General features: G+C 70.4%; 89 protein-coding genes. 37 read left to right on the top strand and 52 right to left on the bottom strand.

Features of this window, described 5'->3' with window-relative positions:
- The 9 genes from Ahu01nite_RS07065 to Ahu01nite_RS07025 all read right to left on the bottom strand — a co-directional run.
- A partial coding sequence (locus tag Ahu01nite_RS07065) for an MFS transporter (RefSeq protein WP_203835590.1) occupies window positions 1–1,355 on the bottom strand: 1,355 nt, incomplete at its 3' end.
- Complete coding sequence (locus Ahu01nite_RS07060; RefSeq protein WP_203835589.1) at window positions 1,352–1,918, bottom strand: ArsR/SmtB family transcription factor; 567 nt, start codon at window positions 1,916–1,918, stop codon at window positions 1,352–1,354. The genes Ahu01nite_RS07060 and Ahu01nite_RS07065, both read right to left, overlap by 4 nt.
- Window positions 1,919–2,005: 87 nt before the next feature.
- On the bottom strand, window positions 2,006–3,376 hold the full coding sequence (locus Ahu01nite_RS07055; RefSeq protein WP_239158683.1) for a glycoside hydrolase family 43 protein: 1,371 nt from the start codon (window positions 3,374–3,376) through the stop codon (window positions 2,006–2,008).
- Window positions 3,373–4,248 (bottom strand): family 43 glycosylhydrolase, encoded by an 876-nt coding sequence (locus Ahu01nite_RS07050; RefSeq protein ID WP_203835588.1) that lies wholly within the window; start codon window positions 4,246–4,248, stop codon window positions 3,373–3,375. The genes Ahu01nite_RS07055 and Ahu01nite_RS07050 overlap by 4 nt, the downstream gene beginning before the upstream one ends.
- A 150-nt stretch (window positions 4,249–4,398) precedes the next feature.
- Window positions 4,399–7,227 carry a tetratricopeptide repeat protein gene (locus tag Ahu01nite_RS07045; RefSeq protein WP_203835587.1) on the bottom strand — a complete coding sequence of 943 codons (2,829 nt, stop codon included), beginning with the start codon at window positions 7,225–7,227 and terminating at the stop codon, window positions 4,399–4,401.
- 384 nt (window positions 7,228–7,611) lie between these two features.
- Window positions 7,612–8,556, bottom strand: coding sequence for an aminoglycoside phosphotransferase family protein (locus Ahu01nite_RS07040; protein ID WP_239158682.1), 945 nt, complete (start codon window positions 8,554–8,556; stop codon window positions 7,612–7,614).
- Entirely contained in the window at window positions 8,550–9,983 is a 1,434-nt protein-coding gene (locus tag Ahu01nite_RS07035; protein ID WP_203835598.1) for an SDR family NAD(P)-dependent oxidoreductase, read from the bottom strand. The genes Ahu01nite_RS07040 and Ahu01nite_RS07035 overlap by 7 nt, the downstream gene beginning before the upstream one ends.
- Window positions 9,984–10,293: 310 nt before the next feature.
- Window positions 10,294–13,269 carry an MMPL family transporter gene (locus tag Ahu01nite_RS07030; RefSeq protein WP_203835586.1) on the bottom strand — a complete coding sequence of 992 codons (2,976 nt, stop codon included), beginning with the start codon at window positions 13,267–13,269 and terminating at the stop codon, window positions 10,294–10,296.
- Between the two features lie 34 nt (window positions 13,270–13,303).
- The gene (locus Ahu01nite_RS07025; RefSeq protein ID WP_203835585.1) at window positions 13,304–14,254 is read right to left on the bottom strand and encodes a hypothetical protein; all 951 of its coding nucleotides are present in this window, start codon (window positions 14,252–14,254) and stop codon (window positions 13,304–13,306) included.
- A 197-nt stretch (window positions 14,255–14,451) separates the two neighbouring features.
- Between Ahu01nite_RS07025 and Ahu01nite_RS07020 the strand changes: the two genes are divergently transcribed.
- The gene (locus Ahu01nite_RS07020; protein ID WP_203835584.1) at window positions 14,452–15,093 is read left to right on the top strand and encodes an FKBP-type peptidyl-prolyl cis-trans isomerase; all 642 of its coding nucleotides are present in this window, start codon (window positions 14,452–14,454) and stop codon (window positions 15,091–15,093) included.
- 4 nt (window positions 15,094–15,097) lie between these two features.
- On the opposite strand, the gene Ahu01nite_RS07015 is transcribed toward Ahu01nite_RS07020, so the two are convergent.
- From Ahu01nite_RS07015 to Ahu01nite_RS07005, 3 genes are all read right to left on the bottom strand, one after another.
- Window positions 15,098–15,883 carry a YaaA family protein gene (locus Ahu01nite_RS07015; protein WP_203835583.1) on the bottom strand — a complete coding sequence of 262 codons (786 nt, stop codon included), beginning with the start codon at window positions 15,881–15,883 and terminating at the stop codon, window positions 15,098–15,100.
- Between the two features lie 79 nt (window positions 15,884–15,962).
- On the bottom strand, window positions 15,963–16,295 hold the full coding sequence (locus Ahu01nite_RS07010) for an STAS domain-containing protein (protein ID WP_203835582.1): 333 nt from the start codon (window positions 16,293–16,295) through the stop codon (window positions 15,963–15,965).
- A gap of 40 nt (window positions 16,296–16,335) precedes the next feature.
- Window positions 16,336–18,003 (bottom strand): copper resistance CopC/CopD family protein, encoded by a 1,668-nt coding sequence (locus tag Ahu01nite_RS07005; RefSeq protein WP_239158681.1) that lies wholly within the window; start codon window positions 18,001–18,003, stop codon window positions 16,336–16,338.
- A 126-nt stretch (window positions 18,004–18,129) separates the two neighbouring features.
- Here Ahu01nite_RS07005 and pgm point away from each other — a divergent pair, with 126 nt between their 5' ends.
- Together pgm and Ahu01nite_RS06995 are read left to right on the top strand one after the other, a co-directional pair.
- Window positions 18,130–19,773 carry a phosphoglucomutase (alpha-D-glucose-1,6-bisphosphate-dependent) gene (gene pgm, locus Ahu01nite_RS07000; RefSeq protein ID WP_203835581.1) on the top strand — a complete coding sequence of 548 codons (1,644 nt, stop codon included), beginning with the start codon at window positions 18,130–18,132 and terminating at the stop codon, window positions 19,771–19,773.
- 74 nt (window positions 19,774–19,847) lie between these two features.
- Entirely contained in the window at window positions 19,848–22,181 is a 2,334-nt protein-coding gene (locus Ahu01nite_RS06995; RefSeq protein ID WP_203835580.1) for a putative bifunctional diguanylate cyclase/phosphodiesterase, read from the top strand.
- On the opposite strand, the gene Ahu01nite_RS06990 is transcribed toward Ahu01nite_RS06995, so the two are convergent.
- Both Ahu01nite_RS06990 and Ahu01nite_RS06985 read right to left on the bottom strand, forming a co-directional pair.
- Complete coding sequence (locus Ahu01nite_RS06990; RefSeq protein WP_203835579.1) at window positions 22,148–22,921, bottom strand: isocitrate lyase/PEP mutase family protein; 774 nt, start codon at window positions 22,919–22,921, stop codon at window positions 22,148–22,150. The genes Ahu01nite_RS06995 and Ahu01nite_RS06990 overlap by 34 nt on opposite strands.
- Window positions 22,922–22,987: 66 nt before the next feature.
- Window positions 22,988–23,782 carry a hypothetical protein gene (locus Ahu01nite_RS06985; RefSeq protein ID WP_203835578.1) on the bottom strand — a complete coding sequence of 265 codons (795 nt, stop codon included), beginning with the start codon at window positions 23,780–23,782 and terminating at the stop codon, window positions 22,988–22,990.
- Window positions 23,783–23,883: 101 nt separating this feature from the next.
- On the opposite strand from Ahu01nite_RS06985, the gene Ahu01nite_RS06980 reads away from it, so the two are divergent.
- The gene (locus tag Ahu01nite_RS06980; RefSeq protein WP_203835577.1) at window positions 23,884–24,384 is read left to right on the top strand and encodes a hypothetical protein; all 501 of its coding nucleotides are present in this window, start codon (window positions 23,884–23,886) and stop codon (window positions 24,382–24,384) included.
- 3 nt (window positions 24,385–24,387) lie between these two features.
- On the opposite strand, the gene Ahu01nite_RS06975 is transcribed toward Ahu01nite_RS06980, so the two are convergent.
- Window positions 24,388–25,161: an SDR family NAD(P)-dependent oxidoreductase gene (locus tag Ahu01nite_RS06975; protein WP_203835576.1), complete on the bottom strand. Its 774-nt coding sequence runs from the start codon at window positions 25,159–25,161 to the stop codon at window positions 24,388–24,390.
- Window positions 25,162–25,221: 60 nt separating this feature from the next.
- On the opposite strand from Ahu01nite_RS06975, the gene Ahu01nite_RS06970 reads away from it, so the two are divergent.
- The 3 genes from Ahu01nite_RS06970 (at window position 25,222) to Ahu01nite_RS06960 (ending at window position 31,924) form a co-directional block, all read left to right on the top strand.
- Window positions 25,222–25,749, top strand: a complete 528-nt coding sequence (locus tag Ahu01nite_RS06970) for a TetR/AcrR family transcriptional regulator (RefSeq protein ID WP_203835575.1) — start codon at window positions 25,222–25,224, stop codon at window positions 25,747–25,749.
- A gap of 299 nt (window positions 25,750–26,048) precedes the next feature.
- The gene (locus tag Ahu01nite_RS06965) at window positions 26,049–26,492 is read left to right on the top strand and encodes a hypothetical protein (protein WP_203835574.1); all 444 of its coding nucleotides are present in this window, start codon (window positions 26,049–26,051) and stop codon (window positions 26,490–26,492) included.
- Window positions 26,493–26,563: 71 nt separating this feature from the next.
- Window positions 26,564–31,924, top strand: a complete 5,361-nt coding sequence (locus Ahu01nite_RS06960; RefSeq protein ID WP_203835573.1) for an NACHT domain-containing protein — start codon at window positions 26,564–26,566, stop codon at window positions 31,922–31,924.
- Here Ahu01nite_RS06960 and Ahu01nite_RS06955 read toward each other — a convergent pair.
- Complete coding sequence (locus Ahu01nite_RS06955) at window positions 31,921–32,388, bottom strand: hypothetical protein (RefSeq protein WP_203835572.1); 468 nt, start codon at window positions 32,386–32,388, stop codon at window positions 31,921–31,923. The two genes, Ahu01nite_RS06960 and Ahu01nite_RS06955, sit on opposite strands and share 4 nt — an antisense overlap.
- A gap of 69 nt (window positions 32,389–32,457) precedes the next feature.
- Window positions 32,458–33,891, bottom strand: a complete 1,434-nt coding sequence (gene gnd, locus Ahu01nite_RS06950) for an NADP-dependent phosphogluconate dehydrogenase (protein ID WP_203835571.1) — start codon at window positions 33,889–33,891, stop codon at window positions 32,458–32,460.
- Between the two features lie 176 nt (window positions 33,892–34,067).
- On the opposite strand from gnd, the gene Ahu01nite_RS06945 reads away from it, so the two are divergent.
- Window positions 34,068–34,388: a type II toxin-antitoxin system PemK/MazF family toxin gene (locus Ahu01nite_RS06945; RefSeq protein ID WP_203835570.1), complete on the top strand. Its 321-nt coding sequence runs from the start codon at window positions 34,068–34,070 to the stop codon at window positions 34,386–34,388.
- Here Ahu01nite_RS06945 and Ahu01nite_RS06940 read toward each other — a convergent pair whose 3' ends face one another.
- The 13 genes from Ahu01nite_RS06940 to Ahu01nite_RS06880 form a co-directional block, all read right to left on the bottom strand.
- On the bottom strand, window positions 34,389–34,883 hold the full coding sequence (locus Ahu01nite_RS06940) for a flavin reductase family protein (protein ID WP_203835569.1): 495 nt from the start codon (window positions 34,881–34,883) through the stop codon (window positions 34,389–34,391). It abuts the gene before it with no gap.
- Window positions 34,876–35,409: an NADPH-dependent FMN reductase gene (locus Ahu01nite_RS06935; RefSeq protein WP_203835568.1), complete on the bottom strand. Its 534-nt coding sequence runs from the start codon at window positions 35,407–35,409 to the stop codon at window positions 34,876–34,878. The genes Ahu01nite_RS06940 and Ahu01nite_RS06935 overlap by 8 nt, the downstream gene beginning before the upstream one ends.
- 34 nt (window positions 35,410–35,443) lie before the next feature.
- A complete protein-coding gene (locus Ahu01nite_RS06930) occupies window positions 35,444–35,872 on the bottom strand; it encodes a hypothetical protein (protein ID WP_203835567.1) in 429 nt (142 codons plus the stop codon).
- Between the two features lie 35 nt (window positions 35,873–35,907).
- Window positions 35,908–36,297, bottom strand: a complete 390-nt coding sequence (locus Ahu01nite_RS06925) for a riboflavin kinase (protein ID WP_203835566.1) — start codon at window positions 36,295–36,297, stop codon at window positions 35,908–35,910.
- On the bottom strand, window positions 36,294–37,526 hold the full coding sequence (locus Ahu01nite_RS06920; protein WP_203835565.1) for an MFS transporter: 1,233 nt from the start codon (window positions 37,524–37,526) through the stop codon (window positions 36,294–36,296). The genes Ahu01nite_RS06925 and Ahu01nite_RS06920 overlap by 4 nt, the downstream gene beginning before the upstream one ends.
- Entirely contained in the window at window positions 37,526–38,860 is a 1,335-nt protein-coding gene (locus tag Ahu01nite_RS06915; protein WP_203835564.1) for an NtaA/DmoA family FMN-dependent monooxygenase, read from the bottom strand. Before Ahu01nite_RS06915 ends, Ahu01nite_RS06920 begins: the two co-directional genes overlap by 1 nt.
- Window positions 38,857–39,510, bottom strand: coding sequence for a cysteine hydrolase family protein (locus tag Ahu01nite_RS06910; protein ID WP_239158680.1), 654 nt, complete (start codon window positions 39,508–39,510; stop codon window positions 38,857–38,859). The genes Ahu01nite_RS06915 and Ahu01nite_RS06910 overlap by 4 nt, the downstream gene beginning before the upstream one ends.
- The gene (locus Ahu01nite_RS06905) at window positions 39,507–40,556 is read right to left on the bottom strand and encodes an LLM class flavin-dependent oxidoreductase (protein ID WP_203835563.1); all 1,050 of its coding nucleotides are present in this window, start codon (window positions 40,554–40,556) and stop codon (window positions 39,507–39,509) included. The genes Ahu01nite_RS06910 and Ahu01nite_RS06905 overlap by 4 nt, the downstream gene beginning before the upstream one ends.
- A 37-nt stretch (window positions 40,557–40,593) precedes the next feature.
- Window positions 40,594–41,730, bottom strand: a complete 1,137-nt coding sequence (locus Ahu01nite_RS06900) for an ABC transporter substrate-binding protein (RefSeq protein ID WP_239158679.1) — start codon at window positions 41,728–41,730, stop codon at window positions 40,594–40,596.
- Between the two features lie 55 nt (window positions 41,731–41,785).
- A complete protein-coding gene (locus tag Ahu01nite_RS06895; protein ID WP_203835562.1) occupies window positions 41,786–42,880 on the bottom strand; it encodes an ABC transporter substrate-binding protein in 1,095 nt (364 codons plus the stop codon).
- A gap of 84 nt (window positions 42,881–42,964) precedes the next feature.
- On the bottom strand, window positions 42,965–43,828 hold the full coding sequence (locus Ahu01nite_RS06890) for an ABC transporter permease (protein WP_203835561.1): 864 nt from the start codon (window positions 43,826–43,828) through the stop codon (window positions 42,965–42,967).
- A gap of 85 nt (window positions 43,829–43,913) precedes the next feature.
- Window positions 43,914–44,750, bottom strand: coding sequence for an ABC transporter ATP-binding protein (locus tag Ahu01nite_RS06885; RefSeq protein WP_239158678.1), 837 nt, complete (start codon window positions 44,748–44,750; stop codon window positions 43,914–43,916).
- A gap of 147 nt (window positions 44,751–44,897) precedes the next feature.
- Entirely contained in the window at window positions 44,898–45,734 is an 837-nt protein-coding gene (locus Ahu01nite_RS06880) for a transglutaminase family protein (protein ID WP_203835560.1), read from the bottom strand.
- A gap of 183 nt (window positions 45,735–45,917) precedes the next feature.
- Here Ahu01nite_RS06880 and Ahu01nite_RS06875 point away from each other — a divergent pair, with 183 nt between their 5' ends.
- Complete coding sequence (locus tag Ahu01nite_RS06875; RefSeq protein WP_203835559.1) at window positions 45,918–47,531, top strand: PP2C family protein-serine/threonine phosphatase; 1,614 nt, start codon at window positions 45,918–45,920, stop codon at window positions 47,529–47,531.
- Here the strand turns inward: Ahu01nite_RS06875 and Ahu01nite_RS06870 are convergent.
- Window positions 47,513–48,199, bottom strand: coding sequence for a 3-keto-5-aminohexanoate cleavage protein (locus Ahu01nite_RS06870; protein ID WP_239158677.1), 687 nt, complete (start codon window positions 48,197–48,199; stop codon window positions 47,513–47,515). The genes Ahu01nite_RS06875 and Ahu01nite_RS06870 overlap by 19 nt on opposite strands.
- Here Ahu01nite_RS06870 and Ahu01nite_RS06865 point away from each other — a divergent pair.
- From Ahu01nite_RS06865 to Ahu01nite_RS06855, 3 genes are all read left to right on the top strand, one after another.
- Window positions 48,198–48,749, top strand: coding sequence for a hypothetical protein (locus tag Ahu01nite_RS06865; RefSeq protein ID WP_203835601.1), 552 nt, complete (start codon window positions 48,198–48,200; stop codon window positions 48,747–48,749). The two genes, Ahu01nite_RS06870 and Ahu01nite_RS06865, sit on opposite strands and share 2 nt — an antisense overlap.
- The gene (locus tag Ahu01nite_RS06860; protein WP_203835593.1) at window positions 48,746–49,144 is read left to right on the top strand and encodes an SLAC1 family transporter; all 399 of its coding nucleotides are present in this window, start codon (window positions 48,746–48,748) and stop codon (window positions 49,142–49,144) included. Before Ahu01nite_RS06865 ends, Ahu01nite_RS06860 begins: the two co-directional genes overlap by 4 nt.
- 249 nt (window positions 49,145–49,393) lie before the next feature.
- Window positions 49,394–50,155 (top strand): SDR family NAD(P)-dependent oxidoreductase, encoded by a 762-nt coding sequence (locus Ahu01nite_RS06855; RefSeq protein WP_203835557.1) that lies wholly within the window; start codon window positions 49,394–49,396, stop codon window positions 50,153–50,155.
- Here Ahu01nite_RS06855 and Ahu01nite_RS06850 read toward each other — a convergent pair.
- Window positions 50,152–51,285 (bottom strand): serine hydrolase domain-containing protein, encoded by a 1,134-nt coding sequence (locus tag Ahu01nite_RS06850; RefSeq protein ID WP_239158676.1) that lies wholly within the window; start codon window positions 51,283–51,285, stop codon window positions 50,152–50,154. The genes Ahu01nite_RS06855 and Ahu01nite_RS06850 overlap by 4 nt on opposite strands.
- 110 nt (window positions 51,286–51,395) lie before the next feature.
- Here Ahu01nite_RS06850 and Ahu01nite_RS06845 point away from each other — a divergent pair, with 110 nt between their 5' ends.
- The 4 genes from Ahu01nite_RS06845 to Ahu01nite_RS06830 all read left to right on the top strand — a co-directional run bounded on the left by Ahu01nite_RS06845 (window position 51,396) and on the right by Ahu01nite_RS06830 (window position 54,630).
- On the top strand, window positions 51,396–51,797 hold the full coding sequence (locus Ahu01nite_RS06845) for an NUDIX hydrolase (RefSeq protein WP_203835555.1): 402 nt from the start codon (window positions 51,396–51,398) through the stop codon (window positions 51,795–51,797).
- Window positions 51,798–51,973: 176 nt separating this feature from the next.
- Entirely contained in the window at window positions 51,974–52,567 is a 594-nt protein-coding gene (locus Ahu01nite_RS06840) for a DUF3152 domain-containing protein (RefSeq protein WP_307794514.1), read from the top strand.
- A 216-nt stretch (window positions 52,568–52,783) separates the two neighbouring features.
- Window positions 52,784–52,987, top strand: coding sequence for a hypothetical protein (locus tag Ahu01nite_RS06835; protein WP_203835553.1), 204 nt, complete (start codon window positions 52,784–52,786; stop codon window positions 52,985–52,987).
- Window positions 52,984–54,630, top strand: a complete 1,647-nt coding sequence (locus Ahu01nite_RS06830) for an alpha/beta hydrolase (protein ID WP_203835552.1) — start codon at window positions 52,984–52,986, stop codon at window positions 54,628–54,630. Before Ahu01nite_RS06835 ends, Ahu01nite_RS06830 begins: the two co-directional genes overlap by 4 nt.
- On the opposite strand, the gene Ahu01nite_RS06825 is transcribed toward Ahu01nite_RS06830, so the two are convergent.
- Window positions 54,627–55,244: a hypothetical protein gene (locus Ahu01nite_RS06825; RefSeq protein ID WP_203835551.1), complete on the bottom strand. Its 618-nt coding sequence runs from the start codon at window positions 55,242–55,244 to the stop codon at window positions 54,627–54,629. The genes Ahu01nite_RS06830 and Ahu01nite_RS06825 overlap by 4 nt on opposite strands.
- A gap of 50 nt (window positions 55,245–55,294) precedes the next feature.
- On the opposite strand from Ahu01nite_RS06825, the gene Ahu01nite_RS06820 reads away from it, so the two are divergent.
- Window positions 55,295–55,702, top strand: coding sequence for an OsmC family protein (locus Ahu01nite_RS06820; RefSeq protein WP_203835550.1), 408 nt, complete (start codon window positions 55,295–55,297; stop codon window positions 55,700–55,702).
- Window positions 55,703–55,737: 35 nt separating this feature from the next.
- Here Ahu01nite_RS06820 and Ahu01nite_RS51300 read toward each other — a convergent pair whose 3' ends face one another.
- Window positions 55,738–55,872, bottom strand: coding sequence for a hypothetical protein (locus Ahu01nite_RS51300; RefSeq protein WP_275411714.1), 135 nt, complete (start codon window positions 55,870–55,872; stop codon window positions 55,738–55,740).
- A 107-nt stretch (window positions 55,873–55,979) separates the two neighbouring features.
- Between Ahu01nite_RS51300 and Ahu01nite_RS06815 the strand changes: the two genes are divergently transcribed.
- Both Ahu01nite_RS06815 and Ahu01nite_RS06810 read left to right on the top strand, forming a co-directional pair.
- The gene (locus Ahu01nite_RS06815; protein ID WP_203835549.1) at window positions 55,980–56,462 is read left to right on the top strand and encodes a hypothetical protein; all 483 of its coding nucleotides are present in this window, start codon (window positions 55,980–55,982) and stop codon (window positions 56,460–56,462) included.
- A 13-nt stretch (window positions 56,463–56,475) separates the two neighbouring features.
- On the top strand, window positions 56,476–57,231 hold the full coding sequence (locus Ahu01nite_RS06810; RefSeq protein ID WP_203835548.1) for a metallophosphoesterase: 756 nt from the start codon (window positions 56,476–56,478) through the stop codon (window positions 57,229–57,231).
- Here Ahu01nite_RS06810 and Ahu01nite_RS06805 read toward each other — a convergent pair.
- A complete protein-coding gene (locus Ahu01nite_RS06805; RefSeq protein ID WP_203835547.1) occupies window positions 57,228–58,076 on the bottom strand; it encodes an MEDS domain-containing protein in 849 nt (282 codons plus the stop codon). The two genes, Ahu01nite_RS06810 and Ahu01nite_RS06805, sit on opposite strands and share 4 nt — an antisense overlap.
- Before the next feature lie 268 nt (window positions 58,077–58,344).
- Here Ahu01nite_RS06805 and Ahu01nite_RS06800 point away from each other — a divergent pair, with 268 nt between their 5' ends.
- The gene (locus Ahu01nite_RS06800; RefSeq protein ID WP_203835546.1) at window positions 58,345–58,806 is read left to right on the top strand and encodes an SRPBCC family protein; all 462 of its coding nucleotides are present in this window, start codon (window positions 58,345–58,347) and stop codon (window positions 58,804–58,806) included.
- Complete coding sequence (locus tag Ahu01nite_RS06795; RefSeq protein WP_275411713.1) at window positions 58,803–59,135, top strand: ArsR/SmtB family transcription factor; 333 nt, start codon at window positions 58,803–58,805, stop codon at window positions 59,133–59,135. Before Ahu01nite_RS06800 ends, Ahu01nite_RS06795 begins: the two co-directional genes overlap by 4 nt.
- Here Ahu01nite_RS06795 and Ahu01nite_RS06790 read toward each other — a convergent pair.
- On the bottom strand, window positions 59,092–59,724 hold the full coding sequence (locus tag Ahu01nite_RS06790; protein ID WP_203835545.1) for a TetR/AcrR family transcriptional regulator: 633 nt from the start codon (window positions 59,722–59,724) through the stop codon (window positions 59,092–59,094). The genes Ahu01nite_RS06795 and Ahu01nite_RS06790 overlap by 44 nt on opposite strands.
- 87 nt (window positions 59,725–59,811) lie before the next feature.
- On the opposite strand from Ahu01nite_RS06790, the gene Ahu01nite_RS06785 reads away from it, so the two are divergent.
- The gene (locus Ahu01nite_RS06785) at window positions 59,812–60,561 is read left to right on the top strand and encodes an SDR family NAD(P)-dependent oxidoreductase (protein WP_203835544.1); all 750 of its coding nucleotides are present in this window, start codon (window positions 59,812–59,814) and stop codon (window positions 60,559–60,561) included.
- 3 nt (window positions 60,562–60,564) lie between these two features.
- Here Ahu01nite_RS06785 and Ahu01nite_RS06780 read toward each other — a convergent pair whose 3' ends face one another.
- From Ahu01nite_RS06780 to Ahu01nite_RS06770, 3 genes are all read right to left on the bottom strand, one after another.
- Window positions 60,565–61,794: an SGNH/GDSL hydrolase family protein gene (locus Ahu01nite_RS06780; RefSeq protein WP_203835543.1), complete on the bottom strand. Its 1,230-nt coding sequence runs from the start codon at window positions 61,792–61,794 to the stop codon at window positions 60,565–60,567.
- Complete coding sequence (locus Ahu01nite_RS06775; RefSeq protein ID WP_203835542.1) at window positions 61,791–64,814, bottom strand: glycosyl hydrolase 115 family protein; 3,024 nt, start codon at window positions 64,812–64,814, stop codon at window positions 61,791–61,793. The genes Ahu01nite_RS06780 and Ahu01nite_RS06775 overlap by 4 nt, the downstream gene beginning before the upstream one ends.
- Before the next feature lie 68 nt (window positions 64,815–64,882).
- Window positions 64,883–65,452 (bottom strand): TetR/AcrR family transcriptional regulator, encoded by a 570-nt coding sequence (locus tag Ahu01nite_RS06770; RefSeq protein ID WP_239158675.1) that lies wholly within the window; start codon window positions 65,450–65,452, stop codon window positions 64,883–64,885.
- Between the two features lie 97 nt (window positions 65,453–65,549).
- Here Ahu01nite_RS06770 and Ahu01nite_RS06765 point away from each other — a divergent pair, with 97 nt between their 5' ends.
- Window positions 65,550–67,121, top strand: a complete 1,572-nt coding sequence (locus Ahu01nite_RS06765) for a CocE/NonD family hydrolase (protein WP_203835540.1) — start codon at window positions 65,550–65,552, stop codon at window positions 67,119–67,121.
- A gap of 4 nt (window positions 67,122–67,125) precedes the next feature.
- On the opposite strand, the gene Ahu01nite_RS06760 is transcribed toward Ahu01nite_RS06765, so the two are convergent.
- Window positions 67,126–67,554: a MarR family winged helix-turn-helix transcriptional regulator gene (locus Ahu01nite_RS06760; protein ID WP_203835539.1), complete on the bottom strand. Its 429-nt coding sequence runs from the start codon at window positions 67,552–67,554 to the stop codon at window positions 67,126–67,128.
- A gap of 90 nt (window positions 67,555–67,644) precedes the next feature.
- Between Ahu01nite_RS06760 and Ahu01nite_RS06755 the strand changes: the two genes are divergently transcribed.
- A complete protein-coding gene (locus Ahu01nite_RS06755) occupies window positions 67,645–67,995 on the top strand; it encodes a DoxX family protein (RefSeq protein WP_203835538.1) in 351 nt (116 codons plus the stop codon).
- Between the two features lie 25 nt (window positions 67,996–68,020).
- Here the strand turns inward: Ahu01nite_RS06755 and Ahu01nite_RS06750 are convergent, their stop codons facing one another.
- Entirely contained in the window at window positions 68,021–68,677 is a 657-nt protein-coding gene (locus tag Ahu01nite_RS06750; protein ID WP_203835537.1) for a helix-turn-helix domain-containing protein, read from the bottom strand.
- Between the two features lie 67 nt (window positions 68,678–68,744).
- Here Ahu01nite_RS06750 and Ahu01nite_RS06745 point away from each other — a divergent pair, with 67 nt between their 5' ends.
- Entirely contained in the window at window positions 68,745–69,515 is a 771-nt protein-coding gene (locus Ahu01nite_RS06745) for an aldo/keto reductase (RefSeq protein ID WP_203835536.1), read from the top strand.
- On the opposite strand, the gene Ahu01nite_RS06740 is transcribed toward Ahu01nite_RS06745, so the two are convergent.
- Complete coding sequence (locus Ahu01nite_RS06740; RefSeq protein ID WP_203835535.1) at window positions 69,496–70,317, bottom strand: helix-turn-helix transcriptional regulator; 822 nt, start codon at window positions 70,315–70,317, stop codon at window positions 69,496–69,498. The genes Ahu01nite_RS06745 and Ahu01nite_RS06740 overlap by 20 nt on opposite strands.
- A 103-nt stretch (window positions 70,318–70,420) precedes the next feature.
- Here Ahu01nite_RS06740 and Ahu01nite_RS06735 point away from each other — a divergent pair, with 103 nt between their 5' ends.
- Entirely contained in the window at window positions 70,421–71,182 is a 762-nt protein-coding gene (locus tag Ahu01nite_RS06735) for an SDR family oxidoreductase (protein ID WP_203835534.1), read from the top strand.
- Here the strand turns inward: Ahu01nite_RS06735 and Ahu01nite_RS06730 are convergent.
- Together Ahu01nite_RS06730 and Ahu01nite_RS06725 are read right to left on the bottom strand one after the other, a co-directional pair.
- The gene (locus tag Ahu01nite_RS06730) at window positions 71,160–72,056 is read right to left on the bottom strand and encodes an LLM class flavin-dependent oxidoreductase (RefSeq protein ID WP_203835533.1); all 897 of its coding nucleotides are present in this window, start codon (window positions 72,054–72,056) and stop codon (window positions 71,160–71,162) included. The genes Ahu01nite_RS06735 and Ahu01nite_RS06730 overlap by 23 nt on opposite strands.
- A 20-nt stretch (window positions 72,057–72,076) precedes the next feature.
- Window positions 72,077–72,631, bottom strand: coding sequence for a P-loop nucleotide/nucleoside kinase family protein (locus tag Ahu01nite_RS06725; protein ID WP_203835532.1), 555 nt, complete (start codon window positions 72,629–72,631; stop codon window positions 72,077–72,079).
- Window positions 72,632–72,693: 62 nt separating this feature from the next.
- Here Ahu01nite_RS06725 and Ahu01nite_RS06720 point away from each other — a divergent pair, with 62 nt between their 5' ends.
- On the top strand, window positions 72,694–74,115 hold the full coding sequence (locus Ahu01nite_RS06720; protein WP_203835531.1) for a DHA2 family efflux MFS transporter permease subunit: 1,422 nt from the start codon (window positions 72,694–72,696) through the stop codon (window positions 74,113–74,115).
- A 334-nt stretch (window positions 74,116–74,449) separates the two neighbouring features.
- Complete coding sequence (gene glgX, locus Ahu01nite_RS06715; protein ID WP_203835530.1) at window positions 74,450–76,555, top strand: glycogen debranching protein GlgX; 2,106 nt, start codon at window positions 74,450–74,452, stop codon at window positions 76,553–76,555.
- 2 nt (window positions 76,556–76,557) lie between these two features.
- Here the strand turns inward: glgX and Ahu01nite_RS06710 are convergent, their stop codons facing one another.
- On the bottom strand, window positions 76,558–77,220 hold the full coding sequence (locus tag Ahu01nite_RS06710; RefSeq protein ID WP_203835529.1) for a response regulator: 663 nt from the start codon (window positions 77,218–77,220) through the stop codon (window positions 76,558–76,560).
- Window positions 77,217–78,314, bottom strand: a complete 1,098-nt coding sequence (locus tag Ahu01nite_RS06705; RefSeq protein ID WP_203835528.1) for a sensor histidine kinase — start codon at window positions 78,312–78,314, stop codon at window positions 77,217–77,219. The genes Ahu01nite_RS06710 and Ahu01nite_RS06705 overlap by 4 nt, the downstream gene beginning before the upstream one ends.
- Window positions 78,315–78,403: 89 nt before the next feature.
- Here Ahu01nite_RS06705 and Ahu01nite_RS06700 point away from each other — a divergent pair, with 89 nt between their 5' ends.
- The 6 genes from Ahu01nite_RS06700 (at window position 78,404) to Ahu01nite_RS06675 (ending at window position 87,354) form a co-directional block, all read left to right on the top strand.
- Window positions 78,404–78,829 carry a DUF1810 domain-containing protein gene (locus Ahu01nite_RS06700; RefSeq protein ID WP_203835527.1) on the top strand — a complete coding sequence of 142 codons (426 nt, stop codon included), beginning with the start codon at window positions 78,404–78,406 and terminating at the stop codon, window positions 78,827–78,829.
- Between the two features lie 65 nt (window positions 78,830–78,894).
- Window positions 78,895–80,667: a discoidin domain-containing protein gene (locus tag Ahu01nite_RS06695; RefSeq protein ID WP_203835526.1), complete on the top strand. Its 1,773-nt coding sequence runs from the start codon at window positions 78,895–78,897 to the stop codon at window positions 80,665–80,667.
- A gap of 172 nt (window positions 80,668–80,839) precedes the next feature.
- The gene (locus Ahu01nite_RS06690; RefSeq protein WP_203835525.1) at window positions 80,840–82,357 is read left to right on the top strand and encodes a glycosyltransferase family 39 protein; all 1,518 of its coding nucleotides are present in this window, start codon (window positions 80,840–80,842) and stop codon (window positions 82,355–82,357) included.
- Between the two features lie 70 nt (window positions 82,358–82,427).
- Complete coding sequence (locus tag Ahu01nite_RS06685) at window positions 82,428–85,118, top strand: glycosyltransferase family 2 protein (protein WP_239158674.1); 2,691 nt, start codon at window positions 82,428–82,430, stop codon at window positions 85,116–85,118.
- On the top strand, window positions 85,115–86,344 hold the full coding sequence (locus Ahu01nite_RS06680; RefSeq protein ID WP_203835524.1) for a glycoside hydrolase family 26 protein: 1,230 nt from the start codon (window positions 85,115–85,117) through the stop codon (window positions 86,342–86,344). Before Ahu01nite_RS06685 ends, Ahu01nite_RS06680 begins: the two co-directional genes overlap by 4 nt.
- Before the next feature lie 8 nt (window positions 86,345–86,352).
- Complete coding sequence (locus Ahu01nite_RS06675) at window positions 86,353–87,354, top strand: FAD-dependent oxidoreductase (protein ID WP_203835523.1); 1,002 nt, start codon at window positions 86,353–86,355, stop codon at window positions 87,352–87,354.
- Between the two features lie 91 nt (window positions 87,355–87,445).
- Here Ahu01nite_RS06675 and Ahu01nite_RS06670 read toward each other — a convergent pair whose 3' ends face one another.
- Genes Ahu01nite_RS06670 through Ahu01nite_RS06655 form a run of 3 tightly spaced genes read right to left on the bottom strand, consistent with a single transcriptional unit; the run spans window position 87,446 to window position 90,809 of the window.
- Complete coding sequence (locus tag Ahu01nite_RS06670; RefSeq protein WP_203835522.1) at window positions 87,446–88,768, bottom strand: hypothetical protein; 1,323 nt, start codon at window positions 88,766–88,768, stop codon at window positions 87,446–87,448.
- On the bottom strand, window positions 88,765–89,739 hold the full coding sequence (locus tag Ahu01nite_RS50225) for a TIGR03943 family putative permease subunit (protein ID WP_239158673.1): 975 nt from the start codon (window positions 89,737–89,739) through the stop codon (window positions 88,765–88,767). The genes Ahu01nite_RS06670 and Ahu01nite_RS50225 overlap by 4 nt, the downstream gene beginning before the upstream one ends.
- Window positions 89,740–89,762: 23 nt before the next feature.
- A complete protein-coding gene (locus Ahu01nite_RS06655) occupies window positions 89,763–90,809 on the bottom strand; it encodes a permease (protein WP_203835521.1) in 1,047 nt (348 codons plus the stop codon).
- 179 nt (window positions 90,810–90,988) lie between these two features.
- Between Ahu01nite_RS06655 and Ahu01nite_RS06650 the strand changes: the two genes are divergently transcribed.
- Together Ahu01nite_RS06650 and Ahu01nite_RS06645 are read left to right on the top strand one after the other, a co-directional pair.
- The gene (locus Ahu01nite_RS06650; RefSeq protein ID WP_203835520.1) at window positions 90,989–92,161 is read left to right on the top strand and encodes an acyl-CoA dehydrogenase family protein; all 1,173 of its coding nucleotides are present in this window, start codon (window positions 90,989–90,991) and stop codon (window positions 92,159–92,161) included.
- Between the two features lie 277 nt (window positions 92,162–92,438).
- Window positions 92,439–92,771 (top strand): P-loop NTPase family protein, encoded by a 333-nt coding sequence (locus tag Ahu01nite_RS06645; RefSeq protein WP_239158672.1) that lies wholly within the window; start codon window positions 92,439–92,441, stop codon window positions 92,769–92,771.
- Window positions 92,772–92,799: 28 nt separating this feature from the next.
- Here the strand turns inward: Ahu01nite_RS06645 and Ahu01nite_RS06640 are convergent, their stop codons facing one another.
- Together Ahu01nite_RS06640 and Ahu01nite_RS50220 are read right to left on the bottom strand one after the other, a co-directional pair.
- On the bottom strand, window positions 92,800–93,903 hold the full coding sequence (locus Ahu01nite_RS06640; protein ID WP_203835519.1) for a hypothetical protein: 1,104 nt from the start codon (window positions 93,901–93,903) through the stop codon (window positions 92,800–92,802).
- Window positions 93,900–94,934 (bottom strand): ATP-grasp domain-containing protein, encoded by a 1,035-nt coding sequence (locus tag Ahu01nite_RS50220; protein WP_239158671.1) that lies wholly within the window; start codon window positions 94,932–94,934, stop codon window positions 93,900–93,902. The genes Ahu01nite_RS06640 and Ahu01nite_RS50220 overlap by 4 nt, the downstream gene beginning before the upstream one ends.
- Window positions 94,935–94,954: 20 nt before the next feature.
- Between Ahu01nite_RS50220 and Ahu01nite_RS06630 the strand changes: the two genes are divergently transcribed.
- Window positions 94,955–95,602 (top strand): cadmium resistance transporter, encoded by a 648-nt coding sequence (locus tag Ahu01nite_RS06630; RefSeq protein WP_203835518.1) that lies wholly within the window; start codon window positions 94,955–94,957, stop codon window positions 95,600–95,602.
- On the opposite strand, the gene Ahu01nite_RS06625 is transcribed toward Ahu01nite_RS06630, so the two are convergent.
- Window positions 95,574–96,022 (bottom strand): GNAT family N-acetyltransferase (locus Ahu01nite_RS06625; RefSeq protein WP_203835517.1); only part of this gene is annotated, 449 nt, incomplete at its 5' end. The genes Ahu01nite_RS06630 and Ahu01nite_RS06625 overlap by 29 nt on opposite strands.

Below are 96,022 nucleotides of genomic sequence, written 5' to 3'. Positions count from 1 at the left end.
TGGGCGGTGGATGTGGTGACGGTGGGGGTGGCTTCGGTGCGGGTGTCGGTGCGGAGGGCGGCGGTGATGGTGGCGCTGCCGAGGGTTGCCAGGGTGGCGATGGCGGCGAAGACGGGGCGGGTGCCGGTGAGTTGCAGGGCGGGGCCTGCCGCTGTGTAGCCGACGAACGCGGCGAGGTTCTCCGTCGTGGCGACGGCCGTCATGGCGTGCGGTCGCAGTGGGGGCGGGGTGCGCAGGGTGACCCGGGTGTTGAACGTCGCGCCGAGGACGGGGATGGCCAGGCCGGTCAGGAACAGGGCGGTTGCGAGCAGGAGGGTGTTGCCGGTGAGCAGGAGCCACAACGGGGCGCACAGCAGCAGCGCGGCGCCGGTGAGGGCCTTGGTGCGCATCCGGGTGAGTGCGGTGACCGCTATCAGGCTGCCGGTGGCGAGGCCGGCGCCGTTGGCCGCGGTGAGCAGGCCGAGGGTGCGGGGATCGCCGCCGAGGTCGTGCAGGACCAGGACCGGCAGGCAGATGAAGATGGCCGGGATGGAGAGCGACACGAGGGTGAGGGAGAGGACGAAGAGCCGCAGGGACGGGTGCGCTGTCACGTGTTTCAGCCCGGCCAGCACCGATGTCGTCGGCGCTTGCACGGGTGGGGTGGTGCTGCCGGGCGGGCGGACGAACAGCAGCACGATGACGAAGGAGACGAGGTAGGTGGCAGCGTCGATCCAGAGGACCTGGGCCGCGCCGAGCAGGGCGATCAGCAGGCCGCCTAGAGCGGTACCCGCCAGGGCGGCGATTCTGGTCGCGGCGTCGACGACGCTGTTGGCGCGGGCGAGCAGGGCCTCGTCGGTGCCTGCGGTGCCTGCGGTGCCTGCGGTGCCTGCGGTGCCTGCGGCGTCTGCGGCGTCTGCGGCGTCTGCGGCGCCTGGGGTGCTTGCGGTGCTTGCGGTGCTTGCGGCGTCTGCGGTGCTTGCGGTGTCTGCGGTGCCGAGCAGTTCGGGCAGGATGAGCCGCTGCGAGGAGACGTAGGCCGTGGTGAAGGCGCCCAGTCCGAAGGAGACCGCGAGCAGGGCCGGGAGGGTCAGCCAGCCGATCAGGTGCAGCAACGGGACCAGGGCCATCAGCGGGGCGCGGGCCGCGTCGCAGATCAGCATGGTGCGCCGTACGCCGAGGCGGGCGACGACTTTGCCGCTGGGGAGGCCGAGCAGGGCGACGCCGAGGAATTCGACGGTGAGGACGAGGCTCATCCGCACGGGGGAGCCGGTCGTCACGAGGACGAACCAGGGCAGGGCCAGCAGGGTGAGCCAGGAGCCGAAGGTGGAGATGAGTTTGGCGGTGAAGAGGGCGAGGAGTCCGGGCGTACGCATCATGAGGGTTGGTCTTCGGGGACCGGGACGGCGTACCCGAAGAAGGCGACCTGGCGGGCGGTCTCCTGGCGTGGGCGGCCGGGGTCTGTGTAGGACTGGATGACCGCCTTGATGCGGTCGGTGGCCTCGACCAGCTCGGCGGGGGTGAGGTAGCCGATGTCCTCGCCGACCCAGGCTGCTTCCTGCCAGTCGGGGGCGAAGGTGGCCTCATGTCGCTGGTAGGCCTCGAGGACGGCGAGGCGGTGGGCTACGAACTGTTCTCGCAGGGCGCGGGAGGCGGCGGCGAACTCGGGGGAGCCGTCGCCGGTTGCCGACCAGGTGATGCCGCGGCTGGTGGCCCGCCATGGGCGTTCGCGGCCGTGAGCGAGGTCGGGGGCGGGTTCGACGAGGCCCCATTTTGCGAGTTGGGCGACGTGGTAACTGACCGAGGCGGTGGATTCGCCGGTGCGGCCGGCCAGGGCCCGCCCGGAGGCGGGCCCGTCGACCGTCAGCAGTTCCAGGAGTTTGAGGCGGATCGGGTGGGCGAGCGCGCGCAGCGCCTGAGGGTCGGTGATCTCTCTCCGCATCTAGCCAAGATAGCTTGGCCAAGAAGTCTTGGCTAGAATGTCAGAGGCGTCGCCAGAAGTCGGGCGTCGCCAGAAGTCGGGTGGGCGTCAGTAGCCGATCTGGAACGTCGCGTCCTGCTTGTCGGTGGTGGCGGAGCTGCTCGTGATCGGGTCGATGCGCAGGACGTAGTTGGAGTGCCGCAGGTAGCGCTCCGGGTAGTTGTAGGAGCGGAAGGAGGTCCAGGTCGAGTCCGCGAAGCCGGCGCTCCGGTAGAACGTGGCGTCGGCGTTGAAGGTGCTGGTGCCGTCGTTGGCGTTGAGGACCATCGCGTACGCGGAGTGGCGCAGATACATCGTCGGGAAGTTGACCGATCGGAAGGAGACCCCCGCCGCATCCGCCAGGCCTGGAACCAGCGTCCATTGTTGATCCTGGTACGGGTCGAACGGGTAGGTGTCGATGCGCCCGAGGTTGCTCGCGTGCCGGATGTAGCGGTCCGGGAAGTTGTAGGACTTGACCCTGTTCCAGGCCGGGGTGCCCCAGGTGCTGGTCAGGCCGGAGAGCTCGGTGGCGGTGATCGGCGTGATGCCCAGGTGCTTGGAGTTCAGCGGCTGCGTGTACGACCGGTCGTTGAGCAGCGTCCACGACCCGGTGGCGACGTCGCTGGTCTGCCAGCAGAAGAACCGGCCGTTGGGGCTCCACGTGTCGCCCCACATGTACCAGGTGTTGGCGGTGTTCGACTTCACGATCTGGGGTGCCTCGACACCGCGGCCCGGGGTGATCGCCGAGGTGTAGACGCTGAAGGAGCCTGGGTTCAGGCTGCTGGAGCGCGTACCCAGAAGAGTGCTGTTGGTGTTGTTCTTGTAATACATGTAGTTGACGCCACTGACCGTGACGAAGGTGCCGTCGATCGCGTCGTAGCCCGGATCGTAGAAGGTCTGCGGGGCCGCGGCGGTGACGAAATCGCTGGTGTAGTTGCTCAGCAGGACGTTGTGGCCGCCGACGACGGCGGAATATACGACCGCGTACTGGCCACGGGAAGCGTCCCAGTAGGCCTCGGGTGCCCAGGCGTGCGTGGCCAGCGAGTGCACCTTGAGAAGTCGGTAGTTGTGGAAGGACCGCAGGTCCGTGGAGTCCCAGACGTGCAGGTACTGGCTCTGGTAGGACCAGTCCGTGCCGTTGAGGTCGGTGGCCAGCACCACGAAGGTGCCGTCCTGCTTGCGCAGGATGAAGGGGTCACGCAACCCGAGACTGCCCTGGGTCGGGGTGGCGACCGGCTTGTTCTGGTTCAGCGGGGTCCATTTCAGGCCGTCGGAGCTCACTGCCAGGTGCAGGCCGTAGTTCGCGGCACTCATGGTGGGTGATTCGGTGAAATAGGCCATCACGTACGCCGTGAAGGTCGCGGCCTGCGCCGCTCCTGGGCCTACGAGAGCTCCGGCGGCCGCCCCGCCGGCCAGTGTCAGGAATCCACGGCGCCTCACTTCGCCACCGCCGTGCCGTGGCGGCAGCCGGAGCAGGTGACCGCGCTCAGGCCGGTCCACGTGTTCAGGTCGGTGCTCGTCGCCGTCCAGACACCGCCGTTGGTGTACTTGTCGACGTAGATGCGCCAACTGCCGTCGTCGAGGCGCACCAGGGAGGGGCCCTCGTATCCGGACGCCCAGAGGGTGCCCTTGTTGACCCAGCCCTCGGTGAGGTTGGCGGTCGTGGTCCAGTGCTCGATGTATTTCGTGGTCTCGTTCTTGGTGAACGCGTGCCACGTGCTGCCGGACTTCACGACGAACGTGTCGATGTGGTTGGTGCCGAGGCCCCACATCTGCGCGGGGCCGCTCCACGAGGTCAGCGCGGTGTTCTGCGCGGTGTAGACGTAGGGCCGGAAGCAGGCCGTGCAGGTCGTAGCGCCGACGCTGGCGATGATCTTCACGCCGCCGTCGCCGACGTAGAACTCGGGGGCCCAGGTGTACTGCGTGTTCGCGATGCCCGAGTTGATGGTCGCGATATTGGTCCACGTGCTGAGGTTCGTGCTGGAGGCGATGGCGAAGTACGTCGAGTTCGTCGTCCAGGACTGCACGGTGTAGGCCGCGTAGTACTTGCCGTTGTACTTCAGGATGCTCGGGTCGCGCAGTACGCCGGTCGGACCGCGGAAATTGGTGTCCACGAGGGTGCTGTAACTCGTGCCACCGTTCGTCGACTGGTAGATCCACAGTTCCTCGTCGGCGGCCGCGTCACCCTTGAACGTCGCGTAGACGAGGGTGGTCGCGGCCGATGCCGGCAGGGGCCCGGCGAAGCCGCCCGCGAGCACGGCGAACAGGCTGGTCAGGGCCATGATCCAGCGCGACCTTCGTGATCCGGGCATGGTGCCTCCGTATTCCTGAGTATTGATTGACGACTATGTGATCGTTAACATCAAAACCAGTCGAGAAGCGCCGATCGGGGGTTGCGGCGAAGTTTCTGAATGATTGCGCTAACATTGCAGCCTGTCAATGCCAAGCGGGCGAGGGGATACTCAGGGGGTGGGCCCGCCGAGCTCCCGGACGGCCCGTCGTAGCTTGACGGCCATCCCGCCGTCAGGGCCGACCCGCTCCTCGGCGGCGCGCAGTGCCTCGTGAAAGTGCGTGATCGCTTCGGCACGGCGCCCGGAGAGCCGGCAGGTCTCGGCGAGCTCGATGCAGGACATCTGGGTGTCGAAGTGGTACGGCCCCAGCCGGGCCCGGAGGTCGTCGTGCGCTCTGACCAGAAGCGGGACCGCGTCGTCGTACCGCCCGGCGATCCGGTGGACGGCCGCCAGGGAGCGCCGGGTCCGCGACAGCTCCGGGTGCCCGGCGTCGAGACGGCGCTCCTGATCCGCAAGAAGCTCCGTGAGCATCGCCCGCGAGGTTTCCGGCCGGCCCGCGCTGTGGTAGGCACACGCCAGCCGGGATCGAACGTCGAACATGTAGGGGCTGTCGTTCTCCAGGACCCGCACGGAGTCCGACAGGGCCCGGTCGAGCAGGGGCGTTGCCCGGTCGGGTGCGTTCACCTGGAGGTAACCCTCGGCGAGGGCCAGGCGTGCCCGCAACGTATGCGAGTGGTCGGCGCCGGAGGTCGTCTCGCGGGCGGCCAGCGCACGTTCCAGCAACGGGACGGCCTTCTCCGGCAGGTCCATGCCCTGGTAGGCCGCGGCGAGCTGCGAGCAGGACGTCGCGACGTCGGGGTGGGCGGGGCCGTACCGCTGCTCGAACGCGTCGGGCAGCCGTTCCAGCGCGTCGACGGCCTCGGCGAGCCGTCCCGTTCTCAGCAGCGCTTTCCCCAGGCCGTGGCGGGCACCGAGGGTCTGGGGGTGCTCCGGGCCACGCGTCCGCTCCAGAGCCTGCACCGTCAGGGTGAAGGCCGCGAGCGCTTCCCGGGTGTGCCCGGCCACCAGCAGCTCGTGGGCGAGGAACAGCCGGGAACGCAGCGTGAGGGGGTGGTCGGGGCCGTTGGTCTTCTCGCGGCCGGCGTACACCTGCTGCAGCAGATCCAGCGCCTCGTCCGGCCGATCGGCGCCCGCGTAGGCGGTGGCGAGCACCTGGAGGGTCGTCAGCGAATCATTGTCCTCCCCGTCCGGGTCCCGGGTGCGTTCAGCCGCGGCGGTCCGCTCGAGCAGAGGGATGGCCTGCTCGAACCGGTGCAGCTCGAAGTAGGCGTACCCGAGATTGTGGCGGCAGGTGAGCGTGGCGGGGTGATCGGCACCGAGCAGATCCTCGAGGTCCGCGGCGAGGGACTCACCGACGGCCACCGCCGAGGTCGTGTTGAACACCTCGACGCTCTGGAACAGCAGTTCCAGTCGCAGTCCGAGCAGTGACTTGCGGGTCTCGGCACCGGCCGCGGCGGCATGGGACCAGAGCGCCTCGGCGTGCGTCGCCAGCTCGGCGATCTCCACGCGGTGCTCCCACTTCGCGCCGCAGGAGCCGGCGGCGGAGTGGAGCATGCGCAGGGCGCGGCGTACTGCCACATCCCGCCGGTCTGCGGAGATCTGGTCGTCGCGGAGGATGCGCTGCAGCAGGCGGTGCATCGTGACCTGGCGGCCGGTGACGGTCAGCGTCACCTGGGAGCGCTCGGCCAGCCTCGCGAGGCAGGCGTCCAGCCCGGACGCCTGCTCGCCGCCCATCAGGCCGGCGGCGAGCAGGGAGCGGTTCACGCCGATCGGATCGAGGACGGCGAGCACGTCCAGGACCCGGCCCGCAAGCCCGGTGTGGTCCTCGCCGGTCGCATCGGCGAGGGTCAGCATGACGGCTGCCGTGGTGCCATGGTGGTAGCGGTCGCCGGGTCTGCGGGTCAGCAGCTCCGCGACCGGCACGTCACGGAGGCGGTCGAGGTAGACCGCGAACTCGCGATGTGTACGGGTCGCGCCGATCACCGATCCCGCCTGGTCCAGTGCCAGGGGCAGGTTCGCCAGCTCGCGGGCGAGCTCGCGGGCACCCGTGTCGTCTGCCAGGCCGGTGCGCCGCCGGAGGAACGCCATGGCCTCCGCGTCGGTGAACACGGGCACCGTGACCAGAGGGCCCAGGGTGTGGAAGGCCGCGTCGACCGTGGTGACAACGGTCTGCACCGTGCCGACCGACGGGATCCAGCGGGCGACCAGATCGGCGTCCGTGACGTTGTCGTAGACCAGCAGGCACTGTCCCTGATGGTTGGTGAGCCAGTGCACGGCCTGCCGCGCCGCCGTCATCGTGTTGGTGCCGGGCCGGGCGGCGCCGACCACGTGTGCCAGCCGGGCCAGGCCTTCGGCGATCTTCTGCTCGTCCTCGGCGACGACCCAGGCCACCACCGGCCAGCCCCGGTCCAGGCAGTGGCGGGCGTAGGCGGCGGCGAGCTGGGTCTTGCCCACACCACGCTGGCCCGCCAGTGCGCAGACGACCGCGGTGCGCCCGGTGCCGACCAGGGCGGCCAGCTCCGTCAGCAGGGCGTCCCGGTCCTGCCACGCGACCGCGGCCAGGGGTATCTCACCGACCGCGACCTGGTCCACCGCGGCCGGCGCGATGATCGTCAGGGCGCGGTCGCCGGTCTTCTCGGCGACGGGTGGCGGGAAGACGCGTTCGTAGGCGCTGAGCCATGGCGGGAGCTGCCGGCGGGACAGCCGGCATCCGAGCAGGAAGCCCGCCAGGGAGGACCACCGGGGTCTGCCCGAACCCGCGGTCACCAGATTCTGTACGGTGCCCGGGCTGATCCCGCCCCGCTTGGCGATCGCCTGCACCGAGTAGTCGCTCTCGCTCTTCAGCCTTCTGAGCAGCTCTGTGAGCCCGGTGGCCGTGTCGACAGTGGCCAACAGCGGCTCCCAGCGGTCCCGCGGGGACAGTCCACCGTGCCCGTCCACGTCGCCACCCTCCCGCGATCGACGATCGTCGTCACCCCGATGCCCGGGGAATCAGCGTAAACCGGCCCGGCCATCAACCCGTGTCAACACGTATCAATGCGTACCGGTGCGGGTTCCGGCTGAACGGGGGAACGGCTTGGCTGGCGGCAGGTCATCCACCGGCGGAAAGGTGCAGATCCATGATCACGACACGGGAGGCGCGGCGACGGCTGACGGCGACGCTGGTGATCGGTACGGTCACCGCGCTGGGCGCCGGTCTGCTCGCCTGGTTCGGTTCGCCCCGCCTGACCGGGGCCGCTCTTGCCGGCGCCGCAGCGTTCGGCGGCGCATCCGCCCTGGCAGCCCGGATCCTCGCCGTCATGGGGCCGCCTGAGGAGCCGGGGTTCAGTAGAGGCCGGCGAGGAGGGCCGCGGTGGCGAGGTCCGCGGCACCTTCGGCCTCGCGGTCGTGGTGGGTGCGCCAGAGGGCCGATTCCACCTTGCGGGCGACCGCCCAGGCCGCGATGCGGGAGCGGTCCAGGTCCAGTTCGGCCGCGAGCAGGGCGATCCGGTCGCGCAGGGTGCCTGCCGGGTCTGCGGTGGCGTACGGGTCGGCGATCTGGTTGAGCAGGGGTGCCACGTCGTAGGCGGGGTCGCCGATCAACGGCTTGGGATCTATCGCCACCCAGCCGTCGCCCGACGACAGGATGTTGCCGGGGTTGAAGTCGCCGTGCAGGACCACTTCGCGAGGTGCCGAGGCGGGCAGGTCGTGCAGGAGACGGGCGCCCTCCGCGACCAGGCCCGGATCGTACGCCGGCCGGAGCCGGGTCATCCGCTCCGTGACCAGGTCGCCCCAGTCTCCGGCGACGTCCACGAGCGACTCGATCGTTGCCGGGTCGGCGGGGAGGGCCGCGCGGTTCTCGGGGACGCCCGCCGACCAGAGTTTGCGCAGGACGCCCGCGCCGATGCGCAACGCGTCGGCCGGCGCCATGATCCGGGCACCGAGCTGCTCGCCGGGCAGGCACTGCTCGAGGACCAGGGCGTGGCGTGCCGGGTCGTGACGGAAGAGGCGGACGGCGCCGTGGCCGTCCCAGAGGCGTAGCGCGGCGGGCTCCGCGTACATCTCGCGGTGGGGCCAGCCGATCTTCAGGATGACCGCGGTGCCGTCGGCGAGGGTGGCGGGCGCGACCCAGCTGCACGAGCCGCCGCGCAGGGGCGGGCCCAGGACCAGGCCGAAGGCGTCGGAGACCTCGTCGATCAGCTGCGGCAGGGCGGCGAGCCAGCGCCTGCCGTCACGGGTACGCGACAACTCCCGCACGACGGGGAGATCGCCCGGAACGGCGCTCACCATGCGACGGGGGCGTAGTCCTTGAGGAAACAGCCGTACAGATCCTCGCCCGCCTCGCCACGCACGATCGGGTCGTACACCCGGGCGGCGCCGTCGACCAGGTCGAGCGGAGCGTGGAAACCCTCGTCGGCCAGGCGCATCTTCGTCGGGTGCGGGCGCTCGTCGGTGATCCAGCCGGTGTCCACGCTGGTCATCAGGATGCCGTCGGTGAACATGTCGTCGGCGCTGGTGCGGGTCAGCATGTTCAGCGACGCCTTGGCCATGTTGGTGTGCGGATGCCCGGCACCCTTGTAGCCGCGGTTGAAGATGCCCTCCATCGCGGACACGTTGACCACGTAGCGGCGGGGGAAACTCGACTTCGTCATCGCCTCGCGCAGCCGGCTGACCAGGATGAACGGCGCGGTGACGTTGCAGAGCTGCACCTCGAGCAGCTCGAGCGCGCCGACCTCGTGGACCTTGTCGCTCCAGCTGTTGGTCGCAGCGAGGTCGGGCACCAGGCCACCGGCGTCGATCGCGGTCAGCGCCGCCACCCGCTCGGCGGTCGCCGAACCACCGGTCAGGGCGAGCGCGGTCAACGCGTGCGGCGCGAACGTCGCGGTGGAAGCAGGCCCGCCGAGCATGCCGGGATGCTCGGCGTCGGTGCCGGTCAGCGACAACGGGTGCGCGTCCGCCGAATGGCCGCCACCGAGGTATTCGAGGTCCGGCAGCGGGCCCTCCGGCAGCGGCGCCGACTCTGCTGCGGCGATCGCGGCGTAGGAGCCGGAGGAGCGGCGTACGGTCTGGGCCGCGTTGTTGATCAGGATGTCGAGCGGCCCCCGGGCGGCGACCGAATCGGCGAGCGCGACCACCTGGGCGGGGTCACGCAGGTCGAGGCCGATCACCCGCAGCCGGTGCAGCCAGTCCGCGCTGTCGGGCATGGCCGAGAAGCGGCGCACCGCGTCATGCGGGAACCGCGTGGTGATGGTGGTGTGCGCACCGTCGCGCAGCAGTCGCAGCGCGATGTACATGCCGATCTTGGCCCGGCCGCCGGTCAGCAGCGCGCTGCGGCCGGTCAGGTCGGTGCGGGCGTCCCTGCGGGCCCTGTTTTTCGCCGCGCAGGCCGGGCAGAGCTGGTGATAGAACCTGTCGACCTCGACGTAGCGCTGCTTGCAGATGTAGCAACCCCGCGGCTGGCGCAGCACGCCAGCGCTCTGTCCCTCGGTGGCGGTGGCCAGCGGCAACCCGGCGGTCTCGTCGTCGATCCGCGACGGCGCCCCGGTCGCGGTCGCCGCGGTGACGGCGTTGTCATGCGCGAGAATCGCGTCGCGGCGCTCCCGGCGGCGTTGCAGCTTCGTCGTTTTGAACAGCGCGGCCGTGGCTCGGCGGACGGCGATGGCGTCGGGGTGCTCCGGCTCCAGCGCCTCGGCCTCGGCGATCACCGCGATGCACATCGCGAGCCGCTCCGGATCGATACCCGGGGCCGACTCCGGATCGATGCCCGGGTCCGATTGCGGGTCCGCGCCCGCGAGCGACTGCGGGTCTGTGCGCGGGGGCGACTGCGGGTCCGCCGGCTGGGGGCCTGGGTGCGGTGGCGCTGACACCTGTGGTGCTGCGGCGGTCTCGTCAGCTGTCGCGGTCATCCCAGTCCCGTTTCGGTAGAAGCGGCACACGCCGCCCGGCGGGCCACGATAACCGTTCCGGGTGCCGGGGTGCCAATGGGAGCGCTCCTGGCACCGCGCGGCGGGGTGGGTCTGCCGGCTCTCAGGATGCCGGATCGGGGCGGGGACCGGGGCCGGCCATGCCGGGGAGGCGGAAAACGACGGAGCTGTCGGTTTCGTCACCCCTGATCCGGCCGAGTTCGCGGGTCGTGTCGTTGCCGGGCGGGACCGCGGTGTCAGGGCCGGGCGGGAGCGCCCAGCGGGCCGGGGGCGCGTCGAGCTGGCGAGGGCCGTCGGGGGGCTGCTGATCGAGTACGACCCGGGGGGTGCGGGGCTGCGGCGCGGACCCCGCGAACGGCATCTGAGGCATGGGAGCGGATCCGGCGCTGGGCAGATCAGATCCTGCGCGGGGCAGCCCTGAGCCAGCGCTCGGCAGCCCGGAGCGAGGGGTTGACGGCCCGGAGCCAGCGCTCGGCAGCCCGGAGCCAGGGGCTGACGGCCCGGAGCCAGGGGTTGACGGCCCGTTCCCAGCGCACGGCAGACCGGAGCCGGCGCCGGGTAGGCCGGTGTTTGCGGTGGGGAGGCCGGATGCCCGGTGCGGGAAGTCGGGTGTGGGAGCGAAGCCGATGGCGGGCAGGCCGGAGGTGGGGTGGGGAAAGCCGGGTGAGGGGGCGGAGCCGGCGATGGGCAGGCCGCTGGACGGGCCGGTCGGGTGGGGTGAGTAGTCCCAGCTGGGCCGGGCGGGCAGGGGGGTGGCGGGCTGGAAGGAGGGGGTCAGGCCCGCGGTCGCTGATGTGGGGGCGGCGTGACGCCCGCCGGAGAGAGCCGGCGTGGCGTGAGCGGGCCCGCCGGAAACGGCAGGCGCCGCGGAGACAGCAGGCCCAGCCGAAACGGCGGGCGCGGAAAGGACAGGCCCGGCCGAAACAGCGGGTGTGGAACGGCCGGGTGTGGAGGGGCCGGGCGTGGAAAGACCGGGTGCCGAATTGGGGAGGTCGGTTTCGGCTAGGCCGGCGCGTTGCTGGAGGCGTTTGAGGGGGCCGGGGGCCCACCAGGCGGCGTCGCCCATGAGCTTCAGGACGGCGGGGACGAGGAGCATGCGGACGACCGTGGCGTCGAGGAAGAGGGCGGTGATCATGCCGATGCCGACGAAGCGCATGGTGGTGACGGAGCTGAGGGCGAAGGCTCCGGTGACCACGATGAGGAGGAGGGCTGCTGCGCTGATCACCCGGCCGGTGCGGGAGAGGCCGGTGGTGATGGCTTCGGCGGTGGTGGCGCCGTGGGTGCGGGCTTCGACCATGCGGGAGAGCAGGAAGACCTCGTAGTCGGTGGAGAGGCCGAAGACGACGGCGGCCATCAGGACGACGATTCCGGCTTCCAGGGGGGCCGGGGTGACCTTCAGGAGGCCGGCGCCGTGGCCGTCCTGGAAGATCCAGACGAGGATGCCGAAGGTGGCGCTGAGGCTGAGGGCGCTCATCAGGACGGCTTTGATCGGGAGCAGGACCGAGCCGAAGGCCAGGAACATCAGGATCAGGGTGGCGCCGGCGAGCAGGGCGACCATCAGGGGGAGCCGGTCGCCGATGGCGGTGAGGCTGTCGATGTTGCGGGCGGTGGTGCCGCCGACCAGGAGTTCGGCGTCGAGGGGCGGGCGCAGGTCGCGGATGGCGTGGACGGCGTCGCGGGCGGTGTCGCTGAACGGGTCCGTGGCGGTGAGGGTGGCTGTCCAGGTGACCACCGCGCCGCCGGTGCCGGCGGGGGTGACCGCGGTGACGCCGGGGACCTTGGCGATGCGGGCCTCGAAGGCTGCCGCTCCCGAGGTGCTGGGGGCCGCGCCGTGCTCACCGTGCAGGACGACGAGGACCCCGGAGCTGCTCAGGGCCGGGAAATCCGTCTTCAGGGTCTCGATCGCCTGGCGGGCCGGGTCGCCGGCGGGCAGGACGCGTTCGTCGTTCTCGCCGAAGTGGACGCCGCGGACGGGGGCGGCGAGGACGAGCAGGCCCGCGAGGATCGGCAGGGCGATCAGGACCGGGCGGCGCAGGACCACGCCGGCGAGTTTCGCCCACATGGAGGAGCGGTTACGGCGCGGCAGGCGTACCGGCAGCTTGTTGATTCTGGGGCCGAGGACGGCCAGGAGGGCGGGCAGCAGGGTGAGGGACAGCAGAGCTGCGAGGGCGACGGCGGCGAGGCCACCGTAGGCGAGGGACTTGAGAAAGCCCTGGGGGAAGAGCAACAGGCCGGCGAGGGCGATCATCAGCAGCGAGGCCGAGAAGAGGACGGTACGCCCGGCGGTGGCGACCGTCCGGGAGACCGCCTCGGCGGGGGCGTGACCGGCTTCGAGCTCCTCGCGGAACCGGCCCACCATGAACAGGCCGTAGTCGATCGCCATGCCGAGGCCGAGCAGGCTGGCGACGTTCACGGCGAACGAGTTGACGTCGTGGTGGGCGGCGATCGCGTGCAGGACGCCGAGCGAGCCGAGGACCGCGCACCCGCCGACCAGGACCGGCAGGGACGCGGCGACCAGGGAGCCGAAGATGAACAGCAGCAGGACCAGCACGATCGGCAGGGAGATGGCTTCGGCGAAGGCCAGATCGTCGGTCGAGCGGGAGGCGGAGGCGTCCTGGAGGGGGGCGCCTCCGGCCAGTTGCAGGCTGGTGCCGGGCACTCCCAGAGAGTCCGAGATGTCGCGGTACGAGGACAGCTTCGCGCCGTCGTCCTCGCCGGCCAGGGTGATCACAGCGACGGCGCTGCGGCCGTCGGCGGACGCGTACTGCTTGTTGTGGCCCGGCCAGTAACCATCCGTCTGTGACACTGCCGAGCGCGGCAGGGAACCGAGTTTCGCCTCGATGCGCTTGCCCAGGGCGGCATCGTCGATCGTGCCCGTGAGCGGCCGGTAGACGGCGATCAGGTCGCCGCCGCGTGCGCCGAGCTCCTGCCGGACGGCGTCGGCCGCGCGGCTCGACTCGGCGCCCGGGTCGTTGTAGCCGCCCTCGGAGAGCTGGCCGAATACGCCGAGGCCCCACACCCCGGCCGCGGTGACCGCCACGATTGCGGTGGCCAGCACCGACCAGCGAAGCCTCGCCACCCAGGAACCCCAACCGGCGAACACCGTGCCCCCTTTACCTCAGCGTTGCCGCTTCCAGGGCCACGCCGCCGCAGTCGTCGTCGAACGACGCGTCTGTGATCCAGCTGAGGTTGATCTTGCCGTTCTTCGGCGCCTTGTAGGTGATCACGAACGCGGTGGTCGCCAGATTGTTGCTTTGCTCGGTGAAGGTGGACGTCGCGGAGGCGCCGCCGACCGAGAGCTTCGCGGTGAGTTTGCCGCGTGCGGCGCGGGCACCGGCGTAGATCTTCAGGGTCCGCGTCGACGTGGTCGCCGGGGCGGAGATCGTGAAGCCGTTGCCCTTGTCGCAGGTGCGGATGCCGGTCGGGGTGCCGTCGGAGTGGTCCACGGGGCTGCCGCCGGTCCAGCTGAAGCGTTGCGGGCTGAGCCCGTGCCGGAAGCGTGGCGCGGTGGGGGCGCCCTCGAGGATCTGGAAGGCGCCGTCGGACTTGCGTTCCAGCGAGAACGTGCTCTGCTCACCCCAGTGCACCCAGTCGCGGTTGCCCTCGGCGGTCAGGTCGACGATCTGCGGGATGCCGGTGCGGGCGATGCTGACCGAGCCGGGGAACTCGCTGGGCCGTTCCTTGCGCGACGGCTGCGTCGTGCGGCTGGGCGAAGGGGTGGCCGACACGGACGGTGACGGTGACGGTGACGGCGAGTCGCTGGCCAGCGGGATCGGGAACTGGTTGCCCGGCGTCGCCGGGAATTCGCCGAGCGCGGGGGGCTGCACGGGTGCCACGGCCGCCGGCTCGTCGTTGCGGATCGAGCGGCTCACGATGAAGCCGACGGCGACCACGACCAGCACCCCGGCGAGGATCACCGCGGCGGGCAGGAGCCACTCGGAGTGACGCTTGGACCGAGCCTCGAGCAACTCCGGGGGTACGGCATTACGGCGCCCGCCGGCCCGATAGTTGTATCCACCCCCGGGCTGTGGCTGGCGACCTGTCGTACGGCCGTCGTCCGGCAACCGAACCCTCCCGGTGAAAAAGCGCTACGCCGAGCGTTGCTGTTGGCTGGGCCGGTACACCGTCTCACCTTCCGTGAGTGATGCAATAGAGCGAAATGAGTAACCGCGGCGGTTCCGGCGGGGGTCTTGTCCGCAAGGCGAGTACCGTGTCCGAAGTTTCCGGGGTGTTCCGATCCGACAGGAGAATCCAGAACACAATGAGTGTCCAGGACAAGACCGCCAGCAAGCGTCGTGGCCAGGCGCTCACGGGCGCGCTCGCCGGAGTGGCCGTGATCGTGGTGCTGGTCGCCGTCTTCATCGGCATCCAGGTATCCGACGATGACAAGACGACGAGTGCGGCAGCTCCGGCCGCCTCCGCTCCCGCCGCCGAGGTTCCCAGCGAGGCGGCACCGCAGGCCAGCGAGCCCGCGCCGCAGGCTACTGAGCCCGCGCCGCAGGCCAGCGCCCCGCCGCAGACCGCAGTGGACCCCGCGCTGAAGGAGAAGCCCGTGGTCAAGGCGGGCACCGGTGGCCGGCTCACCAAGCTCGTCGTCACGCCGATCATCGTGGGCAAGGGCCCGGCCGTGGTCGCCGGGCAGACCATCCAGGCCAACTACATCGGGGTCACCTACGCCGACGGCAAGCAGTTCGACTCGTCCTGGGACCGCGGCGAGGCGGCCGTCTTCCCGGTCGGTGCCGGTCAGCTGATCAAGGGCTGGGACCAGGGCCTGGTCGGGGTGCCGGTGGGCAGCCGCGTGCAGCTCGACATTCCCGCCGAGCTCGGCTACGGCGAGAACCCGACCGGTGGCCAGCCGGCCGGTGACCTGCGCTTCGTCGTGGATGTTCTCGCAGCCCAGTAAGAATCTAGAGCTCGCGCACGATGACGTCAGCCTGACGGGGGCGGCCGGCCGCGACCGGCCGCTCCTCGACCGTCCACTTGAGGTCACGCAGGGCGACAATCAGCTCGTCGACCGTACGCGGAGTGACGCCGGCCTCCGCCAGAGCGCGTACCATCCGCCCCTTGGTGGCCTTGTTGAAGTGGCTGACCACCGATCGTTTCGGCACGCCGTCGACGATCCGCTCGTGCAGCACCCGCAGCGCCAGCGATGACGGGCCCGGTGTCCACATCGCGGCATATGCGCCGCTGCGCAGGTCAAGAACCAGGTCGTCCTGCGGCAGGGCGCGGGTCAGGCTGTTCTTCCAGTACGGCGTCAGCCCCCCGATCACCGGCAGCGCGACCCCGGCGGAGCACCGGTACGCGGGGATCCGGTCGGTCAGCCGCACAACACCCCACAGCCCCGAGAACACGACGGCCCGCTCGTCGACCCACCCCCGCGCGTCGTCGGGCAGCGTGGCGTGGTCGAGGGCCTCGTACAGCACCCCGGAGTAGACCTGAGCGGCCGGAGCGGCGGGTGCCGTGAGCAGCACCGCGTTGCGTTCCAGCTCGCCGCGCTGCCCGTCGCTGAGCCCGAGCGTGGCGAGGGACTCGGCGACCGCCCGCGCACTGGTTCGCTTACTGAGCGCGACGAGCCGGGTGAGCACCCGCTTGCGGGCGGTGGCGAGTTTCGGCAGCCAGAGGCCGGTGTGGTCGGCGGGTTCCCCGGCGGCGGGAGCGGTCTTGCCCTCGGAGGGTGGCAGCAGGATCAGCACGCGAAGACCTTGGAGGGTGGCAGCAGGATCAGCACGCGAAGACCTTGGTGGGTGGTAGCAGGATCGGCACGCGGAGACCCTACCCGGCGAGCGCGTCGGCCACCGTGGGGTAGATCGTGAACGCGATACCGAGGCCCACCGTGTCGAGCAGCGCCCGCAGCCAGCTGCCGGGGGAGGCGAGCCGGAACCAGCCGCCGGCGGCCTCGGCCCGTTTGTGGGCGACGATGAGCGAGCTGAGCCCGGTGGAGTCGCAGAAGTCGACGCCGGACAGGTCCACCACGACGCGGGGGACCGGCCGGTCGAGGATCTGGGCGAGGGTGGTGTCGAGGACGGTGGCGTTGCCGAGGTCGAGGTTGCCGCGCAGGGCGACGACCACCGAGTCGTCCGGGTTGCCGATGACAGAGACGTGCACTGGGGGCCTCCCGGTATGAGGAAGCCCTCTTCCTGCCCAGTCAGGGGCGTGATGGAACCTGCGGGACCGTGATCGTCGTACGGACGGTCGCCTGATCGATGTCGGTGGTCCGCACGGTGAACGTGATGTCGTACGTTCCGGGCAGCGGGAACGTCAGGGCGCCGACCGCGTCGTTACGCGGGGGCAGCGGCAGCATCGGCTCGGAGACGGGTTCGAGGTCCTGGTCACGCAGCCGGGTGGTGACGGTCCACTCCTCGGCGACCAGCGGCTTGCCCTCCGGGGTGTAGGTGAAGCCGTGCACGGTGTTGTTCTCGCCGAGCTCGACCGGGTAGACGTAGTACTGCAGGGTGAACAGGCCGGAGGTCAGGGTCGCCGACACACCCTTCTCGGTGGTCCGCGCGCTGTCGGCGGTGACGCTGCGCCCGGGCGTGGTCTGCACCAGCACCGAGCTGAGCCCGAGGACCACGACGGTTGCGGCGACCTCGATGCCGACCGAACGCCGCAGCCTGCCCGGGCCGGCCGTGACGACCTCGGAGCGCTGCACGAAGCGCCGGGCCAGGGCGGCCACCCCCAGGACAACGGCCAGGATCACGACCTTGCCGAGCAGAAGCTTCCCGTACGCCGTGGACCACAGCGCGCCCACCGACCCGACCTGCACGACCGCCTGCACCACGCCCGCGCCCACCAGCCAGACCACGGACAGCGCTGCCCACCGCGACCACGCCGGCAGGATCCGCCCCAGCACCCGCGGGTGCGCCTGACGCAGCAGGAACACCGACAGCGTCACCAGCCCGCCGAGCCAGACCCCCATGGCCGCCATGTGTACGACGTCCGCGGCGACGATCACCCCGGGCAGCGGTGACTCCCCGGCGTGCCCGGTCAGCGGCCACGTGGCGAGCCCGCCCAGCCCCAGCACCACCAGGGCGAGCGAACGCCACCGGGCGGAGTCCCCACGCAGCACCGGCGGTATCAGGACCGCGACCACGGCGAGCACGGCGAGACGAGCGAGCAGCGTCAACCCGTAAGCGCTGCCCAGCACGTCGGCGAGCTCGGGCACGGACACGTCCCACAGCGGCGCACCGCTGGCCGCCGGTGCCTGGGTCCAGAGCCCGCCGAGGGTCGCGACGCCGGTCAGGACGAGCCCGGCACGCGCGAGCAGGATCGGGCCGCGCCGGGACAGCCGCCGGGGCCACAGGAGCGCGAGGAGCAGCGCGGGGCCGATGATCAGCGACAGGCCCGCGTACCCGAGGAATTTGCCGGCGGGGACCGCGACCGCGACCGACGGATGGATCTTGGCAGGGTCGGCCTCGGCCGGCCGGGCGGACGGCGCGCCCACGGAGAACGTCATGGCCCCGCCGACCGGGTGGCTGTCGGCGGAGATGATCCGATAGCTGACGAGATACGTCCCGAGCGGCTGCCCGGCGTGCCGGACCTTGATCCGCAGCAGTGGGCCCTGCGCGGTGACCTCACCGGTGATCCGCTTGCCGTCCGGGGCGAGCACCTGGGTGCGGCCCTCGACCACGGAGATCGACTCGCTGAACCGCACCACGATCTCGGCGGGTGCCGTGCCGACGACGCTCCCCGGCTCCGGAACGGCGTTGAGCAGGGCGGCATGCGCGCTTGCGGGGGCAGCCGGCAGCACCAGCGCGGCGAGCGCGAGCACCACCAGCACCGAAAAACGGCTCCAAGCCGCACGGACGCGTGTCACAGCAGGTAGTTCGGATCTTCCCCGGTAAAGGTTCAATCCGTGCGTGGCGGCTTACCGATCGCGGTGCACGGGTACGGGCGAGGATACGATCCCGGGCAGTTCCACGCACCCTCCAGGAGGACCTCGATGTCCGTGAACCCACGCGCCGGCACTCCCGCCGAGCCCCGCGACCTTATCGACGTTCCCCGGGTCGTCCTCAGCTACTACACCGGGCATCCCGACCCCTCGGTCACCGCGCAGCGGGTCGCCTTCGGCACCTCCGGGCACCGCGGCTCCAGCCTGCGCACCGCGTTCAACGAGGACCACATCCTCGCGACCAGCCAGGCGATCGTGGAGTACCGCAAGGCCCAGGGCACCGACGGCCCGCTGTTCATCGGCCGCGACACGCACGCGCTCAGCGAGCCGGCGACGATCTCCGCGCTGGAGGTCTTCGCCGCGAACGACGTGAAGGTGCTGATCGACAGCCGGGACGGCTACACCCCGACCCCCGCCGTGTCGCACGCGATCCTGACCTACAACAAGGGCCGCACCTCGGGGCTCGCCGACGGCGTGGTCGTCACGCCCTCGCACAACCCGCCCGACGACGGCGGCTTCAAGTACAACCCGCCGAACGGCGGCCCGGCGGACACCGACGCCACCAAGTGGGTCCAGGACCGCGCCAACCAGATCATCGCGGGCGGCCTCAAGGAGGTACGCCGGGTGAGCGCGGACCGCGCCCGCAGGTCGGACCTGGTCACGGGGTACGACTTCCTCGCAGGCTACGTCGACGACCTGGGCTCGGTCATCGACATGGAGGCCATCCGCGCGGCGGGTGTCCGGATCGGCGCCGACCCGCTGGGTGGGGCCTCGGTGGCGTACTGGGGCGAGATCGGCTCCCGCTACGGCCTCGACCTGACCGTGGTCAACCCGGACGTCGATCCCACGTTCGGGTTCATGACGCTGGACTGGGACGGCAAGATCCGGATGGACTGCTCGTCGCCGTACGCGATGGCCAGCCTGATCGCGCAGAAGGACCGGTTCCAGCTCGCCACCGGCAACGACGCCGACGCGGACCGGCACGGCATCGTGACCCCCGACGCCGGGCTGATGAACCCCAACCACTATCTGGCCGTCGCGATCGACTATCTCTTCCGCGTACGCACCGACTGGCCGGCAAGCGCAGCGATCGGCAAGACCCTCGTCTCCTCGTCGATGATCGACCGCGTGGCCGCCGACCTGGGCCGCCGCCTCGACGAGGTGCCGGTGGGCTTCAAGTGGTTCGTGCCGGGCCTGCTCGACGGCTCGGTCGGCTTCGGTGGCGAGGAGAGCGCCGGCGGCTCGTTCCTGCGCCGCGACGGCAGCCCGTGGAGCACCGACAAGGACGGCATCCTGCTCGACCTGCTCGCCTCCGAGATCCTCGCGACCACGGGACGGACCCCCAGCCAGCACTACGGGGACCTGACGGAGAAGTTCGGCTCCCCGGCGTACGCCCGGATCGACGCCCCCGCGACCCCCGACGAGAAGGCCGTGCTCGGCAAGCTGTCCCCGTCCGCGGTCAGCGCCAAGGAGCTCGACGGTGAGCCGATCACCGCCGTGCTCACCACCGCCCCGGGTAACGGCGCCTCGATCGGCGGTCTGAAGGTGACCACGGAATCGGGCTGGTTCGCCGCCCGCCCGTCCGGCACCGAGGACGTCTACAAGATCTACGCCGAGTCGTTCAAGGGCCCGGAAGCGCTCGCCCGGATCCAGGAGGAAGCGAAGGCGGTGGTCAGCGCGGCGCTCAAGGGGTGACGGTTCGCTCAGCTTTGTGACGTTTCGGCCGACTGGTATTAGCCAGGACCGAGACGGACGGAGCTGTACGCCCCATGACCGCACCAGCCACGCGGGCACACCGCCGCCGGGCACCGGAGCAACCCCGTCCAGGGGTGTTGCCGCTGCTGACGGCGGTGCTCGCGGTGGCGGGGGTGCTGGTGTGGCTGCTGATGGGTGCCCCGGGGCCGATGCGTATCGGGTACGCCGGTGGCCCCGTCGCCCTGGCCGCGGGGTTCTTCGCGTGCTGGAAGATCGGCACGATGATCGTGGTGGCGCGCCCGGTCCGGGGCTTCTGGCGGATGGTGTCCCGTTCGGCGCTCTGTGTCGGCATCGGTGCCGCCGTCAGCTTCGCGATCGCCAACAACGACCCCGGCCTGTCACCGTTCGTCGCCGCGCCGCAGTTCCTCGGCGTGGTCTTCTTCGTCCTGTCGTTCATGCTGCTGCCCCGCGAGCACCGGTCGGCGCTGGCCTGGGCGCAGGTCACCCTCGACCACCTGACCGTGGCGGTCGCCGGCGGCCTGATCTTCTGGTACGTCGTCCTCGACCTCGCCGGGCCGGCCACCGACGACGTCACCCAGCACGGCGCCGCGCTCGTCGGGGTCGGCGGCCTGATCGCCCTCGTGGTGATCGGACGGGCCGCCATGAGCCCCGCCAGCGTGGTCGACCCGGTGGCCCTGCGCATTTTGGCGATCACCCCGCTGGCCGCCATCGGGGTGGCCGTCCTGCTGATCGCGGGCGGTGAGACGGGACGGCTGTGGATGTCGGTGCTGGCCGGGCCGATCGTGGGGCTGTCGATGTGCGTGGGCGCGTACCGTCAGCACCTGCTCATCGTCCGTCCCCGGCCCGCCGCCGCGGCAACCCGCGGGGGCCGCCTCTACAACGCGCTCCCGCAGCTGGCGGTCGTAGCCACCGCGGCCCTGGTCATCTTCGTCTCCGCCCGCCAGCTCGGCTGGGACCAGCGGATCGTCATTATCGGCGCGGTGCTGATCGCCGCGTTCGTCGTGGCCCGCCAGCTGCTCGGGCTGCGCGCCAACGACCAGCTCCTCGCCGGGATCCGCCGCCAGCAGGCCGAGCTGACCCACACCGCGCTGCACGACCCGCTCACCGGGCTGGCGAACCGCTCCCGGTTCGGCACCGCCCTGGCCGAACGCCTCGACGCCCACCACCCGGCGGCCGTGCTGCTCGTCGACATCGACGACTTCAAGATGGTCAACGACACCATGGGTCACGCGGTCGGCGACCAGCTGCTCTACGAGGTCGCCCAGCGGCTGCGCCACCACAGCGCGGTCACCCACCTGCCCGCCCGCCTCGGCGGCGACGAGTTCGCGGTCCTGCTCGACGGCGACGACCCGGCCCCCGCCGAAGCGGCCGCCGCCACGATCCTCGCCGCCCTCGCCGTGCCGTTCATGGTCGGCGAGCACCAGCTGCTCGCCAACGCCAGCATCGGCGTCGCCCTGGCCGGCCCCGGCGACAGCGCCGACGAGGTGCTGCGCAACGCCGACATCGCGATGTACGCCGCGAAGGCCTCCGGAAAAGCGTCCTGGACCCGCTTCGAGCCCCGGATGCGCCAGGACGTCGTCAACCACGCCCGGCTCGGCAGCGAACTGCACAACGCCCTCATCCGCCACGAGCTGTACCTCGCGTACCAGCCGGTCTTCGACATCACCACGGGCCGGATGTCGGGCGCGGAGGCCCTGGTCCGCTGGCACCACCCGACCCGCGGCTTCGTCTCACCCGGCGACTTCATCCCGGTCGCCGAACGCTCCGGGCTGATCGTCCCGCTCGGCTCCTGGGTGTTGCGCGAGGCCTGCATGCAACTCGCCGCCTGGCACGCGCAGTACGGCGATCTCGCGATCCGCTCGATCAACGTCAACGTGGCCGCGCGGCAGCTGCGCGAGACCAGTTTTGTCGACGAGGTCGCCGCCGTCCTCGCCGAGAACGGGCTGCTCCCCGTGAACCTGGTCATCGAGGTGACGGAGTCCTCGGTCGTCGACGGGCGGCACCGCGACACCCTGCAGGCGTTGCACGACATGGGCGTACGCCTCGCCCTCGACGACTTCGGCACCGGAGCGTCGAGTCTCAGCCTGCTGCGCGCCTTCCCGGTCGACGTCCTGAAGCTCGACAAGTCCTTCGTCGACGGCATCTGCGACGGCGAGGACCGCGGCCGGCTGGCGGTCGCGGCCGCGGTGGCGCAGCTCGCGGAATACCTCAACCTCTACGCGGTCGCCGAGGGCATCGAGACGCAGGCGCAGATGGAACGGCTCCGCGCGATGGGCTACCGGCTCGGCCAGGGCTACTACATGGCCAAGCCGCTGCCCCCGGGCGACATGGCCGCCCTCATGGTCGAGAACGCTCAGCGCGCCCCGAAGGCGCTCTCCACCTCCTGAGCGGTCAGTGCGCGGTTCCGGAACGTCGTGGTGCCGCTTTCGAGCAGTTCAAGGGCGGCATCACGAAGCGCACCGTACGCCGCCCAGGCCAGCGCCCCGCCGGTGGAGACCCGCCGCACGCCGAGTTCCGCGAGCTCGGGCACGGGCGGCGCACCCGGCACCGCGAGAACGTTGACCGCTGCGTCGGTTGCCGCCACGACGCGGGCGATGTCGGCGGGATCGCGCAGGCCGGGGGCGTACACGACATCGGCGCCGGCCTCTCGGTAAGCCCGCAGCCGGTCGATCGTGTCGTCAAGATCGCCGTGACCGTACAGGTGGTTCTCCGCGCGGGCGGTCAGCACGAGACCGCTGCCCGCCGCGGCAGCAACCCGCTCCGCTGCCACCTCGACCGGATCGATCTCGCCGGAGACAGGGTCGTAGTCCTCGATCGACAACCCGGCGGCGCCCGCGCCGGCGAGCAGCCGCACCGTCTCGGCGACGTCGTCGAAGCACCGCTCCGCGTCGACGCTGACGGGCACCGAGACCGCGGCCGTGAGCGCGGCAACGTGTGCAATGAGCTCGTCCCGCATCACCTGCTGATCCCGCTTGCCGAGGCTCGCGGCCAGCCCCGACGACGTGGTCGCCACCGCCGCGAACCCGAGGCTCTCCAGCAACCGCGCCGACCCTGCATCCCACGCGTTGGGCAGCACAAACGTCCCCGCCACGTGCAACTCCCGGAACGTCCCCCGAACGTCAGTCATTCCCTCATTCTGCCCCGCGACAAGCCGGCCGCGGACGCCGCGCGCCGCCGCCCGCTGCCGGCCGCGCTAGCGTCTCGCGCCGAGCATCCGTTCGGCCCGATCGCGCTTGTCCTCGTCACCCGAAGCTCGCGCCGACGCGAGCAGCCGTTGCCGTACCTCCCTCGGCAGTTTGCCTATGTCGCGGGTCTGATTCGGCCTGGTCTTGAAGCCGCACAGGTGCCGCACCGCCCCCGAGTGCATCCGGGCGTCACCGGGATGAGCCTGCAGCGCCCGGATCAGATGAGCGACCGGCATGGCGGCCAGAATCGGCTCCGGCGTGGCCTCATGAGCGGGGAAATCGGTGCATCTCCCGGTGCCGGAGCCGTGCCATGCGAGGACCACCGCGGCGCGCTCGACCGGGTCCGGGTAGGCCGCGGTCAGCCGCTCGGCCAGCGAGCCGTGGGTCCCGTGCAGAGCGGGGGGCGCCGCGGCCCGCCAATCGTCGAGTGCGCGCCGGCTCTCCTCGGCCGCCCGTTGCCGCCGCGCCGGCCCGTCGGCGCCCTGCGCGGCCAGCCAGCGTTCGATCAGCGTCCGGTCGGCGAGCGTTGCCTGCCCGCCCCAGCCCTGCCAGTCCAGCGAGGTCCCGTCGTGCAGGGCGACGTGGGCGATCGAGCGTCCGCCGGCGTCCGAGAACCCCAGCCTGAACTCGCCGTGGCACATGCACACGAAGTCGGTGAAGGACCCCACGGCAAGAGCCTCGCGCAGCGTACGCAGAACCTCGCGATCGCGGGTCCTGACCACCTCCTCGCCATCGAAGTTGTCCGTCACCCGGACCTCGACGGCCGAGCGCAGCACCTCGTCGAGGGCATCCAGCGTTGTCACCCGCCCCATTCTGCCCCGCCCCGCACGCGTCACCGCGTCCATGATCGATCCGTTGCCCAGGGAGGCGTGCCGCGCGGCACGGTGACAGGAGTTCTCCCTTCTTGAGACATCGCAGAACGGTTCCGGCCCGGCGCCGCGGCGTGGCGGCGACGGTGGCGGGCGCCTCGGTCTTCGCCATCCTGCTGGCGGGGCACTACTGGCAGTCGCGGGCCGCTGAGCCACCCGTGACGGTGCCCTCCCTGCCCGCCGCGACGCCGTCGCCGTCCGCGTCCGCACCGGACGGCCCGCTGCGGGTGCTGGCCCCGGCAGGCGTACGCGTCGGGCTCCAGCCCGCGGTCCGGTTGTCGAGGCAGGCGTCGGACGATCAGACGCTGGTCGTGCTGATCCGCGCGACGGGCGCGGAGTGGTACGTGACCCCCTGCTACCCCGACCCGGCCGGCCGGACCAGCACCTGCCCCGGCGCGATGTTCGGCCGCACAGCGCGGGAGAGCGGCTCGTGGGAGCTCAAAGCGTTGCTGCTCAGCGGCCGGATGAGCGATCAGGGCGGCATCCGCGGCCTGAAGGTCGTGCAGCGGTCGGCGGTCCACAGCTACCGGCGGTAGGTGTCATGAGGCCATTGCGCGGGCGCCGAGGGTGATGCGGGTGCGGCGGGGGACTAGGCCGATGACCCGGCTCTGGAAGCGGGTGGTGCGGCCGGAGACCACGCTCGGCGGCCGGCGGGAACCCTCGAGCGCGCGGAACGCGGTGTCCACCACCTGCTGCGGGGTCTCGAAGTTGCCGCTCTCCGGAGCGTCGGCGACGCGGTGGAAGTCGCTTGTGGTCGGCCCGGGGGAGACGGCGAGCACGGTCACCCCGGTTTTGCGCAGCTCGTGCCAGATGGCCTCGGTGAAGCTGAGCACGAACGCCTTCGTCGCCCCGTAGACAGCCATACCCGACATCGGAAGGTACGCCGTGATGCTCGCGATGTTCACCACCGCACCCCGCCCCGACTCGACCAGCTCCGGCAGGAACAACCGGGTCAGCTCGACCAGCGACACGACGTTGAGCTGCATCTCCGCGCCGATCCGCTCGGGCGCCAGCCCCGCGAAGTCGCCGTAACTCCCGGACCCGGCATTGTTGACCAGCGTGTCGATCCGCAGCCCCCGCGCCCGCACCTGCTCGGCGAGCCGCTGCGCCCCGCCCGCCACGCCCAGATCCGCCACGATCGGAATCGCCTCGGTCGTCCCGCCCAGCTCGGCGGCCAGCGCTTCGAGCTTGTCCTGGCTGCGGGCGACCAGCACGACCCGCGCGGCACCCCGCCGCGCGAACCGCCGGGCAAACTCCGCCCCGATCCCGCCACTCGCGCCTGTGACCAGCACAGTTGTCCCCTGAACATTCATGGTGATCTCCTAAACAGGTGTTTAATACTGAGCCGACTATACAGGTGTTAAATTGCTCCTGTGAAGACCGACGGAGACCTGCGTACCCGGCTCATCGAAGCGGCCACCGCCATGCTGACCGAGCACCACGCCCTCGCCGTGCCGTCCCTGCGCGCCGTCGCCCGCGCCTGCGGCGTGACCGCCCCGGCCATCTACTCCCACTTTGACTCGGTCGACGCTCTCATCGCCGCCGTCCTCGAAGGCGGCTTCACTGCCCTCGAAGGGGCGATGCAAGCAGCCGACGGCCTCCGAGCGGCGGCCCACGCGTACGTCCAATGGGGCCTGTCGAACCCCGGCCTCTACCAACTCCTCTTCGAGAGCGCCGACCGCCTCGGCATCGCACCGGCCACCGAGACCCTCACCAGAACCGGCGTCGCCGCAGTGCAAGCCCAACTCGGCGTCACCCCGTCCCAGGCCGCCCGCCTCCACGAACGTGTCTGGGTCTCCCTGCACGGCATCGTCTCCCTGCGCATCCACAAGGCCCACTACGCCTGGACAACCCCGGTCAGCCAGGACGTCGACGACCTGATGAACCTGTTCCTGCCCTAGGTTCTGCCCTGGCTATCCCGCAACTTTCTGCGGCGTCGGGTGTCAAGCGTGGGCCAATCGCGTCTGGCCGGAAAGCACATGTTCTTCTGTCAGACATGATTGGCCGCATTTGAGGAGCAACACCGCAGAAAATTCGCGCATCCCGGTGTCCAGCGCAACATTCAGCCTCGCGGCATGGACCGCGGCAACTCGGTCGCGGTCAATGGGTGGTGTTGGCGGGCGTCGTTACCAAGGGAAAGGGCGATCCACCCGGACCGCACCGACAAGCAACCATTGACTCAGGACACTAGGATCGCGCGATGGAGATCCTGCCCGGCATCGGCGTCGCCCTGGCGAAGATCGGCGACAGCCGCACCGTCGTGGAGTCCCGCACCGGCCCCCCGATCCACCCCGGCCGTTCGCCGCGCGCGGTCTACGAGACCGACCCGCTCCTGGTCCTGACCTACCACGCCGACGACACGGTGGAGCTCGTGGAGCTCTCCCACGGCGGCGACCAGGTCTTCTTCGACGGCATCCAGCTCACCGACCGCTTCCTCGCCGACGTGGTCGCCGACCTGACAGCCCGCGGGCACGCCGGCGAGCCGACCGACATCGGTCACCGCTTCGAACCGGGCTTCGCGATCTTCTCCACGGGCTCGATGTGGGCCGGCGACCTCGACCCCGACGCGACGGACGACGACCCCCGCGCCGTCAGCGAGGGAGTCTCGGTCGCACCCTACGACTACTTCCGCAGCCGGAAGTAAGCCACCGGACGTCGATATAAGTCCGACAACGAGGGGTACGGCCCAGCGGGCAGCGTTGGCATCATGAACCGGTGACCACAGCCGGGGCTCTGGGACTCTTTGCCATCCTTGTTGTACTCGCGGCAGTCATGGTCGGGTCGGGGCGGCTCGAGAACGCCGACCAGCTCGCCAGCGTCGCGGGCGTCTACGTAGCGCTCGTGGCGTTGTGGGTGACCGTACGCCGTAGCCTGGCCAAGGCGCCGCGGGTTCCGATCTGCGAAACCGCCTGGGGGCGCCGAAGGCTGGATCAGGACATCCTCGACCTGCTCGCCGCCACGGCGACCTCCGCAGACTTCGAGAACCAGCTGATGACGCGCGAGCGGCACCTCGGGATGTCCTTCACCTATGTCCGGCAGCGGATCGAGGCGCCCCGCAGCGAGCCGTCCCCCGACCGCCGCCGCGACGACCGCGAGCCGTTCCTGCCCCCGGACCAGCACCCCCGCGTGATCCCGGTTCGCCGCCGTCTCGAAGGCACCCTCGACGACAACCGCCACCTCTTCCTCGAAGGCGGGCCCGGCTCCGGCAAGTCCACCACGGCGCGTCAACTGGTCCTGCGACTCGCACGAGGCTGGACCCGAGCCGAGGCGCAAGCTCGCGACCTCAGTGGATCGCCGGTGCTTCCGCTGCTCGTGACAGCCCGGGCACTTGCCGGAACCGTCGGTCTGGCCTGGACGCAAGCTCTGTCGCAGGCCGTGATGGCGGACCTGGGACGGCTCCAGGGACGGCCGGTCACCCCAGCCCTGCTGGACTCCGCGCCGGAGGGAGTGCCCTGGCTGATCGTGGTGGACGGCCTCGACGAGGTGCCCGACGGTGAACGCACGACGCTTATCCGCGAACTCGCCAGCTGGACGGCGGCGGCCGACCCGCGCTATCGCCTCGTGCTGACCAGTCGTCCGCTGACCGGCGGCGCGGCGGCACTGCTCGGCACCGGGGAGGTCGGCCACTACACGCTGGTTCCGTTCGACCGGCAGATGCTGGAGAGGTTCGCCCGGCTCTGGTTCACGGCCGAGGGGGTCGTCAACCCGCACGAGCGGGCGGTACGGTTCCGCTCCGAGGCGGCAGCCTCAGGGCTGCTCGACGTGGTTGCCATCCCGCTGCTCGCCCGGATAGCCATCCAGGTCTTTCACGACGGCGACGCCCTGCCGCGGAACCGGCACGACCTCTATGAGCAGTACCTGCGCTATGTGTACCGGTTCAACCAGGACCGCAGGGCTGAGGAGTACGCGAAACTGGTCCGGACGGTCCCTGCCGCCGTGGATCTCTACGGCAGGCTGGAGGAGTTGGTCGCGCACCTGGCCGTGGAACGAGTCATCCGGCGTACGTCGCTGCGTGAGGCGGCGCGGCTCTGGCTGGCCGACCATGCAATCCCCGGCGCGGGGCTTCTCCCGCTCGGCTGGGACACCGCAGTTGCCGGCGCGCTCACCACTACCGGTCTGGTCACACCCCGGGGCGGTGACCTCGACTTCATCCACCTGACTTTCGCCGAGCACCTTGCCGCCCGCGTGCACGCCGCCGCGCTAGGGGACCGTTTCGACATCTCGCACCCGGCCTGGCGGCGCTGGTTGCACCGGGCAACGTCGGAGAACTACTCCGTGGGCCTCGCGGTGCTGACCCGATGGACCCGCGAGAACCCAGCGGGCCCGCTCCTCGACGGACTCCTCAACGGCGTCGCGGGTGCGAACACTCTGGCTACCCGGCTGGTGGCCGAGGGCAGCGATGCAACCGACGACCAGCTTCGTCAATGCCTGACAATTGTGGAACACCTGGTCCGTCACTGGCCGGAGATGGCGCCGTGGGATCTGCTGCGCCGCTTCCCCGACGCCCCGCGTGTTTCCCGCTGGATCGAGCAGATGGCGCTCGACCGATCGTGGCCGGAACCGATCCAGGTCGAGCTGTGCCGCCTGCGTGCCCACCGTGATCCCGCCGGCCGCCAACTCATGACGGCGCGACTCGTAGAACTCCTCGGCCCGGGCCATGGAGCCCAGGCACAGGCCGATGCCGCCTGTGCTCTCGCCGATGTCGCGCCGGAGCGCACGCCGGAGGTTGTTGCGACGCTCGGCGGCCTGATCACCGACCCGGCGGCGACGCCGTCGGACCGGACCACCCTGGCGTTGGGAATGCTCGAATGCGGTGAGGAGTATCGTCAACCCGCGCTTGACGTCCTCCTGACGGTAGTCGCGGATCACCACATTCGGGCGGGTGAGATCAGGCCCGCGGCCGAAGCTCTTGCCGAGGGAAGCCCCGACCATCGCCGGACGGTGGTAGCCGTGCTGGAGTCCGCGCTCGCGGACGAGACCGTCAATGATTACGACGTCATCGGATTGGCAGAAATTCTGGCCGGCCTTGACGCGCGGGGCCGCGGGTTGGCGTCCCGTTGTCTCCGTGTCTTGGCAGCAAACGCTGGTAACCACTACACGCGGGTTTCTGCGGCGGCCTCGCTCGCTCAGCTGTCGGACGTGGACCGTGTGGTGGGTGTCGAGCGGTTGCAGCATCTGGCCCGAAGCCCGGCCGTTTACCTCGATGGTCGCCTCGGTGCTATCGCAGAGCTGCGCAAGCTGGGTGGGCAATCCGCCGCGTCTGCGGTGGAAGAGATGGCTCGGATCGTGCTCGAACCCGGGCTGAGGCTCGCGGAGGCGACAGATTTGGTCACCCAGGCCGCCGAGCTGACCGATGATGAGAAATCGGTGTTGGCTTCGTCCCTGACACGGATACGCGATGAGGCCGAGCCGGGGTCGCGGGCGTGGTCCATCGCTGTCGTGGTGCTGGCTCAGGGGAGTTACGAACACAGTGTCGAGGCCGAGGTCGCGTTGACTGCCGTGGTCTCGGATCCGGCAGAGTTTTCTGATTTGATCGATGTCTGTGCACTTCTCAAAATTCTGGACAGTGATTCCGCATCCAGGTTGACCGATCATCTTTTGGAGTGGGCCCGGAACGGATTTGTCGAGGTCGGCCAGCGAGTTCGTCTGCTAAGAGCGTTGAGCGTCAACGCTCCTCAGTGCCTGGATCGAGTGGCTGATATCGCGGCCGCCATGGTATCCGTCTTTTTACTGACTGCGGACGAAGAAAACATGCTCGTGCAGTTACGTCTGGAGACTGACAGTCAATTCCGATCCGTCGTCGTGATCGATTATGACAAAATGCTCACACCGAGCTGGTACGTCCAGCTATCCCCTGTTGTCTGGCGTTCTTTGCTGATGGATCCGCGGCATCAGCACGGCATGCTGGTATCGGCGATCCGTGCCATGGCCGACGGGAATGTGCACCCGATCCGCCGAGCATGGTTGGTCGCCATGCTTCTCGGAGAGCGTGTTGCCGACCGGAACCTGATCCATCAAAGTCTGCGTGCCTTGGCGTCAGAACGAACCTCGACGGATTGGGGCAGAGTCGATGCCGCAGAACGTCTGGCAGAGGAAATTGCCGGGACCCCGGAATCAGGGATAGGCATCGCTACCACTCTGGCCAGCGATGAAACGGCGCCCGTAGGCAGCCGGGTCAACGCCGCGATCATGTGCGCACGAAAAGGTACTGATCGTCGTTCCATGATCGACCTGATACTCGGGATGGCAGCGGACCCAACCCTGGAGGCGAGCGACAGGGCGAACGCCATCGAGCGCCTAAGCGAACTTGTCCGTAGCAGCCCTGAGTTGCCAGGCGATCTGATCGTTGCCGTCGCCGACGATACCGTCGATCCGGCGGGCGCCGAAAGCGTTCTCGCACCCCTGGTCAGGTCAGCGCCCGGCCGGACCGATCTCCTTCGTGCGAATGCGCTCATGGTGTTGCGTGATTCCTCGCGGGCATATGAGCGGCGCCAGGCTGGGCTCTTGATCTCTCAGTTGGGAGCGACCGATGAGATTTATGACAGCCTCTGCGAACAATCGGACCGAGATGTCGAGTCGCTCATCGAAGCTGCGGAAACGGCCGGGTATATCCCGTCGCGTGATCCTGCACCTGTCACGAGGATCCTGTGGGATGTTGTTGAGCGGTCCGATGCGCTCCCATACCAGCGGATCAGGGCACTCGCGGCGGTGCTCGAATGTTCGCCCAGGGACCGAGGGCGGGTTGCTGCCCGGCTGAGCGGTGACGAGGGTCCGGCATTGGACCCCCTTGCCGCCGCGGAGACATTACAAGCGGCGGGACCCGTGCACGCTTCGACGGCGGCCCGGATGCTCGCCGCTGTCCTGAACGACATCGGTGAAACGTCCTCGCGTCGGTGCCGGGCGTTGAGGGCTCTGCTACGCACGGGAGGGTCGGCGCAGCGGGCGATGGCTGTCGCGACGTGGGCGAGGATTTCTCTCGATCCCGGTGCCGAGCTGAAGTTCAGGCTGTCGCTCGCTGAGGCGGTGATGTCTTTCGACCCTGCGTGGCGTGCATCCACGGTTGCCGTGTTCCGGGGGCACGGGCGAACGCCCGCCGAGCAACTCGCACTGGCTGCCGCGATGTTGAGATCGGATCCCGCCGATGCCGTCACGCGCGACCGGCTGCGGGCGTTTGCCGTCGACCGGACGCTCAGTCCCCGCCTTCGAGAAGATGCGGCTGAGGTCCTGATCATCGGCACCTCCCTCCATCGGGAGGCCCTGGCAGTCGCGTTGGAAGCGGTCCAGGCGGCGCCGATGTCTCCGGCAGAGGCGATCAGGGTTGCGAGGTGGTGGTGCCGGGCCGTTCCGGGGGAGCGGCACAAGGGCATCACTCTTCTGCGTGCGGTCGCCGGCGATCCGGACGCCGCGGCTGTGCACCGCGTGCTGGCCGTTGTCGCCCTGGTCGATGTGGGCGCACAGTCAGCGGCTGAGCGAACGCATTTGGCCGCGTTGCTGGCGAACGACGAACTGCCGGGGCATTTGCGGGGATCTGCGGGCCTCCGCTTGGCCAGCCTGCCCGGGCCTCATCGTGCGGAGGTCACCCGGCAACTGCTGCAGTTGCCGGACCCGGGTGATCGGCTCAGCGCGGCCATCGCTCTGTCGAATGCCTCCGATGAACGGAAGACGGCAGCCTTGGTGGCGCTGCGGGCGCTGGCTGGTGACCGCCGAATCAGTGCGTTCCTGCGGGTGCGGGCGGCACGCGCCCTGGTCGATCGGGGCAGTGCGGACGATCGGGTGGCCGCGGTGAAAGAGCTCAAGGCGATGACCGGCGTTCACCCGTGGGTGTGGATCGAGGCTCAGGTTGCGCTGTACTTCACGGCGACGGCGCATGAGGTGCCTGCGGTGATGTGGGAGATCGTGCGGGATGGGCGGGCTGGGGTGGGGGAGCGGTGCTGGGCGGCTGAGGCGATCGCCGGGATGGACGGCGCCGCGGCTCGGCATGCCCGTGACGCCCTTCTGGAGATTGCGGAGAGCACCAGCGATGCCCGGGTGGCCGCCCGGCTGGTGCGGTCCGCGTGCCGGATCGACAGGGCTTAAGCCGGCACCGCAGCCTCGGGGGCGGGGGCGGCGAGCAGGTGTGTGGTGCGGGCTCGCGCGCGTAGAACTCCGGCGAGGACGGCCAGGCCGCCGATGGTGCGGAGGGTTGTCACCACGATGGTGGTGTCGTGCTGGTTGAGGCCGAGGATGCCCTGGAGCAGCAGCGTTGCGAAGATGGTGGCCACGAAGACGCGGGTGAACCAGTGGCGGATGGTGGCGCCGGGCAGTTTGCGGAGCTGGCGGTTGAAGATGGCGATGGCAGCCAGGGTGCCGATCAGGGTCAGGAGCCAGATGCCGCTGAGGGCCAGGACCCAGGTGGGGACCGCCGGGGTGCCCAGCAGGCTGCCGTCGTCGAGCTGGGTCAGCTGCGCGACGCCGATGACGACTGCGAGGGTGGTGTAGGCCGTGGCGAGGGTGATCGCCAGCCAGGTGGCGGGGCGCAGGCGGGAGCGATCGGTGGTCATGGGGCTCACTTCGGCGTGGGGGAGTGACGGCGTAGTGATGGGCCGGCCCGGGAGGGCCGGCCCAGAGGACTAGGCGGAGATTTCCTTGCGGCCGTCGGCGGCCCACAGGGTGTGGAACGCGCCTTCCTTGTCGGTGCGGTGGTACGTGTGGGCGCCGAAGAAGTCCCGCTGGCCCTGGATCAGGGCGGCGGGGAGGCGCTTGGCTCGCAGGCCGTCGTAGTAGGCGAGGGCCGACGCGAAGCCGGGGGCGGGGATGCCCTGCTCGGCGGCGGTGACGACCACGCGGCGCCAGGCGTCCTGGGCACCGGCGACGGCGTCCAGGAAGTAGTCGTCGACGAGCAGGGTGGCGAGGTTCTGGTCCTTGTCGTACGCCTGCTTGATGAAGTCGAGGAACTTGGCGCGGATGATGCAGCCCGCGCGCCAGATCTTGGCCATGGCGCCCGGGTCGATCTCCCAGTCGTACTCCGCGCTGGCGGCCTGGATCTGCTGGAAGCCCTGCGCGTACGCCACGATCTTGGAGGCGAACAGCGCCTGTTCGACGTCGGCCTGCAGGTCGCCACCCACGGTGGAGGCGGTCGGCCCGGGGAGACCGGCCTTGGCGGCTGCCGATCGGACGTCCGCGCCGCCGGACAGGGCGCGGGCGAAGACGGCCTCGGCGATGCCGCTGACGGGGACGCCCAGGTCGAGGGCGGACTGGACGGTCCAGCGGCCGGTGCCCTTCTGCTCGGCCTGGTCGACGACGATGTCCACGAACGGCTTGCCGCTGTCGGGGTCGACCTGCTTGAGGACCTCGGCCGTGATCTCGATCAGGTAGGAGCCGAGCCGGCCCTCGTTCCAGCCGGTGAAGATCTCGGCGATGTCGGCCGGGGAGTGGCCACCCGCCTGGCGCAACAGGTCGTACGCCTCGGCGATGAGCTGCATGTCGGCGTACTCGATGCCGTTGTGCACCATCTTGACGAAGTGCCCGGCGCCGTCGGGGCCGACGTGGACGCAGCAGGGTTCGCCGTCGACCTTGGCGGAGATGTCCTCGAGCAGCGGGCCGAGCGCCTTGTAGGACTCCTTCGAGCCGCCGGGCATGATCGAGGGGCCGTGCAGCGCGCCCTCCTCACCGCCGGAGACGCCGGTGCCGACGAAGTGCAGGCCCTTGGCCTTGAGGGCGGCCTCGCGCCGGCGGGTGTCGGCGAAGTGGGCGTTGCCCGCGTCGATGAGCATGTCGCCCTCTTCGAGCAGCGGCGCGAACTCGTCGATGACGTCGTCGGTGGGCTTGCCGGCCTTGACCATGATGATCACGCGGCGGGGCTTCTCGAGGCTCGCCACGAAGTCCTCGGCGGTCTCGGCGGGCAGGAAGGTGCCCTCCTCGCCGAAGTTCTCGACCAGTTCCTTGGTGCGGTGGTAGCTACGGTTGTGCAAAGCGACCGTGTGGCCGTGCCGGGCGAAGTTACGAGCCAGATTGCGGCCCATCACTGCCAGGCCGGTTACGCCGATCTGTGCCTTCTGCGTCATGAACGTCCTTCCTCCACGCGAGCGTCGTCGCACGCCGTCCGTCTATTGTTACGGATTAACAACGGAGAAAGTTCGAACAGCCTTCGACCTGCACATGTACGCGTCACAGCGCCGCCGGACCGCAATGGTCCGACGGCGCTGACGTCAGGTGATCGCCCCGACGGTACGCTCGGCGCGTGAACCGCGGCGAGATCTGGACCATCGGCAGCCGCACCGACCTGCGCTACCGGGTGATCGTGCTCTCCGCCGACAGCTACAACGAGCGCTCGAACGCGTCGCCGTTCTGCGCCCCGATCGTGCGCCAGCGCGGCGTGACGGAGCTCCCGCCGTACGCGGTGGCCCTCACGGAGCAGGACCCGATCACCGGGGTGGTGGTGATCAACCGCATGCGGCGGCTGCCGGCGTCGATCGGTGCGGAGCGCATCGGCATGGTGACGGGGGCGAGCATGTCCCGCCTCACCGAGGCCGTGCGCAACCTGTTCGAGCTGGGTGACTGACTACGCGGCCGTGCCGCAGAGCCGCTCGTAACCGCCGTTGAAGAACAGCAGCGGCTCGCGCCCCTCGACGGCGTCGAGCTCGACGACCCGGCCGATGGTCAGGTAGTGGTCGCCGGTCTCCAGCTCCTGGTCGAGGCGGCAGTCGATCGAGGCGAGGGCCCCCTCGAGCAGCGGGCTGCCGGTCACGCCGGTCGTCCAGCTGACGCCCTTCCACTTGTCCGTGCCGGTCCGGGAGAACTGCTCGCAGAGCGCCTGCTGGGACGCCTCGAGGATGTTCACGCAGAACGAGCCGGACTGCCGGATCAGCGGGTAGGACGCGGAGCGCCGCGACGGCGAGAACGCGACCAGCGGCGGGTCCAGCGACAGGCTGAAGAACGACTGGCAGGTCATGCCGACCGGGACGCCGTCCACCATCGCGGTGATGACCGTGACACCGGAGGCGAAACCGCCCAGGACCCTGCGGAACTCGCGGCTGGGGATAGGGATCTCAGCCATGGCGGGACTCCGAGAACGAGGAGGAGAGGGCGGCGCGCAGCGCGGGGGCGGCGTCCGCGCCCCAGGCGGCGGCGATCGAGGTCAGCTCGTCCATCTTCGGCATGGTCATGTAGAGCCCGCGGGTCGGGACGCTGGCGCCCAGCTCGACGAGCAGCGGCCGCAGGTAGGCCTCCACGGCGAGGGCGTGCAGGCTGGCCGCGCCGGTCATCACCGGGATGGCGACGACGCCGGCGAGGCCGTTGTTGCCGTAGCGGTCCAGGAACGCCTTGAGCATGCCGGTGTAGGTGGCCTTGTAGGTGGGGGACGCCACGATCAGGATGTCGCTCGCCGCGACCTCCGCGTTCAGCGCCGTGAGCTCCGGGTCCTCCCACGCGAACAGCTTCTCCGCGTGGTCGGCGAGATCGATGACGACCCGCTCGGTCTCGATCCCGTGCCACAGGCCGGTCACGGCGTCCGCGACGGCCTCGGCGGTCTGCAGGGTGCGTGACTTCGGGTTGGGGTTGCCCACCACGATGGCGATCTTCATGAGAGATGGTTCCTTATGTGTGCTGAAGGCTGAGCTAGATCAGGGTCACGAGTTTGCCGTCGGCGAAGAGCCAGATCTCGATGCCGAGATCGCGGGCCGCCTTGGTGCTCCACCCGGCGGGGGTGAACACCTGTGCGGCGGTCTCGCTGACGCAGAGCACGATGCGGCTCTCCGGGAACAGCGCGGTGCGCAGCCAGGTCAGTTTGAACATGTCGGCCATGACCTTGTTGCGCAGCTGCGAGGTGAACTTGCCCTGGTTGCCGATGATCTGGATGAGGATCGAGCAGCTGTCGTCGGCGCCCTCGATCTCGAGCCAGGTGCCGTCACCCAGGTCGATGGAGCGGGGCCGCAGCTCCGTCCCGAAGGTCTCGCTGAGCGCCAGCAACATGCCGCGCTCGACGCTGTCCGGGCCGAAGCGCCGCCAGCCCTTCTCGGTCGTGGTGGGGTCGGCATCCTCCAGCATGCCGCCAAGCCTACGACGTGTCAGGACAGAAGTGATCATCGCGGCTCCCCGTCGCCGAGCCCCGCGAGCAGTTCCCGGCCCCGGCGTTCGTCGGCCTGCATCTGGGTGATCAGGGCATCGATCGAGTCGAACTTGATCTGCCCCCGGATCAGAGTGACGATGCGCACCTGCGCGTGCCGGCCGTACATGTCCTCGTCGACGTCCAGGACGTACGCCTCGGCGGTGCGCCGGTCCCCGTCGAACGTCGGGTTGGTGCCGACCGACAGCAGCGCCGCCCGGTCCGGTCCGCCGTCGAGCGCGAACCAGGCGAGGTAGACGCCGTCCGCGGGGATCGACGCCTCGTCCTCGACGCCGATGTTGGCCGTGGGGAAGCCGAGGTCCCGGCCCCGCCCGGCACCCGTGACAACAGGACCCTTGATCGTCATGAAACTGCTCCCGCCAGGACAGGCGCCTGCCGCCGGGGCAGGGCCGCGATGAGGCCACCTACTGCAAGGAATACGAGCACGGCGAGGACCGCACACGCCGCGGTGTTACCGGCCAGATCGGCGACCGCGAAGACCGAGACCGGCCCGATCGCGGCGCCGAGATCACCGGCGGTGCGGGTGAGACCGACGATGCCACCCGCGGCCTCCGCCGGGTACGCGTCCCCGGTGATCACCCCCGGCAGGATCCCGACGACCCCGGTGCCGACCGAGTACACGACGATCGCCGCCGCGAAACCGGCCGGGACGTGCATCAGGGGCAGCAGGAACAGCCCCGTGGCGGCGGCGATCCCGCCCGGTACCAGCAGCCTGGCCCGGGCGCCCCCGTCCACCCAGCGGCCGACCAGCGGCATCGCCGCGAGGCTGACCAGGGTCCCGGCGGCGGTGGCCAGGCCCAGGGTGAAGGGGGTCAGCCCGCCGGTGCCGTACGCGATGACCGGCACCAGCCCCTGCTCCCCGGCGAACCGGGCGAAGAACGTCGCGAACGACAACCCGCAGAGCGCCACCAGCAGCCACGTACGCCCGGTGCCGCGCCACAGCGAGACCTTCGGTGCCCCGGCGACCGGCGGCGCTGCCGGTGCCGGAGTGGTCCAGTACTGCGTGGCCGGCCGGGCGGCGTCCCAGAGCAGGCACGCCAGCACCGGCACCGCCGCGACCGCGAACGTCCAGGACGGCCCGGCGAACCCGACGACGGCCCCGCCGAGCACCGACCCGATCGCGCCGGCGCTCATCTGCACCACCGTGGCGGTCGCCATGACGGCACCGCGGCGCCCCGGCGGCGAGCCCGCCACCAGCACCGCGAAGCCGATCGTCACGGCCGCCCCGCCGAGGACCCCGGCGATCAGCCGCAGCCCGATCAGGGCTCCGGCCGAATGTGCCAGCCCGGTGCACGCAGTCACGGCGGCCAATGCGATCATTACCGTGCGGAGGTACGGCCGTGCGGCGATCCGGCGCAGGGCGAGCCCGGCCGGGACGTTGGCGACGACCCGACCCACCCCGAACGCGGTCACCACCGTGCCGAGCAGCCCGGCGGCTATGCCGTACCGGTCCAGGAAGAGCGGCAGCACGGGGACGACCACCCCCCAGGTCATCTGCGCTGTCCCGATCAGGGCGCAGAGCAGCACTGTCTGCTCGGCCGTCGAGGAAACCGGCCGAGTATCGGGTTGAGCCATCAGAGCGCTAGGTTCTCGCGCAGAGTTCTACCGGGGTACTTCGGGGCCAGGGCCCCGCGCCGGCGCAGCTCCGGAACCAGCAGTTCCGCGATGTCGCTGTAGCCGTGCGGCATGGCGAGCGGGCTGGACAGCATGTAGCCGCCCCGCGCGCCGGTGGCCGCGAAGTTCTCCTCCAGGTGGTCCGCCAGGGTGGCCGGGTCGCCGCAGAGGGTGTGGTCCATGCCGGTCGCGCTGCGCCAGCCGTGCTCGAAGAACTCGGTCCGGCTCATCTGGTAGTCCTCGCCGTGCTCGGTGATGAGCGTGCCGATCAGGCCACCGGGGGAGGCCTGCGCCTCCAGGGCCTGGCGCTTGAGCTCACCCACCGCGAATGTGGCCGGCAGCTTGGAGAAGTCGATGCCGGCGTTGTGCGAGAGGTACGCGCCGACGGCCTCCTCGCTCCAGAAGCTCAGCACCTCCTCGCGCCGCGCCTGCGCCTCCTCCTTGGTCCGCCCCACGATCATCTGGGTGGCCCAGAGGATACCGACCTTGGCCGGGTCGCGGCCCTGCTCGCTCAGCGCGGTGTCGAGCATCGTGCGGTGCCGCTGCTGCCCGGCGACGCTGCCCCCGAACCCGAAGATCAGGTCGGCGAACCGGGCGGAGGCCGCGATGCCGCGCGGGGAGTTGCCGGCCTGCACGAGCACCGGCGACACCTGCGGGCTGGGTACGCTCGGCAGCGGCCCCTTCACGTCGAAGAACTGCCCGTGGTGGTCGATCGCGTGCACCTTGGCCGGGTCGGCGAACCGGCCCGTCGCGCGGTCCCGGATGATCGCGTCCGGGGCGACCGACGCCCACAACGCCTGGCAGACGTCGATGAACTCTTCCATGCGCTCGTAGCGCAGGCCGTGCTCCATCAGCTTGTCGAAGCCGTAGTTGCCGGCGTCGGCGCTGCGGGTGGAGGCGACCACGTTGAACGCGATCCGCCCGCCGGTGACGTGGTCGAGGGAGTTCAGCAGCCGCGCCACGTAGAACGGGTGCATGAACGTCGAGGAGTACGTCAGGCCGAAGCCGATGTGCTCGGTGGCCGTGGACATGGCCGCGATGATCGGGCTCATGTCGTGGCGGGGCCACTGGATGCCCCACTCCACGGCCGCGTCGATCGAGCCCTGCCACGTGTCCGGGATGCCGGTGCCGTCACCGAAGAAGAGCATGTCGATGCCGGCGCGCTCCGCGGTGCGGGCCAGCTCGATGTACATCCGGGCGTCCGGGAAGTCCAGGCCGACCCAGGAGCCCTCGCGGGCCCATTTGCCCTCGGTGTGCGTGAAGGAGAGGTCGAGCGCGATGTGCATCCCACTCATACCGTCACCTCCGTCCTGGCAGCCGAGAACAGTTCCTTGAGTTCGTCCGACGTGGTCAGCACGGCCACGTTGAGGGCGAGCGATTCCAGGGCGGCGTGGTTCACGTCCGCGTCGTACGCGGCGACCGCGTCCTGCGGGATGAGCACCGGGAACTCGAGCTGGAACGCGTCGGTGGCCGTGGCCGCCACACAGCACTCGGTGGTCAGGCCGCAGACCGCGACCCAGCCGATGCCGGCGTCGCGCAGTTTCTCCTCGAGACCCGTGCCGAGGAAGCCGCTGTAGCCCCGCTTGACCACGCGCAGCTCGTCGTCCTGCGGTGCCATGCCGTACCACTCGGCACCGGGGGTGCCGAGCACGCACGGCTCGCCCGGCCCATACGGTGCGGCGGGGTCACCGCTGCGCAGCCACTGACTGGCCCGCCAGCGGTTGTCCGGCTCGCTGCCGAGCTCCACCCACACCACCGGCACACCGGCGTCACGGGCGGCCGCGACCAGCGCGGCGGTCCGCTCGACCGCACCGGCGACGGCGGGCAGGTCCGGCTGGTAGTCGGCGATCATCTCGGGGTCGGCGAACGAGCGCTGCACGTCCACGACCACCAGGGCGGGCCCCGGCGGCAGCGTCGCGAGCTGCTGGTCGCGCAGGGCACTCATTCCGCTGCTCGCAGTGCGGGCAGCACGATCTCACCGAACGGCAGCAGATCCGCGTGGTAGTCCGGGAAGATCAGCATCAGCCCGTCCAGCTCCGCCTCGTTCGTGATCTGCTGGATGTGCTCGATCACGGTCTCCGGGCCACCGGTGACGTACGGCGTCTGGAACGCCTCGGTGCCCTTCGCGCCGTCGGCCCAGGCCCGCGCGGTGTCGGCCGGGATGCCCCAGGAGGTACGCATGTTGAACAGCGCCTCCTTGTCGAGACCCTCGGAGTAGCGCGCGGCCTTGGCGGCGGCGGCCTCGTCGCTCTCGTCGAGCACGACGGTGAGCATCGAGTACGTCTTGACCGTGCGGCCGTTCTCGGCGGCCATGTCGTGCACCGACCGCGAGAACTCGCCCATCTGCTGCAGGTTGTCGGCGCTGAGGAACGCACCGTCGGCGTACTTCGCCTGGAAGCGGCGGCCCGACTCGGACCGCCCGGCGCTGATGATCGACGGCGTGGTGGCCGGGTGCGGCCGGGACTCGCACTCGTCGAGGGTGAAGAAGTCACTCTTGAACGTGACCTTGTCCTCGGTCCACAGGCGCGTGACGGCCTGGGTCCACTCCTCGGTCATCCGGTAGCGCTCGGCGTGCGAGAGACCCGCGTCCCAGAGTCCCATCTGCTCGAACTCCGCGGCGTACGCGCCGTTGACGATGTTCATGCCCGCCCGGCCACCGGAGATGTCCTGCAGCGTGGTGAACATCTTCGCCGCGATCGCGGGGTGGTGCACGTTGGCGTGCATCGTCGCCCAGATCTTGACCTTGGACGTCGCCTCGGCGAGCGCCGACATCAGCGTCATCGACTCGAGGGTCTGCCCCCAGTGGTCGGTGGTGCCGCCGAAGCCCTTCCACTTGGCCATCGACATGATGAAGTCGAGGCCGATGGCTTCGGCGTCCACCGCGACCTTGCGGTTGTAGGCGTAGGTCGCCTCGGGGTGCGGTGCCGTCTCGGAGAGCATCCAGCCGCCGTTACCGATCGGCAGGAAGACTCCGTACTCTTTTGCCGACATGGTGTCCGGCTCCTTTCTGGATAGCTCTCCGGCACCCTTACGGGGCTGGCCAGATGAGCTTGTCGCCGTCGTAGATGTTCTTGATGAACTCCGGCGAGAACTCGGCCTCGGCCTCTTCGGGCGTGATCTCGGTCTGCGTGTACTCGTTCAGCATGGTCGCCAGCGCCTGTACGTTGCCGTTGTCGATCGTGCCGAGCGGCTTACCGGACTTGAGACTGTCCTTGACGACCTTGGTCTCGGTGTTCCAGATGCCGACGTTCGCCGCCGCGTCGTACCCGTAGCTCGCCGGGTTCGCCTTGTCGAGGTCCGCCGTGAACTTGACGCATTCGGCGGCGTGCTCCGAGCAGTACGCGTACGCGTGCAGTGCCGCGCGGAGCACGTCCTCGGTCGCGGTCGGGTTCGTCTTGGCGAACTCGGGGTTGACCGCCATGGAGCCCAGCGAACCGGGCACCTGGTAGTCCGACGGGCGCCACACCGTCACGTTCTCACCGGCGGCCTTGAGCGCCACCGGCTCGTTGGAGATGAAGCCGGTCAGCGACTTGACCTCACCCTTGGGCAGCACCGACGGGTCGTAGCCGACCACGGTCTGCTGGATGGTGTCGTACTTCGCGCCGGCCTTCATCAGCATGGCCTGCACGCCGACCGGCATGGCGCCCTTCTGGCCCAGCGTGGTGTCGTCGAGCTGCTTGAGGTCCTTGACGTCCGGCATGGTCATCAGGATCTCGAGGTCGACGGTGGAGTACGACGAGATGCCCTGCACCTCGATGTAGTGCGAGTTCGCCGTCAGGATGTCCTGCTGGCTGACCGGGCTGAACGTGACCTGCCCACCGGCGAGCAGCTTGGTGTTCTGGGCAACGTCACCGGTGCCCGCCTGCAGGGTCACGTTCAGGCACAGGTCGTCGAAGTAGCCCAGCTTCTCCGCGGCTGCGTATTCCAGGATCGAAGCCGAAGCCTGCCACTGGTACCCGGACAGGTAGACGATCTCACCGGCTGCCTTGTTCTTCTCGCATCGATCCGCCGAGATCAGCGCCCCGGGGGACTTCTTCGGGGTCGACCCGCCGTCGCCCGACGAGCAGGCGGCGGCGGAGAGGGACAGTACGGCGGTCGCGGCCACGGCCATCGTGGTGCGGATCCGGTTCTTCATCAGCTCGCCTCGGTGTGTTCGGGCCGACATGGTGTCCGGCTCCTTCCTGGATGCGTTACTGGCGCGCCCTATCCGGCGCTGCCCCTTACGGAGCCGGCCAGATCAGCTTGTCGCCGTTGTAGATGTTCTTGACGTACTCTGACGAAAATTCCGCCTGAGCGTCGGTAGATGTGATCTTGGTCCCGGTGTACGTGTTCAGCATGTCCGCGAGGGCCGACACGTTGGCGGTGTCGATGGTGCCCAGCGGGGTGCCCGCCTTGACGCTGTCCCGGATGACCTTGTCCTCGGTCTGCCAGATACCGGTGTTCGACTTCTCGTCGTAGCCGGCGCCGGTCAGGTCGGACGCGGCCTTGACGCACTCGGCGGCGTTGGTCTCGCAGTACTCGAACGCGTGCAGACCGGCGCGGAGCACGTCCTCCACGGCGGTCGGGTTCTTGGCGGCGAAGTCCGGGTTGACGGCCATGGCGCCCAGCGAGCCGGGGACCTGGTAGTCGTACGGGCGCCACACGGTGACGTCCTTGCCGGCGGCCTTGAGCTGGTTGGGCTCGTTGGAGATGAAGCCGGTCAGCGACTTGACCTGACCGCGGGTCAGCACGGTCGGGTCGTAGCCGACGACGACCTGCTTGATCGACTTGTAGTCCGCGCCGGCCTTGATCAGCATGGCCTGGACGCCGACGGGCATGGCGCCCTTCTGGCCCAGCGTGGTGCCGTTGAGCTGCTTCAGGTCGGTGATCGCGGGCTCGGTCATGAGGATCTCGAGGCCCACGTTGGAGTACGACGAGATGCCCTGGACCTTGATGCCGTTCGCGTTCGCCGAGAGCACGTCCTGCTGGCTGACCGGGCTGAACGTGACCTTGCCGGAGGCGAGCAGCTTGGTGTTCTGGCTGGTGTCGCCGGTGCCGGGCTGCATCTTGACGTCCAGGCACAGGGACTTGAAGTAGCCGAGCTTGTCCGCGGCGGCGTACTCGAGGATGGAGGCCGAGGCCTGCCACTGGTAGCCGGAGAGGTAGGTGATCTCGCCGGCGGCCTTGTTCTTGGCGCAGCGGTCGGCGGAGATCGCGGTGCCCGCGGACGCGGCCGGGGTGGCCGAGTCGTCGTCGTCCGAGGAACACGCGGCGACGCTGGTGAGCAGCGCAGCCGACGCGGCCACAGCCATGGCCGTACGGAACCGGTATCGCATTTTGTCGAACACTCCTGATGGGGGGTTATCCGGGCAGGGGACATCCGTCGTCCTGGGTGGACGACTCGGAGAATGGCGCGGTGACTATCCGCCGTTGCCCTGGCGGGACTCGTGCCAGTGCAGGACGCGACGCTCCAGAGCGGTCACGAGCAGCAGCAGCACGGATCCCAGCAGGGCGAGGATCGCGATGGACGCGTAGACGGCGGCCAGCCGGTTCATCGATGATGCCAGGCTGATCGCGGTGCCGAGCCCTTCGGAGGACCCGGCCGCGGAGAGCTCCGCCACAACCGCGCCCACCACGGAGAGCGGGAACACGATCCGCAGCGCCGCGAACAGGTACGGCATCGCCATCGGGATCCGGATGTACCAGAGGGTCTCGAGCCGTGAGGCGTTCACGGTCCGGTAGACCTGCAGGACCGGCTGCGGCACGGCGCGCAGCCCCATCGAGGTGTTGATCAGGATCGGGAAGAAGCAGATCAGGCCGGTCACGATCAGCTTGGGCGCGGCGCCGAACCCGAACGCCACCACGAGGGCCGGCGCGATGGCGACCAGCGGCGTGACGTTGAGGATCACCGCCACCGGCATGATCGCGCGCCGGGCGAGGGGGAACTCGCTGGTGATCACGGCCAGGACGAACGCCGCGACCAGGCCGAGCCCGAGGCCCATGAGCGCTTCCTTGAGCGTCACCCAGGCGTTGTTCACGTAGTAGTCGGCGTCCTCGCGCAGGGTGTCACCGATGTCACCCAGCGGCGGGAGCAGGTAGGGCATCGAGTGCGCGCCCCACGTCCACAGCGTCGCGAGCACCGCGAGCATCAGCACCAGCGGCAGCCACATCCGCGGGTGCAGGAAGCCGAGGCCGGGCCGCCACATCGGGCGGCGCACGGGCGGCGCGACGATCAGTTCGGGTTCCGGCTCGGTCACGGTCAGCACGTCCTCAGCGGCGTTCATGCAGTGCCTACTTGAGGCATGCGCTTCTGGCCCTCGACGGCAAGGCCGTTGGCCACTACCGGGAGGCGTGTCTCGGTGCAGTCGCTCATGCGGCGTTCGCCTGGAAGGCGCCACGGAGACGGTCGCGAACGAGGTCCTCGTAGTGGTGGAACTCGGGCGTCTTCAGTAGCTCCGCCCCGCGGGGGCGCGGCAGGTGTACGTCGATGATGTCGGTGATCCGGCCCGGCCGGGGCGCCATCACCACGATCTTGTCGGAAAGGCGTACGGCCTCGCTCACGGAGTGCGTCACGAACAGCACGGTGGCCTTCAGCTCGTCCCAGAGATCGAGGAGCTGTTCCTGCAGGCTCTCGCGGGTGAACTCGTCGAGGGCGGAGAACGGCTCGTCCATCAGCAGCACGTCGGGGCGCAGCCCGAAGGCGCGCACGATCGCGGTGCGCTGCTGCATGCCGCCGGAGAGCTGGGACGGCAGCTTGTGCATGGCGTCCTGCAGGCCGGCCTTGCGCAGCAGCTCCTCCATCGAGGGGCCGGGGGCCGAGGCCCTGCGCCGGCTCGCGGCGCGGTTGACGCGCAGCGGCAGCGTCACGTTCTTGAGGACCGTGAGCCAGGGCAGCAGGGCGGGTGCCTGGGGGACCAGGCCGAGCATCTTGGCAGCGGCGGCCTCGGCCGGCCGGACTCCGCAGACCCGCACGTCGCCACGGTCGGCGTCCTCGAGACCGGCGACCAGGCGCAGCAGGGTGGACTTGCCGCACCCGCTGGGCCCGATGACGCTGACGAAGCTGCCGGCGGGGACCGTGAGGTCGACGTCGTCCAGGGCGATCAGGTCGGTTCCACCCTTGACGGGGTACACGCGCCGGGCGCCACGCACGCTGATGGACACCGAGCCGCCGGGCACGGTGCCACCGTCGTTAGCTGATGCAGGCAAAGCGGTCTCCAGACAAATCACAATCGTCTATGGAGCCGGAGAGCGTGCGAGGCGAATACGAGGAATGGCGTCGCGAGACTCAAGCTGGGACGAAAGGTAGGGAGGATTTAAGTCGATTCGGAGTAGTTCCGGTTTCCGTATCGTAAATTACACGAGATCGATGACGCTAACCTCCCGGGTCCCCGTAAGAGTGCCGCCCGGAGTGCCCACATAGGTCCCGGAAGTCGGTGCTACGTCTGCGTAATCGCGTCCTATCGCGACGGTGAGATAACCGTTACCGGCCCGCCGGCCGTGACACGGGTCGAACGCGAGCGCCGCCGCCTCGCCCCGGCTCGGGACCAGCACCTCGACCCACGCGTGGGTGCCGCCCTGGCCGATCAGGTGCCCGGAGACGTAACGGGCGGGTATACCGAGGAAGCGGCACAGTGCGAGCATCACGTGGGCCGAGTCCTGGCACACCCCGCGTCCCCCGGCGAGTGCTTGCTCAGCCGTGGTTGAGACGCAAGTCACTCCGTACTCATAGGTTAGTGCCGCATGCGTGAGCGCGCAGATGCGTTCAGCAATCTCTTCGTTGCCGATCCCGGGCGTGGCGCAACGTGAAGCTAATTCCTGAATGGCCTCGCCGGCCGCGGTGAGCCGGGTCGGGCGCAGCACCCGCGGGTCGTGCAGCGCGGCCGCGGGCAGCCGGGGCGGGCCGTCGCCGACCACGCGGTCCAGCGTCGCCGTCAGCCGGAACTCCACCGCCCGCTCGACCCGGGCCGCAGCGACCCGCACCACGGTGTTGCCCGCCGCGTCCACCCGGGACCGCCGCACGTGCTCGGCGCCCAGCACCCGCAGCGTGTGCGAGCGCCGGTAGAGATCGCCGTGCCGGCGCCGCGGCACCACCACCAGGCGTTGCGCGAGCGAGGTCACGGGCGCGTCATAGGCGTACCGGAAGCTCTGCTCCACCCGGTATCCGATGCGCGCTGCGCCGTCGAGGTCCATCAGGCAATGATCCGGTATGGCTGTTTCAGGACGATGACCACGGTCGCCCGTACGGGTGACGTGTGCGACGAAACTCCGCAGGTGGGATGACCCCCGGTGCGTTCGGGTGATGACGACGGCCCTCCCGCTGGCGTATTCAAGGGGGGAAGGTCGCAGGTGGTTCGGGGGGAGACGGGGTTCTGGATGGGTGGCCGGCAGGCGTACGCCGAGGCGGTGCAGTTCGTGGCACCGGCTCCTGAGCCCCCGTCCGGGCCCTGGCTGGCGGTGATCCGCGCGGTCCTGGACGCCATGCCGGGACCGGCGGCCCTGCTCGTCCCGGTGCGTGACCCGTCCGGCCGGCTGATCGACCTCGAATACGTCGCCACCACCCCCGGCGCGGTCCTCGGCGACGGGCGGCTGGGCAGGGAGCTGATCGGCACCCGGATGGCCGAGGAGTTCCCCGGGACCGCCGCCAGCGACCGCTGGGCCGCCTACGCGCGGGTCCTGGAGACCGGCGAGCCCACCGAGACCGGCCCGTTCCAGCACGGCGAGGGCCGGTGGCGGGTCCGCGCCCACCGCGTCGAGGGCGCTCTGCTGATGACCTGGGAGCGGCTCGACCTCAGCCAGGAGGCGGGGCAGCGGATCGCGAGCACCGAACGCCTCGGCAACCTGGGCTGGGCCGAATGGGACCTGGTCAGCGGCGAGACCCGCTGGTCGGAGCAGCTGTACAGGATCTTCGAGCGGGACCCGGCGCTCGGCGCGATGACCCCTGTGGAGACCGACGCGCTGGTGTTCCCCGAGGACCGGCCCGATCGCGACCTCTCGTTGCTGTCCCTGCAGCGCGGCGAAAGCGTCGACGTGACCTTCCGCGTCCTGCTGCACGGCCGGGTCAAACATCTGCGGGCGGTCGCCGACGTGGTCCGCGACACCGCCGGCACCCCGCTGCGCTACTTCGGCATAGTGCAGGACGTGACCGCCCTGGAACAGAGCACCCAGCGCCTGGCCGACGTCGAGAGCCAGCTCGCCGAGCAGGGCCGCAGCCTGGCCGCCGAGCACGCGCTCGCGGCACGCCTGCAGCAGGTAATCCTCCCGGTCCCGCCCGAGCCCCTCGACCTGCCCGGCCTCAAGGTCGCGGTCCGCTATCTCCCGGCCAGCCAGGAGGACCTCGTCGGCGGCGACTGGTACCACGCCGCCGCGATGAGCGACGGCTCGGTGCTCCTCGCCGTCGGTGACGTGGCCGGTCACGGCACCCAGGCCGCGACGACGATGGCCCAGCTGCGCTACTCGCTGCGCGCCCTCGCGGTCACCACCCGCGACCCGGCGGTCCTGCTCGGGCACCTGAACCGGCTCCTGTGTGACCTGTCCGAGGAATCCCGCAACCCGGAGACCACCGCGACGGCGATCGTGGCCCGCTACGACCCGGCCCGCCGCCGCCTGACCTGGGCCCAGGCCGGTCACCCGCCGCCGCTGCTCTCCCGGGCCGGCCGCACGGCCACCCTGCCGCGGCCCTCCGGCCCGATGCTGGGCGTGGTCGAGAACGCCGTCTACGAGGCGGCGGTCCTCGACCTCGCCTTCGGCGACCTGCTCCTGTGCTACACCGACGGCCTCGTCGAACACCGCCGCAACGGCCCCGACGACGGTCTGGCCTCGGTGATCCGCTCGGTCGACGAAGCCGTCGCGGCCGCCCCGGGCCGCCCCCTCGGCGAACTCCTCAGCCGCCTGCGCCAGGCCAACCCCGACGACGACACCTGCATGCTCGCCGTCCGCCCGATCTCCGACCAGACCCGCGACCTGCGCCGTTACGTCCTGGGCCGGTGACGCTCACCCTCCCACACGGCAATGGCCCGTTTCACCAGGCCGGCGTTGCTGCGGGCGGGTGCTCCGGTCTCGTCGGCCAGGGTGTCCTCCAGCCCGATCCGGGTGGGCAGCCCGAGCCGCCCGGCATACCGGATCAGCGGCCAGCACGCCTCATCCTCCCCGTGCAGCAACCGCGGCCCGGCCACCCCGAGCTGCTCCAGGCGTTCCAGAATCAGGTCGGCCACGCTCATCGCCTCGGCGGCGGGCGTGCGCAAAACCTCGATCAACACCTTCTCCACGGGTACGCCCTGCAGCAGCTCGACGTCCGCCCGCGACCACACCCCCGCCTCGGTGGCAACCCCGGCGCCCTCCAGCACGGCAACGGTCTCGTGGAACATCCCCTCACCCAGGTTCACGGACGCGAACGAGGGCCTGCTCGCCTCGGGGAGATCCGCCCACGCGCGTAGGCGCTCCAGGCGTACGGTCGGACTGCCGTCGGTGATCCACAGACCGGTGGTGACCCCCACGGGCGTGCCCGGGCACCGCTCCTTGACGGCCTTGACCGTCGCACCCACCGCAACCGCGTCCAGGGTCTCAGCCCCCGCCGCGTCCCTCGGGTGAATATGGACGGCCTCAGCCCCTGCCGCGACCGCCGCCGCCGCATCCAGAGCAAGTTCCCCAGGCCTCATGGGTACGCCCGCAGCGCGCCCGCCGTTGAGACAAGCCTTCATCCGCCTGATCACCCCGCCACTCTGCCTCACCTGTTCAGGTGGTGCACATAGCGGGCGTGCCCGGCTCCCACCCGTTTCCACTGATCCATTTCGGGTATACCCCGGCCCGCTCCGGCTGGTCTGCTGGCCGGATGACCACCGAGGCGCCACCGACCGCCGCTCGGGGTCGTTCACCGAGGACCGCCGCGACGCGCAGTTCGGCCCGTTCGCCGCGTACGTGCCGGTCATCGGCATCCTGATCGCTACTCATTACACGCAGTACCTGCACGACGTGGCCCGCGTCGCGGTCGTGGTCTTCGTCGTCGCGCTCGGTGTCCTGCTGGCCCAGCTGCTGGCTCACTGGCTGCTGGGCAACCTGCCGGCGGCCGGTCTGCACCCCGGTTACCTGTTGCCGACGGTTGCCGGGCCGTTCATAGCGAGCGTCGGGCTGGGCTCCTGCGGCTGCGTCAGGCCGCCGAGGGCGCGTTCGGCATCGGCGTCTTCCTGTGGGCGGTCATCGGCGCCATGATCTTCAACCGCCTCTTCACCGGCGAACCGCTGCCCACCCCGCTCAAGCCGCTGCTGTCCGTCCTGGTCTCCGCGCCCGCCGCCGGGGGTATCGCCTGGTTCGTGATCGCCCGCGGGCATCTGGACCCGGTCGGTTACCTGCTGCTCGGCATCACATTCCTGATGGTCCTGGTCCAGGTGATCCTCTTCGCCGGCGGCGGCCGGCTCCGCTTCACCCCGGTGTTCTGGGCCTTCACGTTCCCGATCGGCGCCACGGTCAACCTCGTCATCCACTGGCTCGCCGTAGAGGGCTTCCCCGGCTGGCGCGCCTGGTCCTGGTCCCTCGCCGGTCTCGCCACGGCCGCACTGCTCGCGGTGGCAGTCGCCACCGTCGTCATCCGTGATGAGAAGTCATGATCGAACACAGTGTCCCGACCGCCAAGGGGGACCTGCGCGTCGCCGAGCAACCCGGGGCGGGTCCCGCATCTACCGGCGGCTGCTTCCGGAGCTGGCCTACGCGGTGCTGGCCGCAGTGGGACCGGCCGGGCGAGATCGCCGCGCTTCTCTGACCCGCGGGCGTCCCCCTGCGGCGCCGCACCACCCCGGTCACCGGGACACAGACCCCCGCACAGGCACCGGACACCGCGAAGGTCGCATGATCGGGGGATGAGTTCACGAGGTGTGCTGGTGACGGGGGCGTCGCGGGGGATCGGCAGGGCGGTTGCTGGTGCGTTTGCGGCGCGGGGGGATCGGGTGGCTGTTCACTACGGGGCGTCGCGGCCCGAGGCGGAGGAGACGCTCGGGTTGCTGGCCGGCGGAGGGCACATGCTGATCGGTGGAGGGCTTCCCGACGACGCGGAGCGGATCGTCGCCGCGGCTGTGGAAGGGCTGGGTGGTGTCGATGTGCTGGTCAACAATGCGGCCACTGCACCGGCGCCCGCCAACCGGCACGAGATCACCGATGTCTCGTACGCGGACTGGCAGCGCTCCTGGCGCGGCATGCTCGACGTCAACCTGCTCGGCGCCGCGGACGTGACCTACTGCGTGGCCCGGCACCTCATCGCGCGGGGTGCGCCCGGGAGCATCGTCAACGTCGGCTCGCGGGGCGCTTTCCGGGGCGAGCCGGAGTTCCCCGCGTACGGGGCGAGCAAGGCGGCTCTGCACGCGTTCGGGCAGTCGATGGCCGTCGCGCTCGCCCCGCACGGGATCTCCGTCACCTCGGTCGCGCCCGGGTTCGTCGCCACCGAGCGGCAGGCGGCGAAGCTGGCCGGGGACGGTGGCGACGCCGTGCGGGGTCAGAGCCCGTTCGGCCGGGTCGGGACGCCCGAGGAGGTCGCGGCCGCGATCGTGCACCTCGCCGATCCTGCGTCGGCGTGGGCGTCGGGCGCGATCCTGGACGTCAACGGGGCGTCGTACCTGCGTACCTAGAGATTCTTGGAACTGAGCGCGGCCATGATGATGCGCTGCGCCCGGACCGGTTGGTCTCCACCCATTTTCAGGGTGTTGACCGAGTAGACGATGCGGCGGGAGAGGTCCCGGGTCGCGCCCATGCCGTTGTTGTAACCGGGGCGGTCGCCGCTCTTGCCCCAGATCACGGTGCCGCCGAGTTCGAGACGCTGCAGGCCGGCCGAGTAGCCCGCCGGGGTGTCCGTGCCGAACATGGTGATCCCGGCGGGGACGGTGAACATCTCGTCGAGCTGGGGCTCGGGCAGCAGGCGGCCGGAGAAGAGGGCGACCATCAGGCGGTCCAGGTCACCGGCGGTGGAGATGATCGACGCGGCCGACCACTGCAGGGTCGTGTTGGCGAGGGTGACGTCGCGCCAGCCGTCCGCGGTGGCCTCGTAGCCGTGGGCGTGCGGGCCGGGGATGCGGATGTCGTCGCCGGGCGTGCTCGTGCCGGTCAGGTGCAGCGGGCGGATGATGCGGCGGTTCACCTCGTCGGCCCATGTGTGACCGGTGACCTTCTCGACGACGAGCCCGGCCATGATGTAGTCGACGTTGCCGTACCGCTGGTACTCGCCGGGTGTGAACGCCAGGTCCTGGGTCAGGTCGATCTGGCTGCCGGGCGCCCAGTGGTCGTAGCGGTGCTCGAAGAACCAGGCGGGTGTCTTGTGCGGCACGGAGACGTGGTTGAGGCCGCTGGTGAACGTCAGCAGGTTACGTACGGTGATCGGCGCGTAGGACGCGGGCAGGAAACCGGGGACGTACTGCTGGACGGTGCCGTCGAGGCTGAGTTTGCCCTCGGCGGCGAGCTGGAGGACCACGGTGGCGGTGAACACCTTGGTCATCGAGCCGATCCGGAACCTGCTGTCGGCGGCGGGCGGGCGCTCTGAGCGTACTGAAATCCGCCCTGCCGAACCCGACCAGCTGCCGGCGGATCCCCGGACCTGGACCAGGGCGGCACTGGCCTCGGCATCCGGCAGACCGGCCAGGGACGCCTCGAGCGCGGCCGTATCCAGGCCTACCGCCTCCTGCGCGGCTGTGTCGGGGCCAGCCGCGGCCTGCGCGGGTGCGGACGTGGCGACGGCGAGCCCGGCTGCCAGGACAACTGCACTCATGGTGGTACGCAGTAATCGCATGAGCCAGAGCCTGCCGTCCACTGTGTCCTGAGAGACACCCGTGAACCCCCGGAGCTAACCCTGATCCGTGACCCCGAGAGAATACCGGGATGAGCACAGCACCGGCGGTGTCCTGCGCCTTCGTCTGCCACGACGGCCAGGGCCGGATCCTGCTCGCGCGCCGCTCCTCCGGCGCCCGTGACGAGCCGGGCACCTGGGACTGCGGCGCGGGTGCCCTCGAGTTCGGGGAGAGCTTCGAGGATGCCGTCACCCGCGAGGTCGGCGAGGAATACCGGGCGAAACCCCGGGAGATCCGCATGCTGGGGGTCCGCAACGTCGTCCGCCCCGGCTCCCACTGGGTCGCCCTGATTTTTTCAGTACGCGTGGAGCCCGCCGACGTCGTCAACGGTGAACCGCACAAGTTCGACGAGCTCGGCTGGTTCGCCCTGGACGCACTGCCCGTTCCGGTGCACTCACAGCTCGTTGCGACGCTGGATTTGTTCGCCGCCTAGGCAACTTTTTCGCGGGCCCGCCACGTTGTCGGGTCGAGATGATCATTCAGAGACTGCCGGCCGTCCTGGCGCTGTTCCTGACGGCGGCCTGCGCACCCACGCCCTTGTCCGCCCCGTCTTTTCAACCTGCCGCGCATCCGCCTGCCGCGCGCCCGTCCTCTTCTGCTCGCCCTCGGGTGGTTGCGCCGATCACCTACCCCTCGCACGGCTCACGCCGGTGGACGGTCGCCGCGGCACAGTCCGGGCCCGCTGCCGGCCACTCCGGTCAGCTGCTGCGATACCGCGTGGCCGTGGAACGCGACATCAGGGGCCTGACCGCCGCGAGCTTCGCCACGGCGGTCACGACCACCCTCGGCGACAAACGGGGCTGGACCGCCGGTGGTCGCGTGCAGCTGCGCCGGTCCGGGCCGGGGCAGGCCTACGACTTCACGATCTACCTGGTCACGCCCGACACCCGCGACGCGATGTGTGGCGACGTCCCCGACGGCTACACCTCCTGCCGCAACGGCAACAAGGTGATCCTCAACGTCGAACGCTGGACCAAGGGTGTTCCGCACTACGGCACCACCCTCGCGGCCTACCGCCAGTACATGGTCAACCACGAGGTCGGCCACCGGCTGGGCCACGGTCACGAGCGCTGCCCCGGCGAGGGCGAGCCGGCCCCGGTCATGCTCCAGCAGACCCTAGGCCTGCACGGCTGCGAAGCGAACGCCTGGCCGTACGTCGACGGCTCCCTCTATCAGGGCCCGCCCGGCTCCTACGAGAGTTAGCGGCCCGCATCACGTATCGGGTTCCTGACCGGGTCGCCACGCCGGAGCGGGTCGAACCTCCATCGACGACCGTTGTAGCGTGACGGTGGGTGATGGAAATCCATGGGGGAGCGGCGGACTATGACAACTTACGCAAGCCAGACCGATGTTGCGGCACTGGCCACAATGGGAACATCCGTGCAGGCTGTAGCGTCTGCATTCGACAATGTGCACAGGGTGATCGTGGCTGATGACGGGGTGTTCGCGTGGCCGTGCGACGCTACTCTGAGTGATGCTGATCGGGTGTGGGCCGGCTTTCTGGGCCGGCTCGCCGATCAGGTCCGGCGGCTCGGCGCGGCAATGTCAGCGTCGGCCGCCGCCTACCGCGCCGCCGACAGCCGATCCGCCGACCGGCTCAACGCCGCCGGGGCCGGGTTGTGACAGTCACGCTGGACGTGGTGATGGGCACCGACCCGGGCCGGATCGACGCCGAGGCGTATGCCTGGGAGGCGATGGCGGGTGCCCTTGATGACGCCACCGGATCGCTGATCGGCGCCACGCGCGATCTCGGCACCGTGTGGTCCGCCGGCGCCGCGGCGGAGGCCGCAGCCCGGGAAGCCACCCTGTTGCGCGCCGAGGCGTCGAACGCCGTCCTGCCGTGCCGGGCGGTCGCGCGGGCGTTGCACGAGCACGCCGCGACCATCCGCGCCCTCCAGGACACGGTGACGGGCATCGCCGCAGAGGCGAAAGTGGGTGGCTATCGCGTCGACCTGTCCTCGGGAGTCGTCGATGCTGCGGAGGGCGTTTATGAACGGGCGTCCGCGTTGCATTGCATGCCCCAGCGGATCGATGGCTACGTTCACCAGTTGCAGGGGATCGTCGACCGGGCGGCGGAGAGCGACGCGCGCACCTCGGCGGCCATCACCGCCGGGCTGCCCGAGCGGCGGAACGGCTTCGGGTCCGCTCCGGCCGCGACTGTCAGCGAGGATCAGGTGCGAGCCCGGCAGGGCCGCCCGCCCGCCGAGGTGAACCGGTGGTGGCTCGGGCTGAGCCCGGAGCGGCAGGACCAGGCGATCCGTGACTTCCCGCAGCTCGTCGGCGCCCTCGACGGGGTGCCCTGCCGCGACCGCGACGCCGCCAACCGTCGGTGGCTGTCCCGCCGCCTCGCCGATCTTGATGCCGCGCAGGACGCCCTCCGCAACCGGTTGCCACACGTCAGGCCACGGTCGGGGGACGACTACGGGTTGTGGCGGCGGCTCCGGGCGATCGGCAAGGAGCTCGACGGACTCGCCGCGGTGCGAGGTGGGCTGGAGCGGGCGGGGGCGCAGGGTCTGCTCCTCGGTCTCGACACAGCGGGTGACGGGCGAGCGGTCATCGCCGTCGGGGATCCTGACGCCGCGACGCACGCCGCGGTCTGGGTGCCGGGGCTGGGCACCACGATCGGGAACACCCGGGGCAACGTCGAGCGCATGGTCCAGCTCCAGCGCGAAGCATCACGGGCCGGCGAGAGCGTCGCCACCGTGTACTGGCTGGGCTACAACGCGCCGGAGCCCCTGTCGGTTGCCGGAAGCGACCGGTCACGGGCCGGGGCGGCTCCGTACGCCGCGTTCATGCAGGGTCTGCGGGCCACCCACGAGGGGAAACCGGGGCACCTCGTCGCGATGGGACACTCCTACGGCTCGACCGTGGTCGGGGAGGCCGCACTCACCGGGCGCCTGCCGGTCGACGACATCGTGACCCAGGGCAGCCCCGGCGTACACACCGATCTGGCAGCGACCCTGACACCCGATCCCCGCCACGTCTGGATCGGTTCCTCACCCACGGATCCGGTGTCGGCCACCGGCGGCCCGGTCATGGTCCCGATCGTCGGAAGCTTCCTCGCAGCCCTGTACGACGGGGTGCACGGTCCCAGCCCCCAGGCCGCGGAATTCGGCGCGAACGAATACGACGCCGACACCTTCTTCCACCTCCGCTACTGGGACCCCGGCAGCGACAGCCTCCGGAATCAAGCCGCGATCGTGTCCGGTGACTACTCCGCCGTCGACCTCGAACACGGCCAGGCACCACCGGACTGGCCTGGTTAGTCCCGGGAGCCCTCCAGGGTGATCTGTGCACCGGCAGAGGTCAGGCCGACGGTGAGGCACTCCTGGCCCTTGGTGAGGATCCAGCCGGCGGGGCGGCAGTCGCTGGTCCAGCCGCGGGTGCGGGCGTGCGCGCGGAGCTCGGCTTGCAGGTCGGCCGCGGACTGGCCGGGGCGGCCGGTGACGGTGATGTGGGCAGTGCAGACGCCGGTGCCGCAGTCGGCTGCGTCGTGGGGCTCGACGGTGGCGTGCAGACCGGCGGGGAGGGGCAGCACCACATCGCTGCCGCGGAAGAACGGCTCCGGCCTGATCCAGTCCGAGCTCGCGCAGCAGACCAGCAGCAGACTCAGCGAGGCGAGCACCCGGAACGGCCAGACGACCCGCAACCGTGGGCCCGGCCCCAGAGTGCGGCGTTCGACCTCGCGGCCGGCGGCGACCAGAGCGACGGCCAGCACCAGGCCGCCCAGGTTGATCTCCGCCGTGCCGAGCGGGAACGCCCGGACCCCCAGCCACGCCGCCCCGCCCAGCAGCACCAGCGCTGCGGCGACCGGCCACCGGACCCGGCCGCTGCGGGCGATCACCAGCCACACCACCAGAACGACCGCCACCAGCTCCATGAGGGCGATCATCGCGGAGCCCCGCAACCCGCCCGTGTTTGACTGACCACATGAGCTTCGAGGTGCGTACGACGTCGCTGCAGGGCAGCTCCACCGCCGTCGGCTCGGCCGGTGCCTTCACCCTGGTCGTCGACCGGACCGTGGCGGCGGGCGGTGGCGGGCTCGGGTTCAACGGCGGTCAGCTGCTCTACCTGGCCGTTGCCGGGTGCGTCTCCAACGACCTGTTCCGCGAGGCCGACGCGGCCGGCATCACGCTGACCCGCGTCCAGGTGACCGCCCGCGGCGACTTCACCGGCTCCCCGGCGGTCTCCGGCGAGATCACCTACGAGGTCGACCTGGCCGGCGACGCCCCCGCCGAACGCCTGGCCGAACTCGTCGCCCACGTCGACACGATCGCCGAGATCCCCAACTCCCTGCGCCACGGCACGCCCGTACGCCTCGTCGTCGCGGGCGCCTAGCCGCCAACTCCCTGCGCCACGGCACGGCCGGGCGGCTATTCGCTGCGGTTCTCCTGGTAGTCGTGTACGGCCGGGTGCGGGGCGGGGTTGATCCCCGTGTTGCCGCGGCGGACGACGACAGCGACGAGGACCACCAGCAGCAGTGCCAGGACTACGAGCATCGTGACCATGTGACCACCCCCTGCACCGCAGTGTGGGGCCGCGGCGCAAGGGGGCCCGACGCCGATCCGCCGAGCCCGCCGGGCATGATCACCGTTCCGGGACGGGGGGATCCGTAGTGACAGTCGATGCTTTCTGGAGGCGCGTTCCCGAGGAGTCGGTCCGGGGCCGTGCACCGTCGGAGCTGCGGGTGCTGGTGCCGCACTTCCTCGAAGAGGCAGATCAGGAGCGCGGTGTCCTGGTCGGTGTTGAGGACACCGATGCGCTGATCGGAGCGCTGCTGCGGCTGGGCAGCGGTGACAGCCCAGGTGCGAGGCTGTTCAGCGACCTGCCGCCGGACTGGGATGACTACTGGATGATCGGCGTGTTCGACGCCGGCGCGGTGCGGCAGATCGCCGGCGTGTTCAGCCACGCCACCCTTGACGCCTGGGTCTCGCAATACAGTGCCGCCCTCGCCGACGCGGCAACCGGGCTGGGGTATTCCGGCGGACAGCGCGACTGGCTCCTGGAGACGCTGCTCAGTGACGCCCGGGAGGTCGCGGCCCTGTTCATCGCGGCCGCCGCCGAGCATGAAGCGGTTATCTTCCGAGTAGTGGTCTGAGGGCGGGGGCGGGATGGCGAAGATCGTGGTCATCGGGGACGTCGGCGGGTGCGTTCGGGAGCTGGTGGACGCGCTGGTGGCGTACGAACACGATCCTGATGTTGTGGTTGTGCAGGTCGGGGATCTGGTGGATCGGGGGCCGGACAGTCGCGGGGTGCTGGAGCTGGTCGGTGCGCGGCTGGGGGAGCGGCCGCGGCGGTGGATCCAGCTGATCGGCAACCATGAGTGGCAGTATCTCGACGACGCGGTGTTCTGGCCCGAGCCGTTGGGGGACGGCGAGGTCGCGACCCTGCGTACGTGGTGGATGCGGGAATGGGTGCGGGTCGCCGCGGCGGTGCGGACCGCTGAGGGTGAGGAGTTTCTGCTCACCCATGCCGGTCTCACCGCGGCGTCGTGGCGGGCGCTGGACGGCCCGGTGACCGCGGCGACCGCGGCTGACCTGCTGAACACCCGGCCCGAGGAGCTCCTGCGCGACTATGACGGCCCGCTGTGGGCGGCGGCCGGGTCGCAGCTCTACCCGTCGTGGCAGGAGGGTGGGCGCCCGGTGCCGTTCGGCCAGATCCACGGCCATTCCAGCGTCGTGGACTTCAATACCCGGACCTGGCGGTGCGGGGAGCGGTTGCGGGAGCGCACCGAGGTCGACTGGGAGGCGCGGCACACGGTCACGCGGATCGGCGGGTCCCGGTTCGTCGGCGTCGACCCGAAGCACGGCACGACCGGTGCCCCGGCCTGGGCGCCCCTGGTCCTCGAAGGCGCGACGCTGCTTTAGAGCAGGCCGGGGACCAGCGCGCCGCCCACCAGGGTGAGCAGGCGTTGTACCTGGGGACGGGCGCCGATGGTCCGCAGCCGGCCGTCGGCGTTGCGGCCCGTGTGGACGATGAGTTCGCAGGTGGAGGCGTCGGCGAAGCGCAGGTCGGCGAGGTCGATCGTGACGACGGGGCGGGTGCCGGTGTCCTCGAGGAGGTGGCCGAGCAGGGTGGCGAGGGAGTCGCGGTTGGACAGGTCGGCCTCGCCGGACAGGCGCAGGCCGGTGGCGTTGCGGATCATGCGGAGCAGGGGTTCGCGTCCGGCCGGGTCCGCGGTCACCGTGCAGGGGTGGGCGCGGGCGACGTCCGAGAGCAGGGTGCGGCTGCAGACGCGGCGGTCGTACGTGCATACCGCCATGCCGTAGCCGTCGGCGAACACCCGGTTGAGCTGGCGTTCGAACCAGCCGATCCGGTCCGCGCCGGGCGCCCCGGCGGCCGCCCAGGTGAGGTCGCCGAGGGCGCGCAGGCCCGCGTACCCGTCGCGGCGGGCGCTGCGGACGGCCTCGGTCCACTGGTGGTGGGTTCGTTCGGCGTCGAAGGCGCCGCTGTCGTCGAGGTAGGCGTCGGTGGCGATCAGCACCTGCAGGTCCCCGCGGCGCAGGGCGGGTGCGACGTCGATGCCGGCCGCGGCGAGATCGGCCAGGGCCTCGTCGCGGCCGGGTGCGGCGGCCAGGTGGACGACCCGATGGTGGTCGCGCAGGCCGCACCGGACATAGGCGGCGGCCAGCCGGCGGCGTTCCGCATCGGTGGCGTACGTCCAGCAGACGTGATCGCCGGGACGCAGCCCCTCGACCAGCATGGGATCCATCCGGGCCCTTCCTCGACGTGGCAGTGGCCCGACATTACGTCCGGATCGACGTGACCGGCGTCACTGACACTCCCGGGTGGATCCTGTGTCGCCCGGCGGGATTAGGCCGTCCGGCTCAGCAGCACGGCGAGCACGCCCCCGTTCATCACGACCAGGAAGACCGCGAGTCCGAACTGGCGCCGCCTCGTTCGTAAAACGCAACCTTTGGTTGCATTGCGCGCCGCACGGGGCTATCGTCATGTGCAACCGAAGGTTGCAGGAGGATGTCATGGAGAACGGAACCATTGAGCGTGAGGTCTTCGTCGAGGCGTCGCCCGAGATCGTCTTCGACGTGGTGAGCAGTCCGGAGCATCTGCGCGGGTGGTGGCCGGACGATGCCCGCTACGAGCCCGTGCCCGGGTCGGAGGGCGAGATCGTCTTCGGTGACTGCAATGCCGGCGGCAAGGTGGTGGCGTTCACCGTTGTCGACGCGCAGCCGCCGCGGATGTTCTCGTTCCGGTGGACGCATCCGGCCGGCGAGGCTGCGGTGGCGGGCAACTCGCTGCTGGTCACGTTCGAGCTGACGCCGTCGGGGGACGGGACGATGCTGCGGATGACCGAGACGGGGTTCCGGGAGATGGGCTGGGAGGTCGCCGTTCTGGAGGAGACCTATCAGGACCACGTCACCGGCTGGGGCGTTTTCATGCCCCGCCTCGCGCCGTACGCCGAGAGCCTCAAGGTCCACCGGTGACGGTCGACGACGACCTGTGGTCCGCCATCGGTGACCCGACCCGGCGGCGGATGCTCGACCTGCTCCTGGCAGGGGGTGGGGGCACGGCGACCACCCTCGCCCAGGAGCTTCCGGTGACCCGGCAGGCGGTCGCCAAGCACCTCGGCGTCCTCGACCGCGCCGGTCTGGTCAGGGCCACGCCGGAGGGCCGCGAGCGCCGTTACCGGATCGACGACGCCCAGCTCGCCCGCGCCGTCGCTCAGCTGGCCTCGGTCGGCTCCGAGTGGGATGCCCGGCTGCAGCGCGTCAAGCGGATCGCCGAGGCGATCCAGCGTTCTCAGCGGGACTGAGCGCCGGGCGTGGAAGGCCGGCGAGGGCTGTCTCCGTGATGTTCCGGAGGGTGCTCTCGTCGGTCCCGGCCTTGCCGAGGGCCTCGATGCCCCGGTGAACGGCCAGCAGCAGGGCGGCGAGTTGCCGCGGGTCGGCGGCGGGGTCGATGTCGCCATTGCGCTGGCAGGCCTCGAGGTCGGCGGTGATGGCCTGCTGGACGGCCTGGAAAGCGCCCAGGGAGCGGGCCGAGACCACCTCGTCGTGCTCGGTCAGCTCGGCCGTGGTCTTGGCCAGCAGGCAGCCCCGGTGGCGGGGGTCACTGGAGAAGGCCGCGTGGTCCATCAGGTACGCGGTGAGCCGCTCGAGCGCCTGCTCATCCGCCCCGCTCAGCCGGCGGTTCGCCAGCTGGATCGCCTCGTCGCAGTGGTCGCCGAACACCCGGTGGAAGAGCTCGCGCTTGCCGCCGAACGCGCCGTACAGGCTGCCTTTGCCCAGGCCGGTGGCCGCGGCGATCGCATCCATGCTGGTGCCGGCGTACCCGGTCGTCCAGAACTGGTCGCGTGCCGCGGTCAGCACGCTCTCCTCGTCGAACTTTCTCGGCCTCACCACTCTCGCAGTCTAAGCGTTCTTGACGACATCGTCCATAACCGCCTACGTTATGGACGATTCATTCAATAAAGCGAGAGCGAGTGACCGATGAGTGGACTTCTGGACGGCAAGGTGGCCGTGGTCACCGGTGGGGCCAGCGGGATCGGGCTGGCCATCGCCCGGCGGTTCGTCGCCGAGGGTGCGCAGGTCTTCATCACCGGCCGCCGGCAGGCCGCGATCGACGCGGCGGCCACGGAGCTCGGGCCGCGGGCCGTCGCGGTGCGGTGCGATGTGGGGAACCTGGCCGACCTCGACGCCCTCTACGAGGTTGTCGCGCGGCGGTCGGGCCGGATCGACGTCCTGGTGGCCAACGCGGGCGGCGCGGTGCCGGCCGTGCTCGGAGACATCACCGAGGAGCAGTTCGACGCCATGTTCGCCACGAACGTGAAGGGCGCGGTGTTCGGGGTGCAGAAGGCGATGCCGTTGCTGTCGCAGGGGGCCTCGGTGATCCTCATCGGGTCGAGCACGTCCACGCGTCCCGACCGGGGCATGGAGGTCTACGGCGCGACCAAGGCCGCGCTGCGCAACTTCGCCCGCAGCTGGACGCTGAACGCGCGGGAGAACGGGTTCCGGGTCAATGTGCTGAGCCCGGGGCCGATCCGGACCCCGGGCCTGCTCGGTGTCGCCCCCGAGGACCAGCGGGACGAGTTCGTGAAGATGTTCGAGACCGTGCTGCCGGCGGGACGGCTCGGCGAACCCGACGAGGTCGCGTCGGCCGCGCTGCTGCTGGCGTCGGACACCGCCACCTATGTCAACGGTGCCGAGTGGTTCATCGACGGGGGATACGCCAGCGTCTGACGGTCAGTGCAGCAGCCTGAGGGGTACGGCGTGGGCGAGGGCGCCGTACCCGGCCGGGTTGAGGTGGAGGTGGTCGCCGGTGTCGTAGGCCGGGAGGAGATTGCGCGGGGTTGCCGGGTCGCGTACCGCGGCGTCGAAGTCGAGGATCGCGTCGAAGTGGCCGCTCGTCCGGATCCAGGTGTTCATTTGCTGCCGGGTCTGCTCGCGGAGGCCGGCGGGGTCGTCGTAGCCGGTGTTGGCGCCGATCGGGGTCAGGGTCGCGCCATAGACGCGCAGGTCGCGGGCCTGGGCGCGGGTGATGATCTGGTCGTACGCGGCCAGCAGCTCATCGCCCACCGACTGCTGCGCCGCGGGGGTCGCGGCGGCCGTACCTATGTCGTTGATGCCCTCGAAGACGATCAGGCGGGTGGCGCCGCCGAGCGCCAGGACGTCGCGGTCGAGGCGGGCGAGGGCGCTGGGGCCGAGCCCGTCGTGCAGGACGCGGTTGCCACCGGCGGCCTGGTTGAGCAGGGCGGTTCCGGCGGGAAGGCGGGCGGCGAGCTGGTCGGGCCAGCGGTCGTTGCCGTTGGTGGTCGAGCCGCGGCCGTCGGTGAGGGAGTCGCCGAGGATGACCGTGGCGGTGGCGTCGCCGGCGGTGTGGACATCGATGCCGCTGACGAGGTACCAGTGGTCGACGGGTGTTGCACCGGGCAGGGCGGGGTCGTCGTGGTGGTCGCCGCTGAGCAGGTGGGACGTGGTGCGCGAGCCGGGGTGCGAGGTGATCTGTGTGTCCGGCTGGCCCGTCGCGAGGTAGGTGGTCACCGTCAGGATCCCGGGCGTGCTCAGGGCGACCGGATCGGAGACTGCCTGCGCACCGGGCGGGACCGTGACGAAGGGGCGGCCCGAGAACGTCACCGGGTGGGACGTGCCGGGCTCGATCTCGGCGGCTCCGGCACGGCCATCGAGCGGGCGGGCCAGGGAAACCGCGGTGAGGGTCAGGTCGGACGTGCCGAAGGCATTCGAGAAACGTACGCGCACCTGGTCGCCCGGCACCCGCACGAGCACCGTCTGGCGCACGGTCGTGTCGGCGAGAGCGGTGAACGGCGCCGGGGGCAGGTTGCCGGGCTCGGTGAGCTGGGGCATCGCCACCCAGCCGGGCAGCCAGCGCCGGCCCGGGCGGGGGCGGGACCTGGGCCGGAACGCCGCCGCGACGGCTGCCGCGGTGCCGGTGGCGAGGATCGCGCGGCGGTTCATCGGGTCACCTTCCTGCTCTCGGGCGGGCCGAGGTAGCTGTAGTGGACGCCGCCCGTGTCGACGACGAGGCGCTGCACGATCACCGTCGGGTCGATCATCCAGAACTTCAGCGTGTGGCGGCCCGCGCCGGTGATCTGGTGGGTGGTGGTCGTGACGTTGGCGTTGTCGGAGGTGTTGCGTTCCCACTGGCGGTTCATCGTGGTGTCGTCGGCGCCGGTCGCCGCGGTGATGTCCACGGTCTGCGGTGGCTGGTCGTCGATCGACACGGCGTAGCGGGGGTGGTCGTTGCGGGGGGACAGCACGGCCGTCACGTCGACCGGGCCGCTGCTGGTGAGCGTCATCTCGTACTCCAGGCGGGCTCCGTCGCCGCTCACGGGCTTGATGCCGTCGCCGGTCTTGGCGATGCCCGGCAGCAGCTGCCAGTCACCGATCTTGCGCGTGTAGTGGGTGGCGTCCATCGCGACGTAACCGTTGGCCTCCACGAAACCGTGCGGGCGGGTCACCCGGTTGTCGATCGGGGCCTGGACCACGACCTGCGAGCCGCCGGGGCCGGTGATCGTTATCGGTATGGTCGTCGTGCCGCGCGGTGCCCGGGACCAGTCGACGCGTACGGAGGCCCGGATCTGCTTGGTCACCGTGCCCTGGCGCGGCGTGATGCTGATCCACGGCGCTGCCGCGCTGATCGCGTACGCAAATGGTGTCGTGCCTTTGTTGTAGACCTCGATGAATTGGCCGGGCTGGGCCTGGAACGGGCTGAAAGCGGGCAGCGTCACCGGATCACCGCCGTCGAGCGCGACCCCCATCGACGCCGCGGCGGGCACGTCGATCCGTTGCAGGTACGGGTAGATCTCGTCGGGCAGCGCCACGTTGTTCAGCTCCGGTTGCTGCCAGGGCGCGTTCGGGCCGTAGCGGGCGACATTTCCGTAGCCGATTTTGGGCTGGAGCTGCCAGTTGCGCCATTTCCCGGTGTTGTAGCGCGCGTTGAGGGCCTGGTCGACGGCGAAATAGGACTCGGCGGCGTCGGCGAGGTCGTTCGTGGCGGCGCGGCCCTGCCCGGCGTACAGGATGTTGGTGAACTCGGCGCGCCGCAGGGCGTACACATTGGCGGTGGCTCTGACCTGGTAGCCGACCAGATGGAAGAATGCGGTCTCCCAGGCCGGAGGCACTTTGATCCTGCTGGCGCGGGCCGCGAGGGCCTGCCATTCCGCGGTGACCCGGTCCATTTCGCCGTAGTCGGTGAGGCTGAACGGGCTCGCCTGATCGTCATAGGTGATGACCTTCGTGGCGGGATCGATCGTGATGCGGCGGTTGAGCAGCTCGGGCTTACGCCGCGACTGGAGCCGGCCGTATTCGCCGAGCACCTCCGCGATCGGCCCGGCGAGCTGAGGACCGAAGTTCTGCGCGGCGTACTGCCGTTCCCATTCACCGAGCCGGGTCACCGGCCACGCCTTCGGGTCCCAGGCGTAGTCGAGGAAGAACTGCGTGGGGAGTTCCTCGTTCTTCAGATCACCCACATTGACCATCCACAACCGATCCACCCCTGACCGGTACGCGAGATCGAGCTGTTCCCACGTATTCGTCAGATTGACCGTGTCAGCCCATTTGTAGTTACGCCCGCCGCCCACGTAGTCGAAGTGGTAGTACATGCCGTACCCGCCGGACCGGGCCGGGAGTGAGGCGTCGGGAAGCTCGCGCAGGTTGCCCCAGTTGTCGTCGCAGAACACAACCGTCACGTCGTCGGGTGGCCGGTATCCCTTGTCCCAGTAGCGCTGCACCTCCTTGTAGAGGGTCTGCACCTGGGGCGCGCCGATCAGCCCGGTGTCGCGCAGGATCTGCCGCTGGGTGTCGATGATCGAGCTCATCAGGTCGATGCCGTCGCCGTCGGGCAGGCTGACATCGCCGTTGCCCCTCATGCCTAGCGTGATGACGCCCTCGATCTTCTGATCAACCATGCGCTGGGCGCCGTCGCGCCAGTACGCCTTGATCGCGTCGGCGTTGCGCCGGAAACTCCATTCCCCGGTGCCGGCCGGGCGCCGGTTCCACTCCTCGATGCCACGCATCATCGGTGCCTCGTGCGAGGTGCCCATCACGACGCCGTAGAACGAGGCGGTGGCGTGGTTCAGCGGATCGTCCTCGGCGAACGCGCGCCCCCACACGGCCGGCCACAGGTAGTTGGCCCGCAGCCGCAGCATCGTCTCGAACACCTTGGCGTAGTAGTCCGCGTTGAGCCCGCCGGGATAACCGGGTGCCTTGCCGGGACCGAAGTAACCGGGCGCCCACGTGCCGGTGGCGGGGTTCTCGTCGTTGATGAAGAAGCCCCGGTACTTCACGGCGGGTGTGCCCTGGGTGTGCCGGCCGGGCAGGAGGTAGGCGGCGTCCCGGTGGCGGGCGGGAACGTCGTCCCAGAAGTGCCACGGCGAGACCCCGAGGCGTTTCGACAGGTCGTAGACGCCGTAGATGGTGCCGCGCTGGTCGCTGCCGGCGATGACGAACGCCCGCCGCACCCCGGGCAGCGGGTTGTCGACGACCTGCTCGACGGACGTCTCCCACTTCCCGGCGATGCCGCGCACGTCGAGCTTCCCGGCGGCGACGAGCCGGTCGATCAGCGGGCTCTTGCCGATCGTGCCGACCAGGACGGGGCTGCCCGCTGAGGTGCCCGGCATCCGGTCGTGCCCCACCGCGGGGGTCACGCCGGTGACGGCGGCGATGTCGGACTGCAGGTCGTCCACGACCCGGATCACCCCGGCGTGGTCGGCGGCGCTGACCACCAGCGGTGCTGCCCTGCCGCCGGCCACGAGCGCGAAACGGCCGGGACCGGGCTGGGCGGAGACGTAGCTGCCAGGCTCCTCTTTCAGTACGCCGTGAGCTGACCGGTCAACGACAGCGTTCGCGCCGTGGGCGGCGGCGTTCGCGCCGGGAGCGGCAGTGCTCGCGTGGGGCGCGGCAGAGCTCGCGCCGGGAGTGGCGATGGCGACTGCCAGGGGCGCGGCGAGCAGGGCGCGGGTGAGGGAGCGGAACATGGCGCCTCCGGAAGTTTCGGAGCTGGCGTCGGTGGACTTCCCAACCTAGAGGGCCATATTTAGCCACGTCAATGTCGGTCTTGGACCCCGAAACTTCCGGTCGCTGCGATCCCGTTGAGTAGCAGGTCGATGGAGCGGTCGGCGGCGGCGACCGTGTTGCCGGCGGACTCGGCGGCGCTGCGCACCATCGTGAAGAGCAGCAGCAGGTCGGCCGGGGTGAGATCCGCGCGGATGAGCCCCTGGTGCTGGGCGTGGCGCAGCGGCTCGGCGAACGCCGCGACCAGGTGCTGCTCGATGCGGCGGCGCTCGGAAGCCTCCAGTCGCTCGGCGAGCAGCACGAGCGGACGCATCACGATCTGGGCGTGCAGCACCTCGCGCAGCAGTGGCCGAAGGTCGGTGCACGCGGCCGCCGCGTCCCGCAACCGCGTCAGATGGTGCTCGATCACGGCGACGATCAGCGCGTTGCGATCCGGGAAGTGCCTGTACAGCGTCGCCTGCCCAATCCCCGCGCGGCGGGCGATCTCGGCGATCGGCCGGGACGACTCCGGTCCACCGAGGACGGCGCTCGCGGCTTCGACGATCGCTGCCCGGTTGCGCAGGGCGTCGCTGCGGCGGGAGAGGCGCGCACCGTAGAGCACAGCCTGGACGTTACCGGCCGGTAACGAGAATGTCATCATCTTCAATTTCTCGGTACCGGCTCCTACGCTGCCGCCACCTTCGCTCCGGGGAGTTCCCATGGCGCCACGCCGCAAGCCTGTCCTGCTCACCCTGCTGTTACTGCTCTTCCCGCTGGCCCTCGTGCCGGGTACGCCGGCCGTGGCCGCCCCCGCGATCTCCGCGCTGCGCTTCGCCGACATCCCGAGCGGCGGGGTGACGCTCAAGGCCACCGTCGTCACGCCCGCCGCGCGGGGCAGCTATCCGGCCGCGATCATGCCGTCGAGCTGGGGACTCAACGACCTCGAGTACGTGGCCCAGGCGAAGGCCTTCGCCGCGCGCGGGTACGTCGTCGTGTCGTACACGCCGCGTGGATGGTGGCTCTCCGGCGGCGAGATCGACACCGCCGGGCCGCAGGACCTCGCCGACCTGTCCACGGTGATCGACTGGGCGCTCGCGAACACGGACGCCGACCCCGCGCGGATCGGGGCGGCCGGGGTCTCGTACGGTGCCGGGATCAGCCTGCTCGGTGCCGGAGCCGACTCTCGCATCCGCGCCGTCGGCGTGCTCAGCGGCTGGACCGACCTGGCATATTCGCTCTACGGCGACGAGACCCGGCACCGCCAGGCCGCGGACCTGCTCGGCATCGCCGCGAACCTGCTCGGCCACCCCAGCGCGGAACTCACCGACAAGCTCACCGACTTCGCCGCGAACCGTGATGTGGACCAGGTCGTCACGTGGGCGTCCACACGCTCCGCGGCGACGCGTCTCGACCAGATCAACGCCAACGCGCCCGCCGTGCTGATCGCCAACGCGTGGGGCGACTCGTTCTTCCCGCCGAACCAGCTCACCGGCTTCTTCGACCGCCTGACCGGCCCGAAACGCCTCGAACTGCGCCCCGGCGACCACGCGATCGCCGAGCTGACCGGTCTGGCGGGCCTGCCCAACGACGTGTGGACGAGCCTCGCCCGCTGGTTCGACCAGTACCTCGCGGGCCGCGACACCGGCATCGGCACCGAACCCGCCGTCCAGATCACCCCGTGGAACGCCCCCGCCGAGCAGTACCCGACGTGGGCCGCGACCAGCACGGCGACAACCCGTTACGGCCTCGGCCAGATCCGTACGCTCGATGGCACCGGCCTGCTCGGCGGCGCACCCACCACGGGCTGGACCAGGGCGCTGCCCACCGACCGTGACACCGTCGCCAACGGGGGACTGGTCCTGATCACCAACGGCGCCGCCGCGTTCACCGGTCAGCGCCCCTGGATCTGGCTGCCCGCCGTGGACCGCACCCGGGCCGGCGTCTGGGCGGCCGAACGCCCCACGTCGGTCAAGCGACTACGAGGCATCCCGCGCCTGCACGTGAACCTCAGCGGCACCGACTCGACCGGGACCGTGGTGGCGTACCTGTACGACCTTGACCTGGCCGGCAACGCCTCGCTGATCACCCACGCCCCGGCAGGCTGGCACACCACCGCCGGCGGCACCCGCACGCTCGACCTCGCCCTCGGAGCAACGGCCTACGACCTCCCAGCCGGCCACTCCCTCACCCTGGTCCTGGACACGACCGACCCGCTCTACTACGACGACAACGCCCCGAACCGCTCGATCACCATCACCGGCGGCTCCTACCTGGACGTCCCGCTCCGGTAACCGCTCAGTACTTCTCGGCGCACGAGTCGGCGTCGGCGACCTTCGTGAGCAGGCGCTCGAGCTGGTCGCGCTCGCGGGGGGTCAGTGCGGCGAAGAGGTCGTCGTCGGTCTTGTCGAGGACCTCTTCGACCGCGTGCAGGGTCCTCGTGCCGTCGGCGGTCATCACGACGATGTGCCGCCGGCGGTCGGCGGGGTCGCGCTGCCGGGAGACCAGGCCCCGGCCCTCCAGCTCGTTGAGCACGGTGACGACGGCGCTCGGGTCGACGCCGAGCAGGTCGATCAGGGTCTGCTGGTTGACCGGTCCCTCGGCCAGCTGCGTGAGCGTGAACGCGGACCGCATGGTCAGCCCGGCGTCTGCCAGGGCGACCCTCACCCGGTCGCCGGCCACCACGCCCCGGCCGGACAGCAGTACACCGAGCTTCGTCGTCAGCACAAAATTACTTTACCCCACCCAGATGGTAGTGGCGTCTAGATCGTTGTACGCTTCCAACGATCTATTCAGAGCAACTATTTGGGGATTGCCATGTTCATCGCCTATACCGTCGTCGCCGTCGTGCTCGCCCTGGCGAACGCCGGCACTGCCACGGCCAAGCTCCGCCGCGCCGAGCCCGCCACCTCCGGGCTTCTGGCCACCGGGGTGCCGGAGTCATGGTTCGTGCCGCTGGCGTTGCTGAACCTCGCCGGCGCGGCCGGGCTGCTCATCGGCATCGGATGGCGTCCGCTGGGCATCGCCGCGGCGGCCGGGCTCGTCCTCTACTTCGGCGGCGCGCTCGGCTTCCACGTGCGCGCCAAGGACTTCAAGGGCATGCCGATGCCGGGAGCGTTCTTCCTGCTCTCGGTGGTGGCCCTGGCCCTCGGGATCGCCTCACGGTGACGTCCCGGTCCGTGGGCCCGGACTGTCAGCGGGTGAGGCCGAGCTCGCCGGCGCGCAGGCCGGCCTGGAAGCGGGAGCCGGCGTCGAGGGCGGTCATCAGGTCGGCCACCCGGCGGCGGTAGGTGCGCAGGGAGATCCCGAGCCGTCGGGAGGCGGACTCGTCGGTGAGACCCGAGCCGAGGGCATCGAGGACCAGCCGGGCGTCGGAGTCGAGGTGGGGCACCTCACCGCGCAGGTACGTGTCCATGTCGGCGGCGGTGTCCCAGATCGTGCGGAACAGCGAACGGACGCCGTCGACCAGGTTGTGCGACGTCGTCACGGTGTACTCACGGGGGCCGGGGCCGTCCGCGCCGGCGAGGATCATCACGCGGCGGTCGATGATGATTGTTTCCTGGGGGAGCTGGGCGCCGCTGATCCGGACGCGGGCACCTGCACCGCGTACCAGTCGCAGGTGGTCCCGGGTCTTCTCGTCGATGAGGGCGAGCGGGCTGAGCAGCTTGTCGACGACAAGGCCCGTGGCGCGCATGCGTTCCGGCACGGCGTCCCTCGCCTCCGGGCGCAGCCACGTCCTCAGGTCCCGGGTGGCGCACAGGAACTCCGTCTGCGCCGATCGGAACAGGTGGCCGGCGCGCGCGATCAGCTCCGCGTCACCGCGTACCGAGAAGACCTGAGCGTCCTGCATCAACCCAGTGTGGCAGCAAGCTGTCACGGGCTCGCCCGGCCGCGGGGTGGTGGCCACGATGGGAGCCATGAACAACACGTTTTCCCTCGGCGGGGACCTGACCATCAACCGGCTCGGCTTCGGCGCGATGCGCCTGGCCGGCGCTGAGAGCGGTATCGCGGTGCTCCGGCGCGCTGTGGAGCTCGGCGTGAACCACATCGACACGGCCGCCTTCTACGGGCGGGGGACGGTGTGGGCGAACGACCTGATCCGGACGGCGCTGACGCCGTACCGGGAGGACCTGGTGATCGCCACGAAGGTCGGGCCGCTGCCGGGTCCGGACGGGCTGCCGACCGGGCGCGGGGCTGCCGATCAGCTGCGCGGCCTGGTCGAGGCTGATCTGCGTACGCTCGGCGTGGACCGGCTCGACCTGGTGTACCTGCGGGCGAACGGGGCGCCGGGCAGCGAATCGATCGCGGACCGGTTCGCGGTGCTGGCCGAGCTCCGCGCGCAGGGGGTGATCCGGCATCTGGGGGTCAGCCACGTCGACGCGGCCCAGCTCGCCGAGGCCCGCGCGATCGCACCCGTCGTCGCGGTGCAGAACCTGCACACCCCGGACCGGTCGCTGCTGGAGGTGTGCGAGGAGGCGGGCATCGCGTACGTGCCGTACTTCCCGCTCGGTGGTGGGATCTATCCCCTCGAAGGGTTGGACGATGAGGCGGCCCGGCTCGGCGTGACCGTTGCTCAGGTGCAGCTCGCCCGGCTGCTGGCGTCCTCGCCGTCGGTCCTGGCCATCCCGGGTACCGGGTCGGTGGAGCATCTCGAGGAGAACATGGCGGCTAATTCGGCACTGCGGTGAGAGAGGTGAGCAGGCGGAGCTTTTCGGCGCTGTCGCCGGCCTCGTCGGCGTAGTAGAGGACCAGGAGCAGGTTGCCGGCGGGGAGCTTGTCGCGGTGCAGGGTGAGCTCGCCGACGATCGGGTGCCGGACCGTCATCGTGCCGCCCTGCAGCTCGCCGACGTCGTGGCGGGCCCAGAGCGTACGGAACCGGGCGCTCGACAGCGACAGCTCGCCGACCAGCTCGACGATCCTGGCGTCGTCGGCGTACTCGCCGATGTTCTGCCGGAACGCGGCGACGAAGCCTGCGACGGCGCGTTCCCAGTCGGCGTGGAACGCTCTCTCCTCCGGGTCGAGCAGCAGCGACCGCAGCCTGTTCTCGCCCACGCGCAAGCGGGGTGACAGCGCCGTGGCGAGGGGGTTGGCCGCGAGCACGTCGAACGCGCGGCCCTCGACGAACGCCGGCACCCCGATCGCGGCCAGCAGGTGGTGAAGCCGCGCGGGAACGTGCTCCGGCCGGCGTCGCGGGCGGGTGCGGGGCCGGGGCGCGGCGAGGTCGCTCAGGTAGCGGCGCTCGACGTCGTCGAGGTGCAGGACCCGGGCCAGCGCGTCGAGCACCTGCGGCGAGGGGTTGCTGTCACGGCCGCGTTCCAGCCGCAGGTAGTAGTCCGCGCTGATCCCCGCCAGCAGCGCCACCTCCTCGCGGCGCAGCCCGCGGACCCGGCGGCGGATGCCGGGCTGGATCCCGGCCTGCTCCGGGGAGATCAGATCGCGCCGCGCCTTGAGGTAGGCGCCGAGCCGGTTCGTGCCGTCGTCGCCGTTCATGTCGCCGACGTTAGTCCCGGAACGGGCGCGTAGCAGGGGTCCTGTGACTACCAGGATCCGCACGGTCCTTCCTGCGCCCCACGGCCGGTGCGACCTTGGGATCATGGACATCACGAACTGCACCGTCTTCATCGCCGGCGGAACCTCCGGCATCGGGCTGGGTCTCGCCCGCCGCTTCGCCGCCGCCGGCGCCACGGTCGTCATCGGCGGCCGCCGCTCAGCCACTGAAAGCTCAGCCCTGGACGGCGGCGAGTTCCCCACCGTCGAGCTCGACGTCACCGACCCGGAGTCCGTGACACGGGCCCGCGACAAGGTGCTGGCGAGCCACCCCGGCCTGGACGTCGTCGTCACGATGTCCGGGGTCATGCTCCTGGAGGATCTGCGGGACCCGGCGCACTTCGCCGACGCCGAGACCACCGTCGCGACCAACCTGCTCGGCACGATCCGCGTGCTCGACGCGTTCACCCCGCACCTCATCGAGCGCGGCACCGGCACGTTCGTCACGGTCACCTCGGGCATCGCGTTCCTGCCATTCCCGCTGATGGCCACGTACGCGGCCTCGAAGGCGGGCGTGCACGCCTACTCGGAGGCGCTGCGCGCGCAGCTCGAGGGCACCGGCGTCGAGGTCACCGAACTGGTCCCACCGGCCGTCGCCACGCTGCCGGAGCACAAGAAGGCGAACCCGCGTGCCCTCGATCTCGACGACTTCCTCGACGAGGTGATGGCCCAGCTCGGCCAGACCCCGACCCCTCACGAGATCCTGGTGCAGGGCGTCCTGCAGCACCGCTGGGCCGAGCGCGACGGCACGTACGCCGACCTGGTCGCCCAGCGTTCCCAGGCGCTCAAGAACCTCCCGGGCCGCTGATCGCCAGGGCTTTCAACGCGGTCAGGGCCTGGGGGAGTGGGCCGGGGCCCATGGGGCGCAGGACGATCGTGGTGGCGCCTGCGGCTTCGAGGGCGGTGACGCGGGGTTCGACGGTCGATTCCGGGCCGAGGACGGAGAAGACCTCGGACGGGGGTACGCCGAGCCAGGCGGCCTGGCCCTCGATGGCGTCGCTGATCTCCGTGGCGGCCTGGGCCTCGGTTTCCGCGAGGCGCAGGTAGGTGAAGACGATCAGCTCGTGGGCCGGGCGGTCACCGGTGGCGCGGCCGCGGGCGATCGTGTCGAGGGCGGCCTCGATGCGGGCCGGGCCGAAGCCCTCCGGGAGGATCGTGCCGTCGGCGTGCTTGCCGGAGAGCTCCAGCGACCGGGGTCCGACCACGCCCGCGACCAGCGGCGGCGCCTCGGCCGGCGGGTGGACCAGGGTGATGCCGTCGACGGTTACCTCGCGGCCCGTCAGCTCGACCTTGTCACCGCGCAGCAGGCCCCGGACCGCTTCGATGGACTCCGAGAGCAGCGCGAGTTTGCCCTTGTGCTCGGCACCGACCTGACGCATCCATTCGGGTACGCCGTGACCCAGCCCCGCGACGAGCCGCCCGGGGTAAACGCGGGCGAGGGTGGCCAGCTCCATGGCGAGCAGCGCCGGATTGCGCAGCGGGACCGGGGCGATGCCGATGCCGACCCTGATCCGGGTGGTGGCCGCGAGGGCGAGCGCCGCGGTGGCGATCGAGCCCGGCCAGCTCAGGTCCTCGACCACCCACAGGTCGTCGGCGCCCGCCTCCTCCACGGCGCGGGCGAAGCCGGGGAGCTCCTCGGGGGCGATGTCACGGTCGAAGAGGATGCCGATGCGTGGGGCCATCGCGCGACCATACCCGGCGCTCACGCGCAGAAGCGTTCGATGTCCGGGAGCGTCGGTGAGTAGTCGCCGTCGGTGCTGACCTCGAGGGTCGGCACCGCCAGGCCGAGCGGTTCCCAGGGCCCGGCCGGCGGTACGGCGAGCCGGGCGAGGTCGTCGTGGGCGGCGTCGCGCAGCGCGCGGGTGGCGAGGCGTTCGCGGATCACCCCGGACGGGACGGTGCAGTGGATGACGCGCACGTCAGCGTCGAGGGTGTTCAGGCGCGGACGCCAGACGTGGCCCTGGAAGGCGGCTTCGGCGACGGTGCTGACGCCTGCCGCGGTGAGGGTTCGCAGGACGGCGAAGAACGTGTCCAGGGTGTGCAGGTAGCGGTCGTCGGGCGTACCCGCGCGGGCGATGCCCGTCCTGATCTCGTCGCGGCAGATCACCGGGCAGCCCAGCCGGGCCGCGAGGGTGTGCGCGAGGGTGGTCTTGCCGCTCGCCGGCTCGCCGCTGACGACGATCAGAGCGGGGTTCCCTGGCGCCGCATGATCGCCGGGCCGCTCTGCCCGCGCTGCTCCCGGGGCAGGAGTGGTCATGTGATGCGATCTACCCGGTGGAAACATGCATTATGCAGGGTCTGGCGAGGTACAAAGACGGCATGACTGAGCTCACCCCTCGGCGCCGGATGCTGATTCTGGCGATCTGCTGCATGAGCTTGTTCATCGTGGGGCTGGACATCACGATCGTGAACATCGCGCTGCCGTCCCTGCGGGTCGACCTGCACTCGTCGGTGTCGGGGCTGCAGTGGGTGATCGACGCGTATTCGCTCGTGCTGGCGAGTTTGCTGGTGCTCTCCGGGTCGACGGCTGATCGGGTGGGGCGGCGGCGGGTCTTCCAGATCGGGCTGGCGCTGTTCACGCTCGGGTCCCTCGCCTGCAGCCTCGCGCCGAGTCTCGGGTGGCTGATCGCGTTCCGGGCGTTGCAGGCGGTGGGCGGGTCGATGCTGAACCCGGTGGCCATGTCGATCATCACGAACACGTTCACCGAGCCGCGGGAGCGGGCGCGGGCGATCGGGGTGTGGGGTGGCGTGGTCGGGTTGAGCATGGCGGCCGGGCCGTTGCTGGGCGGCGTGCTCGTGGCCGGGCTGGGGTGGCGGTCGATCTTCTGGGTCAACGTGCCGGTGGGCGTCGCGGCGATCGTGCTCGCCGCGCTGTTCGTGCCGGAGTCGCGGGCCGCCGAGCCACGCGGGCTGGACCCGGTGGGGCAGGTGCTGGTGCTGGTCACGCTCGCGTCGGTGACGTTCGGGATCATCGAGGGGCCGAACGCGGGGTGGGCGTCGCCGCTGATCCTCGGGTGCTTCGCCGTGGGGGCGGCGGCGCTGGCGACGCTGATCCCCTACGAGAACCGCCGCGCGCAGCCACTGCTCGACCTGAACGTGTTCCGCAGTGTGCCGTTCTCCGGGGCGACGCTGATCGCGGTGTGCGCGTTCGGCGGGCTCGGCGGGTTCCTGTTCCTCAACGCGATCTACCTGCAGGACGTGCGCGGGTTGTCGGCGTTGCAGGCGGGGCTCTACACGTTGCCGATGGCGCTGACCACGGCGGTGATCGCGCCACTGTCGGGACGGATCGTCGGCGCACGGGGACCGCGGTTGCCGCTGATCCTGGCGGGGGCGGGGATCGCGCTGGCCATGATTCCGCTGAGCCGGCTGGCGGCCGATACGCCGGTATGGGTGCTGGCGGTCAGTTACGTGCTGTTCGGGTTCGGGATGGTCAACGCGCCGATCACGAACACGGCGGTGTCGGGGATGCCGCGCGCCCAGGCGGGAGTCGCGGCGGCGATCGCGTCGACGAGCCGGCAGGTGGGCAGCTCGCTGGGGGTCGCCGTGATCGGGGCCGTGGTCGCGTCGGGGCTGGGCGGTGACACGGCGCTGCGGTTCGCGGTCGCGTCGCACCCCGCGTGGTGGATCATCTTCGTGTGCGGGGTCGCGATCCTGACGCTCGGCCTCGTCACGACCACGGCGCGGGCACGTGCCACAGCGGCGCGCGTCGAAGCCCCCGAGCCCGTGACCGCGGCGATCTGACAGCAGCACCGAGCCGGGTGCTGCGGCGATCCGACAGCAGCACCGGCCCGGGTGCTGCGGCGATCTGACAGCAGTACCGGGTGGGGTGCCGTGGCGATCTGAGATCCGGGTGCCGGGGAGACAGTGCCCGCGGCGGGTTGAACCACTTCCGCACGTGGAGGGCGTGGGGATCCCGTTCAGGCGCCCGCCAGGGCGCCTGGGATCGCCGGGACCGACCCTCGGTGGGAACTGCGGTCTGTACCCATTCCTGAGCTACGACATGCGCCTTTATGTCTGTGATGTTCTCGTGAATTTCTGGCCTGCGCGGCGCGGCCAAAACTGGTGTGATGGTCGGATGAAAATCTGGCCGGGGAATCCCTACCCGCTCGGCGCCACCTATGACGGCGGCGGCACCAACTTCGCGCTGTTCTCCGAGGTTGCCGACCGGGTGGAGTTGTGCCTGTTCGACGATGACGGCACCGAGACGCGGGTTGATCTGCCGGAGCGCGAGGCCCTGGTCTGGCACGGTTATCTGCCTCGGGTGGTGCCCGGGCAGCGTTACGGATACCGCGTCCACGGACCGTACGACCCGTCCCAGGGGCTGCGGTCCAACCCGTCGAAGCTGCTGCTGGACCCCTACGCGAAGGCGATCGAGGGGCACAACGAGTGGAGCAATGCGCTCTTCTCCTACCATTTCGGCGATCCGTCGCAGCTCAACGATCAGGATTCGGCGCCGTTCGCGATGCGCTCGGTCGTCGTCAATCCGTGGTTCGACTGGGGCAACGACCGGCCGCTGCGGATCCCGTGGCACCAGACGGTCATCTATGAGGCGCATGTGAAGGGCATGACGGCTCGCAATCCCAAGATTCCCGACGATGTGCGCGGCACCTATTCCGGGCTGGCGCACCCGGCGATGATCAAGCATTTCAAGGAACTCGGGGTCACCGCCGTCGAGCTGATGCCGGTGCACCAGTTCGTGCACGACAGCGGCCTGATCGAGCGCGGTCTGACGAACTACTGGGGCTACAACACGATCGGTTTCTTCGCCCCGCACAACGACTATTCGTCGTTCGGCGGGCGCGGCGGGCAGGTGCAGGAATTCAAGGCCATGGTGAAGGCGCTGCACGCGGCCGGCATCGAGGTCATTCTCGACGTTGTCTACAACCACACCGCCGAGGGCAACCACATGGGCCCGACGCTGTCGTTCCGGGGCATCGACAACCCGGCCTATTACCGGCTCGTCGACGACGACAAGCAGTTCTACTACGACACGACCGGCACCGGTAACAGCCTCAACGTGCGCCACCACGAATCGCTGCGGCTCATCATGGATTCGCTGCGGTACTGGGTGACCGAGATGCACGTCGACGGTTTCCGCTTCGACCTCGCGTCGGCGCTGGCCCGGGAATTCCACGAGGTGGACCGGCTGGCCGCGTTCTTCGACCTGGTCAACCAGGACCCGGTGGTGTCGCAGGTGAAGCTGATCGCCGAGCCGTGGGACGTCGGCGACGGCGGTTACCAGGTCGGTGGCTTCCCGCCGTTGTGGACGGAGTGGAACGGCAAATACCGCGACAGCGTCCGGGACTTCTGGCGCGGTGAGCCGTCCAGCCTGGGTGAGTTCGCGTCGCGTTTCACCGGCTCCTCCGACCTGTACGAGATCGACGGCCGGCGCCCGATCGCCTCCATCAACTTCGTCACCGCGCACGACGGGTTCACCCTCAACGACCTCGTCTCCTACAACGAGAAGCACAACGACGCGAACGGCGAGGAGAACCGCGACGGCGAGAGCCACAACCGTTCCTGGAACGGCGGCGTGGAGGGCCCGACCGAGGACCTCGAGATCCTGAAGCTTCGCGAGCGCCAGAAACGCAACTTCCTGGCCACGCTGCTGCTGTCCCAGGGCGTGCCGATGGTCGCCCACGGTGACGAGCTGAGCCGCACCCAGCAGGGCAACAACAACGTGTACGCGCAGGACAGCGAGCTCAGCTGGATCGACTGGGAGGACGCCCGCCACCACGACGTGCTGACTCTCTTCACCCAGCGGCTGACGAAGCTGCGCGCCGAGCACCCGATCTTCCGCCGCCGCCGGTTCTTCACCGGGGACCCGGCCGGCGACAACAAGATCCCGGACATCGCGTGGCTGCGCCGTGACGGCGAGCCGATGACCTCCGACGACTGGAACGAGCAGTCGGGGATGACGATGACGGTCTTCCTCAACGGCGAGGGCATCCCGGAGCAGGACGCGCTCGGCGAGCCGATCGTCGACAGCTCGTTCCTGGTGCTGTTCAACCCGCTCGGCGACCCGGTGGCGTTCACGGTGCCGCCGCGCTCCTACGGCCGGGGCTGGGAGACCGTCGTCGACACGGCCGACCCGCTGCTCGCCAACCGTAAGCGGACGGTCCGCGCCGGCGGCAACCTCGAGGTCGGCGGTCACACCATGGTCGTGCTCAAGAACCGCTGACATCAGGACGTCCCGGATCCGGGACGGACCAGGCCGGTCTCGTACGCGAGGACAGCGGCCTGGATCCTGTCCCGTAACCCGAGTTTCATGAGGATCGCCGACAGGTGGCTCTTGACCGTGGCCCGGCTCAGGTGCAGCTTGTCGGCGATCTCGTCGTTGGAGAGCGCCCGCGCGACGAGGGTCAGCACCTCGACCTCCCGCCCGCTGAGCGTGTCGAGCCGCGGTGAGGTCCCGGCCGGCGGTGGCGCGGCGGCGAACCGGTCCAGCAGCCGCCGGGTGACCGTGGGGGCGAGCAGCGCCTCGCCGCGGGCCACCACCCGGATCGCGTCGGCCAGCTCGGCGGGGCGGATGTCCTTGAGCAGGAAGCCGCTGGCCCCGGCCCGCAGCGCGGCGACGACCGGCTCGTCGAGGTCGAAGGTCGTCAGCATGATGATCCGGGCCGGGTTGCCCGCCGCCGCGATTCTGCGGGCCGCCTCGATGCCGTCCGTCCCGGGCATCCTGACATCCATCAGGACGACGTCGGGGCGCACCTCCTCCGCCAGCCGCACGGCTTCCGCGCCGTCCCCGGCCTCGCCCACGACCTCCAGGTCGTCCCGGCCGTCGATTATTAGCGCGAACCCGGCCCGGACCAGCTCCTGATCGTCGGCGATGAGCACGCGGATCATGCCGCGACCATCGCTTCCCTGGGGAACGCCGCTCGGACCCTGAACCCGCCACCCGGCGTCGGTCCCGCGTCGAGGGTGCCGCCGAGCAGCCGGGCGCGTTCCTGCATGCCGACGATGCCGCGCTGCCCGGACCCCGAGACCCGGCCCGCCGGTCGCGCCGGGCCGTCGTCGCGGATCTCGACGCTGACCTCGGCCGGGGAACAGGTGACCGTGACCCGCGCCCGGGTGGCGTGACTGTGCCGCAGCGTATTGGTCAGCGACTCCTGCACGATCCTGTACGCGGACAGATCCACCGCCGCAGGGACCGAGACCTTGACCGTCTCCAGCTCCACGCGCAGCCCGGTGGCGTCCATCGACTCCGCCAGCGCCGCGAGCCGGTCGAGGCCGGGCTGCGGGCCCAGCTCCCCGGTGTCCTCGGACAGCGTGTGCAGCAGCACCCGCAACTCCTGCAGTGTCGAGCGAGCCGCCGTACCAATCGTGGTGAGTGCCTTGCGGGCCTGGTCGGGGCGCCGGTCGAACACGTCCTCCGCGGCCTGCGCCTGCACCACGATCACCGAGACGGTGTGGGCGAGCACGTCGTGCAACTCCCGGGCGATGCGGGTGCGTTCCTGGGCGGCGATGGCCCGGCGCTCGTCCTCGCGCCGCAACGCCCGGGTGCGGCCCAGCTCGCCCAGCGACCAGCCGATCGTCGGCCCGGCCACGCCGAGCAGCAGGTTGCGCCAGTCGCCGCCACCGGCCGTCTCCCAGGGCGCACCGGCGATCAGCAGCGCCAGCACCGGCACCGACCGCCGCGGCGTGCGCACCCGGGCATACGCGGCCAGCACCGCGGAGGCCTGCCCGAGATAGCCGAGCTCGGGCATGAGCACCTCGAGCCCGATCCCGGCGGCGATAGCGACCGCCATGGACGCCTCGGGGTGCTCCCGCATCGGGATCAGCGCCCCGGCCTGAACCGCTGCCAGAGTGACGGTGAGGGCCAGCGCCCACGGGCCCGCGGGCGTGCCCGGGGTGACCAGCACGAGCGTGGTCAGGATCAGGAAAAGCGTGCCGGCGAACGCGAGGTCGATCGCCTGCCGGCGGCTGCACCGCGGTGTCATACCTGAAGAGCCTAGGGAGGCCGGGGCTCGCGGGCATCCGTCCGGCGAATGAATCGCGCGCCATACCTGAGGATGACAGGCTGAGTTCCATGACCGATCTCGACCGTTTCCGGACGGCCCAGGAGGGCGTCCACGAGCAGGCCCTCGCCGAACTGCGCGCGGGCAGCAAGCGCAGCCACTGGATGTGGTTCGTCTTCCCGCAGATCGCCGGGCTGGGCACCAGCCCCACCGCCCGGAAATATGCGATCAGTGACATCGAGGAGGCCCGCGCCTACCTCGCCGACCCCGTCCTCGGGACCCGGCTGACCGAGTGCGCGCAGGCAATGCTCGGCGTCGAGGGGCGCACGGCGAACCAGATCCTGGGCTACCCCGACGACCTGAAGCTACGCTCGTCGATGACGCTGTTCGCGCGTGCCGCCGTGGATCCCTCGACCTTCGAGGAGGTGCTGCGGCGCTACTACGACGGCGTCCACGATCCTGCAACTGTCGACCTGATCGGCGTACCCCGGGCGTAGCCGCAGGTCGGCGCCGTGGCTAGGGTGTAGCGGATCTTCGTTGCCTCGGAAGGGTGCCGGTCTTCGTGCGTCTCTCGATCGGTGTCCGGGCCCTCGTGGCCGCCGGTGCCGCAGTCCTGCTCGCCGTCGTCATCGGCGTCGTCGTCCTCCTGGTCACCGGGGGTTCCGACGATGCCGCGTCGGGCGGCGGGAAGTGCGGCACGGCCGACGTCGCGAAGGGTAAGCCCGTCGAGGCGTCGTCGTCCGAGTCGGACGCGATGAGTCCCTCGTACGTCACTGACGGTAATCCCGAGTCGCGGTGGGGCAGCGCGTGGGGCGATCCGCAGACCATCCAGGTCGATCTGGGTGCCTCGATGCCGATCTGCCGGGTCGGGATCAAGTGGGAGAAGGCGTACGCGACGGCGTACGACATCCAGCTCAGCGACGACGGCCAGCAGTGGACCGCGGTCTACAGCACGACGACCGGCGCCGGCGGCGACGTGACGGCCGGTGTCGCCGGTTCCGGACGCTACGTGCGGGTGCTCCTGCGGGCCCGCGCCACCGTGTACGGCTACTCGATCTGGGACATCCAGGTCAACTCGGGTGCCGGGGCGAGCACGGCGCCGTCCCTGCCGCCCGGGGCCACGACCGAGCAGCTGCTGTCGTACATGAAGCCCGCCGAGGCATCCTCGACCCGTGACACGTCGCAGTGCACCCGCTGCGACGCGTCACGCGTGGTCGATCAGGACACCGCGACGGAGTGGGTGACCGCCGAGGACAAGACCGGCCCGGCGTGGGTGCGGGTCGACCTCGGTGCGGTCGCCGACGTCCGCCGCGTCGAGCTGGTCTGGGGCAAGGCGTACGCGCGGGAGTACACCCTGGAGGGCTCCTGGGACGGCGACAACTGGACCCAGCTCTCCACGACGGACACCGGCACGGGCAAGGTCGACGACGTGCCGGTCACCGGGCAGGCGCGCTTCGTCCGCGTCTCGATGAAGAAGGGCCTGTCCGGCGGCGGGTACGCGCTGTGGGAGTTCCGGATCTTCGGCACCGGGGGAGCGCCGATCGCCCCGCCCGGCGAGGCCGAGGTCCCGTCGGAGCCGTACTCGCTGGTGTGGGGTGACGACTTCGACGGCGCGTCCGGCTCGGCCCCCGACCCGAAGAAGTGGGTGGCCGAGGTCGGTCCCGGCGTCACCGGTGAGCTGCAGTACTACACCAACAACCGCAACGCCGCGCTCGACGGCGACGGCAACCTCGTCATCAAGGCCAAGCGCGAGGTCACACCCGGGTCGAAGTGCCCGCGCGACCCGGTCACCAGGAGCACGACCTGCCAGTACACCTCCGGCCGGCTCAACACCAACGGGCTCTACAGCCTCACGTACGGCCGGGTCGAGGCCCGGATCAAGGTCTCCGGCACGCAGGGGCTGTGGCCGGCGTTCTGGATGCTGGGCGCGGACCTCTACACCGGCAGGGCGACGTGGCCGAACTCCGGCGAGATCGACATCATGGAGCACATCGGGCGCGAGCCGGGGATCAGCTCGTCGGCGCTGCACGCCGCCGCGTACCACGGCGGGGACGGCATCGGCGGTAAATATCACACCGGCGGAGATCTCTCGGACAACTTCCACACGTACGCCGTGGACTGGCGCCCCGACAAGATCGTCTTCTCGGTCGACGGGAACGCGTACTTCACGGCCGACCGGGCCGAGGTGGAGAAGACCCGAGGTCCGTGGGTGTTCGACCGCCCGTTCGTGATCCTGCTGAACAACGCGGTCGGCGGCCCGTTCCCCGGCCCGCCCGACAGTAGGACGCGGCTGCCGCAGGACATGGTCGTCGACTACGTCCACGTATATCGTTGAGTGTCGACGCTAGGGTGGGTTACCGGACGGTAAACACTTGCTCCAGAAGGCACATATAGCCGCCCCAGAAGCCCCGATGCGCCCCTAGTCACACACGGCGGACACATCGTCCGTTTAGGATGCGTCGGCCATGCCAGAGCGCGCATCCCAGCGCCCGAATGCGAAGACGACCTTGACTACTCCCGATCAGACAGCAGTCATCCCCAAGCTGCGTGACGCCAAAACTCCGCGTCGCGATCCGTGGGGTGAGGACGAGGACCACTCGGACGTGCCACCTGGCGAACAGGTGCACGTCAACTCGATCGGCGTATGGCCGTGGCTGCTGCCTGCCCTGCTCATGGCCGTGGTCGGCTACGCGGGCATCACCCGCCCGTCGCTCTGGACCGACGAGCTGGCCAGCTGGGGCATGACCACCGTGTCGTACGACGACATGTTCAAGGTCCTCAAGTACGTCGACGCGATCATCGGGCCCTACTACGTGCTGCTGCACGGCTGGACCGACCTGGTCGGCAACTCCGACCTCATGGTGAGGTTGCCGTCACTGGCCGCGATGGTTCTGGCCGCCGGGCTGATCGGAGCGCTCGGCGCCCGCCTGGCCAGCCGCCGGGTCGGGCTCGCCGCCGGCCTGATCTTCGCGGTGCTGCCGTCCTCCGCCCGGTTCGCGCAGGAGGCCCGCGTCTACGCGCTGGCCACCTTCTTCGCCGTGCTCGCCACGGTGACCCTGGTCGCCGCGCTGCGCAGGCCGGGGTTCTTCCGCTGGCTGGGCTACCTGCTCGCCGTTGCGGTGCTCGGCGTGCTGCACCCGATCTCGCTGCTGCTGCTCGGCGCGCACGGCTGGGTCGTCTTCGCCCAGTACAGGCATCGCACCCTCGGCTGGATGATCACCGCGTTCCTCGGTGCCCTGCCGGCCCTGCCCCTGCTCAAGTACGGCAGCGAGCAGAAGGCCCAGGTCTCCTGGATCACCAAGCCCGACACCTACACGCTGCAGCACTTCCCGGGTGAGCTCGTCGGCACCGCGAGCATCGCGGCGCTGATCCTCGTGCTCTCGCTCTTCGCCCTGCCGCTGCGCCGCCCCACCGCGCTCTACACCGCGTGGGCCGTGCTCCCGCCGATCTTCCTGGTCGTCGCCGCGCAGTTCACTCCGATCTTCCTGACCCGTTACCTGCTGTTCTCGCTGCCCGCGTGGGCCCTGCTCGCCGCGGTCGCGCTCGGCCGCGCCAAGGTGGTCTGGACGGTGCTCGGCGTGCTCGCGATCGCCGGTCTCGCGGTCCCCGCGCAGCTGGACATCCGCGCCACCGACGGGCACGGCGAGGCCAGTCGCGAGATGGCATTGACGATTGCCGATGGGTTCAAGCCGGGCGACGGAATCGTCTACGGTATGACCGACCCCGGCGGTAACTGGGTGGGGCGTGACTCCATCGCCCACTACACGCCCGCCGACCGGCAACCCAAGGACGTGCTGGCGACCCAGCCGCAACGCACCAACGGCTCGTTCGCCGCCCTGGAGTGCCCCGACATCCCGAAGTGCCTGGGCGACACCCCGCGACTGTGGGTGGTGCGGCTCGGCTACCAGGAGGACCCGCTGGGGGAGATGGACAACGGCAAGTCCGTGGTGATCGCCGAGCGGTACAAGGTCACGCAGACCTGGCGGCAGAAGGGCTTCACGCTCGCCCTGGCGGTAAAGAAGTGACGCGATAAAGAAGTGACGCGGTAATGAAGGTGATCGGGCACGACGAAGGCAAGGAGATGGGGAAGCACGCATGGGCGTGAAATCGGGGGAACGCCAGCTGGCGCCGAAACGGCGAAAGCCATCACCAGGGACGCGATCCGGCCCCACGTCGAAGCCGGAGCTGAACCTCAGCCGGGCGCAGCGCAACATCGTCACCCGCCAGGCATATCTCGACTGCTCCGAGACCGCCGGTCCGCCGATCTCGCCCGAGCGCGCCGACCAGCCGGTCATCTTCCGGCACATCGCGAGCCCCATGGCGCGCGTCGTGATGACGCTGTTCGTGCTCGCCAACATCGCTACCGCGGGGCTGTTCCTCGGCTGGCTGCTGCTGCCCGAGCACGTCCCCGGCGCGATGGGCGTCGGCGCCGACGGCTGGCAGCTCGCGGTCGCCCGGGCCAGCTACTGCGTGATGATCGTGGTCGAGCTGATCCGGCTCGGGCAGAGCGTCACCGTCTGCCTTTTCGCGTTCAACGCCAAGGACCCCGTCCCGATGGACCCGCCGATCGGGCTGCGGGTCGCGCTGCTGACCACCATCGTGCCGAGCAAGGAGCCGATCGAGGTCGCTGAGCGTACGCTGCGCCGCATGCGCCAGGTCCTCTACGCCGGGCAGGTCGACGTCTGGATCCTCGACGAGGGCGACGATCCGCAGGTCAAGGCGATGGCCGCACGCATCGGCGTGAAGCACTTCAGCCGCAAGGGCCGCCCCGAGTACAACACCGAGGCCGGGCAGTTCCGCGCGAAGACCAAGTCCGGCAACCACAACTCGTGGCGCGCCGAGCACGAGCACGACTACGACGTCGTCGCGAACGTCGACCCGGACCACGTACCCATGATCAATTTCCTGGAGCGCACGCTCGGCTACTTCCGCGACCCCGACGTCGCCTTCGTGGTCAGCCCCCAGGTGTACGGCAACATGTACCAGAACTGGGTCTCGCACGGCGCCTCCGTGCAGCAGTACCTCTTCAACGGCATCATCGCCCGCGGCGGCAACGGCCTCGACGCGCCGCTGCTCACCGGCACCGGGCATCTGTACCGCCCGTCGGCGATGCGCGACATCGGCGGCTACCAGGACTCGATCATCGAGGACCACGTCACCAGCATCAAGATCCACACCGCGACCAATCCGGGTACGGGCAACCGCTGGAAAGGCGTCTACACCCCCGACGTGATCGCGATCGGCGAGGGCCCCACCTCCTGGGCGGACTACTTCAACCAGCAGAAACGCTGGGCGTACGGCGTCTGGGAGATCATCCTGCACCGCCGTCTGCACAACTCCAACAAGCTGGGCGTACGCCGCCGCTGGGGTTACCGCCTGTTGCAGTTCTACTACCCGAGCGTCGCGGTCAGCCTCATGCTCGGCAACATCGCCACCGCCACGTATCTCGCCACCGGCGTCTCCGCGGTCGACCTCGACGGCACCACGTGGGGCCTGCTCTGGGGCGCCACCCTCGTCACCTGGTTCGGCATGCTGCTCTGGCTGCGCCGCTACAACATCGCGACCCACGAGCGGGAAGAGATCGGCATGCCGGGCATGGGCCTGGCCCTGTTCTGCGGCCCCATCTACGTCGCCGCCGGCCTCGCCGCCCTGTTCCGCCGCAAACTCGCGTTCGTGGTCACCGCCAAGGGCAAGATGCGCACCACCGAGTCGCTCGGCACGTTCCGGCTGCACCTGCTCTGGTTCCTGTTCGCCGCGGGCATGCTCGCGCTGAGCTACACCGGCCACCACGACTACACCCTGCTGCGCATCTGGGCCGGCCTGACCCTGCTCATGGGCCTCGCCCCGCCCCTCGCCGCCTGGATCTCCGGCATCAGCGCCCGCCGCCACCCGGAGCCCCCGCCGCAGCCCCTCGCCGAACTCCTTCCGCTGCCGGAACCGAGCGTCGAGGCCCCCGGCCCCGGCAACGTCGACACGGCCGTCATCCCCGTGGTCGCCCCGCACCCCGCCGCCCTGCCGTCCGTGCCGGTCATTCCGGCCCAGCGCAACGCCCCGGCCCAGCATCCCGGCCGCGGTGGTCCAGCTCCCGCCGTCACTCCCGGCCCCGTCCCAGCCCCGGCTCCTGTCCCCGGCCAGCGCCCAGCGCCTTCGCAGCGCCCCGGACCCGTTCCCGCCCAGCGCCCCGGACCCGTTCCCGCCCAGCGCCCCGGACCCGTTCCCGCCCAGCGCCCCGGTCCGGTTCCTGCTCAGCGCCCGGGGCCGGTTCCCGCCCAGCGCCCCGGGCCCGTGCCTGCTCAGCGCCCCGGACCTGTTCCCGCCCAGCGACCCGGTCCCGTGCCTGCGCAACGGCCCGGTCCCGTTCCTGTGCAGCGGCCAGCGTCCCCGCCGGTCTCCCCGCCCGCTCCTCCGCAGCGGCAGGCGCCGCCGCCGGTTCCCGCGCGGCACCACATCCGGCCGCCGGTGCCGGTCATGCCCGCCCACGACGAGAACGACCCGCCCGCGGGCTGGCCACCACCGAACCGCCACGGCGGCCCCTCTCACCGTGACGCCGGTCCCGCTCACCGTGACGGCAGCTCTGCTCACCGCGGCGGGCGCGGTGGCGGTCCTGCTCGCCGCGACGGCCAGCCCGCTCCCCGCGACGGCAGTGCCGCTCCCCACGACGGCCAGCCCGACCCTTCGTACCGTGATGGCCAGCCCGATCCTGCTTACCGCGACGGCGGTCCTGCGTACCGTGACGGCCAGCCCGGCCCCGCGCACCGCCGTGACCAGCGGGAGGGACAGCGATGAAGCCCACCGGACCCCAGCTGACCGTCTTCCTGTCCGTGGTCGCCCTGATCAGCTATGTCTTCGTGATCGCGCCCAAGGTCGCCGAACGCCAGAACGCCGACGCGGTCGCCGAGGCACTCGGGCTCGGCTCCGGCGACGATTCCCAGCACGGCGGCGGCCAGTCACAGGAACCACAGCTCTTCCCCGCGGCCGGCAAGCGCTTCATCGGCGTCACCACCAAGGAGGGCGCGTTCGACTTCAAGCCGGTCGACGCGTTCGAGGACACCACCGGCACGAAGCCCAGCGTCATGATGTTCAACGAGGGCTGGGTGAACGCCAAGTTCGACCGCTCCCCGTTCGACAAGATCGCCAAGCGCGGCATGCTCCCGATGCTCAGCTGGGAGCCGTGGAACTACAAGGACGACAGCGTCGACGACAACGGCACCCACGCCGACCAGCCCGACTACAAACTCTCCGCGATCACCGCGGGCGAGCACGACGCCTACCTCAAGGCGTACGCGAAGGGCGTCAAGAACCTCAAGTACGAGGTCGCGATCCGGCTCGCCCACGAGATGAACGGCTTCTGGTACCCCTGGGGCGCCAACGTCAACGGCAACAAACCCGGCGACTACGTCAAGATGTGGAAACACGTCCGCGGCATCTTCCAGGCCGAGGGCGTCAAGAACGTCACCTGGGTCTGGAGCACCAACGTCGTGCTCGACAACAAACTGGACCTCGCCGACTACTACCCGGGCGACGACCAGGTCGACTGGGTCGGCATCTCCGGCTACTACGGCACGGCGGGCACCGAGAACTACCGCACCCCCGGCGCCATCTTCGACGCCACCCTCAAGGCGCTCAAGAAGGTCACCGACCGCCCCATCGTCATCACCGAGACGGGCGCCACAAACCAGTCCGGCCAGCGTACGAAATGGATCGGCGACTTCTTCGACTACCTCCCGAAGCACAAGGAAATCATCGGCTTCATCTGGTACGAAGCGGTCAAGGAACTCGACTGGCGCCTCGCCAGCACCCCCAAATCGGCGCAAGCTTTCGGCAAGGAAGCCGGCGCGGCCCCCTTCCAGGTCACCTGGTCGGGCAGCATGCTCCCCAACAACGACCCCCCGACCTGGGGTACGGGCGCCACCCCCAGTTCCTCGCCGTCCCCGTCCACTTCCTCGAGCAAGAAGTCCTCGAAGAAACCGAAGTCCTCGAAATCCGCGTCGTCCTCACCCTCCACCGACTGACGCCCCACATGCCCGACGTCATCGTGGTCGGCGGCGGCATCATCGGCCTGACCGCCGCCGCCCGCCTGCGCGACCAAGGCGCCACGGTCACCATCTGGTCGGCCCATGACCCCCTCGACACCACCTCCGCGGTGGCCGCCGCCGTCTGGTACCCGACCCGCACCGACTACGACCCCCGCGTCCTCACCTGGGCCGCCGCCACCTACACCGAATTCCGCCACCAGGCCGCCCAGCACATCCCCGGCGTCCTCCTCCGCCCCACCCGCAACATCCTGACGCCGGCCGCAGCCCCCGAACCGTCGGCCGTGGCGGCCTCCGCACCGGCGGGCGCGGCATCCGAAAGAGGGCGGGCCGCAGTGGCTGGCGCGGTCTCCGAACCGTGGTGGGCCTCCGCCGCGGGCGAGGTCACCTACGCCGGCAAAGAGATCCACTTCGAGGCCCCGCTGGTCGAGATGGACACCTACCTGCCCTGGCTGCGAACCCACCTCGAGTCATCCGGGGTCCGCCTACACAAGCGCCGCATCTCCGACCTGTCCGAAGCCCTTGCCCAGGCCTCGGTGGTGGTCAACGCCACCGGCCTGGCTGCGGGCCGCCTGTGCCAGGACCCCAACGTCTTCCCCGTACGCGGCCAGATCCTCATCGTCGCGAATCCCGGCCTCACCACCTCGATCCGCACCGAGACCGACCCGCCGACCTACATCCACCCCCGCACCTCCGACGTGGTCCTCGGCGGCACCTACCAGGAAGGCAACGCCACCCTGACCCCGGACCGGGCCACCCGCGCCGCGATCCTGCAACGCTGCGTCGCCCTGGTCCCCGAGCTGGCCGAAGCCACCATCCTCACCGAGAAGGTCGGCCTCCGCCCCGCCCGCCACGGCGGCCCCCGCGTCGAAGCCGAGCCCCGCGACGACGGCACGATCATCCACGCGTACGGCCACGGCGGTGCCGGCATGACCCTCAGCTGGGGCTGCGCCGACGAGATCACCCACCTCGCCCGCCAAGCTGCCTGACCCGCCGTCCCGCACTTGCCCCTGGGGTGCCCGGCCAGCGCCTGCCGCTCGCACTGCCCGACCCGCGCATCCCACCGGCCCGGGCCGGCGGTCAGACGGTTCGCAGGTCGAGGGTGTGCCAGAGCAGGGAATCCTGGTCGCCGGTCGCCCACCACAGCATCCCGTTGCGACTGAACGCGCCCTCGACCGCCGTGCTGATCTCGATGGTGCGGTCGCTGGTCAGGTCGTAGACGACAAGGCCCTCGGTGCCGGTGAGGTCGGAGTCGGGGCCCGGCTCCGACAGCAGCTCGAAGCGGTCCAGCACCGCGACGTCGTTGATCGCGGCCCGGGCAGCGCCGCCCGCGATCCGGCGCCGCGTCGTTCCGTCCGGCCGCATGGCGTCGATCCGGGCCAGGCTGTCGGTGGTCAGCACCATCACCCTGCACCAGGCGGGACTGCACGTGGTCAGCTCCGTACCTGTCGTGTCGACCCGGATCTCCCGGTTGTCGCTCAGCGACCGCAGCGTGTGGGTGCCGGTCTGGTCACCGGTCCCGTCGGTCAGCCACGGCCACGAGGTCAGCGCCCACTCACCAGGCTCGGCGCGCACGGAAACCTTGCCCCCGGTCAGCGCAACCGACCGGACCTCGGTCTTATCCGTACTGTCCGCGGCCACCCACCAGACTTTCCCGTCCGCAACCACCAGATCCCACTGCGACCCGGAGAAGATCGCATCCCCGGTGTCCCGGGTCACCCGCCGCACCTGCGAACCGTCCGTCTTGGCAGCCCAGAGCGACACCTTCTCCCCATCGGCGAACTCCGTCCACACCAGGTCATCCCCGGCCACGGTCACCGCCCCGAACTCAGGATTCGTCCCCAACCCCCGCCGCCGCAACTCCCGCACCCGATCCCCGCCCGCTTCGGTGTCCCCGCCCGCTTCGGTGTCCCCGCCCGCGGCGGCGTCCCCACCCGCGTCTGGGCCCGACCCGGCGTCTGGGTTCGACCCGGCGTCTGGGTTCGACCCGGCGTCTGGGCCCGACCGCGTGCCCTTGCCGGGCGTACCGTTCGCAGACGGTTTGGCCTTGTCCGGGGTGGACGGCGTGTCGGACGCGGTCGTGCCCTGGCCGGCGGCTGTCCCCGCGCCGGCCGTTTGCGGTGCGGTGGTCGTGGTGCGGAGCAGGAGGCGGACCGCGGTGCCGTCCGGGCTCGGGGCCGTGCCCACGGCCGTGCGGGCGTCGAGGAACGTCTCCGGGTGGAAGATCGGCCCGTCCGGCACGTTCCCGGAGATCGTGGCACGTTGCGCGGCGGGCCAGGCCGTTGCGAAGCCCACCCTGCCCAGCGCCACGCCCGGCCCGTCATCCCTCGGGTACGCGATCAGCGCCCCACCCGCGACCACCGCCACCGCAAGCCCCGCCACACCACCGGCCCGAGTCCTCATTCGTACTGCTGCTTCGGCGGCGTGATCTCCTGCCAGCTCGTCACCTGCAGGTAGGGGACCTTGGCGTTGTTCACGGGGTCCGTGCCGACCTTGTCGGAATACGTCCCGATGATCTGCACCCACGTGTCGGCGGCAACACCGGCCGGGCCCTCGCCGGCCAGCCCGACCTTGATCGGGCGCCCGTCGGCGGCGCAGCAGGACAGCACCATCCGGGCGAGCATCGGCTGCCCGTCCGGCCCCGGTGTCACGAACCCGGTCAGCCGGAGATGCCGCCCGGTCAGGCTGCGCCCCGCGTCGAACACGGCCCGCGACGCGTAGTCCAGCAGCGTCACATCCACCGGATCACCCGCGGGCAGCGCCGCGTAGTCGGAGTCGGAATTCTGCGCGGTCAGCACACTCCCGGCCTGCCCCGCGGCATACGACCCGAGCGCCGGCGGCGTGACGAGCAGCAACCCGAGCACAGGGAGAATCAGCAACCAGCCGATGCGCGGCTCATGGTCATGCGCATGCCCATGCTCGTCCACATCCTCAAGCACCGCGACCCCACCATGCCCGGCAGCGTCCGACCCTGCTCCGCGATGCCCGGCAGAGTTTGACCCAGCCCCGTGATGCCCGGCGGTGTCCGACCCGCCCCCATCACGCCCGGCATCGGCCGATCCGGCTCCGTGGTGTCCGGCGGTGTTCGAACCGGCGAAGTCGTGGCGGGGTGCGGCCGTCGCAGCGTTGCCGACCGAGGATGCCGCTGCCGAAGTCGCAGTCACCATCGGGGCGCTCACCGCGCCGTGGTTCGCGTCGGTGCCGGCGGGCGATGGTTTGCGGGCCGGGCGCAGCTCGTACCACAGGGTCATGATGGCCGCAGCGACCAGGAGGATGCCGGCTCCGATGAGGAAAGGGCGCAGCCCTTCCTTGACGTAGCGCAGATAGAGGTCGCCGATGCTCGCCCGGAGGATCGCGCCGCCGAAGAGCAGCATGATGACTGCTTGTGCCTGCCGATTCACAGGAGGATCACCCCTACGAGAGTGCCGGTCAGGATGCCCGCGACGAGGGTTGCCGGGGCGAAGCGGGAGGCGAAGCGGCGGCCGAAGACGCCGGTCTGCATGCTGATCAGTTTCAGGTCGACCATCGGGCCCACCACCAGGAACACCAGGCGCGAGGTCAGCGAGAACTGGGACAGCGACGCGGCCACGAACGCGTCGGCCTCGCTGCAGATGGAGAGCAGGACGGCGAGCACCGCAAGGGCCAGCACCGACAGCACCGGGTTGCTCGCCAGGCTGGTGAGCCAGCGCTCCGGAACCACGACGTTGATGGTCGCGGCGGCGGCGGCGCCGAGCACCAGGAACCCGCCGGCGTGCATCACGTCGTGGCGGGCGGCGGACCAGAACGCGTTGCCGCGCGACATGCCGTCGAGGTCGGGGCGATGCGGCAGCTTGATCCATTCCGCCTTGCCGAGGCGCAGCCACAGCCAGCCCATAGTCATCGCGACGATCAGGCTGGCGACGCCGCGGCCGACCACCATCTCGGGGTTGTTGGGGAAAGCCACGGCTGTCGCGGTCAGCACGATCGGGTTGATCGCGGGCGCGGCCAGCAGGAACGCCAGCGCGGCGGCCGGGGTCACGCCCCGGCGGATCAGCGATCCCGCGATCGGCACGCTGCCGCACTCGCAGCCGGGCAGCACGACCCCCGCCAGGCTGGCCGCCGGCACCGCGAGCGCGGGATGCTTCGGCAGCGCCCGCGCCCAGAAGGACCGTGGCACGTAGACGGCGATCACCGCGGAGAGGATGACGCCGAACACGAGGAACGGGACGGCCTGCACCAGCACGGAGACGAACACGGTCGTCCACGTCTGCAGGCGCGGGCTGGAGATCATCGACGCCAGCGGGCCGCGGAAGATCACAAGCAGCACCAGCAGGACAGCGAGCGCCTCCACCGAACCGAACCGGCGTGGGCGCGGTGCGGGCTCGTGGATCGGGTCGTCGCTGGTCGCGGCCCCGGCCGGGGGATCGGCAGGAGCCGCCAGGTCGATCTCGTCGGTTGCGCTCAACGAACACTCCGGATCGGGGTCGGGGGTCGGCCGCGGCCAACCATACCGGCTCGCCCAGCGGGGCCCTCAGTTATCCACAGGGTGAATGTCACCGATGCTGACCTGCGCATATGCACATCCGTCGGGAGGTTGTCCACAGGGCCACCACCGCGAGGTTGCCGAAGTCCTACGATCGGCCCGTGAGCATCGAAACCCATGACGCCGCCATCGCCGCAGCCCACGACGTTGCGGCAGCCCTCGCCCCCGGCGCGATCGAGCGTGACCGCGCCGGCGCCACCGCCGTACCCGTCGAGGCCCTTGCCCTTCTCGACAATTCCGGCCTGCTGGGCATAACGGTCCCGGTCGAGGACGGCGGTCCCGGCCTCGGCCCGTCGACGCTGGCCGAGGTCACCCGCGTGATCGCGGCAGCCGACCCGGCGATCGCCCAGGTCCCGCAGGCTCATTATCTGCTCGTCGACATCCTCGCGGCCCACGGGGACAAAGAAACCCGCTCCCCGTTGTACGAGGACGTGCTGTCGAACAAACGCATCGGCAACGCCTTCGCCGAGCGCGGCGGCAAACACGCCCAAGACCTGAAGACCCGGATCACCTCGGGCCGCCTCAACGGCCGGAAGTACTACACGACGGGCGCCCTGACCTCGTCCTGGATCGCGGTCAGCGCCCTCGACGACACAGGGCGCCTCGTCCTGGCCTTCGTGCCGCGCAACGCCGCCGGCGTCAGCGTCGACACCGACTGGGACGTGATGGGCCAGCGAGCCACGATCAGCGGCACGGCCACCTTCGACGACGTCCCGGTGCAGCTGACCCTCGACTACGCCCACGCCTACGAGGTGCCCCAGCAGCTCGGCGCCCGCGCGCAGATCGTCCACGCCGCCATCGAGGTCGGGATCGCGGGCGCGGCGTTGCGCGACGCCAGGGCATACCTGAAGGAAAAAGCCCGCCCCTCCACCGAAGCCGTCCGCAAAGGAGCGTCGACCGCAGCCGACGACCCGCACGTCCTGCACCGCTACGGCCGCATCGCAACCCGGGTCCACGCGGCGGAAGCCCTGCTCGCCGCCGCAGCCCGCACCCTCGACGAGATCGGCCTGATCCCGGAGTCAGCGGACGAAGCGGCCCGCGGCTCCCTCGCCGTCGCGGGCGCCAAGGCCTTCGGCAGCGAGGTCGCGGTCGAAGCAGCCTCAGAGCTCTTCCAGATGTGCGGCACCAGCGCCACAGCCAGCAAGTACGACCTCGACCGCCACTGGCGCAACGCCCGCACCCACAGCGTCCACGACCCCCTCGACTGGAAATACCACCACATCGCGGCGTATGACCTCGCCGACGTCCTCCCGCCCAGCCACGGCCAGATCTGAGCACCCCGATGGACGTTGTGACTGCGACCGTGAGTGCCGCGACTCAGGACGCCGTGAGCGGCCAAGCCACGGCGGGGCCCGCCCCGACCGGGCACGCTCGCCCGGCCACGACGGGGGTGGCGATCCGGGTGAGCGCCACCCACATCGTGATCGACCGTGCGCTGACCCGGGCGCCGGACCCGGTGTCAGCCTTGGCCAGGATCAACCAGAAGGTGACCGTTGCGAGTCGTCGGTAGGCGTGCCGTTCCCGGCCCGGGCTACCCGTACCGTCACGGTCATGGACAGGATCGCCGTCATCGGCTGCGGTGGTTCCGGCAAGACTGTCCTTGCCCGCAGGCTCGGCGATCGTCTCGGGCTGCCGGTCATCCACCTGGACGAGCTCTATTACGACGACAGCTGGAATCCCACTGCGATGGACGACTTCGCCGACCTTCAGCGCGACCTCGTCAGAACCGACCAGTGGATCATCGAGGGCAACTACGCCGCCACGCTACCGAATCGGCTATCAGCGCAGCATGCGGCCCCGGGTCAACGCTCTGATCACGGAGCACGGCCGGTACCTGCGCGTTCTCCGCCCGACGAGCCGCCGACAGGTGGACCGGTTGTTTGAAAACACAACAATGCGTGACTAGGCGGGGTCAGAAGTCGCGTTCGTCGTCGAACCAGGTTTCGGCGGCTTGGGCGTACGGCGTGCCGGTGGTCAGGAGGGCGACCGCTTCCCCGGCATCCTCGCGTTCGGTGGTTTCGACGTCGGGCAGGGCGTTGATCGCGCGGACGAAGGCGCGGACCGCTTCCTCGGCGTCGGCGGAGGTGGTCGCCTTGCCGATCGCCGATGCGGCCGTCCGGTAGGCCTTCGTGGCGGCCTTGGCCTTGCGGGGCGTCCAGGCGGAGAACGGAAGGCCGTATTCGGTGCGGAACCAGGACGGCTTGCGAAGCTGCGAGATCGACATCGACGGTACGCCCGCAGCGGCGCGCAACCGCTTGCCGGTGGTCTCGTCGGTGTTGAAGAGCAGGAGGTGGGACAGCGTCCAGGTGTCCAGCGGGGGCAGGTCCGCCAGGTCGGGGCAGTAGCGGAATTCCAGCACTTCCAGGTGACGCAGGGAGGCCAGCGCGGGCAGGTTCGTGAGACTGCCGGAGAGGGCGACCCGGGTGAGGCCCGGGAATTGCAGCAGTGAGGCGCAGTCGAAGGGCTGGCGCAGTGGCGGCACGGCGACGTCGACGGAACGGGCATCGACCAGGCCCGGCAGCGCCGGCAGGACAACGGGTGGGCCGGTCGGTTGCGTGTCGGGGAAGAACCCGAGTGGCGGGCAGTCACCGGGCGCGGTGACCGTCAAAAGGGACAGGTCTCCGGCGGCGGAGAAGTAGTGGGAATCGGCGGGCAGGACGAGGTTGAGGGGGCCGTCCCGCAGGATCACGCTGAGCCGGCTCAGCTGGGCGGCCGAGGCGTCGGCGGTCAGTGCGGCATGCGGTTGCCAGGTGAACGTTTCGATGGGGCGGCGGGTGGCCCAGGTCAGGAAGCCTTTGTCGTCGCCCTCGTAGCGGAACACGCGCGGCCACGGGTATCCGGCGGGGACGGTGAACGGGTCGAAGACGGACCAGTCGATGGTGTCGGTCGCGGATACGACCAGGTCCGGGCGGCGGCTCCCGGGCAGCGCGGGGCCGATGATGACGATGCCCACGCCGGGCTCCCGGACGAGGGTGTGACTGTCCGGGCCGGTCAGGGAGATGCGTGACGTGGTCATGCGGCCAGCGCCCCGATCAGGTCCCCGGCGGGCACCCCGGCCGGGAGATCGCTGACCTGCCCGTCACCGACCTCGACGACCCGCCACCGCCCGCCGGTGTCCCGCACCAGATCCGCCGTCACGAACGGCAGCCCCAACCCGCTGACCGCCTCCCGCACACGAGCCAGATCCCCGCCGCTGACCGCGCCCGAAAGGCCTATGCCGGTCAGATCCCCGTTGGGAAGCAGGCCCCCGCCATCGATCGCGCCCGACGGGCCTATGCCGGTCAGATCCCCGTTGGGAACCAGGCTCCCGCCGCTGACCGCAACCGAAGAGCCTGCGCCGGTCAGACCCACGCCGGTGACCGAAACGCACGAGCCGGACAGTGATCCGAGCAGATCGAGGTCGGGAAGGTCGTCGGGTGTGTCCGGGTGTGCGGTTACGAGCCGGCATACCCCGCCGATCCACCAGGTGCGGGCCTCGGGGCCGGTGAACGTCTCGAAACGGCGCAGCACGAAACCGCCGGCGAAATCGTCGCCACGCAGGTCGCGCATCCGGCTCGCGACGCGCCACGCGGCTGCTGCATCCGACACGTCCGGGATGTACGCGGCCTCGTGCCAGTAGTGCTTCATCGACTTCGAGTAGTCCCGCAGCACGGCGGCCCCGGCGCCCAGCGAAGCCGCAGCCTGCGAGAACTTCTCCCGGCTGTCGCCCACCGTCCACACCGAGTGCGGCGTCACCGCCTCCAGCGCGGAGTACCAGCCGGGCAACTCGTGCGCCTGCCGGTACTGCGCGGCGCTGGTTCGCAGGGTGACGCCGCCGTGGGACAGCGCTGACGACATGGTCGCGTACTGATCGCTGCTGAGCATCCAGCCGCGGTAGACGGCGTCGTCGGTCTCCGGGACCCGGGCCACCGCGGTGACCGCGTCCCCGCCGGCGGCCAGGGCGTCGTGGTCGATCAGCGCGACCGTGCCGGCGGCCGCGGCCTGGGTGGCGAAGTGTGGATCGGGGCGGCGGGGGTGCAGTACGTCGCGGGGGACCAGCAGCAGCATCCCACTATGATCACCTGCCCATGGGACTGTCGCTGCTCGGCCAGGCCGCGGGGATGTTCGCGGTGACGAACATCGACGACCTCCTGATCCTCGCGGTGTTCTTCGGCCGCGCGACCGGCTCGCGGGCGTGGCGCATCGTCGCCGGGCAGTACCTGGGCTTTCTCGGGATCCTGGTGGTCTCGGTGGTCGGTGCGTTCGGCGCGGGTCTGCTTCCCGAAGCGGTGATTCCGTACCTGGGTCTGCTCCCGCTGTTCCTGGGCCTGCGCGCCGCCCGGTCGGCCTGGCGCACCCGCCACGACGACGAGACCGGGGACGCCGGACCGGGGGCGGGCGACAGCGGGGACGCCGGACCGGGGGCGGGCGACAGCGGGGTCGACGGACCGGGGGAGAAAGTGCCGGGACCGTTGCAGGTCGCGGCCGTGACGTTCGCCAACGGCGGGGACAACATCGGCGTGTACGTCCCGGTGTTCACCGTCGCGGGGCTGGGTGGCATGACGATCTACGCGGGCGTGTTCCTCGTCGGCGTGGCTGTCTGGTGCGCGGCGGGCTGGTTCCTGGCGACCCGCCCGCCTGTGGCCCGCGCGCTGTCCCGGTGGGGCCACATCGTGCTGCCCGTGGTGCTGATCGGCATCGGCATGGTCATTCTCGTGGAAGGGCTGGCGGGGTGAGGTGTTTATGGAAGTGGTGTTTGGCGGTGCCGTCCGGCATGTCCGGGGTGAGGCCGACCTCGCGGTAGCCGTGCCGCAGGTAGAACCCCGGGGCCTGGAACGACATGGTTGCGACGACCACCCGGTCGCAGCCACGCCGGACGATCTCCGCTTCGGCCGCGAGGATCAGGCGGCTGCCGAGGCCCGTTCCCCGTGCTTGAGGGGCGATCCACAGTGAGGTGATGCCGCCGCAGCCGCCCCGGGTCCAGCCGGTGAGCCCGCCGAGCAGCGTGCCGTCGTCCGCGGTGAGGCGCACGGACAGGGCAGCCTCGTCGTCCGAGGTCAGAGCAGCATTGTTGAGGGCGTCGAGTTCATCGGAGAGGCGTTGCTGCAGAGCGAAATCGTCCCGGCCAAGGGTAAGGGTCGTCACGGGCGGGATTC

This window comes from Winogradskya humida, from assembly GCF_016862215.1.
GTDB classification, from domain to species: domain Bacteria; phylum Actinomycetota; class Actinomycetes; order Mycobacteriales; family Micromonosporaceae; genus Actinoplanes; species Actinoplanes humidus.
The sequence above is the reverse complement of the archived record's forward strand: the minus strand, read 5'-3'. Positions and strand labels throughout refer to the sequence as shown.

Coding starts and splice junctions, on each gene's coding strand:
- Ahu01nite_RS07060 (WP_203835589.1), bottom strand. CDS start 1,918: ATGCGGAGAGAGATCACCGACCCTCAGGCGCTGCGCGCGCTCGCCCAC.
- Ahu01nite_RS07050 (WP_203835588.1), bottom strand. CDS start 4,248: ATGCCCGGATCACGAAGGTCGCGCTGGATCATGGCCCTGACCAGCCTG.
- Ahu01nite_RS07040 (WP_239158682.1), bottom strand. CDS start 8,556: ATGGTGAGCGCCGTTCCGGGCGATCTCCCCGTCGTGCGGGAGTTGTCG.
- Ahu01nite_RS07035 (WP_203835598.1), bottom strand. CDS start 9,983: ATGTGCATCGCGGTGATCGCCGAGGCCGAGGCGCTGGAGCCGGAGCAC.
- Ahu01nite_RS07020 (WP_203835584.1), top strand. CDS start 14,452: ATGAGTGTCCAGGACAAGACCGCCAGCAAGCGTCGTGGCCAGGCGCTC.
- pgm (WP_203835581.1), top strand. CDS start 18,130: ATGTCCGTGAACCCACGCGCCGGCACTCCCGCCGAGCCCCGCGACCTT.
- Ahu01nite_RS06995 (WP_203835580.1), top strand. CDS start 19,848: ATGACCGCACCAGCCACGCGGGCACACCGCCGCCGGGCACCGGAGCAA.
- Ahu01nite_RS06990 (WP_203835579.1), bottom strand. CDS start 22,921: ATGACTGACGTTCGGGGGACGTTCCGGGAGTTGCACGTGGCGGGGACG.
- Ahu01nite_RS06975 (WP_203835576.1), bottom strand. CDS start 25,161: ATGAATGTTCAGGGGACAACTGTGCTGGTCACAGGCGCGAGTGGCGGG.
- Ahu01nite_RS06965 (WP_203835574.1), top strand. CDS start 26,049: ATGGAGATCCTGCCCGGCATCGGCGTCGCCCTGGCGAAGATCGGCGAC.
- Ahu01nite_RS06955 (WP_203835572.1), bottom strand. CDS start 32,388: ATGACCACCGATCGCTCCCGCCTGCGCCCCGCCACCTGGCTGGCGATC.
- gnd (WP_203835571.1), bottom strand. CDS start 33,891: ATGACGCAGAAGGCACAGATCGGCGTAACCGGCCTGGCAGTGATGGGC.
- Ahu01nite_RS06940 (WP_203835569.1), bottom strand. CDS start 34,883: ATGGCTGAGATCCCTATCCCCAGCCGCGAGTTCCGCAGGGTCCTGGGC.
- Ahu01nite_RS06935 (WP_203835568.1), bottom strand. CDS start 35,409: ATGAAGATCGCCATCGTGGTGGGCAACCCCAACCCGAAGTCACGCACC.
- Ahu01nite_RS06930 (WP_203835567.1), bottom strand. CDS start 35,872: ATGCTGGAGGATGCCGACCCCACCACGACCGAGAAGGGCTGGCGGCGC.
- Ahu01nite_RS06925 (WP_203835566.1), bottom strand. CDS start 36,297: ATGACGATCAAGGGTCCTGTTGTCACGGGTGCCGGGCGGGGCCGGGAC.
- Ahu01nite_RS06920 (WP_203835565.1), bottom strand. CDS start 37,526: ATGGCTCAACCCGATACTCGGCCGGTTTCCTCGACGGCCGAGCAGACA.
- Ahu01nite_RS06915 (WP_203835564.1), bottom strand. CDS start 38,860: ATGAGTGGGATGCACATCGCGCTCGACCTCTCCTTCACGCACACCGAG.
- Ahu01nite_RS06910 (WP_239158680.1), bottom strand. CDS start 39,510: ATGAGTGCCCTGCGCGACCAGCAGCTCGCGACGCTGCCGCCGGGGCCC.
- Ahu01nite_RS06905 (WP_203835563.1), bottom strand. CDS start 40,556: ATGTCGGCAAAAGAGTACGGAGTCTTCCTGCCGATCGGTAACGGCGGC.
- Ahu01nite_RS06900 (WP_239158679.1), bottom strand. CDS start 41,730: ATGTCGGCCCGAACACACCGAGGCGAGCTGATGAAGAACCGGATCCGC.
- Ahu01nite_RS06895 (WP_203835562.1), bottom strand. CDS start 42,880: ATGCGATACCGGTTCCGTACGGCCATGGCTGTGGCCGCGTCGGCTGCG.
- Ahu01nite_RS06890 (WP_203835561.1), bottom strand. CDS start 43,828: ATGAACGCCGCTGAGGACGTGCTGACCGTGACCGAGCCGGAACCCGAA.
- Ahu01nite_RS06880 (WP_203835560.1), bottom strand. CDS start 45,734: ATGGACCTCGACGGCGCAGCGCGCATCGGATACCGGGTGGAGCAGAGC.
- Ahu01nite_RS06875 (WP_203835559.1), top strand. CDS start 45,918: ATGGGTGGCCGGCAGGCGTACGCCGAGGCGGTGCAGTTCGTGGCACCG.
- Ahu01nite_RS06865 (WP_203835601.1), top strand. CDS start 48,198: ATGGGTACGCCCGCAGCGCGCCCGCCGTTGAGACAAGCCTTCATCCGC.
- Ahu01nite_RS06870 (WP_239158677.1), bottom strand. CDS start 48,199: ATGAGGCCTGGGGAACTTGCTCTGGATGCGGCGGCGGCGGTCGCGGCA.
- Ahu01nite_RS06860 (WP_203835593.1), top strand. CDS start 48,746: ATGATCTTCAACCGCCTCTTCACCGGCGAACCGCTGCCCACCCCGCTC.
- Ahu01nite_RS06855 (WP_203835557.1), top strand. CDS start 49,394: ATGAGTTCACGAGGTGTGCTGGTGACGGGGGCGTCGCGGGGGATCGGC.
- Ahu01nite_RS06850 (WP_239158676.1), bottom strand. CDS start 51,285: ATGAGTGCAGTTGTCCTGGCAGCCGGGCTCGCCGTCGCCACGTCCGCA.
- Ahu01nite_RS06845 (WP_203835555.1), top strand. CDS start 51,396: ATGAGCACAGCACCGGCGGTGTCCTGCGCCTTCGTCTGCCACGACGGC.
- Ahu01nite_RS06825 (WP_203835551.1), bottom strand. CDS start 55,244: ATGGAGCTGGTGGCGGTCGTTCTGGTGGTGTGGCTGGTGATCGCCCGC.
- Ahu01nite_RS06820 (WP_203835550.1), top strand. CDS start 55,295: ATGAGCTTCGAGGTGCGTACGACGTCGCTGCAGGGCAGCTCCACCGCC.
- Ahu01nite_RS51300 (WP_275411714.1), bottom strand. CDS start 55,872: ATGGTCACGATGCTCGTAGTCCTGGCACTGCTGCTGGTGGTCCTCGTC.
- Ahu01nite_RS06810 (WP_203835548.1), top strand. CDS start 56,476: ATGGCGAAGATCGTGGTCATCGGGGACGTCGGCGGGTGCGTTCGGGAG.
- Ahu01nite_RS06805 (WP_203835547.1), bottom strand. CDS start 58,076: ATGGATCCCATGCTGGTCGAGGGGCTGCGTCCCGGCGATCACGTCTGC.
- Ahu01nite_RS06800 (WP_203835546.1), top strand. CDS start 58,345: ATGGAGAACGGAACCATTGAGCGTGAGGTCTTCGTCGAGGCGTCGCCC.
- Ahu01nite_RS06785 (WP_203835544.1), top strand. CDS start 59,812: ATGAGTGGACTTCTGGACGGCAAGGTGGCCGTGGTCACCGGTGGGGCC.
- Ahu01nite_RS06780 (WP_203835543.1), bottom strand. CDS start 61,794: ATGAACCGCCGCGCGATCCTCGCCACCGGCACCGCGGCAGCCGTCGCG.
- Ahu01nite_RS06775 (WP_203835542.1), bottom strand. CDS start 64,814: ATGTTCCGCTCCCTCACCCGCGCCCTGCTCGCCGCGCCCCTGGCAGTC.
- Ahu01nite_RS06765 (WP_203835540.1), top strand. CDS start 65,550: ATGGCGCCACGCCGCAAGCCTGTCCTGCTCACCCTGCTGTTACTGCTC.
- Ahu01nite_RS06755 (WP_203835538.1), top strand. CDS start 67,645: ATGTTCATCGCCTATACCGTCGTCGCCGTCGTGCTCGCCCTGGCGAAC.
- Ahu01nite_RS06750 (WP_203835537.1), bottom strand. CDS start 68,677: ATGCAGGACGCTCAGGTCTTCTCGGTACGCGGTGACGCGGAGCTGATC.
- Ahu01nite_RS06745 (WP_203835536.1), top strand. CDS start 68,745: ATGAACAACACGTTTTCCCTCGGCGGGGACCTGACCATCAACCGGCTC.
- Ahu01nite_RS06740 (WP_203835535.1), bottom strand. CDS start 70,317: ATGAACGGCGACGACGGCACGAACCGGCTCGGCGCCTACCTCAAGGCG.
- Ahu01nite_RS06735 (WP_203835534.1), top strand. CDS start 70,421: ATGGACATCACGAACTGCACCGTCTTCATCGCCGGCGGAACCTCCGGC.
- Ahu01nite_RS06730 (WP_203835533.1), bottom strand. CDS start 72,056: ATGGCCCCACGCATCGGCATCCTCTTCGACCGTGACATCGCCCCCGAG.
- Ahu01nite_RS06725 (WP_203835532.1), bottom strand. CDS start 72,631: ATGACCACTCCTGCCCCGGGAGCAGCGCGGGCAGAGCGGCCCGGCGAT.
- Ahu01nite_RS06720 (WP_203835531.1), top strand. CDS start 72,694: ATGACTGAGCTCACCCCTCGGCGCCGGATGCTGATTCTGGCGATCTGC.
- glgX (WP_203835530.1), top strand. CDS start 74,450: ATGAAAATCTGGCCGGGGAATCCCTACCCGCTCGGCGCCACCTATGAC.
- Ahu01nite_RS06710 (WP_203835529.1), bottom strand. CDS start 77,220: ATGATCCGCGTGCTCATCGCCGACGATCAGGAGCTGGTCCGGGCCGGG.
- Ahu01nite_RS06705 (WP_203835528.1), bottom strand. CDS start 78,314: ATGACACCGCGGTGCAGCCGCCGGCAGGCGATCGACCTCGCGTTCGCC.
- Ahu01nite_RS06700 (WP_203835527.1), top strand. CDS start 78,404: ATGACCGATCTCGACCGTTTCCGGACGGCCCAGGAGGGCGTCCACGAG.
- Ahu01nite_RS06685 (WP_239158674.1), top strand. CDS start 82,428: ATGGGCGTGAAATCGGGGGAACGCCAGCTGGCGCCGAAACGGCGAAAG.
- Ahu01nite_RS06680 (WP_203835524.1), top strand. CDS start 85,115: ATGAAGCCCACCGGACCCCAGCTGACCGTCTTCCTGTCCGTGGTCGCC.
- Ahu01nite_RS06675 (WP_203835523.1), top strand. CDS start 86,353: ATGCCCGACGTCATCGTGGTCGGCGGCGGCATCATCGGCCTGACCGCC.
- Ahu01nite_RS06670 (WP_203835522.1), bottom strand. CDS start 88,768: ATGAGGACTCGGGCCGGTGGTGTGGCGGGGCTTGCGGTGGCGGTGGTC.
- Ahu01nite_RS50225 (WP_239158673.1), bottom strand. CDS start 89,739: ATGCTGCTCTTCGGCGGCGCGATCCTCCGGGCGAGCATCGGCGACCTC.
- Ahu01nite_RS06645 (WP_239158672.1), top strand. CDS start 92,439: ATGGACAGGATCGCCGTCATCGGCTGCGGTGGTTCCGGCAAGACTGTC.
- Ahu01nite_RS06640 (WP_203835519.1), bottom strand. CDS start 93,903: ATGACCACGTCACGCATCTCCCTGACCGGCCCGGACAGTCACACCCTC.
- Ahu01nite_RS50220 (WP_239158671.1), bottom strand. CDS start 94,934: ATGCTGCTGCTGGTCCCCCGCGACGTACTGCACCCCCGCCGCCCCGAT.
- Ahu01nite_RS06630 (WP_203835518.1), top strand. CDS start 94,955: ATGGGACTGTCGCTGCTCGGCCAGGCCGCGGGGATGTTCGCGGTGACG.